The following is a 115343-nucleotide window of genomic DNA, read 5'->3' as shown; positions in this document are numbered from 1 at the left end:
GCACGCACATAACAACTCAACTTAATGTCAATAAAAGAGTTTACGATGGATAAAGAACAATCCACGGATGTAGCGGCGCGCACCCAAAAAGAAAAAAACAACCCCAAAAGCGCGAGTGCTGTTCAAGAAGCCCAACCTCACGAGAGTCTCTACCGACAGGCGACCCCCCTCCACCTTCCATCCGATATTTCCAGTACGCTGAAAGCACCTGTGTTGCCTAACATCGATCCTGATTCCATCAGTCACGAACAGGCACATGCGGGCATTACCATCCATATCCCTGGGTCAGTCAAAATGTGCTGGGGTGACGAAATCCATTTCTATTGGGGTAAAAACCTGTCATCGACAACGCTTTTCCATCGGGTAGGCGAAAACAGCGTGGTACGTGTGCTGTGTATTTCCTACAACTTCACGCCCTATGTTCAGTACGGCCTGGTTGACCTGTATTACGAGCTTTATCGTGATCATCGCCTGATCGGCACATCGCCGGTGTTGCGGGTGAACGTCAACTACGCGGTGCCTGTCACGTCCCGACAGAGGCAACGCAAACGCAGGTTTACCGATCATTAACCGAAAAGCCCCCGGTGATCATTCACCGGGGGCTCTGGTGTTACTCAGGCACTGGCCTTAAGGATCAGAATGCCAGGCGTAACCCCACATTCGCTCCCCAGGGTTGCTCGATATGCCGACCTTTCATGTAATCGAAGTCTGCGTGCAGTTTCAGACGCTCGGACAGCGACACCGATACCCCGGCGCCCAGTTCGCCGCGCGAACCGAACAGGCTGTTATCGAATTTCACATCGTTGGCTTTCACCTCGTTGCGGCGCGAAAACTCCTGTGCAACGGCGACGCGCACATAAGGCTGCAATACCCCGCCATCCTTGAGCGCGACACTGCGGCCCAGCGAGGTGCCCACCTTGCCCAATAGCGATTGGGTCTGATCGTTCTTCGCTTTCATGCCGTTGTCCAGGCGCAGTTCCTGTCCCTGAACGACGACACTGGACAACTGAGCGAACGGTTCGAGAAAGTAATCGTCCGCCAGTTTGATGTGGCGGCCGAACTCTACCCAGCCCCCTACCCCGTTGTTGGTATAGTCACCCTTGGCCTTGCTTGCATCGCTCATGGCAACATCTGCCTTGTTGCGAAAGCGGTTGAGTTTGAGCACGCCGTCAACGTAGTAGCCATCGTCCGACAGCCAGGTGGCATAGGCGCCTGCATAGTAGCTGTCGACTTTACCCGTAGTACCACGGCTCAAATCGATACCGGACGTGCTGTACCCTCCCAGCACACCGACCACCAGTTGGCCGTTGCTGACCTCGACGGGCGCATCGGCCCCCAGCGACAGGCCACTTTGCTTCTGCCGATAGTCGACACCGTCACTGGTCGTGGCATTCAGCCTGTTGCCATAGGCGCGCATCCAGCTGCCCGCCCTGCCGCTAGCACGAACCTCACCCATGCGCGAACGCAGGGTAGAGAGCTCACTCATCCAGATGGCAGGTGCCGCGCTGTAAAGGGCAAGCGCGCTCTGGGTCGAGGGGCTTATGACCTTGTCTTTACCGACGATGAACCAGTCATTGCCCTGCTGTTCCAGCAAATACGAATAGGCGCCCAGGTCGACCCGCCCGCCCAGCAGGCTGAATTGCGCGTCGCCACCTTCGGTATGCACCACCTTGAGCGGTGCCATGTCAGCAGACACAACCTCCACCCCCGTGTTGCGCACCTGCAAGCCGAACTGTCCACTGGCCTGGCCGTTGACGTCGATGAGATCTCCGACACCGTTGTCCAGATCCACGCGCAAGCCAAACGTGCCGCCCCCTGACAACTCATTCAGCGAAAGTGTATGAAAGCCTTCGCCAGCAAACGCCACGCTGCCGCCATGCAGGGAAAGCGACCTGACGGCATTGTCGCCCTGCATCTGCCAGTGACTGCCCGAGGTAATCGCCAGACGGTTGCCATTGACGATGTTGCCGTTCAATTGTGCGTCGTTTTGCAGCGTGATGTTCAGGGTGCTGGTGTCATCGGCGACAAGGTTGCCATTGAGGGTGCTGTTATCGACGTTGAAGTTGACAGTGCTGTGATCTTCCACCTCCAGCAGGTTGCCATTTCCGGCCCATAGCTCGGAATGGTTTTGCACAGCAATGTCGGCCTCGATGTCGAGTGCAACGCGCTGGTTTACTTTGATGGCGGCCCCGGCCAAACCCTGGACTATCGATCGGTCAATCACAGCAACGGACTTGTTTCCGACCAGTATTCCGGCTTGGGATCCATCTACCAGATGGATTCCATTCATGTCGCCTGTCACATGACTGTTGTCGGCGATCAGCACATTGGCGCCAGAAACAGAAATCCCCTGGCCACTTTTGCTTTGCGACGCAAACCCGCGCACATCGGTATTGAAAATACTCAGCGCCCCCCACAACCCGACTGAAATACCGTCGCCCGATCCCGATACATCGCTTGAATGAGCCGATACCGTGGAGCCAGGGTTGATAGAGCCCATCACTCCATGAAGAACGATGCCGCTACCTGTCGCGTTTTTCACGGTAGCGTTGGAGAGATTACCCAACGCATCGGAAAGGCTGATACCGCTCTCAACCACGCCGGACTGAATATTGACCGTAGCGTCTCTCACGACCACCTGGTCTGCTCGCCCACCGACAATATTAAGAACACTTTGATAACCAATGTGATAAGAATCGAAAGGAGTATCAGGACCTACGGTAATGATTTCAGCCCGTCTAACGGTTTCATCTGGCAACTCTTCATCCGGCCACAATCCGGTGACTGCTGCAGTGTCTAAAGGCAGACCATTATTATCGCCCGATGCCGCTGCCGACGCCTGTACATTAGCGAGAGCGCCAAAAGCAATCACGGCAAGTTGAAACGCGCCACCCCGCGACTTAACGACGTTACTTTTTCTACTAGACACCGTCCATCTCCTCGTTTTTTTGAGAGTGGAAAGATAGCTTACTTAATTCATAAACCCTGGCCCTGTTCAATACCCAAAACGTAGGAGCCTTCCCAAAATAATATAAGAAGTTTCTTACAGCGAGCATCCAAATGGGCGCCAAGCAAAAAACTCTCAAACTAATTAAATAATCTCCACACAACCACTTGACCAGCCCACCAAAACCCTATTACGTCCAATTTTGACTGAGAACATCATTGACTCTTTCGCCAAGTACCAACCAAAAAAATCTCATTCAGAAACACGTTCGAAAAAAAGTAGGAAATCCCCTACAAAATTTTAATGATAAGGCCTCTACACATGAAAAATTGCTCAAACAACTATCTCCCAACACCTGTTTCAATTTCCGGAAACAGGCACAGAAACTTGAATCTTGTATTGGCTGCACCCGATATTGCAGTCGCATTTCATGATCAGGATACGCCAGGGCTCATACCGGTCGCTGAGGCATCACAACCGTTGACGGTCGATCTCGTTGTATGGCCAGCGGCACTTCCTGGTTACACATATCAACTGCTGTTCAACAGTATCGCGACTGGCCCCCAAAAACTGATTCTGCCCTCACATGCACCAGGAGACCCCCTGCACTTGGAGATCCCGGCCGAGCTGTTGCTGGAAGGTTTCCACGATGTCGCGTACGTCGTTGTCAATCCGATCAATCAGGTAGAACAGAGATCGGAAATTTTCCGGATTCAGATCGACCGGACAGCGCCAGGCGCTCCGGAGCTTGCTGCCATACAGTTCCCAGCCGAGATCCAGAACGGTCTGACTGCCGCCGAGCTCGATCAACTGGGTGGCCAACTTGATGTGCAGATTCCCGGCTACACCGGTATGGCCAAGCATGATCGCATTCTGACCAGGTGGGGAGATATCGTAGGCCCCACTGCCGTCGTCAACGAAACCGACATGGGTCTGGACAAGGTCTCGGTCACTTTTACACGAGCGTTTCTGCAAACGTTGGGGGAGGAAGAAAAGCAGGTGTGTTACCAGGTCATCGACCGTGCAGGTAACCCTTCAATCCTCTCGAACACTGTAGCGGTGAAATTAAGGCTGAACGACTTGCCTTCTGATTATCCGGCACCTGTCATTGATCAAGCGGTAGGCGATCTGATTGATTATCTGGAAGCTCAGGCCGGCGTATTGGTCGACATCCCCCATTATCCAGGCGCGGCAGCGCTTGATAGCATCCAGCTATTCTGGGGCACCAATAATCCCTTGACCCCTGTCTTCGTTGCACCTGGCGACGAAAATGAAGCCGTCATACTCACGTTGAAACTGCCATTTGAGGCCATTGCCCAAGGTCCGCAAGGCGACACCGCGGTTCATTATGAAGTGTTTCGCAACGGCGAACTGACCGGCACATCGCTGGACACCCACATAGACGTTTTTACAACACTTCCCTTCCCCACCCCCTTGAACAATTTGACGATACAAGGGACGAGCGTACAAAACCCGAACACCCAGGACAACTTCATCGACGAAGACGATTACGAGTTGAACGGCAGAGGCGTAGTGCTCTGGAATACGGGATTCGAAATCAATGATGATCTGAACCTGTACTGGGGCAATCAGTTAAAAACGCAGTGGTATCAAATACGGTCTAGCGACGTTGCAGCGGCAAGAGACTTGATTATTCCGATTGATAACGAGCTGATGAAGTTGCAAGGCACTGGCGAGGCCATTCCGGTGTACTTCACAGTCACGCGTACAGGAAACCCAAACAGTATGACGAGTCCGACTCAGCCTGTAACAGTACGGTCTCGAGAAGAGCAACCCGGTGGCGAAAACGGATTGACTGGGCCCACGTTCAATCTCACGTCCAACGGAGTGCTGGGGCCCAATGAAAATCCAGACGGTGCCGATGTAAAAGTCTCACCTTATGTAAATATTGCCGAGGGCCAGAAGATCACCTTCACGTTCAAGGGTTTTGACGACTTCAATAATCCCATCGAAGCCGCTACTTATGTGACGACTCGTAAGCTCGATGAAGTGGATGTTGTGCAAGGGCATGTATTCAAGGTCCCTCAGATCAACACACTGCTTATTTGCACAGGGTTTGCGGAGGCGAGTTATACCGTCGACCCTGTCGAAGGCAGCAATCAAAGTCCGGCAACCTCCACGGTCACTCGCGTCATCGTGCATATGCTTAAACCTACCGACTTTACCTGTCTGAGTCGCTAAACCGTTGCGGGCTCACCAGGCCCGCAACTTTTACACGTAGAAGGAACGCCCATGTATAACCTTGCGACTGAAAAAAAAGAAAACGTGCTGACTTCGCCAGTCATCGCAGCCGCCTTGAACGGTGGACTATTACCCGTCGACAGTTTGAACATGCCCCTCGAAGTGCTGTTGAACGTCTGGCAAGGCGCGCGCCCCGGCTATACCTATCAGCTGTACTTCGATGGAGTGCTTATTGGTCTCAAGAAAGAGATACTGCTTTCGCAGATGCCAGGTGACGACCTCATGCTGCACATTCCATCCGAGCTGTTGACGGAAGGTCGTCACTCGGTGGCTTACGCGGTCGAAAACCCGATCAATATGGTCGTCGAGTTTTCTGCCGAGACAGTTGTAATCGTAGACCTTACCCCGCCTGGCGATCCGCTGCTGGCCCCCATCATTTTTCCCACGCAGGTACAGAACGGTCTGACCTCAGAAGAACTGCAAACCATGGGTAACCTGCTTTCAGGGACGATTGCCAGCTACAACGGCATGCAGGAGGGCGATGTTGTCCGCACCTACTGGAATGATCTGCCCGGTCCGATGGCGGTGGTGAGCAGTGATGACGTGGGTCTTAAACGAACAATGGTCGACTTCGCCAGGCCGTTTCTGGAGTTGATCGGCGACATTGAGGCGCCGGTCTACTACACGATTACAGATCTGGCAGGGAATCTGTCCATGGCCTCGGAGTCGGTGGACGTGAAGCTGCAACTCGCGCAAGCAACGCCCCTGCCCACCCCAACCATAAAAGAAGCCATCGGCACCATACTCGACCCGGCCAACGCTTCATCCGGTGCAACCGTGGTGATCGACGCCACCGCCAACCTGAAAGCCGGCGATCAGGTGATCGTGCAATGGCAAGGGCCGAACGGCAGTGACACCCAGGAAAAGACCCTGTCGAGCGCAGAAGCCGGCAAGACGCTGGAGATGCTGTTTGCGTTTGCTCTGGTAACGGCAAACGCCGGGCAGACGGTGGCGATTTCTTATGTGGTCAATCGCGTCAACGGTCTGGTGCAGGTATCCGGCACGCTGGCCTTGCAGATTCTGGCGGCGCAGCCCGAGTTGCTGCTGGACACCTCGCCGGTCACGCTGGCCGGCAAGGTGTATCTGCTTCCGGGCTCGCCGGACCTGTTGCCGAACTTCCCGTCCGATACCACCCTTCTGCGTCAGGCCAGTGGCGGACAGGCACCCTATCAGTACGCTTCGAGCGACCCGCTGGTCGCGAAAGTGGACAGCAATGGCCTGACCTCGGTTCGAGGCAACGGCACAGCCACCATTACGGCGACCGATGCTTCGGGCGCGAGTAAAAGCTACCTGATCACCGTCACCGGCGTCATCCATTGCATCGGTCTGGGCAGCGGCAGCTTTTCTCAGATCAGCAAAAATGCGGGCAACAACAGCGCGAGGATTCCAACCATTCACGAGCTGGTGGATATCTACGCCCTGTATGGCAATCGCTGGCCGATGGGCAACGGCAACTATTGGTCGTCCACTGTTTCAAGCGCCGGCATCGGCGGATGGAACTGGTATTACGTGAAAAACATGGTCACTGGCGGCAACTTCAAACTGAAGAGTCACAATTCCAGTCTCGGCGTAGGCATCAGATGACCGATTGCTGAACCCATTGTTCATCCGGCAGGGCGTTGCGCTAAAGGCGTAACGCCCTGTCACCGTTTTCAGGAGTTTCCCAGGGCCAGCCCATGCACCGTCCGACTCCCTCACGCCAACGCTGCGTTTAACCTGCAACCCATGAAGGCCGCTTTGCCGCGAGCATCAACTCACAGCCTTTCAGGACGTCCTCACTGACAGGTCGGCTGACGCTGAGATCGGAGCTGGAACAGTCCCCCGTCATCGCCGACGGCAAGGTGGGTAAAATGCGAACCACCATCGGCCTGCCTTGCCGGTGACTCAGGCGCGCAGGAACCCGGCAATCTCTCTCGCGGACTCAGCCAGGCAGTGCTCATGGCTGATACCCGCGACCTTCAGGGGTTTGAGGTCGTGATTGGCAGTCGGCAACCAGTGCAGCCGAATGGCACTCGACAATGCATAGCCTTCTACGGCTTCGCGATTGCCTAGCGCGTCGCGTTCGCCCTGCACGATCAGTGTGGGTGTCTTAAGGTCGGCCAGATGCGCCACGCGTGGTTTTTCAGGCTTGCCCACGGCGTAGAACGGATACCCTAGACACACCAGCGCATCGACCTCAAGCTCATCGGCGATAAGGCTGGCCATCCGCCCGCCCATTGATTTGCCGCCGACCGCCAGACGCCCGCGGATGTGAGCACGCACACAGGCGAACACCTCTCTCCAGCATTCCAGCAATTGTGCCTGTGGATTGGGTGGACGCTTGCTGCCGCCCCGACGCCGCTGCGCCATATAAGGAAACTCGAAGCGCAGGACGCTGATACCTTGCGCCGCCAGATCAGCCGCCATGCGGTTCATGAAGTCGCTGTCCATCGGTGCACCTGCACCATGCGCCAGCAACAGGGTCGGCGCGTCCAGCGCACCCGCAAGTTGCGCGGGCGTCCACAGCCAGCCTCTTTCACTGACCAGCTGCAGCCATTGATCCTGACCGATACCGGGCTTAAAGCCGTTGCTCATGTTTGCCTCATTCAGGTGGGTCGCAAAGTAGCCCATCACTATAGCGGCGAACCGGGTCGCGAATCCCGTACGAATCGCGAGCGCACGGCGCATCGAGACGCCCCGCCCCGTCGGACAGCCGCCATTCAGGTCTGCCCGGGTACTCTGTCAAGGTGCACTAGGTAAAGTACCCAGGCGATGAGCGCCCCAAACCTGACACCGCCGGGCGGTTTCATTGACGGCACTGGCCTCGCACATTGCAACAACACCGCTGAGTCGGTCACCAGAGTCATATGCCTGCTCAGGCCGATTTGCTGGGCAATGACAGGTGTTACTGCCGACTGAACATACGTGACAGTCTTTGCGCGGGTCCTGATCAACTCGTCTGTACGCGAAGGTCGCCACCGCTGTGTTCCAGTCCAGCGGCGATGCGTGAACTCCGCACCCTGCAACGGGGTGCGGAATACTCGCTGACGCATTGCGCAGCATCTTTTCGTACAGAACCTGCGACTTCCCACACCCCCTGTTTCAACGCTAAACTCGTGACACGCGTCTGCCGCAGCCCTTTGACGCTCATTGATGTGCCTGTCTGTTCCTGCCCCTGCCTCTTCGGTGTGCTTCGATGCGATTGCCAGCGCTGCATCGCCCTGGCCCGATTACGTCTGCGGTAACCCTCTGAATCGTGGAAGTCTGCAATGAGCACAACAATCAGTCCTACAACCTACAACTACACCGTGGTGCGCCAGTTTGCCATCATGGCTGTGGTCTGGGGTGTGGTCGGCATGAGCCTGGGCGTGTTCATTGCTTCGCAACTGGTCTGGCCAGGGCTGAACCTGGAACTTGAATGGACCACCTTCGGACGCCTGCGCCCGCTGCACACCAATCTGGTGATCTTTGCCTTCGGCGGCTGCGCGCTGTTCGCCACCTCTTATTACGTGGTGCAACGCACTTGCCAGACGCGGCTGATTTCCGATGGTCTGGCGGCCTTCACCTTCTGGGGCTGGCAGGCCGTGATCGTCGGCGCCATCGTGACCCTGCCGATGGGCTACACCACCACCAAGGAATATGCCGAGCTCGAATGGCCGGTGGCGATTCTGCTGGCCATCGTCTGGGCCGCCTACGCTGCAGTGTTTTTCGGCACCATCGTCAAACGCCGCACCCGGCATATCTACGTCGCCAACTGGTTCTACGGCGCGTTCATCGTGGTGACCGGCATGCTGCACATCGTCAACCATATCTCGTTGCCGGTCAGCCTGTTCAAATCCTATTCGGCCTACGCTGGCGCGACCGACGCCATGATCCAGTGGTGGTACGGACACAATGCCGTCGGTTTTTTCCTGACCACCGGTTTTCTCGGCATGATGTATTACTTCGTGCCCAAGCAGGCCGAGCGCCCGGTCTACTCCTATCGTTTATCCATCGTGCATTTCTGGGCATTGATCACCCTGTATATCTGGGCCGGTCCGCACCATCTGCACTACACCGCGCTGCCGGACTGGGCGCAGTCGCTGGGCATGGTCATGTCGATCATTCTGCTGGTGCCCAGCTGGGGCGGGATGATCAACGGCATGATGACGCTGTCGGGCGCGTGGCATAAGTTGCGGACCGATTCGATACTGCGCTTTCTGGTGGTCTCGCTGGCGTTCTATGGCATGTCGACCTTCGAAGGCCCGATGATGGCAATCAAGACCGTCAACTCGCTTTCGCACTACACGGACTGGACCATCGGCCATGTCCACGCCGGGGCGCTGGGCTGGGTCGCGATGATTACCATCGGGTCGATCTACCACATGATTCCGAAACTCTATGCCCGACCGCATATGTACAGCGTCAGCCTGATCAACACACACTTCTGGCTCGCGACCGTCGGCACCGTGCTTTACATCACCTCGATGTGGGTCAATGGCATCACCCAGGGCCTGATGTGGCGCGCGGTGAACGACGATGGCACGTTGACCTATTCCTTCATCGAAACCATGCAGGCCAGCCACCTGGGCTATATCGTGCGGGCCATCGGCGGCGCGATTTTCACCAGCGGTATGTTGCTGATGGCCTACAACGTCGTGCGTACGATACGTGCCTCGGACCCGCAGGCGGCCGAGGCGGCCACCCGCATCGCAGTCGCGGGGGCGCATTGATGAAGCATGATGCGCTGGAAAAAAACATCGGCCTGCTGGCCTTCTTCATGGTGATTGCCGTGAGCATCGGCGGACTGACGCAGATCGTCCCGCTGTTTTTTCAGGACGTGACCAACCAGCCTATCGAGGGCATGAAGCCACGCAGCGCGCTTGAGGTGGAAGGCCGTGATGTATTCATCGCCAACGGCTGCGTCGGTTGCCACTCGCAGATGATCCGACCGCTGCGCGCCGAAACCGAGCGCTACGGGCATTACTCGGTGGCAGGCGAAAGCGTCTGGGATCATCCTTTCCTGTGGGGCTCCAAACGCACCGGGCCGGACCTGGCACGGATCGGCGGTCGTTACTCGGACGAGTGGCACCGTGTACACCTGAACAACCCGCGCGACCTGGTCCCGACCTCGATCATGCCGGCTTATCCGTTTCTGGCCGAGAAGACCATCGACAGCACGCAGACTGCGAAAAAGCTGCAGGTGCTGCGTACCCTCGGCACCCCTTACACCGACACGGATATCGCCGGTGCGGCGGCTGCGGTACAGGGCAAGACCGAAATGGACGCGCTGGTGGCCTATCTGCAAGGCCTCGGCACGCTCATCAAGAGCAAACGGTGAACATGATGGACATCGGAATGATTCGAGGCCTTGGCACACTGGTCGTGATGGTGGCGTTCATCGGCCTGATGCTGTGGGTGTTCAGCCCTGCCCGCAAGGCAGACTTCGACGACGCGACACTGCTGCCTTTTGCGGATGATCCCGAGGCCATCGGCAAGGTCGAGCGCGCCAGAGCTGAACGGGAAGACCAACCATGAGTACGTTCTGGAGCCTGTACGTCGCGGTCCTGACCCTGGGCACCATCATCGCCATGCTCTGGCTGCTGCTGTCCACGCGCAAAGGTCAGCCCGACGAACCGACAGATGAAACCGTCGGCCATACGTTCGACGGTATCGAGGAATACGACAACCCATTGCCCAGATGGTGGTTCTACCTGTTTCTGGCGACCATCGTCTTTGCGCTGGGCTATCTGCTCCTGTACCCGGGGCTGGGCAACTGGCAGGGTTTGCTGCCGGGTTATGAATACCGGGACCAAGACAGCAAGACGCAATTCGCCGACGGCCAGCAAGGCTGGACCAGTGTCCACGAATGGGAGCGGGAAGTGGCAAACGCCGAAGCCCGTTACGGGCCGCTGTTTGCCAAGTACGCCGCCATGCCCGTCGAGGAAGTGGCCAAAGATCCGCAGGCGTTGAAAATCGGTGCTCGCCTGTTTGCGTCCAACTGCTCGGTCTGCCACGGCTCTGACGCAAAAGGCGCCTATGGCTTTCCCAATCTGACCGATGCCGACTGGCGTTGGGGCGGCGATGCCCAGGCGATCAAGACCTCCATCCTCGCCGGGCGTATGGGCGTGATGCCGGCTCTGGGCAGCGTGCTCGGCGAACAGGGTGTTCGCGATGTGGCGGCCTACGTGCTGACGCAGCTGGACGCCCGCCCGCTACCGGAGGATGCGAAAGCTGACCCGGTGGCCGGACAAAAGACCTTCGCCAGCCTGTGCGTTGCCTGTCATGGGCCAGAGGGCAAGGGAATGCCGATTCTCGGCGCGCCGGACCTGACCCACCCCAGTGCGTTTATCTACGGTTCCAGCTTCGCGCAGTTGCAGCAGACCATTCGTGATGGCCGCCAGGGCCAGATGCCTGCTCAGCAAGCACTGCAAGGCAATGACCGCGTTCACATTCTGGCTGCCTATGTTTACAGCCTGTCGCGTCAGGAGAAACCGGCAGAGCCCAAGTGATGTTGTTTTGCCGATAGCAAAACCTGGCATCGTGATAGCGCAAAAAACTACGACTGCCATCAGCGATAGATCAAGGCTTGGGACTGCATCTCATCCGCATGCCGTTCAACGCAGAATCGTCATCGCTACCCTGATAGGTTTCGACGCGGGTTTCAAAGCCGGTGGCAACCATTCCGGTGGGGCAACGGTAAGTTTTCCTCCAGACACCATAGTTTGTGTCGTAAGGTGCAGCTATATACTGATCTCCTTCACAGACGAGCCTGACGGAGTCCACCGCAGTGTCGTCACCGTTTCCTTGATGAGCCTCCATTTTCAACTGAAACCCGTCCACAGCTTTGCCTGAAGGACAGCGAACGATCGCGGTCCAGTCTCCCCAGCCCGCTTCCTCGCTCCTTAATACCTGATTATTATTGCAATACATAACGATCGCGTTGATGGCTGTATCGTCACTGTTACCTTGCCACTTTTCCGCTTTGACCTGAAAACCATTTATATGCTGCGTCTCTGAACAAGATGCCGTGCCCCCCCAGCGCCCCCAAAGCCCTGCATTGTCATATTCGTCAACGGGAGGAACAGCAACGGACAGTTTCAACGGCAACGCACCCAAATATTGAGCGGCTTGCGGATTATTGTTCTTAACGAGCCAAACCTGAAAAAGACTAGAACTTTCATTGACATCAACAATGAGAAAAGTTTCTTCAGTTGCCGAGCCACTCAGAAAAACAGGCACCCCATCATAAGTGCTGGAGTAGCGTCCAGCGCTGGCGTGGAAGTGGCCCGCAAAGATAGCTGAAACATCGTAGAGCTTTAGTAAGTTACGGAACCGAGTCAATATTTCTCTCGTGCGCGAGTTAGGGGAATACGTCCATTCAGCCGGATCATGCATGCCGATAATAACGAATTTCCTCTGAGCCCTTGCATCTATCAGCACACGCTCCAGCCAACCATTTTCGACAGGTGACTGGATATCAAACTCATACTTTGACCTGACCAGCGGTGTGCCTAAGGAATAAAACCAGTTGATATAAGAAGGCTCCAGATTCAATTGAATATACCGTACCCTACCCAAATCTTTATAGTAAGCAAAGCTTCCGGAATATCGCTTGGTTGGAGGAAGACCACCGCCATTATCCAGACTGTAATCCATATTATTACCGCCCATCCGGCCAATGAGGTCGTTCATACTGTCTCTGGCGCAGCCGTTGTTTTGGCAGTTACCCACATTGTTCTTGTAATCATGATTACCCAGTCCAAAATACCAATTCGTCGACAATATTGAATCCAGTGTCCCGTACAAAAACGCCCTTTCATCGCCATGGCCAAACGCCGTCATGTCTCCGTTTATGATGACCGGGTTATTGCCGGTCCCGCCCATGGCTCCGGCACGCCATTTTTGTATCGCAGAATATTGATTTCTGATGAGGTCTTCAGTACTGACCTCGTTAACCGAAGAGCGGGATGGCAGTAGGACGTCCTGCGATTGCTGGTGCGGCAAAGCGCCCAGACTGTCCTCTATGTTTTTTTTATCCTTTGACCAAGGGTATTGAGGGTCAGAAGCAAATATAATATGCCTTATTATGCCCTTCGGCCCGACCGCGCTCGCCACAGCGTCTGGGCTTTCATTTTTCACATCACTAACGCACCCGCACATCAATAACAATGTGCTGAACAACGCACAAGGAAAAAGCCTGTAGTTAGACATATCAAAACCCTCATGAAAACTAAAACCCCAGAACCAAAACACGGACAGAGAGCGTTACTCAGAGCATTTCGGCTGTACTCATTATTACAAACATCTGCTAAAACTCTACTATCAGAACTGATAGGTCGGCTATTAGATACCGATGGCAGTTCTTTGAGTGACAAACGGAACGACGTTTAATAAGTAGCCCAGTCATAGGGGCTGCTTAGTACTCCACGCCTACGTGACGGGCTTCAGTAATAAATTTTGCATTTTTGCAATCTGAAATACCAAGAGAAGCTGGCGACGCGCACTGACGCGCATGCAGATAAGCACTGCATACGCCGTAGTCAGCAAAGCTGACCCATATGCTGCGTCAGGAACCATCAGACCAAGTGGATTTTTAGCATCGGGATACCAGGCAAGCAGTGCGCGGTAGTAATTTGCGTCACTGCACGCATTGTAGTTACATCTCTACACGCTTAGAATTGCTCATTATGACAACGATGTGTCTGCCCATTCCAGAGGTCGCTTTCATGACAACAACCCTCTCAAGCCGCGAATTCAACCAAGACACCAGCGGGGCCAAGAAGGCCGCGAATGAAGGCCCGGTGTTCATTACCGACCGAGGCCGCCCTGCCCATGTGCTGCTTTCGATCGAGGCGTACCTGCAACTGACCGGCAGTGCAGCGAGTATCGCTGACATGCTGATAATGCCCACTGACATCGATATCGAGTTCGAGCCTCAGCGCGCCGTGATCACGCCCCGACAGGTTGACCTGTCCTGATGTTCCTGCTCGACACCGACGTGGTGTCCGAACTCAGAAAACGCAACGCCGATGCGAACGTGCTCCGCTGGTCGCGAACGCAGATGGCCTCCAGCCTGTTCATCTCGTCCATCACGATTCTTGAACTCGAAACAGGTATCCTGCGCATCGAACGCCGCGACCCAACACAAGGCGCTGTATTGCGAATGTGGCTCGACCAGCATGTAATGAAGGCGTTCGCCGGACGTATCCTGACAGTCGACACTCAGGTCGCAAGGCGCTGCGCGCAATTACACGTTCCCGACCCGCGCAGCGAAAGCGATGCGCTGATCGCCGCCACTGCGCTGGTGCATGGCATGACCGTGGTCACACGCAACACATTGGACTTTCAGTCGTGCGGGGTCGCGCTGCTCAATCCCTGGGTCAGCCAGTTGAATGAACAAGCGGCCGTTTATTCACGTGCATCACGTTGAACGCGGGTGTGAACCTGCCAGACCTTTATAGGCCGGGGCCAGGCCACCGCCGCTGGACTCATCGATGACCAAGCACATTCCAGTACACGACATCACCCCGGCATGCGAAATAAACGGCGAATTCACCGACCTCTACGCTTCGCGCGAGAAAATCCAGCCCCGCGCGTTCAAGGGTCTGTTTCGAAATGTAAGGATGCTCGGCGGCGCCCTGTTGCTGCTTATCTTCTTCGGCACGGTCTGGCTGAATCGAAGCGGGCATCAGGCGGTCTGGTGGAACCTGCCGGAACGCAAGTTCTACATCTTCGGCGCGACGTTCTGGCCACAGGATTTCATCCTCTTGTCCGGCATTCTGATCGTTGCAGCGTTCGGGTTGTTCTTCATCACCGTTTATGCCGGCCGGGTCTGGTGTGGCTATACCTGCCCGCAGAGTGTCTGGACCTGGATCTTCATGTGGTGCGAGAAAGTCACTGAAGGCGACCGCAACCAGCGTATCAGGCTCGACCATGCCCCGATGAGTGCCGGCAAACTGCTGCGCAAGTTCGCCAAGCACAGCCTGTGGCTGCTGATCGGGCTTGCCACCGGCATGACCTTCGTCGGGTATTTCTCACCCATCCGCGCGCTGTGCGTGGATCTGTTCACGGGCCAGGCGGATGGCTGGGCCTATTTCTGGGTCGGTTTCTTTACCCTGGCCACTTACCTGAATGCCGGCTGGCTGCGCGAACAGGTATGCATTTACATGTGCCCCTATGCACGATTCCAGAGCGTGATGTTCGACAAGGACACACTGATCATCTCCTACGACCAGAATCGTGGCGAAGCCCGAGGCCCGCGCAAGAAGGAGGCTGATCCTCAGGCACTGGGGCTGGGTGACTGTATCGACTGCACGATGTGCGTGCAGGTCTGCCCGACCGGCATCGACATTCGTGACGGCCTGCAGGTGGAGTGCATCAGCTGTGCGGCGTGCGTCGATGCCTGCGATACGGTCATGGACAAGATGGACTACCCTCGCGGCCTGATTCGCTACACCACCGAACACAATCTGTCCGGACAACGCACCCGCACTCTGCGCCCACGTCTGGTCGGTTATGCGCTGGTCCTGCTGCTGATGATTGCGCTGCTGACGGCTGCTTTCTGCATGCGCACGCTGGTGGGTCTGGAGGTCAGCAAGGACCGCATGCTGTTCAGGGAAAACGCCGAAGGCCGGATCGAAAACGTCTACAGCCTGAAAGTGATGAACAAGGATCAGGTGGACCACACCTATGTGCTGCAGGCCAGCGGCCTGCCCGACCTGAGACTGCAGGGCCATCGGGAAATCAGTGTCCCGGCGGGCGAAATCGTCAGCCTGCCGGTGGAGCTGTCCAGTGCGCCGGAAAAACTGCCGTCGCACAGCAACGAGGTAACCTTTACCCTCAAGGACATCGACAGCGATACTCAGGTCGAGACCCAAAGCCGCTTCCTCGGCCCACCCATTCGTTAAGAGCACCGTCATGCCCGCTGCGACTGCTGCAAGCCCCTGGTACCGGCACCTCTGGCCATGGATCATCATCGCCATCCTCACCGGTTCGGTGACCTTGAGCCTGTCGATGGTGTTCATCGCCGTGACCCACCCAGATCCGCTGGTCACCGATAACTATTACGAGGCCGGCAAAGGCATCAATCGCTCGTTGAATCGCGAAGTGCTCGCCCAGACCCTCAAACTGCACGCGCGCCTGCACCTAGATGAGCTGACCGGAGAAGTCGGGCTGCACCTGAGCGGCAACAGCAACCCGGAGCGTCTGGAACTCAACCTCATTTCGCCCACGCGCCCTGCCAGTGATCGCCGGGTGTTCCTGACCCGCAGCCCGTCGGAACCGGGCCGTTACATCGGTCAGTTGCAGGACAAGGTCGATGGTCGGCGTTTTGTGGAACTGCTGGGTGTCGAAGGCGAGCAGACCTGGCGCCTCTTCGAGGAGGAACAGATCGGCACTGACGACGTGACCCTGGGTGACGAGCCCCTGCAAGCCGCGCAACGCCGGAAAGACTGAGCGTGGCCAAGCCCTCCTCTCCTGCTCCGCTGCACTGCTACCACTGCGGCTTACCGGTTCCAGCGGGCAGCCATTTCAACGCGGTAGTGCTCGGTGCCACCCGACAGCTGTGCTGCCCCGGTTGTCAGGCAGTGACCGAGGCCATCGTCGCCAGCGGTCTGGACAACTATTACCGCCACCGCAGTGAAACCTCGGCCAACCCGGAAAGCCTGCCCAGCCAATTGCTCGAGGAACTGGTGCTCTACGACCGCACCGACGTACAGGCGCCCTTCGTGCGCCACGACGGCGACCTTTCAGAAGCCACCCTGCTTGTCGAAGGCATCAGTTGCGCGGCCTGCGGCTGGCTGATCGAGCAACGCTTGGGGCGGCTGCCAGCAGTGGCCGAAGCGCGCCTGAATCTGTCCACTCATCGCCTGCTGGTGCGCTGGCACCCCGACCAGCTTGCGCTCAGCCAATTGCTGAGCGAGCTGCACGCGATTGGCTATGTCGCCCATCCATGGCAGGCCGACCGCGCAGCCGAACGCCTGGCGCGTGACAATCGTCTGGCGTTGCGACAACTGGGCGTAGCCGGCCTGCTGTGGTTTCAGGCCATGATGGCCACCATGGCCACCTGGCCGGAATTCAATATCGACCTCAGCCCGCAGATGCACACCATTCTGCGCTGGGTGGCGCTGTTTCTGACCACGCCGATCGTCTTCTACAGTTGCGCGCCATTCTTTCGCGGTGCCTTGCGCGACCTGCGCAGCCGCCACCTGACAATGGATGTCTCGGTGTCGCTGGCAATAGGCGCGGCCTACGCCGCGGGGATCTGGACCGCCGTCACCGGCGCTGGCGAGCTGTATTTCGATGCAGTCGGCATGTTTGCACTGTTCCTGCTGGCAGGACGTTACCTGGAACGCCGCGCCCGCGAGCGCACGGCAGCGGCCACGGCCCAACTGGTCAACGTGCTGCCCGCCTCATGCCTGCGCCTCAGCGATGACGGCCAGAGCCAGCGCATCATGCTCAGCGAACTGCACTTGGCCGATCGGGTGCTGGTACAGCCCGGTGCAGTGATACCGGCCGATGGCAAAATCCTCGAGGGTCGCTCCAGTATCGATGAATCGCTGTTGACCGGCGAATACTTGCCTCAGATGCGCAGAGTGGGCGATGCGGTCACCGCAGGAACGCTGAATGTCGAAAGCCCACTGACCGTTGCCGTGACGGCGCTGGGCCACGAAACCCGTCTTTCGGCCATTGTCCGGCTGCTCGAACGCGCGCAGGCAGAAAAGCCCCGACTCGCGCAGATTGCCGACCGGACGGCACAGACCTTTCTGCTGTTTTCGCTGATCGCGGCCGCACTGATCGGGATGATCTGGTGGCAGCTGGACGTATCGCGCGCATTCTGGATCGTCCTGGCCATGCTCGTCGCCACCTGCCCCTGCGCACTCTCGTTGGCGACACCGACCGCCTTGACTGCGGCGACCGGCACGCTGCACACACTCGGCCTGCTGCTGACCCGGGGTCATGTGCTCGAAGGCCTCAACCAGATCGACACGGTCATCTTCGACAAGACCGGCACTCTGACCGAAGGACGCCTGACGTTGCGCAGCATTCACCCATTGCGCGAGCTGGACGCCAATCGCTGCCTGGAACTGGCGGCGGCCCTGGAAAACCGCTCCGAGCACCCCATCGCCCGCGCGTTCGGTCGAGCGCCAAAGGCTGCCGAAGAGGTGCTCAGCACACCGGGATTGGGGCTGGAAGGTCGTGTTGACGGGCATCTGCTGCGCATCGGCGAGGCGGCATTCGTCTGCGCGCTGAGCGGTGCTGAAACACCCTTGCCAACCGGGCGTTGCGGCCAATGGCTGTTGCTGGGCGATGCGCAGGGCCCGCTCGCATGGCTGGTGCTGGACGACCGACTGCGCGAGGATGCCGACATCCTGTTACAGGCATGCCGGTCGCGAGGCTGGAAAACGCTGCTGTTGTCAGGCGATAGCTCACCGATGGTTGACAGCGTCGCGCAGGCGCTGGGCATCGACGAGGCGCGTGGCGGCATGTGCCCGGACGATAAGCTGGAGGTGCTGCGCCGGCTTCAGGCTCAGGGGCGCAAGGTGCTGATGATCGGTGACGGGGTGAACGACGTACCGGTCATGGCAGCAGCCGACATCAGTGTGGCGATGGGCTCGGCCACCGACCTCGCCAAAACCAGCGCTGACGCGGTGCTGCTGTGCAACCGCCTCCCGGTGCTGATCGACGCGCTGAATCTGGCCCGACGCACGCGTAGCGTCATTATCGAAAACCTGCTCTGGGCCGGTCTGTACAATGGCCTCATGCTGCCCTTCGCGGCCCTGGGCTGGATCACTCCGGTGTGGGCGGCGATCGGCATGTCGATCAGTTCACTGACGGTAGTGCTCAACGCCTTGCGCCTGACCCGCCTGCCGCGTCGTGCCCTTGCCCCCCAATCTGCACCGGAGGTTTCATGCCCGCGCTTTACATCATGATCCCTGCCGCTCTGCTGCTGGTGGGCGTGGCGATCTACGTGTTCTTCTGGGCAGTGGACAGCGGTCAGTACGACGACATGGAAGGTCCGGCACACAGCATCTTGTTCGATGACACGCCGCCTGTGGAGCATGTCCCGCCTGAGTCTCCGCAGTCGGGCCCGGACGAGAAACGCGATGTTTGAACTCGCCTCGATGCTGTTCTCGGCGTTCATTCTCGGGCTGCTGGGCGGTGGTCACTGCCTAGGCATGTGCGGTGGCCTGATGGGCGCCCTGACGCTGGCCATCCCCAAGGAACAGCGCAGTCGCCGGTTTCGTTTGCTGCTGGCCTACAACCTGGGGCGCATTCTCAGTTACGCCGCAGCTGGCCTGTGTTCCGGACTGGTCGGCTGGGCGGTGGCACAAAGTCCGCTGGCGACGGGCTTGCGCATCGTCGCTGCCGTATTGCTGATCATGATGGGGCTGTACCTGGCAGGCTGGTGGAGCGGGCTGACTTATATAGAGCGTCTCGGCCGAGGCCTGTGGCGCTATTTGCAACCCTTGGCCAGTCGCCTGTTACCGGTGTCCAGTGTGCCGCGCGCCGTGGTGCTCGGTGCGCTGTGGGGCTGGCTGCCTTGCGGGCTGGTCTACAGCGCCCTGCTGTGGGCCGCCAGCCAGGGCAACCCTCTCGACAGCGCGCTGCTGATGCTGGCGTTCGGGCTGGGCACCTGGCCGGTTCTGCTGGCCACCGGTCTGGCTGCCGAGCGCACCACGGTCTTGTTGCGCAAGCGTGGTGTGCGCATGGCGGGAGGTTTGCTGGTGATGGTCTTCGGTATCTGGACCTTGCCAGGCCCCCACCAGCACTGGCTGATGGGGCACTGACGCCGGCAACTCTTGCCACTTGATCCACATCAACGCCGCCCCCCGGCCTCCTGCGTATGCTCGCGACATCGCCAGCCAGACCGGGAAACGCGCGCATGTTTGACGCCATTCGTTGGGATTCAGACCTGATCCATCGTTACGATGTGGCGGGGCCGCGCTATACGTCCTATCCGACTGCAGCGCAGTTCGATACCCAAGTGGGCGCCATCGACCTGCTGCATGCGCTGCGCGAAAGCCGCAAGGCATCACGTCCGTTGTCGCTTTACGTGCATCTGCCCTTCTGCGCGAACATTTGCTACTACTGCGCCTGCAACAAAGTCATCACCAAGGACCGCGGCCGCGCTCAGGCCTACCTGAAACGGCTCGAACACGAGATGCGAATGCTCGCCTGTCACCTGGCGCCAGGTCAGGTGGTAGAGCAACTGCACCTCGGCGGCGGCACGCCGACCTTTCTCAGTCACGACGAACTGCGCCGCTTGATGGCGCAACTGCGCTCACACTTCAACCTGCTGGACGACGATTCCGGCGACTATGGCATCGAGATTGATCCTCGCGAAGCGGACTGGTCGACGATGGGACTGCTGCGCGAGCTGGGTTTCAACCGGGTCAGCCTGGGCGTGCAGGACCTTGACCCGACGGTGCAGCGGGCGATCAACCGCATGCAAAGCCTGGAAGAGACCCGCGCGATAGTCGAAGCGGCGCGCACGCTGCAATTTCGTTCGGTGAATATTGATCTGATCTACGGCCTGCCCGCACAGAACCCGCAGACTTTCAGCCACACCGTGGACAAGGTCATCGATCTGCAGCCCGACCGGTTGTCGGTGTTCAACTATGCGCATCTGCCCGAGCGCTTCATGCCGCAGCGGCGCATCGACGCTGCGGATCTGCCGGATGCAGCGAGCAAACTGCTGATGCTGGAGCGCACCGTCGAGCAATTGGGCAACGCCGGTTATCGCTACATCGGCATGGACCATTTCGCCCTGCCCGACGACGAGCTGGCCATCGCTCAGGAAGACCTGACCCTGCAACGCAACTTTCAGGGCTATACCACGCACGGTCACTGCGACCTGATCGGCCTGGGTGTCTCGGCCATCAGTCAGGTCGGTGAGCTGTACAGCCAGAACAGCAGCGACCTGAGCGAGTATCTGAGGCTGCTGGACAGCGACCAGCCCGCAACTCGACGTGGACTGATCTGCCACGATGACGACCGCATCAGGCGCGCCATCATTCAGCAATTGATTTGCGGCTTCACCCTGGATTTCGGCAATATCGAGAAGACCTTTTGCATCGATTTCAGGGACTATTTCAGCGAAGCGTGGCCGCAACTGCTCGGCATGGCCAGCGACGGGCTGATTACGCTGAGTGAGACGGGCATTGAAGTCAGACCGGCAGGCCGACTGCTGGTACGCGCAGTGTGCATGGTCTTCGATGCTTACCTGACCCGGCACAACAGACAGCAGTTCTCCCGAGTGATATGACCCGCGTCCAGGTTCTACATTTTGGCCAGAACCAGCATCCCCGCCTTGGTCTTGTCGGCGTCACTGGAGCCCAGGCCGTTCATGAGCGACGACATATCGGCCGTGGAATTGCTCACCTGCGCCTGCAACGTGCTGAGCACGGTCTGCAATGCCGCGGCCTTGGTCCGTCGCTCCTCGGGGCTCAGGCTGGGGTCATTCAGGGCCTTCTGGATCTGCTCCATGGTTTCCTCGATCCTGCGCTGAAGCTCGCGAATCGCCTTGAGGATCTTCTGCACGGAAGCAGGCAGGCCGCTCTGCTCGATATCGGCGTTTTTGGAGGACGATGAAGCAGCCGCCTTGCCTTCTGCGGACAAATTGACCTGTACGCCCTTTGTCTCGCTTGCAGATGTCTCGGCAGTGCTTTGCTCGGCATAACTGTAGGTGGTCTGCGAGGTCGCAGTCCGTATCGTAATGCTGTTGATCAACGGGAGTGTCGTTGACATGCCAAGGCATCCTGATGTGGCTGAAGGAATACAGGGTTATCGGCAGACAGTCTGCGACCTTGATGACTGCGAAAGATTTGCAGGCTGGCCCCGACAAGCACGGGTGAGTTACCCTTACAGCTTATGTGTGATTTCCCACAAGGAATTAAGTGATGTCCGAGCCAGTCAAGTCGCGCGCTCAAACCCAGGCTCATTGCAAGGATTGCAGTCTCGCGCCGTTGTGCCTGCCCCTTTCGTTGAATACCGAAGACATGGACTGCCTTGACCAGATCGTCAAACGCGGCCGCCCCCTGAAAAAAGGCGAGTTTCTGTTTCGTCAGGGGGACACCTTCGAGTCGGTCTACGCGGTGCGTTCCGGGGCACTGAAAACCTTCAATATCAGTGACAGCGGTGAAGAACAGCTCACCGGCTTTCATCTGCCCAGCGAACTGGTGGGCATGTCAGGCATGGACGCCGAGGCTTACCCAGTCTCGGCGCAGGCACTGGAAACCACATCGGTCTGCGAGATCCCTTTCGAGCGTCTGGACGAACTGTCCGTGAAACTGCCGCAGCTGCGTCGGCAGTTGATGCGCGTCATGAGCCGTGAGATCCGCGACGATCAGCAAATGATGCTGCTGCTCTCGAAAAAGACCGCCGATGAGCGTATCGCCACCTTTCTGATCAATCTGTCTGCACGCTTCCGCGCCAGAGGTTTTTCGGCCAATCAGTTCCGACTGAGCATGTCGCGCAATGAAATCGGTAATCACCTGGGTCTGGCAGTCGAGACGGTGTCCCGTGTATTTACCCGGTTCCAGCAAAATCAGCTGATTTCTGCCGAGGGCAAAGAGATTCACATCCTCGCCCCCATCGAGCTGTGTGCGCTGGCTGGCGGGTCGATGCAAAGCTGAAACGTGCGATCTTTGGCGGGTCGGCTTAAACTGTCGGCCAAAACTGCCATGGAACCCCCTGATGACTTTCGATCAATCGAACTTCAAATCCCTTGTCCGCCCGGTCGTGGACTTCCCAAAGCCGGGCGTGGTCTTCCGCGATATCACGCCCCTGTTCCAATCGCCCAAGGCCACCCGTCAGGTGATTGACAGCTTCGTGCAGCGCTACATCGATGCCGAGTTCAGCCATATCGGCGTTATGGACGCGCGGGGTTTTCTGATTGGTTCGGTGGTTGCCTATCAGTTGAACAAGCCGCTGGTGCTGTTCCGCAAACAAGGCAAACTGCCTGCCGATGTACTGTCAGAGGCGTATCAGACCGAATACGGCGAAGCGTATCTGGAGGTGCATGCCGACAGCCTGTGCGAAGGTGACTCGGTCATCATGTTCGATGACCTGATCGCGACCGGAGGCACGCTGATCGCCGCCGCCAACCTGATCCGCCGCATGGGTGCCGAAGTGTACGAGGCCGCTGCGATTATCGACCTGCCGGAACTGGGCGGTTCCAAGCGTCTTAACGACCTGAAGATCCCGACGTTCTGTCTGACCGAGTTTGCGCTGGACGAGCAGTAAGGGCGCAGGGACTGAGTTACAGGTTCCAAACTCTCCAGCGCTCACGGCTATCGTAAATGCGCTTTTTTATCGCGATGGCACTGACGACGCAGAGTGCGACGTTAGTGACAGGACGAAGGAACCCGACGAAGTCGGGCCGGAAACAGGAGCGAGGGGGTTTGGTTACTTTGGCCCGTCAAAGTAACTCGCCGAGGGGCGAAAAGGTGACCTGAGTCGAACCCCAATCTACCTGACATCACAGAACCACTGTGTGACGCGGAGCGTCACGAACTGCATTCCCACGCGGAGCATGGGAACGATAGCCATACGAACGAGAAACTAGCTCGCTGTATTACCGTGCAGTTTGGTCATTAGTTGCGCTTCGGCCTGGGTCAGGCCGCAGGACTGGGTCAGCTCGTCGATGCTGGCACCCATGCCGACCAGACGGGCGGCCTGGGCGAAGGACAGCGTGGAGGGATCGCGCTGCTCCAGGGCGGTGAGCTTGTCGGGCAACGGCGCAACGACGGCACGCAGCTCATGCAACGCTTCGCCCATGCGCACCGTGCCGTTCTGGTAGTTGTCCAGACGCCTGGCCAACTCCTTGATCCGCTGATCCCGCAAGGCAGCCGCCTCGTCACGCCCGGCGTCGAGCTTGCGCTGACGCCTGGTATGGGCCAGGAACATAAACAGGGTGACAACCCAGAGAATGCCCAGGAAGACGACAGCTACCTCAAAGATCAATCAGATGTTCTCCAGCTCGGACCACTCTTCTTCGGACATCATTTTGTCCAGTTCAACCAGAATCAACAGTTCGCCGTTCTTGTTGCAAACGCCCTGAATGAACTTGGCCGATTCGTCGTTACCGACGTTAGGCGCAGTTTCAACTTCTGACTGACGCAAGTAAACCACTTCCGCCACGCTGTCGACCAGGATACCGACCACTTGCTTGTCGGCTTCGATGATCACGATACGCGTATTGTCGCTGACTTCAACCGGGGCCAGACCAAAACGCTGACGGGTATCGATCACGGTCACGACGTTACCGCGCAGGTTGATAATGCCCAGTACGTAGCTTGGCGCACCCGGCACCGGGGCGATTTCAGTGTAGCGCAGCACTTCCTGCACCTGCATTACGTTGATGCCATAGGACTCGTTGTCCAGGCGGAACGTAACCCATTGCAGAATAGGATCTTCGGAACCTTGTGCAGACGACTTATTCATAACCCCAACCCCTCACGTGTGTTCTTTGCAGGTGACGCCACTGGCACCGACCCATGATTATTTCGACTTGTTCAACTGCTTGACCGCGCCACTGGCTATCAGCTCGGCCAACTCTGCAACATCCAGCAACGCGCACATGTGCTCGATGACCGTGCCCGCCAGCCATGGACGATGACCTCGCTGCGCGCGCCATTTGATCTCGTTCGGATCAAGACGCAACGAACGACTGACCTGATGCACCGCCAGCCCCCACTCGTATCCCTGCACCGAAATCACGTACTGCAATCCCTGGCGAAAATCGTCGCGGTAGCGATCAGGCATGATCCAGCGCGCCGTATCCAACACTTTCAGGTTGCCTGCCTGACAAGGCAGGATCCCGAGAAACCAGTCCGGCTGACCGAACAGCGGCGTCAGCTCCTGCCCCGCCAGCGGATAAATCGACCCCAGGCACACCAACGGCACCGCCAGTGTCAGACCGGCCACATCGAACAACAGGCATTCGAACGGCTCGGCAGCCCATGCCGGACGACCATCACTGGTCGGCGGTGGTGTCGGTGTACGCTGGGCTGCCAGCGTGCTCAAATCGGCGACCGGTTCTACCAGCGCAACGGTTGGCACTGCCTCCTCAACCTGAGCCACTTCAACCTGCAGCGCTTCGGCAACGATCACCGGAGCGACTTCAACCACTGGCGCAGGCGCCTCAACCTTGACCGCTACAGCCACCGGAGCCGGTGCGGCAACCGCGACGGCCAGCGGCTTGATCTGCGCTTGCATCCGCGCATCAAAGGCCTGCTCTTCGAGCACAGCCGCCTGAAATTCATCGATGCTGCTGACGGGCTCTTCGAGCACTTCAGTCGCGTCGTACAACAATGCGTCCAGGTAGGACTGCAAAGCCAGTTTGGGTCGTGTTGCAACTTCTACAGGGCGGTTCATACCGGGGCCCAACAAAAAATGGAGCATGTGCAGCCTGATACAGTTATCGGCCGCATTGAGGCATCACTTGAGCAAACAATGTAGAAAGAGTAGACGTTCACGTCAGGCCACCTGCGCATTGAGCTGCTCGGCGAGCATATGCTTGAGCAATGCCCGGTAAGCGATCACACCACGACTCTTGCTGTCGTTCTGCGACGGCGTAAGCCCCAGTCGGCTGGCATCGCGCAATCGTGTATCGACCGGCACATAGGCTTGCCAGACATGCTCGGGGAAGCTGTCGCGCAGCAATTTCAAGGTGCCCAGCGATGCCTGGGTACGACGGTCGAACAATGTCGGCACGATGGTATAAGGCAGCGGCACCTTGCGCGAACGGTTGATCATGGTCAGCGTATTGACCATGCGCTCCAGACCTTTCACGGCCAGAAACTCGGTCTGCACCGGAATCGCCAACTGCTGGCTGGCCGCCAGGGCATTGACCATGAGAACGCCCAGCAGCGGCGGACTGTCGATCAACGCATAGTCAAAATCCTGCCACAACTGAGCCAGACTTTTTGCGACAACCAGGCCCAGGCCGCTCTGGCCCGGTGATTGACGCTCCAGTGTGGCGAGCGCGGTGCTGGAGGGTATCAGCGAGATACGTTTATCGCTGGTAGGCAGCAGCAACTGGCCGGGAAGACCCTCCGGCACCGCGCCTTTATGCAGAAACAGATCGAAAGCACTGTGTTCCAGTTCGTCCGGGTTATGCCCGAAATAACTGGTCATGGAGCCGTGAGGGTCCAGATCGACCACGACCACGCGCTTGCCTGAATCGGCCAGCAAACCGGCCAGGGCAATGGTCGTGGTGGTCTTTCCGACTCCACCTTTCTGGTTGGCTACTGCCCAGACTCTCATTAATGTTTTTCCTTCCGTACAGCGACGACCATACCGATACGATGTTTAGGGGGCGGGTGACGGAGAATTGACGGCGTTCGCGCGTACCGGCGGCTTTGCTGGCACCGGTGCAGTTTGTGTGCCAGCACGCCTCAATGCGGCATCCGGTTGCACATTGGCCGATCCAGCGCTGGTCAGGCTGCGGCGAACATCCAGATTGCGCGAGATAACCAGCACTACACGGCGGTTCTTGGCGCGTCCGACGGTGCTGGTGTTGGGGGCGATCGGCTGAAACTCACCATAGCCCACCGAAGCGAGACGCGCCGGATTGACACCGTCCATGGCGAGCATGCGCACAATGCTGGCAGAACGTGCTGAAGAAAGCTCCCAGTTGGTCGGAAATTGTGCAGTGCTGATCGGCTGGTCGTCGGTAAAGCCCTCGACATGGATCGGGTTGTCGAAGCGTTTGACGATCCCGGCGACCTTTTCGATGATGGTGAAGGCCTTGTCGCTGGGCATCGCATCGCCACTGCCGAAAAGCATGCTGGAGTTGAGTTCGATCTCGATCCACAGTTCGTTGCCGCGCACAGTCATCTGGTCGGACTTGATCAGGTCACCGAACGCATCGCGCACGTCCTGGGCAATGGTCTGCAACGGGTCATCGGACGCCTGACCTATGCCTGCGTCAGTCTGCTCGCTGTCCTTGACCAGCGGCTCGGCGGGCTTGACTGAAACCGGGCGCTGCTCACCGATGGGGATCGGCTTCATGGTGCGTTCGGTGTCATTGAACACACCGACCAATGCCTGGGACAGAATCTTGTACTTGCCTTCGTTGACCGAGGAAATCGAGTACATCACCACGAAAAACGCGAACAGCAAGGTAATGAAGTCGGCATACGACACCAGCCAGCGTTCGTGATTTTCATGTTCTTCGACCTGACGACGGCGAGCCATGCGCTGTTACTCCATGAAGCCTTGCAGCTTGAGTTCGATGGAGCGCGGGTTCTCACCCTCGGCGATGGACAACAGACCTTCAAGCAACATTTCGCGATAGCGCGCCTGACGGTGGGCGATGGCCTTGAGCTTATTCGCCACTGGCAGGAGGATCAGGTTGGCCATGGCCACGCCATAGATCGTGGCAACGAAGGCGACGGCGATACCGCTGCCCAGTTGACTGGGGTCAGCCAGGTTGCCCATGACATGAATCAGGCCCATGACCGCGCCGATGATACCCACGGTCGGCGCGTAGCCGCCCATGCTTTCGAATACTTTCGCAGCCTGGATATCGCGGGTTTCCTGGGTGATGAAATCCACTTCAAGAATGCTGCGAATCGCTGCAGGCTCGGCACCGTCGACCAACAGTTGCAACCCTTTGCGGGCATAACCGTCGGGCTCGGAATCGGCTACGGTTTCAAGACCCAGCAAGCCCTCTTTGCGGGCGGTCATGCTCCAGCCGATGACCCGGTCAACCCCGCCGGGCAGATCGATACGTGGCGGGAAAATGATCCAGTGGATGATTTTCATGGCACGCATGAACGCACTCATCGGCGACTGCAACAGCGAAGCACCGAGCGTACCGCCCAGCACGATCAGAGCTGCCGGGCCATTGAGCAAGGCACCGAGGTGCCCGCCTTCGAGAAAATTACCACCAATGATTGCGACAAACGCCAGAATCAGACCGATAAGGCTCAGTACATCCATCAGAGACAGGCCTCTACCAGGTGCCGACCGATGTCGTCGAGGCTGTAGATCGCATCCGCGAGTTCGGCCTTGACGATGGCCATCGGCATGCCATAAATCACGCAGCTCGCTTCATCCTGCGCCCACACGGTACTGCCGGCCTGCTTGAGCAGTCGCGCGCCCTCGCGGCCGTCGGCACCCATACCAGTCAGGACCACCGAGAGCACCTTGTCGCCGTAGGACTTGGCAGCCGAGCCAAAGGTGATGTCGACGCACGGCTTGTAATTGAGGCGTTCGTCGCCCGGCAGAATCTTCACCGTACCGCGCCCGTCAACCATCATCTGCTTGCCACCCGGCGCCAGCAGCGCCAGGCCAGGACGCAGCACGTCGCCGTCTTCCGCTTCCTTGACGCTGATCTTGCAGAGCTTGTCGAGACGTTCGGCAAATGCCTTGGTAAACGCCGCAGGCATATGCTGAATCAGCACCAGTGGTGCCGGAAAATTGGCTGGCAATTGAGTCAGCACCCGTTGCAGCGCGACCGGACCGCCAGTTGAGGTGCCGATGGCCACCAGTTTGTAGGCCTTACGCTTGGCTGTGCCTGAAGTAGTCGGGTGCGCCGGCGCATGAGTGGCCGGAGCAGCCGGAGCCGGAGCAGGTGTCGCCGTGCGTGACGGCACCGTCCTGGCAGGTGCAGGGGCTGGCGCAGACGCGCGGCTGGACAACGTCGAAGGAGCCGGTGCGGCCGGAGCTGCACTGGCTGAACCGAAGCCGCTGGAACGGCGGTTGCTGCGTGAAATGCTGTTGATTTTCTCGCACAGCAGTTGCTTGACCTTCTGCGGATTGCGCGAAATATCTTCGAAATTCTTGGGCAGGAAATCCACCGCACCGGCGTCAAGAGCATCCAGCGTCACGCGCGCACCTTCGTGCGTCAGCGACGAGAACATCAATACCGGGGTGGGGATACGCTGCATGATGTGGCGAACTGCCGTAATGCCATCCATCATCGGCATTTCGTAGTCCATGGTGATGACATCCGGCTTGAGTGCCAGCGCCTGCTCAATCGCTTCCTTGCCGTTGGTGGCGGTGCCGACAACTACAATGTTGGGGTCCGAAGAAAGAATTTCCGTAACGCGGCGGCGGAAAAAACCGGAATCATCCACCACCAGGACCTTGACTGCCATAAACACTCCAATAGGTGTCGCAGGCAGCCAGGCTGCCCGCAACCCCGGGTTCAGATACGCCGTGCGGCGTAACGCTTGAGCATGCTCGGTACATCGAGAATCAAGGCAATGCGACCGTCACCGGTGATGGTGGCGCCCGACATGCCCGGCGTACCTTGCAGCATCTTGCCCAGCGGTTTGATGACCACTTCCTCCTGACCGACCAGCTGATCGACGACAAAGCCGATGCGCTGAGTGCCGACTGTCAGGATCACCACGTGCCCTTCGTGCTGCTCCTCATGAGCCGCAGAACTGACCAGCCAGCGCTTGAGGTAGAACAGCGGCAAGGCCTTGTCACGTACGATCACCACTTCCTGGCCATCAACCACGTTGGTAGTCGACAGGTTCAGGTGGAAGATTTCGTTGACGTTGACCAGCGGGAAAGCGAAGGCCTGATTGCCCAGCATCACCATCAGGGTCGGCATGATCGCCAGGGTCAACGGCACCTTGATGACGATCTTCGAACCCTGGCCCTTGGTCGAATAGATATTAATCGAGCCATTGAGCTGGGAGATCTTGGTCTTGACCACGTCCATGCCCACACCGCGACCCGACACATCGGAAATCTCGGTCTTGGTCGAGAAGCCCGGCGCGAAGATCAGGTTGTAGCAATCGGTGTCACTCAACCGATCGGCTGCATCCTTGTCCATGACGCCGCGTTTCACAGCAATGGAGCGCAGGACGTTAGGGTCCATGCCCTTGCCGTCATCGGAGATCGACAGCAGGATATGGTCGCCTTCCTGCTCCGCCGAAAGGATCACACGACCGCCGCGGGACTTGCCCGTGGCTTCGCGCTCTTCCGGCGTTTCGATACCGTGGTCGACAGCGTTGCGCACCAAGTGGACCAGCGGATCGGCGAGCGCCTCTACGAGGTTCTTGTCGAGGTCGGTCTCTTCACCAACCAGCTCCAGGTTGATCTCTTTCTTGAGCTGGCGAGCCAGGTCGCGAACCAGACGCGGGAAGCGACCGAAGACTTTCTTGATCGGCTGCATGCGGGTTTTCATCACCGCAGTCTGCAGATCGGCGGTGACCACATCCAGGTTGGAAACCGCCTTGGACATGGCTTCATCGCCGCTGTTGAGACCCAGGCGCACCAGGCGGTTACGCACCAGCACCAGCTCGCCGACCATGTTCATGATCTCGTCCAGTCGGGCGGTATCGACACGAACCGTAGTTTCGGCTTCTGTCGCCACCGGCTTTTCGCCGCTGGGTGCAGGAGCGCGCGCAGGGGCTGGCGCCGAAGCAGGTTTGACCGGCTCTGCTTTCGCAGCAGGCGCCGGAGCAGGCTTGGCAGCAGGTGGCGGCGGTGGCGGAGCAGCCGCTGCGGCTGCGGCTGCCGGAGCAGATGCCTTGGCAACAATCGCCTCAGGCTCGAACTTGCCCTTGCCGTGCAATTCGTCGAGCAGGTTTTCAAATTCGTGATCGGTGATTTCGTCCGACGCGGCCGCAGCAGCGGGCGCCTTGGCAGCAGCGGCTACGGGTGCAGCAGCTGCTGGCGTCGCTACCGCGGCGTCAAACGAACCTTTGCCGTGCAGTTGATCGAGCAACGCTTCGAATTCGTCGTCGGTGATTTCGTCACCGGCAGGCGCTGCACTGCCCTGCGCCACAGGTGCAGGGGCCGGAGCGGTTGCAGCATCGGCCGCAAATTTGCCCTTGCCATGCAACTGATCAAGCAGGGATTCAAATTCCTGATCGGTGATTTCGTCACCCGCCGGCGCAGCCGCTGCTGCTGGCGCCTGTGCAGGCGCTGCAGACACCGGGCTGGAGCCGTGCAGCGAATCGAGCAGTTGCTCGAATTCATCATCGGTAATCTCGTCGCCAGCCGCTGGCTCTGCAACCGCAGCAGCCTGGACTTCGACCACCGGCTCGGGCTCTGGCTCGGGAGCCGCGGCCTCGTCGGCGGATTGTGGCTCGGCCAGACGCGACAGCGCGGCCAGCAGTTCTGGCGTCGCCGGAGTTACGTCAGTCCGTTCACGTACCTGACCGAACATGCTGTTGACGGTGTCCAGTGCTTCCAGGACCACGTCCATCAGTTCGGAATCAACGCGACGCTCACCCTTGCGCAGGATGTCGAACACGTTTTCGGCGATGTGGCAGCACTCCACCAGCTCATGGAGCTGGAGGAAGCCGGCGCCCCCTTTTACAGTGTGAAAACCGCGAAAAATTGCATTGAGCAGATCAGCATCATCCGGTCGGCTTTCCAGCTCGACCAATTGCTCTGACAACTGCTCCAGAATTTCGCCGGCCTCTACCAGAAAATCCTGAAGGATTTCTTCATCGGCGCCGAAGCTCATGGGGTGCTCCCTAAAATTAACCGTCTACAGATCTTAGAAGCCGAGGCTCGATAGCAGATCGTCTACATCATCCTGTCCGGATACGACGTCTTCACGTTTATCGGCATGAATCTGCGGACCTTCACCCTGAGTGAGATGTTTTTTAGGATCTTTTTCATCGAGGATGGATTGTTCGTCATGTTCGATGCCTGCGAAGCGATCGACATGACTGGCCATGAGCACCAGTTTGAGCAGATTGCTCTCGACTTCGGTCACCAGTTGCGTCACACGCTTGATGACCTGACCGGTAAGGTCCTGGTAATCCTGGGCGAGCAGAATGTCGTTGAGATGCGCGGAAACCTGATGGGTTTCCTTCTCGGTACGCGTCAGAAAACCATCGACCCGCTTGGCCAGCTCGCGGAACTCTTCGGCACCGATTTCGCGGCGCATGAAACGTCCCCAGTCATCGCTCAACGCCTTGGCGTCGGAACTCAGGCCGTTCATGACCGGCGTACTCTCTTCCACCAGGTCCATGGTGCGGTTGGCCGCATTCTCGGTCAGCCTCACCACATACGACAGGCGTTCGGTAGCATCCGTGATCTGCGACACTTCCTCGGCTTGAGGCATGTGCGGATCGATGTGAAAGTTTACGATTGCACTGTGCAGCTCACGAGTCAGCTTGCCCACTTCCTGATAAAGGCCGCGGTCGCGTGTCTGGTTGAGTTCGTGGATCAGTTGCACAGCGTCACCGAAACGACCCTTTTCAAGGCTGGTGACAAGTTCCTGCGCGTGTCTTTTTAAGGTCGACTCAAAGTCGGCCATCGAATCATTGTTATCCATAGCGCCCTCGCGGCTTGCATCAGCTATTGACGCGTTCAAAGATCTTGTCGATCTTGTCTTTCAGGGCTTGGGCAGTGAATGGCTTGACTACATAACCGTTCACCCCAGCCTGGGCAGCTTCAATGATCTGCTCACGCTTGGCTTCGGCAGTGACCATCAGCACGGGAAGGCTCTTGAGGCGTTCGTCCTTGCGGACTTCGCGCAGCAGATCGATACCGGACATGCCAGGCATGTTCCAGTCCGTCACCAGAAAGTCAAAGGCACCGCTCTGCAGCATCGGCAATGCGGTCAGACCATCGTCCGCTTCCGATGTGTTGGTAAACCCCAGATCACGCAAAAGGTTCTTGATGATCCGCCGCATCGTTGAGAAGTCATCAACGATGAGGATTTTCATGTTCTTGTCCAATTCGACCTCCAAGCAGTCTTTAACGCATTCAGCACCTGAACACGCTGTTCACTCAATACTGGCACAGCACACCCCCGGCTGTACGAAACGACGACGGGCTTGGCACAACAACAGGCAAGGACCTGAGAAACAAGCCCATCGAGGCAATACCTGACAGGCTTCTGACGGGTCCACCCCGTTACCACGTAACGCTCTGCACAGCCGGCTTGCAGTCAACGCGCGGCCATAGACCGCACATTGCCTGTCAACGCGCTCGCCACTCCCCCAAACGCCCTCGCAAACGAGCTGCGCACTGGCTGTGTAACTGACTGACCCGCGATTCGCTGACCCCGAGAACCTCTCCGATTTCCTTGAGGTTCAGCTCTTCGTCGTAGTACAGCGCCAACACCAGACGCTCGCGCTCTGGCAGATTGGCAATTGCATCGGCCAACGCAGCCTGGAAGCGCTCGTCTTCCAGGTCGCGCGACGGCTCAAGCGATCCGCTTGCGCCATCCTCGTGCAGCCCTTCATGATCGCCGTCCTGCAGCAGGTCGTCGAAACTGAAGAGGCGGCTGCCCAAGGTGTCATTCAAAATCCCGTAGTAATCATCGAGACTCAACTGGAGTTCGGCCGCAACCTCGTGATCTTTAGCGTCACGGCCGGTTTTAGCTTCAATTGCCCGAATTGCGTCACTGACCATACGCGTATTACGGTGTACCGAGCGTGGCGCCCAGTCCCCCTTACGCACCTCATCGAGCATCGCACCCCGGATGCGAATGCCGGCATAGGTCTCGAAACTCGCACCCTTGGTGGAATCATACTTGGTGGAGACTTCAAGCAGGCCGATCATGCCGGCCTGGATCAGATCCTCGACCTGCACACTGGCCGGCAAGCGCGCCAGCAGATGATAAGCGATACGCTTGACCAGTGGCGCATAGCGCTCGATCAACTCGTATTGTGAATTACGGGAAGCCTTGCTGTACATCTGGTAGCCGCTCGCAGTCATTGCACAGGCCCTGCACTGGTCTGGTGAACGAGTCGCTCAACGAAGAACTCGAGATGACCCCGCGGGTTGGCTGGCAACGGCCAGGTATCAACCTTCTGGGCAATGGCCTTGAAGGCCAGTGCACATTTGGAACGCGGGAATGCTTCGTAGACGGCGCGCTGTTTCTGTACCGCCTTGCGTACGCACTCGTCGTACGGCACGGCACCTACATACTGCAGCGCAACATCGAGAAAACGATCCGTCACTTTGGTCAGCTTGGCGAACAGGTTGCGCCCTTCCTGCGGGCTCTGTGCCATGTTGGCCAGCACCCGGAAGCGGTTCATGCCGTAATCGCGGTTAAGCAGTTTGATCAGGGCGTAGGCATCGGTGATCGACGTGGGCTCGTCGCACACCACCAGCAGCACTTCCTGAGCGGCGCGCACGAAGCTGACCACCGACTCGCCGATACCGGCAGCCGTGTCGATCACCAGCACATCGAGGTTGTCACCAATCTCGCTGAACGCCTGGATCAGGCCGGCATGCTGGGCGGGCGACAGATGCACCATGCTCTGGGTGCCGGAAGCAGCGGGTACGATTCGAACCCCGCCCGGCCCCTGCAACAGCACGTCGCGTAACTCACAACGCCCCTCGATGACATCGGCAAGCGTGCGCTTGGGCGTCAACCCGAGCAGCACGTCGACATTGGCCAGACCCAGATCGGCGTCCAGCAGCATGACGCGACGGCCAAGCTCGGCAAGGGCCAGTGAAAGGTTCACTGACACGTTAGTCTTACCGACGCCACCTTTGCCACCGGTCACCGCGATAACCTGTACGGGATGCATGCTGCCCATGTTATTTCTTTACCTTGTCTTGCGTAGACCGAAACCACATCGAGGGCTGCACGTTCGCGTATGAACACTGCATGGCAGACCGTTGACGCAGGGACATTCCAATAATATCCATCACTTAACCCACTCTCTTGCCAGGGGTGTGATAGAGGTCAGCAAACATATCAGCCATTGCTTCCTCGCTAGGCTCATCCTGCATCTGCACACTCACCGCGCGGCTTACCAGCTGATGACGACGCGGAATATGCAGGTCATCAGGAATGCGTGGTCCGTCCGTGAGATAGGCCACAGGTAATTCGTGACTGATCGCCAGGCTCAGGACTTCACCGAGGCTGGCTGTTTCATCAAGCTTGGTCAGAATGCATCCGGCCAGGCCACAACGCTTGTAACTGTGATACGCGGCTGTCAGCACCTGCTTCTGGCTGGTGGTTGCCAGCACCAGATAGTTGCGCGACTTGATGCCGCGACCCGCGAGGCTTTCCAGCTGCATGCGCAGCGCAGGATCACTGGCCTGCAGCCCGGCGGTGTCAATCAGCACCACGCGCTTGCGCAGCAGCGGTTCCAGCGCCTGAACCAGAGACTGGCCAGGATCGACATGGGTGACCGGCACGTTGAGGATGCGCCCAAGGGTCTTGAGCTGCTCCTGCGCGCCGATACGGAAACTGTCCATGCTGACCAGTGCGATATTCTGCGGGCCGTACTTCAACACGTAACGTGCTGCCAGTTTGGCCAGGGTGGTGGTCTTGCCCATGCCGGCAGGACCGACCATTGCAATCACGCCGCCCTCCTCGAGCGGCTCGACTTCCGGCACGGCGATCATGCGTGCCAGATGAGCCAGCAGCATGCGCCAGGCCTGACGAGGCTCGTCGATCTCCGGGATCATCGACAGCAGATCGCGTGACAGCGGGCCGGACAAGCCGACACGTTGCAGGCGACGCCACAGATTGGCCTGCTGCGGACGACTGCCCTGCAACTGGTTCCAGGCCAGCGAGCCGAGCTGGACTTCCAGCAGCTCGCGCAGGCCGTTCAATTCGGAGCGCATCGAGTCATAGGCGCGCTGGCCAACGGCAGGCTCGGCGGCCTGTGGCGGTGCGTACGCGAATGGGCGCGGCGGCTCTTCGAGCGTCGGTTCGATGTGCGTATCGGCAGGGTTGACCGGCTTGCCGGAAAACAGCTGCAGGTTGACCGATGCGTCGCTGTCGCTGCGGTTGTTCAATTCGGCCTGGGCGGAGACGATGCGCGACTGAGTCTTGCGCAGCTCGTCTTCCAGCTCCATGTTCGGCACACGCGGTGCCAGGGCGGACAGCTTGTAATCCAGAGCAGCAGTCAGCTCTACGCCACCAGCAATGCGCCGGTTACCGATGATGGCCGCTTCAGCGCCCAGCTCATCGCGAACCAGCTTCATGGCTTGACGCATATCGGCGGCGAAAAATCGCTTAACTTGCATGACTCACTACCTCAGCCGTTTGGCCCGACAGTCGCTACGATGGTTACTTGCTTGTTGTCCGGAATTTCCTGATACGCCAGAACATGCATGTTCGGTACAGCCAATCGTCCAAATCGTGACAGCATCGCCCGGACAGGCCCTGCTACCAGAAGAATTACCGGCAACCCTTGCATCTCCTGACGCTGGGCGGCCTCAATCAACGAACGCTGGAGCTTCTCAGCCATGCTTGGCTCAAGAAGAACGCCTTCTTCCTGACCCTGACCAGCCTTCTGCAAACTATTGAGCAATATCTGTTCCAACCTTGGTTCCAGAGTGATAACAGGCAGCTCCGGCTCAACGCCTACAATGCTTTGGACGATTGCGCGGCTCAGACCCACTCGCACTGCGGCCACCAAAGCGGCGGTATCTTGACTCTTCCCGGCGTTGTTGGCGATAGCCTCTGCAATGCTGCGAATGTCCCGCACAGGTACGTGTTCAGCCAGCAGCGCCTGCAGCACATTGAGCAGCGAAGACAGCGACAGCACGCCAGGCACCAGCTCTTCAGCCAGCTTGGGCGAGCTTTTGGCCAGCAACTGCATCAATTGCTGGACTTCCTCGTGGCCGATCAGCTCATGCGAATGCTTGTAGAGAATCTGGTTCAAGTGGGTTGCCACTACAGTACTGGCATCGACGACGGTGTACCCCAGCGACTGCGCCTGACTGCGCTGGCTGATTTCGATCCACACGGCTTCCAGACCAAACGCCGGGTCTCTGGCGGTAATGCCGTTCAGGGTGCCGAACACTTGACCGGGGTTGATCGCCAGTTCGCGATCCGGGTAGATCTCGGCCTCGGCCAGAATCACGCCCATCAGCGTCAGACGATAGGCACTGGGCGCCAGATCGAGGTTGTCGCGAATGTGCACGGTGGGCATCAGGAAGCCGAGCTCTTGCGAGAGCTTCTTGCGCACGCCCTTGATACGCGCCAGCAGCTGACCGCCCTGGTTGCGATCCACCAGCGGAATCAGGCGGTAACCCACTTCCAGGCCGATGATATCGATGGGCGTCACGTCATCCCAACCCAGTTCCTTGGCGTCCTGAACGCGGGTCGGCGAAGGCAGCAGGTCCTGTTGACGCTGCACTTCGGCCAGCGCCTCGACTTTCACCTGATTTTCTTTCTTCCAGAGCAGATACGCGCCGCCTGCAGCCACCAGGCCGAGGCTGATGAAGGAGAAGTGCGGCATGCCCGGCACCAGCCCCATCACGATCATGACCGCAGCGGAAACCGCCAGCGCCTTGGGCGAAGCGAACATCTGACGATTGATGAGCTTGCCCATCTCTTCCGAACCGGAAGCACGGGTCACCATGATCGCGGCGGCGGTGGACAGCAGCAGTGATGGCAATTGCGCCACCAAACCGTCACCGATGGTCAGCAGGGTGTAAACGCGGCCTGCGTCGGCGAAGGTCATGTTGTGTTGCAGGATACCGACCAGCATGCCGCCAATCAGGTTGATGAACAGAATCAGCAGACCGGCAATCGCATCGCCGCGCACGAATTTACTGGCACCGTCCATGGAACCGTAGAACTCGGCTTCCTGGGCAACTTCGGCACGGCGGCGCTTGGCTTCGGGCTGATCGATGAGGCCGGCGTTGAGGTCGGCGTCGATCGCCATCTGTTTGCCGGGCATCGCGTCGAGGGTGAAGCGCGCGCTCACCTCGGAAATACGGCCGGCACCCTTGGTGATTACCACGAAGTTGATGATCATCAGAATCGCGAACACCACGATACCAACGACATAGTTACCACCGATCACCACTTCACCGAAGGCCTGAATCACCTTGCCCGCAGCGGCGTGGCCGTCCTGCCCGTGAAGCATGACCACCCGAGTGGAAGCGACGTTCAGCGCCAGACGCAGCAACGTGGCGACAAGCAGAATGGTCGGAAATACCGAGAAGTCCAGCGGCCGCAGGGCGTACACACACACCAGCAGCACGACGATGGAGAGTGCGATGTTGAACGTGAAGAACACGTCCAGCAGGAATGGCGGCATAGGCAACATCATCATTGCCATCATGACCAGCAACAACAACGGAACGCCCAACTGACCACGGCCCAGGCCTGTGATATTGCTGCGTGCGCTACTGAGTAATTGAGAGCGATCCACTGATTCGTTACCTGCGCACTAGATCAAAACATTGACGCCGATGGCGCCCTGTATCGACCCTGTTGCAAAAAGCTGTCCAACTTTTACAAAGCCAGTGGCAGTAAGGCTTTAGACACAGAAGTCACGTAAATCCAGTGCGCTGAGCGCAGTCAGAAAAATCTTCTCGTTTGCCTGTGCAAGAGCGGACGCGGAGCGTCTGAAACCTGGGCCTTTCAGATTGATGCCCGAACGTCGCGAGAGGGGACCGGACTACGCGTCGCGCTGCAGGTCGGGAGGGATTTTGATGTCGCCCAGAGGGTCGGGGCGCTTGCCCTGGCCGGCGCGGAACTGGCGGATCTGATAGACGTAGGCCAGCACCTGGGCGACGGCCAGATACAGGCCGGCGGGAATTTCCTGATCGAGCTCGGTGCTGTAGTAAATGGAACGCGCCAGTGCCGCAGATTCCAGAATCAGGATCTCGTTATGCGCGCCGATTTCGCGAATTTTCAGCGCCACCAGATCAGTACCCTTGGCCAGCAACATCGGTGCCCCGCCCTGCTCGGGATCGTATTTGAGGGCGACGGCGAAGTGTGTCGGGTTGGTAATGATCACGTCAGCCTCAGGGACGGAGGCCATCATGCGTCGCTGGGACATTTCACGCTGCAACTGGCGAATACGTTGCTTGACCTCTGGGCTGCCCTCGCTGTTCTTGTGCTCGTCGCGCACCTCCTGCTTGGTCATCAGCAGCTTCTTGTGCGCCTCATACAACACGAACGGCACGTCCGCCGCCGCGATGAATATCAGGCCACACGCCATCCAGAAACTGCTCCAGCCCACCACCATCAGGCTGTGAATCATGGCCTGCTCAAGCGGCTCGTGGGCAATCGCGACCAGGTCCTTGCGCTCATTGTTCAGGACCACCAGCGCAACCGCCAGAGTGATCAGGAATTTGCCGAAAGACTTGAGCAATTCGACCAGCGCATGCGGCGAAAACATGCGTTTGAGCCCTGCTGCCGGATTCATGCGGCTGAACTTGGGCATCAATGATTTGGTGGCGAACAGCCAGCCGCCGAGCATGATCGGCCCCACCAGTGCGGCAACCAGCATGGCGATCAGAAACGGCAGGACCACGATCAGCGCGTGCATCCCGGAACTGAGCAGCGCCTTGCCCATGTAGGACTGATCCATCAGGGTTTCGCGGGATATCGTGAAGTTGTCACGCATCAGCTCGGACATCATCAGGGCGATATCGGAGCCGAACATCAACAGCCCGCCCGCCCCCATCAGCATCACCACCAGCGTGGTCAGCTCCTTGGAGCGAGCGATCTGGCCGTCAGCCCGTGAGTCCTTGACCTTTTTTTCCGTGGGGTCTTCTGTCTTGTCCTGGCCATTCTCGTTTTCTGCCATTCAACGAGCCCTCACCATGTCGCGCAACGCCTGCAAGGCCTGCGTAGCGATCGGTTGATACTGATTGAGAATGTCGCCCATGGTCATCCACAGAATGACCATGCCCAACACCAGCGTGAGCGGGAAACCGATGGAAAAGATGTTGAGCTGCGGCGCGGCACGGGTCATGACGCCAAAAGCGATGTTGATGATCAGCAGCGCGGTAATCGCAGGCAACACCAGCCGCAGACCCGAAGCCAGTACCCAGCCCAACCCGTTGGCCAGCTCCCAGAAGTTATTGACCAGCAAACCACTGCCGACCGGCATCGTGGTAAAGCTCTCGACGAGGATTTCCAGCACCACCAGATGACCGTTCATGGCCAGGAACAACAGGGTGACCAGCATCGTGAAGAACTGGCCAATGGTGGCGGAGGAGACACCGTTGGTAGGGTCGACCATCGAAGCAAAGCCCATCCCCATCTGCGTGGAGATGATCTGGCCCGCGACCACAAAGATATGAAAGAACAACTGCAGCGACAGGCCCATCCCGGCGCCGATGATGATCTGTTCGCCGATCAGCAATAGCGCGCTCAGGTCGAGCGCCTGCACGGGCGGCATGGCTGGCAGCGCAGGCGCGACCACCACGGTGATCGCCACGGCGAGGTACATGCGCACCCGACGCGGGACCAGCGTGGTGCCGATGATCGGCATGGTCATCAGCAACGCGATGATGCGAAACAGCGGCAACATGAAGCTGGCTACCCAAGTACTGATCTGGGTATCGGTCAGCGCGAGCATCGGCTGCATGCGATGCTAGCCGATCAGAGTCGGAATACTGGTGTACAACGACAGCATGTATTCCATGAATATTTTCAACAGCCACGGGCCGATGACGATGAGGGTGACGAGCATCACCAGCAGGCGCGGCAGGAAGCTCAGGGTCTGTTCGTTGATCTGCGTGGCCGCCTGAAACATTGCCACCAGCAGACCGCACAACAGGCTTGGCACAACAAGAATCGCAACCAGCACAGTGGTCAGCCACAGGGCCTCGCGGAACAGATCGACGGCTACTTCCGGCGTCATCGGGCAGACTCCTCAGTGAAACGGCTCATACGCCACCAAAACTGCCGGCCAGGGTGCCGACAATCAGCGCCCAGCCGTCCACCAGCACAAACAGCATGATCTTGAACGGCAGAGAAATGATCAGCGGCGACAGCATCATCATACCCATCGCCATCAGCACACTGGCCACCACCAGATCGATGATCAGAAACGGAATGAAGATCATGAAGCCGATCTGAAACGCTGTCTTGAGCTCCGAAATCACGAACGCCGGAACCAGAATGGTCAACGGCGCGGCATCCGGGGTCGGGATGTCGGTGCGCTTGGACAGACGCATGAACAGCTCGAGGTCGCTGGTGCGCGTCTGGGCCAGCATGAAGTCCTTGATCGGCACTTGCGCCTTGGCCACCGCATCCTGCGCCGAAAGCTTCTCGGCCAGATAAGGCTGCAAGGCATCCTGATTCACCCGGTCGAATACCGGCGCCATGATGAACATGGTCAGAAACAACGCCATGCCGGTGAGGATCTGGTTCGACGGCGTCTGCTGCAAGCCGAGGGCCTGACGCAGAATCGAGAAGACGATGATGATCCGCGTGAAGCTGGTCATCAACATGACGAACGCCGGAATGAAGCTCAGCGCGGTCATGATCAGCAGAATCTGCAGACTGACCGAATACTCCTGCTGACCATCGGCACCATTGGACAGCGTGATCGCCTGGATCGACAGCGGATCGGCCGCCAGCGCAGCGGGCGTCACCATCACCAGCAACAGCAGTATCAGGAAACGCAAGGCGCCCATTACTTCTTGTCCTTATCCTTGCCCATCAGCTCCATCAGGCGCTGAGCGAATTCAGGGGTAGCCTGCTCGCGCACCGGCACCTGCACGGGCTCCTTGAGCACATGCAAAGGCGTGATTCGCCCGGGCGTAATGCCCAGCAGCACTTGTTCATTGCCGATCTGCACCAGCACCAGCCGATCACGCGGCCCCAGCGCGCGCGAGCTCACCAGCTCGATCACCTGATTGCTGTTCGGCCCGACGCGCTGCACCCGGCGCATCAGCCACGCGAGTACGAAAATCAGGCCAATCACCAGGATCAGACCGAACAGCAGTTGCACCACCTGCCCGCCCATACCGCCGGAGACCGTATTGGCCACTTGTGCAGGCGCCGCCTGAACGGCGGGTTCGGCGGCCCAGGCCAGCGATGGCAGGGTCAGCAGAACACTCAGCCAGCGCCTCACTTAGCGCAGCTTCTTGATGCGTTCGCTCGGGCTGATCACGTCGGTCAGACGGATGCCGAACTTTTCATTGACCACCACCACCTCGCCATGCGCGATCAGTGTGCCGTTGACCAGCACATCAAGGGGTTCGCCTGCCAGACGATCCAGTTCGATCACCGAGCCCTGGTTGAGCTGCAGCAGGTTGCGGATGTTGATGTCGGTACTGCCCACTTCCATGGAGATCGACACCGGAATGTCGAGAATCACATCCAGGTTGGGACCATCCAGAGAAACCGGACCGGTGCTTTTCGGCACGCTGCCAAACTCTTCCATCGCCATCCGGCTACCCGAATTTCCGGCATCCGCAGCCAGCAGCGCATCGATATCAGCCTGGCTGTCGCCAGCTTCGCCCAATGCAGCAGCCCACTCATCCGCCAATGCCTGATCTTCAGCAGACATCGTATCGTTTTCATCAGCCATCGGTTGTCCTCTGCACGCAGTATTTCAGTTACGCAACAATTTCCGACGTTGACCAGACTGGTCAGCGTCGCGCTATGGGTTCGATTACTTGCAGGGCCATCTTGCCCTTGTGCGAGCCAAGCTTGACCTTGAACGAAGGTACGCCATTGGCACGCAAGACCAGCGAATCGCCCAGTTCCACAGGGATCACATCACCAGGGCGCATGTGCAGGATGTCCCGCAATGGCAACTGGCGCTGGGCGATGGTCGTGGTGAGCGGAACGTTGACGTCCAGCACGTCTTCCTTGAGCGCGTTGACCCAGCGCTCGTCCTGGTCGTCCAGATCGGACTGGAAACCGGCGTCGAGCATTTCGCGGATCGGCTCGATCATCGAGTACGGCATGGTCACGTGCAGATCGCCGCCACCGCCATCGAGTTCGATGTGGAAGGTGGAGATCACTACAGCCTCGCTCGGCCCGACGATGTTGGCCATGGCCGGGTTCACTTCCGAGTTGATGTACTCGAAATTGACTTCCATGATCGCCTGCCAGGCCTCCTTGAGGTCGACAAACGCCTGATCCAGCACCATGCGCACGACACGCAGTTCGGTTGGCGTGAACTCTCGGCCTTCGATCTTGGCGTGACGACCGTCACCGCCGAAAAAGTTATCCACCAACTTGAACACCAGCTTGGCGTCAAGAATGAACAGCGCGGTGCCACGCAGCGGCTTGATCTTGGCCAGATTGAGGCTGGTCGGCACGTACAGGGAATGCACGTACTCACCGAACTTCATGACCTGAACACCGCCCACCGCCACGTCCGCCGAGCGGCGCAGCAGGTTGAACATGCTGATGCGTGTGTAGCGGGCGAAGCGCTCGTTGATCATTTCCAGCGTCGGCATGCGTCCGCGGACGATCCGGTCCTGGCTGGTCAGGTCGTAACTTTTGACACTGCCAGGTTCGCTGTTGTTGTCAGTCTGGACCATCCCATCGTCGACGCCATGCAGCAGCGCATCGATCTCGTCCTGGGAGAGCAGGTCTTGCACGGCCATGTGAGAGTCCTACTGCAATACGAAGTTAGTGAAGAGCAGCTGTTCGATCACAGTCTTGCCGAGTTCTTTCTGCGCGACTTCCTGAATGCTGGCGGTCGCTTTCTGACGCAGCATTTCCTGGCCGATCGGCGAAGCCAGCGATTCGAAGGGAATGGCTGCAAACAGCATGACCAGATTGTTGCGGATCAATGGCATGTGGACCTTCAGCGCTTCCATGTCGGCTGCGTTACGGCCCAGCATGGTGATGCTCACCTGCATGTAGCGTTGGCGGCCATTGGCGTTGAAGTTGACCACAAAGGCCGGGGTCATCGGTTCGAACACCGCCACTGGCTTGACGTTGGCTGCCGCTGCGGCCGCCGCTGGATCTTCCTTGCTTTCGCTCTTGTGCATGAGGAACCAGGTCGCGCCCACCGACAAGCCTACGGCCAGCAGCAGCGCCACGACGGCGATGATAATGAGCTTGAGTTTGCCTTTACCTTTGCCTGTGGTCGCGGGGTCTTTAACTTCTTCGCTCTGCGCCATGCCAATAATCCGTCACTATTCAAGAGGTTCTTCAATACGTGACAGAGGCAGAGCAAGTGTTATGCCAGAGTTGTACGAGGCGGAGATGTATTGGACACAAACGGTTACGCGCCTGGGCGCGGAGGGATCGTGATTCTTGTGAAAGCACTTCAGGGCAGTTTGGCTAAAGGCACAGTTCGGGAGCTAATGACTATCGTTCCCCACGCTCCGCGTGGAAATGCAGTTCATGACGTCGTGTCGCGGCTGCCACGACTATCGTCCCCACGCTCCGCGTGGGAATGCAGTTCGTGACGCTCCGCGTCACACAATGGTTTTTAGTTCTCAGGTGGATTGAGGTTCGACTCAAATCACCTTTTCGCCCCTCGGCGACCTACTTTGATGGGGCCAAAGTAGGCAAAACCCGCAACTCCGTTTCCGGCCCGACTTCGCCCTATCACTTACGTCGCAATCTGGGTCATCTGTGCCATCGCGTTAAAAAAGCATTTCTGCGCCATCAAGTTCATGCAATGCATGACATCGCGTCGCGGCTGCCATGCAACTCAAGAGCCTCACGCGTAATAATCGATCTCACTGGTGCCGATCACACGTGCCGCTGGCTGGCTGACCGGAATGGCTGCATCGACGCCTGCGATTTCATCGGAGGTATCGCTGGAACTCATGCCACCGCCACGACCGCTGCGCTGGGCACGGCTGGCCTGCTCCTGAGCCTGTTGCTGGGCCTGCTGTTGCGACTGGTCGGAAACATTGACGTCGACGTTGCCAAGCCCCTGCTGCACGAACGACTCACGCAACTTCGACATCTGGCTTTCCAGTGCATCACGTACACCCATATGGGCGCTCATGAAGGTCACCTGGGTCTGCTGCTCAGGCGCCATGTTGATACGAATATCGAGACGACCGAGTTCGGCAGGTTCCAGCTTGATATCGGCGGTCTTGAGATTCTGGCTCGACAGGTACATGACGCGGTCGACGATGCCTTCGGTCCAGCCGCTTTGATGCATGGCCAACGGCTGGTTCATCAAGGGCGCGGCAGGTGCTGCCGCTGCGCGTGCCGGTTGCGCGGCCTGACTGAGCGCAGCGAGGCGATCGGCAAAGTTGTCGACGCGCGTGTCGCCGGCGGCGCCTTTGACATCCTTCAGACCCTCACCGATCAAACCGCTGAACGACTTGTCACTGCTTTCAGTGCTACTGCCTTCGGAGGGAAGTTGCTCGCTCAGGACCGACAGGTTATTGACGATATTCTGATTGGGGTCAGCTTCAGCGTTGCTCGGCGTCGCCTTGTTGGCAGCCTGGGCGTTCTGCGCAGCCAGTTGAGTCTTGGCAGTGGCGTTTTCCAGCGCCAACTGCACGGCATCCAGACCGTCCAGAGGATCGGCGTCGGGATTGAAGACGTCTTCGGCCACCACTGGCGGTGCCGCCTGAGTGGTGGTGAGCGCCGAGACCACTGGTGCGGTGACAACTTCCGCACTTGGTGGCGCCTTGGCTACAGGCGCCGCGGGAGCCTGTGCGGCCATTGCCTGCAATGCCGGGTCAAGGGCCGGATCGACGACCGCCTGGCCCTCAGTCAGCGCCGGATCGGCAGAGGCCTGCGCATCGTCCTGCTTCGAGTCGGAATGCGCCGCGTCATCATCCGCACTTGCCGACTTGGCTGGCAAATCATTGCCGCTATCGGCAACGCTCGACTTGTCGGCGGCATTCGTCTGATCGCTCGCAGGCTTGTCCTTGCCAGCGGCAACCTTGTCCTTGTCAGGCGCGGTCTTGTCGCGAGCTGGTTTTACGGGCGCATCGTCACGCGCAGGGACGGTGTCTTTCGCCTGCTTTGCATAGACATTGGAAAAGCTGGAGGCCCCGTCCTTGCTGCTGTCAGCAGACTTGACCGCATTGTTGGCCACACCGGACCTGGCGGTCACAGAGGTTGTGGCCTGAAGAAGCGCATTGGTAGCAAGGGGCATTTCGGTCTCCGCATCAGCTGCTGGTTATCGCCTTACCAGAGTAGTTAGCAATATGCGGGCCAATTTTTAAATGATCTCCATAACGGGAATCGAGGGAGACATCAGGGCTCAGCTGACGAACAGCTGCCGCTCGGAATTGAACAACCCGCGAATCGTCATATATTCGCTGTCGATCGTGCCAATCAATTCTGCCAGACCTGCGAACTGCTGCTGGCGGGCTTGCTCCTCGAGCTGGCGACATAGCTCGGAAAGCTGCAAGGCGCCCATGTTGCTGCTGCTGCCCTTGAAACTGTGAGCATTAAGGCTCAGTTCCTGGAAATCAGGATTGCGCGACCCGACAGCCAGACGCAACTGCGCGATACGCTGCTCGGAATCCTTGAGAAAAACATCCAGCAAGGTTGGATATTCGTCCTCCATGACCTCCTGCAAGGCAGTCAAAACGCTGTAATCCAGATGAATCGACACTTGTTCACTCCTTGATCAAGACTCCAGGCGGGGATTATGCCACTCCCTCCCAGCAAAATTCCACGCAGGCGGTCCTGCCATCCCTGGACCACCTGGCCTCGCGACTCAATTCACAGACCAGATGCAGCCCGCGACCATACAGTTCATTGCTGGCAGGCGTCAGCGTCCGGGTCTTTTCCACATCGAAACCCTGGCCGCTGTCCTCGACACTGAGGGTCAGCCGACCGCCCTGCTCGACCGCTTCGACCTGCAGGCTCACCCGGATGAAGCCTGACTGCAGCCTGTCGAGACGCTCTGCCCGCTGCTGATAATAGAGCGCGAACCCCGTTGCATCGTGCTTGAGCGCCGAATCCAACCCTAGCACACCGTGCTCCAGCGCATTGCTGTACAGCTCGCCGAGCACCATGTGCAGTGCGGCACCCTGATCACGCAGGCCATGTACCTCCAGCAGCAATTGCAGGACATAAGGCAGAGGGTTGAAACGCTTGAGCGTCGAGGCACGAAACTCGAAACTGGCCGACCAGTCCAGCGGGCTGGAGGCGCCGCTGTCCGAATACATCATGACAGGCAAATTTTCCAGCGGCGCCTCGACAGCGCTGACCTCCAGCAGGCTGACATCGTCACGCGCCTTGCCGCCAAACTCGTTGAGCGCCACGAGGATCTCCTCGATCAGCAAGTGCGGCTCGCGATTGGCAGACAGAACCTGTCGCAGACGTTGCGCGCCGAACAGCTCTTCCTGACTGTTACTGGTATCAAGCACGCCGTCGGACAGCAGAAATATGCGGTCACCCGGCGCCAACGGATACACATCGGTGCGCGCGTCGAAGGCATCGACGCTCAATACGCCCAATGGCAAATGATTCGAGGCCAGCGGCACATGCTCGCCCTGCGCGCCGCGCAACAGGTAGCCGTCGGGCAGGCCACCGCTCCAGACCTCGACCTGCCGCTGCGGCAGATTGATACACAGCAGCGTCGCACAACAAAACATATCGACCGGGAGGATGCGTTTGAGCTTGGCGTTCATTTCACGGAGGATTTCAACCAGGCCATAGCCCTTGGCCGTCATGCCGTAGAACACTTCTGCAAGTGGCATCGCACCCACCGCAGCCGGCAAGCCATGTCCGGTGAAATCCCCGAGCAGCACCTGCATGTGCCCGGCAGGTGTGTAGGCGGCCAGCATCAGGTCGCCGTTGAACAGTGCATAGGGGGACTGCAGGTAGCGGATATTGCTCGCCCCCAGGCAACCGGCGTGGGCGATCTGATCGAACACCGCCTTGGCGACACGTTGCTCATTGAGCAGATACTCATGGTGCCTGGCGATCTGGTCACGCTGCTGGCGGACAGTTTCGTGCAATACCCGCAGACGGTTCATGGCGTTGAGCTTGGCGGCCAGTACCAGCGGGTTGTAAGGCTTGGACATGAAATCGTCGCCACCGGCGTCCAGGCAACGTGCAAGCGCTTCGCCTTCGGTGAGCGAGGTGAGGAAGATGATCGGCACCAGCGATTCGCCGGTCAATGCCTTGATCCTTCGCGCCGCTTCGAAGCCATCCATGACCGGCATCATGGCGTCCATCAGAATCAACTGCGGGCTTTCAGCCTTGAAGATGGCGACCGCTTCGACACCATTGGCAGCGCTAAGAACCCGGTGCCCCTGCCGCGCTACGATAGTTGAAAGCAGAAGCCGGTCACTGGCGCTGTCGTCAGCGATCAGAATGCACAGTTTTTTCAGGGCTGGTTGCACTGGGTATGCTCAATTCGAACAGCTTCGAGAAATTGGAAATGGCCAGAATCTTCAGCACATCGGGCGTGCAGTTGACCAGGCGCACCAATGCCTTGTCACCCCCGGCGTGATCGCGCAGCAGTAACAGCATCCCCAGCGCAGAGCTGTCCAGGTAATGAGTACCGCGCAGGTCGACCACGTAATTCAGCGACTGCGGATAGTCCTCATAGGCAGCGCGAAACGCCTGATGGGAATTGAAATCGAAGCGTCCTTCGATAAAAAGGGTCAGCGTCTGGCCATCGGCAGAACGTTCGGAAGTGACAGTCATGGGAACCTCGAGGTGTTTCATCACCGAGACATTGATAGCGTAGACCAGCCAGAGAGATCACTGCGGTCTGATTGAGTCAAACGTCAGAATTGTTCATGGCGCGGCAGGCGCTGCGATAACTCGTCGAGCAGTTTCTGCTCGCGCTTGTCCTCCAGCCTGCGCGCCTCGTCCATGTAGCGCTGCACCAGCTTGCGCAAGCCCTCTACCCGCGCGTAGCAATCCTGCCAGGCGCTGCGCGCCCGATCCAGATTGGCTTTGTGCCATTCGAGACTTTTGTATTGCTGGGCAACGGCGACATCGAGCTGACTGAGAAAGCGCTGATAACCCAGCAGCCATTGCCCGGAAACCCCGGCACTGCCGCGCTGCAACCATTGCTGCTGATAATCCTGGCGAAACTGGTCAAGCTCCTGCAGCTTGTTGTTGGCAAGGTTGACCTGCCCCTGGAAGTGTCCAAGGCGCTGGGCGGCGGTTCGCTCGGCAGCTTCTGCCATCTCGACCACTGGCGCCAGACGCGCCGCTCGACTCTGGGCCATGGATTATCAGCCGCCAGGCGCTGGTGCGAAGATCGACGCCAGCGCCTCGCTGCTGCCTTGTATGCTTTCGTTGTCACGCAGGCCCTGACGCTGGTAGCGCACCAGTACCGGATGCAGCGCAATGGCCATGTCCGTTTCGCGATCGCCGCCTGCTACATAGGCCCCCACGCTGATGAGGTCGCGAGTCTGCTGATAGCGTGACCACAACTGTTTGAAATGCTGCGCACGCGCCATGTGCTCGGGGCTGACCACGGCGGGCATGACCCGGCTGATGGACGCTTCGATGTCGATGGCCGGGTAATGCCCCTCTTCGGCCAGGCGCCGGGACAACACGATGTGACCGTCGAGTACGCCACGCGCCGAGTCGGCAATCGGGTCCTGCTGGTCATCACCCTCCGACAGCACCGTGTAAAACGCGGTGATCGAACCACCACCCGCCTCGGCATTGCCGGCGCGTTCTACCAGTTTGGGCAAACGGGCGAACACCGAAGGCGGATAGCCCTTGGTGGCCGGCGGCTCGCCAATGGCCAGTGCGATTTCCCGCTGAGCCTGAGCAAAACGGGTCAGGGAGTCCATCAGCAACAGGACATTCTTGCCCTTGTCACGAAAGTATTCGGCGATTCGCGTGCAATACATCGCTGCTCGCAAGCGCATCAGAGGCGCGTCATCGGCTGGCGAGGCGACCACCACCGAACGTTTCAGGCCCTCTTCGCCGAGAATGTGCTCGATGAACTCCTTGACCTCACGGCCCCGCTCACCGATCAGGCCGACGACGATAATGTCCGCCTCGGTGAAGCGCGTCATCATGCCGAGCAGCACACTCTTGCCCACGCCCGTACCGGCAAACAGCCCGAGACGCTGACCGCGGCCAACCGTCAATAAACCGTTGATGCAGCGAATGCCGACATCCAGTGGCTGGCTGATGGGGTCGCGCTTGAGCGGGTTGATGGTCGGGCCATCCATCGGCACCCAGTCTTCGGCCTTGATCGGCGAGCGACCATCCAGCGGGCGACCGGCACCATCAAGCACCCGGCCCAGCATGCTCATGCCCATCGGCAGGCGACCGGTGTCGGCCAGCGGCACGACCCGCGCGCCAGGCGCGATGCCCGCCACGCTGCCGACCGGCATCAGAAACACCTTGCTACCGGAAAAACCCATCACTTCGGCTTCGACTTCAACCGGATGATGGCTGTCGTCATTGATGACCACACAGCGGCTACCCATTGCCGCACGCAGCCCCTCAGCCTCAAGCGTCAGGCCTACCATGCGCAGCAGGCGGCCTTCCACTACGGGTTGGGCAGGCAAACTGATCGACTCGGCATAGGAACCGAGGCGCTTGGCGAAACTGGTGCGTTCAAGGCGCATCGAGGGTATCCGCGTCGGATTCGTCAACATTGGCTGCATTGCCTGGCGAGGCATCCAGATCGACGCTCAGATCGGCTGCCGCAGGATGGGTTACCTGTTCATGCAACTGGTCGTGCATCTTGGAAATTGCCAGGGCGATGCGTGTTTCGACGCTGGCATCGATGCGGCTATGCTCGGTTTCGATACGGCAACCGCCCGGCAGCAAGTCTTCGTCTTCGACGATCTTCCACGACTCCTCATGACGTTCGCGCATGGCCTTGACCAGCAGAAAGTCCTGAGGATTTATGAAAATTCGCACATTCTGCGCGCCCATCGGTAATAGCTTGAGGGCATCGCGTAGGACGCTGGCAATCTGCGCAGAATCTGTGACCAGTTCACGCTGGATAACCTGACGCGCGATGTGCTCGACCAGAAGAATGACGGCCTTTTCGATCTGAGTATCCTGCTCGGCGATGGGTGTCAGCAGGTTACCCATCAGCTGTTCCAGGCTGGCGACTTTTGCCGCAAGAACGACCTCCGCTTCCTGACGCACTTTTAGCTGAGTACTGTGAAAACCTTCCTTTTCACCGGTGGCGAAGCCTTCGTTCCAGGCCTCCTGGCGAATACTTTCCAGCTCTTCCAGGGTCAGTGGCTGGACTTCCTCCAGCGGTACTTCTTCCATCTCGGCCGGTTCGTCGACCAGCTCGGGCTCCGGTTCTGGTTCTGGCTCAACGTGCGGATCGAAGCTGGGCAGCGCCCAGATGTCGAGTAACCCGGCGTCCTTGGCGCGAATGAGGTCGCTGGCCGATTCTTTATTGGAACTGGACATGAGTCGGCTGAATCCTTAGATCATTTCCTCGCCACCCTTGCCACCGAGTACGATCTCGCCGGCCTCGGCCATACGACGCGCAATGGTGAGGATTTCTTTCTGGGCGGTTTCCACATCGCTGACACGCACCGGACCTTTTGCTTCCAGGTCGTCGCGGAGCAGCTCGGAGGCACGCTTGGACATGTTCTTGAAGATTTTTTCCTTGATTGCTTCGTCGGAGCCCTTGAGCGCCAGTACCAGCACGTCCGAGGATACTTCGCGCAGCAGCGCCTGGATACCGCGATCGTCCACGTCGGAAAGATTGTTGAAGACGAACATGAGGTCTTCGATCTGCACCGACAGGTCTTCGTCGACCTCGCGGATCGAGTCCATGAGCGAACCTTCGATCGAGCTGTCGAGAAAGTTCATGATATCGGCCGCACGCTTGATACCGCCCAGGGTGGTACGCGACGTGTTGGCGTTACCGGAGAACTGCTTCTCGAGAATCTGGTTCAATTCCTTGAGAGCCGCTGGCTGTACGGTGTTGAGCGAAGACACGCGCAGGATGATATCGAGGCGCACCTTGTGATCGAAATGCCCAAGCACCTCGCCCGCCTGATCGGCATCGAGATAGGCGACCACGATGGCCTGAATCTGCGGGTGCTCGAAACGGATCACGTCGGCGACCGCACGCGGCTCCATCCACTTGAGGCTGTCCAGGCCGCTGGTATTGCCACCCAGCAGAATCCGGTCGATCAGGCCGTTGGCCTTGTCCTCGCCCAGTGCCTGGGTCAGCATCTTGCGGATATAGCCGTCGGAACCGACGCCAAGGCTGGTCTGATCGCCGACGATGTCGACGAATTCGCTCATGACCTCTTCGACCTGCTCGCGATGCACGTTGCGCATCTGCGCCATCGCCACACCCACTTTCTGGACTTCCTTGGGACCCATGTGCCGGAGCACCTGAGCCGCATCGGTTTCGCCCAGCGAGAGCAACAGTACAGCCGCTTTTTCAACTTTGGAGAGTTTGGCTACCATGGCTCGTTCATTCATCAGTGTTGATCCACTCTTTCACAACCTGAGCCACACGGCCAGGATCCTCAGCCACCAAACTCTTGATTGCATTCAGCTGTGCGTCATAGCCTTCGGTCGGGCTTGGCAGCAGAATGCTCTGCGGGCCACCCAGACTTACGCGATCGTTGGACAATTCGCCGTCCAAACCGCCCATGCCACCCAGTTCGGCGTCGCCGCCGAAACCTGCCAGTTCCTTGCGCTTGCCATTGGTGATGTTGTTCAACACCGGGCGCAGTACACCGAACACCAGGATCAGGATGAAGATCACGCCAACAGCCTGCTTGACGATGTCCCAGAACCAGGGTTGCGAATAGAACGACGCTTCAGGCAGCACTTCAGCGCGTTCGCTGGAGAACGGCACGTTGATCACGCTGACGCTGTCGCCGCGGCTGGCGTCGAAACCGACGGCATCCTGTACCAGCCGCGTGAAGCGAGCGAGATCCGCCGCGCTCCATGGAGCACGGGTGACTTCGCCATTGGCCGCGTTGGTCTTGACCATGTCATCGACCACTACCGCAACCGAAAGGCGGGTCAGACGGCCCTGTTGCTGCTTGGTGTGACTGATGGAACGGTCAAGCTCGAAGTTCTTGGTCGACTGCACGCGCTTGTCGGCCGGGTATGGCGCCAACGCGGGCTGACCGGTTGCCGGGTCCATGATCTGCTGACCATTGGCATCCAGCAGGGGTTGGCCTGGAGCGATAGGGCCGGCTGCACCGGCTGCACCACCGCCTGCAGTCTGCGGAGCCGTCGCCGGGCCGGGCGGCTGATTGCTCAGCGCCCCCGGAACGCCGCCCGAGCTTGAGCTGCTGGAACGTTGTTCATTGACCGACTGCTCGCTGCGCAAGGCAGGTTGATCAGGGTTGAAGCTTTCGGCGGTCGATTCGACAGCGCTGAAATCAACCACTGCCGAGACCTCGGCCTTATAGCGGTCATTGCCCAGAATCGGCTGCAGAATGTTCTGCACGCGCTGGGTGAGCATGCTTTCCATGCGACGGCTGTAGTCGAATTGCTTGCCGGCCATTGTCAGCTCGGAGTTTTCCGCCTGATCGGAAAGCAGAGCCCCCTTCTGGTCAACGACGGTAATCTGCGACTTGCTGAGCTCGGGAACACTGGTGGCCACCAGATTGATGATGGCCATGACCTGACTCGGCTCCAGCGAACGACCGGCGTACAGCTCGACCAGTACCGAAGCGCTTGGCTTGCGGTCATCACGGACGAATACCGAGCTTTTCGGAATCGCCAGGTGCACGCGGGCACCCTTGACGTTGTTCAACGCAGAAATGGTACGCGCCAGCTCGCCTTCCAGGCCACGACGATAACGCGTGGCTTCCATGAACTGACTGGTGCCCAGCCCCTGATCCTTGTCGAGGATTTCGAAACCGATGTTGGCGTCGTTCTGTACCACACCCGCCTGAGCCAGTTGGATGCGCGCACGCTGCACATCATCGGACTTCACCAACAGCGCACCGGAGTTCGGCTCGACGGTGTAGTTGATGTTCGCTGCAGTCAGGGTGTCCATGATCTGCTTGCTGTCCATGCCCGCCAGACTGCCATAAAGCGGACGATAGTCAGGCTGCTGGGACCAGAGCACCACGGCGAAGCCGATGGCCACGCTCGCGGCAAGACCGACCATGAGGCCGATCTGACGCAGCATGGTCATTTCGGAAAGATTTTCCAGAAAAGACATACCGAACAACGGTTTTCTTTCGGAAGCGCCCGCTCTTGCAGGAACGGTATCGGCAGCTGCTTCAGCCATGACTCAGTACGTCCCTTAAACCGGCATCTGCATGATGTCTTGGTAAGCTTGAACCAGCTTGTTACGTACCTGGGTCAACGCCTGAAAAGACACGCTGGCTTTCTGCGACGAAATCATGACGTCGGTCAGATCCACGCCGCTCTTGCCGATTTCGAATGCATTGGCCAACTGGCTGGAAGCCTGCTGGGTCTGCGCGACCTTGTTGACGGCCTGACCAAGCATGTCAGCGAAGCTGCTGGCACCGGCTTCCTGCGCACCGGACACGGGCTTGGGCGCAGACATCGCGTCCATCTGCATGGCCCGCATATCCAACATCAAGCGATTAAATTCAACACCTTGGCTCATGGACATATCTCTCGTAAGGCCCGCAAATTTTTGACACTGATTCAGCGGGTACAGAAGGTATAGCAACAACGATGCCAGCTAGATGGCGGCTATTTGCCACACCAGATGAGTGCATCATGTCGCTTGACACGAGGTCGCGCCGGACCGCCCGTATTCACGGGACGCCGGGTTTAATTTCAGGCTTGCATCACAGCAAAAATATTCAGGGACCGCCGATCGGGAACGGCAATCACTGTGCGTTGCTCATGTGGCAAACAGATAGGCCTCCACATCCATTCCGGCGTCACGCATCTGCGCCAGCTTGTAACGCAATGTACGCGGGCTGATACCCAGGCGTTCCGCAGCCTCCTTGCGACGTCCCCGTTCAGAACGCAGGGTGTCGATGATCATTTGAAACTCGTGACGCCTGAGGTCATCGCCCAGCGCGCCGACCGATTCCGGACTGACGCCGGTACCTGCATTCTCCGCCACGACAGTGCCAGTCACAGCCGCTGCCGCCTCGACAGGCGCAGCAACAGGCAGGCTGGTGACCGGCCCGGACAGACAGAAATCCTGCGCCTGAATCACCCCGCCCTGCTGCAGAATCAAGGCCCGCTGCACGGCGTTATCCAGCTCCCGGACATTTCCGGGCCATGGATAGCTCACCAGACACTGTTGCGCTTCGGCGGAAAGACGCACCGGCGCATGCTTCATTTTATTGACGTGCTTGGCCAGAAGCCGCTCGGCCAATGGCAGAATATCGGCAGTCCTTTGACGCAACGCCTGCCATGCCAGTGGAAATACCGACAGGCGATAAAACAGATCTTCACGGAAACGCCCCGCCGCCACCTCACCCGCCAGATCGCGGTTGGTGGTCGCCACGACGCGAATGTCCAGAAGGATCGGTTTGCGCGCACCGACGCGCTCGACTTCGCGTTCCTGCAACACACGCAGCAATTTGGCTTGCAGCCCCAGAGGCATTTCGGAAATCTCGTCCAGCAGGATTGTCCCGCCGTCCGCCTGCTCGAACTTGCCAGCCTGCGCCGCAATGGCGCCGGTAAACGAACCCTTTTCATGGCCGAATAACGTGGCTTCCAGCATATTGTCCGGAATCGCTGCACAGTTGATCGCAATAAAAGGTTTATCGGCACGGGGCGAGTTTTGATGAATGAAACGCGCCAAAACCTCTTTACCGGTCCCGGACTCGCCGGAGATCAGCACGGTGGAATCGCTTTTCGCCACGCGGCTGGCCAGGTTCAGCAACTGGATACTGGCGGGCTCGACAGCAATCGGCCCATCGCGCTCGGCAGGCTCCAGACGACCCAGTGCGTGCCGCCCAACCAGCGCGATCAGCGCCTTGGGCTCGAATGGCTTGACCAGGTAATCCGCAGCCCCCTGACGCATGGCCTCGACCGCGCGCTCGACTGCGCCATGCGCAGTCATCAGCAATACCGGCAATTGCGGATGCCGGCTGCGCAAAAGACTCAGCAACTGGTGACCGTCCATGCCCGGCATGTTGACGTCACTGATCACCAGACTGAAGGGCCGCGCCTCGGCGGCCACCAGCGCCTCTTCGGCGGAACCGACCGCCTGATAGCCATAACCGGCCAGCTCAAGGGTTTCCCCAAGCGCTTCGCGGAGCGAACGGTCATCCTCGACCAGCAGCACATTGATCGGCATCAGTTATTACCTGTCGAACTGGAAGCCGGGATCAATGGCAGACTGATAATGGCGCAGGTACCACGGCCAACCCGCGACAAATAATGCACGCGCCCCTGATGCGCACGCGACACCGCAGTTACCACGGCCAGACCAAGCCCTGTGCCGGTGGTCTTGGTGGTAAAGAACGGCTCACCGATGCGCGCCAGACCGGCCTTGTCAATGCCGCTGCCGTTATCGCTGAAGCAGATCCGCAGCACATTGCCGCGACTGTAGGCGTGAATCTTCAGCAGTGTCCGGCCAGCGCTGGCCTGGACAGCGTTTTCAATCAGATTGAGCAGTGCGCCGACCAATGTGTCGCGATTGCACAGCAGCTCGCCATCGATGCTGTCGCACTGCCAGCGTACCGACACGCCCTGAACATGCGTCGCAGCAGCATTTTGCAGCGCCTGAAACAGAGCACCGGGCGCCAGACGATCCGTCAACGGCAGCTCGCCCCGGGCGAACACCAGCATGTCGCGAACCTGATGCTCCAGCTCATGCAAACGATCCTTGAGCCGCGCAGCGAAACGCTGCTGGGTTTCCACCGGAAGTTCCTGCTCGGTCAAATGGCTGGCGTAGATCATGGCAGCGGATAACGGTGTACGAATCTGATGCGCCAGAGAAGCGACCATACGGCCCAGTGACGACAGGCGCTCGTGACGAGCCAGCTGTTCCTGAAGATGACGGGTTTCGGTCAGGTCATTGAGCAGCACCAGCTGCCCTGGCTCGGCATCCAGCGAACGCGTGGCAATGGAAAGCCTGCGGCCATCCTTGAGCGAGACTTCGTGGCCATCATCTTCACGGGGTGCAAAACAGCGGCTGATCACATGACGCCAGAGCATCCCCAACAGCGGCTGCCCAAGCAGATCGATGGCCGCCGGATTGGCTTCGCGCACGACGCCCATGCCATCAATGACGATCACCCCGCCGGGCAGCAGATCGAGCAGATTCTGCAGTCGGTTGGCCAGGCGTTCTTTTTCCGCCAGCTCCTGAAGGCGCTGGGCACCGGCATGAGCCAGTTCGCCCTTGAGCTCAGTGACGCGCGCTTCAAGCAAGCCGTAGGAGTCGGTCAGTTGCGCCGACATTTGATTGAACAGCGAGAATGCCTGCTCAAGCCCCTGACGACTTTCCAGTTCCGGGGAGTACTGAGCCTGAACAGATAGGGCGGAAGTCAGTTGGGCGGCCTGGGACATGATTCATCTCTCTCGTGGCGAACCGTCAGTAAACGGTGTGTTAAGAGAGACTTAGCAATCCCCGTGCCTAAAAAAAACCCCTGAAAAATCAGGGGCTTGGTTTTTGGCACAAAAAACCGGCGTCAATCATCTGCCTGTTCATCGCCCTCACGACGACTCATACCGTACTTGCGCATCTTCTCGACCAGCGTGGTCCGACGAATGCGCAGGCGCTCCGCAGCGCGAGCAACGATACCGTTGGCATCGTCCAGCGCCTGCTGAATAAGGCCCTGCTCCAGACCACCGAGGTAGTCTTTCAGATCGAGCCCTTCAGGCGGCAGCATCGCGCCGGAAGCGAAGTTCGGCGTATTGCTGTTGATCGCCACACGCTCTTCGATCTCGCTGCGCAAGCTGTCGACCATCTGCTCGTCTTCGTCGTCGACGTAGCGAAACTTCTTTGGCAGCTCGGCTACACCAATCACACCATACGGATGCATGATCGCCATGCGCTCGACCAGGTTGGCCAGCTCACGGACGTTGCCCGGCCAGGCATGGCGACACAGCGACATGATGGCTGCGGAGTTGAAGCGAATCGAACCGCGCTTCTCGTGCTCCATACGCGAAATCAATTCGTTCATGAGCAGCGGGATGTCTTCGACACGCTCACGCAACGGCGCCATCTCGATCGGGAACACGTTGAGACGGTAGTAAAGATCTTCGCGGAAGCTGCCCAGCTCGATCATGGTCTCGAGATTCTTGTGCGTTGCGGCGATGATGCGCACATCGATGCTCTGCGTCTTGTTGCTGCCCACACGCTCGAACGTGCGCTCCTGCAAGACGCGCAGCAGCTTGACCTGCATCGGCAGCGGCATGTCGCCGATTTCGTCAAGGAACAAGGTGCCGCCGTTGGCCAGCTCGAAGCGGCCGGCACGGCTGGTGATCGCGCCGGTAAACGCGCCCTTCTCGTGTCCGAACAGCTCGCTTTCGAGCAGTTCGGCCGGAATGGCACCGCAGTTGACCGGCACGAACGGCGCATCTCGGCGCTTGGAGTGGTAGTGCAGGTTACGCGCAACCACTTCCTTGCCCGTCCCCGACTCACCAAGGATCAGTACGCTGGCGTCGGTATCAGCGACCTGCTGCATCATCTGCCGCACGTGCTGAATCGCACGACTGGTACCTACCAGACTGCGGAACAGGTTCGGTTCACGATGACGGCCGCGCTCGCGAGCCTGGTCGTACATCTCGCGGTAGACCTGGGCACGGTGCAGCGAATCGAGCAGTTTGCTGTAGCTGGGTGGCATTTCGAGTGCGGAGAGCACTCGCCTGCGCAAATCCTCGGGCAATTCGACAGAGGAATTTTCGCTCATCAGCAGCACAGGAAGGAACTCATCCCATGCCGCGATGGTCTTAAGGAGCCCTTGCAGGCTGCCCGGCGCGTTTACGCTGCCGACCAGTACGCACAGTACTTCTCGTGGAGACGCCAGAGAGCCGACCACCTGCTGCCAGTCCTGACTCGAACAGGAGAGATTTTCTTCGCCAAGAAAATTCAGGATCACCGCCAGATCCCGGCGGCGCTGGCTATCGTCATCGATTAGCAGAATCTTGATTTCACGCCACATGCAATAGCAACTTCCCTAGTCAACTCAATGCCCATGATTGGGGGGCAGCTTGGCTTCTCAGATGTATAAACCTTGAGACGCCAGAAAATAGTAAACATCACTAGTTAAGTCAAAAAAACGAACACAGTCAAATTTATGGCGAAATTCTTGTCGAACAATAAAAATGACAATTAAACATTAACCGAACAGATGGTATACCTTCGTAGCACTCTTCGCATTCTGGATTTGAGTCATTTCTTCGACAACCGCTTGACGCTCGCCGGTGGCAACATCAATCAATTGCCGATAGACCCCCAATAACTCCTCAAGGTTGCTGCGCAGAGCAGGTTCGTCATCGGGCGCTTCGCTCACCACCGCGTCGACACACTCGCGACACGCCAGATCAAGCTTGACGATAGCCTCCCAGTCACGCTCGGCCAGTGCCCCTACCAAGGCTTCCCGGGTTTCTTCGATACGCTTGAGCGCAGCACTCATTTTTATTCTCCTCGGAACAGCGGGTTATTGCATGGTACCGATTGCATCCCAGCCTTCCTTGACGGTGATCAACAGGCCAGCGACTTCATCGAGTATCTTCTGATCATTGCGAGCGTTGGCTTCCGCCAGGCGCGTCATCATGTAGTGATACAGGCTGTCCTGCCTGAGCAGCGTGTCACTGGGTGAATTTTCCAGATCCAGCCCCTCACGCAGACCGCCCACAATGTCGATGGCCTTGCTGATGAGTACGCCCTTGTTGGCGACGTCCCTGCGCGCCATGGCGCCCTTGGCCTGAGCGATGCGGTCGAGGCCACCTTCCATCAACATTTGCACCAGACGATGAGGGCTGGCCTCTGAGGTCTGGGCCTGGGAGCCGATCTTCTGATACTGCCGCAACGCTAACATCGGATTCATAAGGGGCCTCGTAACAAATCCAGAATACTGATACTCAAGCTATCGACGCAGTGCGCAGAAACTTTAGCCCAAAAGCAGAAACCCGACACAGAGTCGGGTTGCTGATACTTCCACACTCGTTTTTTTACGAGGCGTTTTTCTGGGCGTTCATCGCTTCAAAAATCGAAGTAATGCTTGAAGCCGTTGCCTTTAACTGCCCGACGACCAAGTCCATTGCGTTGTATTTCTTGGTGAGGGTTGCCGTCAACGTGGTAATACGACGGTTGAGCGCCTCCTGATCACTGGCCAGTCGAGTCTGCACTTTATTGAGGCTGGTGGTCTTGCCAGCCAGAACGCCGTCGGCTTTCGTGTAGGGTTCAAGCGCAGTGTTCAAGCGTGCGATCAAGCCACCCGAGGTCGTGCCGTCAGCGCTGGTCACACCGGTGAACATCGCCTGAATCTGGCTGCCCAGCTTCTTGTCGCTCAACGCTGTAGTCAATTCGGTGGTGTTCAACGACAACTTGCCGTCAGCCTGCTGAGTTTTGATCCCCAATTGCGCCAGGGAACTCAAACCGGCATTCGACGTGGCAGTGGAAATCTGGTCGCGTATCGTTGCCAACAGCGCACGCGGGGTGGAGTCGCCGGTCAATGCAGCGGCAGTGTATTTACCCTCACTGTCGACAGTGCCCTTGGTCAACGAGGACACCAGTGAAACCAGCGTGTTGTAAGAGTCGACAAACGACTGCAATGAGGTTTTCAGACCATCGGTGTTGGTGGCGACCGTGACCGTGGTCGATGCCGAAGCAGCAGAAGAAGCGCTGGGCGCGACCAGCTCGAATGTCAGACCGGAAATGGCCGTGCTCACGGTATTGGTCTTGCTGGTCAGACTCAGGCCATCGACCGTGAATGCGGCGTCCTTGGCGACAGCGGTAATCGCACCGGCGCCGGTACTGGATTCACTCATCAACTTGGTGCCATCGATGTTAAGTGCTTCCTGGCCGGAAGCACCCGTCACCGAAATGTCACTGCCCTTGCCGGTGGTCGTCGAACTGAACACCAGCCTGGAACCGTTGTTGTCGTTGATGATGTTGGCGGTGATGCCTTTACCCTGCAGCGTCGAGTTGATCTTGTCGCGCACTTCCTGCAGCGTCGAGGTCTTGTCGATCGCCACGTTGTAATCAGTGCCATTTTGAGTGATTTTCAGAGTACCACTCGGAATAGCACTCGACTGCGTCGAGTCCAGCGCGGCGGTAGCCACCTTCGAAGGCGTTGCCAACTGGCTTATATTAATCGCATAGGTGCCATTGACTGCCGTGTTGCCCGCAGTGGCCTTGACCACCGCTTCATTGGCAGACGTGGCAGCAAAGCCCTGGAAAGCAGGTGTGGTGGAACTGGCGAGAGTGTCCAGTGTTTTCTGGAAAGCAGCCAGTGCAGACGTCAACTGGCTGACACCCGACAGGGATGCAGTCGTGGAGGCGCTCTGCTTGTCGATCTGGTTTTGCTTGGGCGCTTTTTCAGCACCGACAAGACCTTCGACGATGGCGGAAATTGCCAGACCCGAACCCAGGCCTGTTGAAGATGTAATCGGACTTGCCATGGTGCTTCTCCCTTCAAGAATGCTGCGGGGTTCGCCGCCCTTTCAAAAGGCGAATGACCCGACAACACATACCGTACCGGCGATCAGGCCTTGGCGCGGAACAACAAACTGTTCGCATCACTCAGGCTATCGGCCAGCTTCAGGATTTCTGCATTGGGAATCTGTCGTACTACTTCACCGGAATCGCTTGCAATCACTTTGACAATGACTTTGCCAGAATCTTCGTCGATCGAAAACTCGAGATTGCGCTTGACCTCGTGAAAGAACTTCTGGATGTCCTCGGCGGCTGCCTTGACTTTGGCATCGTCCTTGGAATCATCCTTGTGCAGACCGGAGCCTTTACTTTCAGCCGTGGCGGCAACACGCTCGACGGGCGCCTTATCGGCAGGCTTGTCAACGGACGCGTCCGGCACAGGGGCCTGACTCGCCGGTTGAACGGCCGGATAAGTCACGTTCAACTTCACACTCATATCCATGACCATCACCTCAGAAAGTAAAAAAGCGAGAGAGCACCGTTAAGTACTCCCCCGCTAAAACTCACGCTGATATTACTGAAGCAGTTTCAGTACAGCGGATGGCAGCTGGTTAGCCTGAGCCAGAACAGAGGTGGAAGCCTGTTGCAGAGTCTGTTGCTTGGTCAGCTGTGCAGTTTCAGCAGCGAAGTCGGTATCCTGGATACGACCCAGTGCAGCACTGGCGTTTTCGTTGATGTTCTGCAGGTTGGAGATGGTGCTGGTCAGACGGTTTTGTGCAGCACCGAGATCAGAACGCGTGTTGTTGATGGTCTGCAGAGCCGAGTCGATAGCGGCCATTGCAGCAGAGAAGTTGGTCTCTGCAGCAGCACTGTCGGAACCGACGATGGTGATTGCCGAACCGACACCCAGGGTGTTTGCATCAAAGCTGGCGCTCAGAGTCAGAGTGATCTGGTTCGCGGAGCCGGAGTTGGAGCCAACCTGGAAAGTCATGGTGCTGGCAGAACCGTCGATCAGGTTTTTGCCGTTCAGGTTGGTGCTGTTGGCGATACGGGTCAGCTCAGAACTCATCTGGGTGAATTCTTTGTTCAGTGCAACGCGGTCAGTAGCGCTGTTGCTGTCGTTTCGCGACTGAACAGCCAGTTCACGCATACGCTGCAGAATGTTGGTCGACTCTTGCAGCGCGCCTTCAGCGGTCTGAGCAATGGACATACCGTCGTTGGCGTTTTTGATCGCCATGGTCTGACCTTTGATCTGCGAGTTGATCTTGGTGGCGATGTTCAGGCCAGCAGCGTCGTCTTTGGCGCTGTTGATTTTCAGACCGGAAGACAGACGAGTCATCGAGGTCGAAAGGGCGTCGGAAGCGCGACCCAGGTTCTTCTGGACGTTCAACGATGCTACGTTGGTGTTTACTGTTAAAGCCATGATGAATTCCTCGTTGGTTTGGTACTACGTGGCTTCCGGCCCCTGCAAGCGCCGGGTGTGCCTAGAGAACCTTCGTAATAGTTATCGTCGCGATGGCAGGTTGCTTGAGTGTTTTTTTTTAATATTTTGCCATCACCGTGACACCCCTTATAAAACAAGGGTTTGGGGGCATAAACCCGCGAAGCAACAGAGAGAAATTCATGACAGTCAGAAGTGGCGACAGGTGAGCGCGTTGTGCCACGAAGTTAAAAGTGTGACGTGGATCACTATTTAATTTAAAAACGCCTGGGGATTTATCCGCAGGCGTTCTTTGTCAGGCGAAGTAAACTCAGCCTTTATAGATAATTGCAGAGCCCCAGGAAAGCCCCACACCAAAACCACTCAAGGCGACGCGCGTCCATGAAGAGCCGAGCACGTGCTTTTCGATCAGCAGCGGAATGCTGGATGACACGGTATTGCCGGTTTCGACCATGTCCTTGAGAAACTTCTCGGGCTTGTCTTCAAAGCGCCGCGCGACCGCATCGACGATCGCCGCACTGCCCTGGTGAATACAGAAGGCATCGACGTCGTCAGGGGTCAAATCAGACTCGGCCAATAGCTCGTGCAGATGCGCTGGCACTTTCAACAGTGCGAAGTTGAACACCTGGCGACCGTTCATGAAGAAAATGCCGTTGCTGACCTTGAGATGTGGCGCACCGGAACCATCGGTACCGAATTTCGCCTTGCCCAGCTGCCATTCGGCCCCCTCGCCCATCCAGGTGGCCGTCGCAGCATCACCGAACAGCATGGTGGTATTGCGGTCTTCCGGGTCGACAATTTTCGAGTACGGATCGGCAGTGATCAACAGGCCGTTTTTCAAGCCTGCCGCTTCCATGAAGCCCTTGATCGCATAGATGCCGTACACATAGCCGGAACAGCCCAGCGAAATGTCGAATGCAGCAACGTTGGTCGACAGCCCCAGCTTGTCCTGAACGATGGCCGCGGTGTGCGGCAGCCCTTCCTCGTCGCCATTCTGGGTGACGACGATCAGCACATCGATACTTTCGCGCTTGAGCTGCGGGTTATTGGCAAACAGCGTATTGGCTGCCTCAACGCACAGATCCGAGGTTTCCTGGCCGGCGTCTTTGCGCGGCAGAAAGGTGGAGCCGATCTTCCCAAGGATGAATTCTTCATCCTTGCCGAATTTGGCGCCTTGAGCGTAGTTATCGACACCTGCAACAGGCACGTAACTCGCTATGCTTTTAATGCCAATCATCATGGCTTCCCGATGAGTAAACAGGTCATTTTTCGTCCCGATGAAATCGGAGCGCTACCGAATAGGAGTGATTTACGGACATTTTCAGGGCGCTTGGCAGGTTAAAGCAAGTCAGGCGCATGTCGCTCCCTGTAAAACAATACAGTGGAGATGCACGTTATGACCCGCAGGTCACTCCCGTCTGCATGCTTTACGATAATTTGCGTCGAGGGAACAGGCACTTGATCCTTGCCGACTGCTCTCTGCGAGGAAGCCTTCAAGGCAGCGAACCGGCCGCGAAGCAGCCGGTTTTACGAGGGCGGACGACTCAGCCGGCCAGAGTGAAACCCTTGCCGTCGAGATCCAGATTGGCGTTGTAGGCCTCATCCTGTGCGAACTGCGCTGACCACTTGTCCATCAATGCTTCGCGCGCCTGCTGCGGGGCATGCACCACACCGGAATGCACCACCTGCACATGCGGCGTCCATACCGTCAGGTAGCCGGCCTGCGCAGCCTTGAGGCAAAGGTCGACATCGGCAAGCGCTTCGGCGAATAGATCTTCATCCAGACCGCCCACAGCGTTGTACAGCTCCTTGGCAATCATCAGACAGGCCGATGACACGGCAGAGTAGTTCTGCTCGACCACCAGGCGCTGCATGTAGCCGGTGGCGGTCTTCGGCTCGCCGACAAACCCCGAACCCACGCCGCCATTCAGTCCCAGCACCAGACCGGCCTGAGTCACTGCGCCTTCGCCATTCACCAGCTTGGCGCCTACTACGCCCACTTCCGGGCGCTGCGCCTGGTTGAGCAGTGATTCGATCCAGCCGACATTGACGATCTGACTTTCGGCATCCAGCAGGATCAGGTATTCGCCACCGGCTTCCTGGCTGATCAGATTGCGCAGGGCCGCAGGGCTCATGCGCTGTTCGGCACGGAACACCCGCACGCGACCCGACACCTGCTCCTGCCGGTCAAGCCAGGTCGACAGTTCGGCAGAGGTGCTGGCGTTGTCACCGATCAGCACTTCATAACGCTGATAGCGGGTGCGTTGCAGAATGCTTTGCAGGCAGCGCTGCAATTCGGGCAGGTTGTCCTGGCTGTGCAGCAGGATCGAAACCACCGGCCGATGGGCGTGGCGATAATCGATCTTGTAGGTGCCAGGCTGCGCCGAGCTGACTTCCGCCTGATAACCGCGCTTGCCAAGATGGCGCTTGAGCGCTTTCTGTTCGTCCGGATTGTCTTTCAGTTCGGGCGCATCACAGATCAGCAACGGTTCGCTGAGATGGGCCAGACCGCTCATGCCGCCCTGCTCGATCAGACGCAGCAACAGATCGAATTCCAGCGCCTCGGGAAACTCGCGCGAGTAACCACCCGCCTCGACCAGCAACTCACGGCGCACCAGCCAGTGACGAGCCATCAATGCCGGCAGGCTTTGCAGCAGATCAAGGTTGAAGCCGGGACGGAACACCGGGGTCAGTGTGCCATTGGCTTGACGCTGAATCTCGTCCACGGCAACAGCCCGGCATTGCGCCGCATCGATCAGCTCGGCGCTGGCCAGCAGCAGACCGCTGCGGGTGAACTCTTCGCCGGCCCGTGCCAGCATCAGCCAGTCGCTGGGTGACTGCTTGACGACCTGGTTGATCTTGTCGACGTAGTTGCTTTCGGTGACTTTCACAAAGTGCAGGGTATTGTGCAGCGTGGTCACCGCTGGCAATTCCCCGGTGGTGAACACCACCACCCTGAAGGCCTTGTAGTGACTGTTGATCAGGCTGTCGAACGTGGCCTGCAGCTTGAAGACGTCCGCGTCCAGGTCCAGCAGCAAGATACCGATCTGCGACCCGGCCGGTTTGCTGGCGAGCCTGTCGCTGATCTGCTTGAGGGCCTCAGGCGCCGGATCGCGCGAATCGAGCCAGTTGAGCAGTCGACCGGAAGCCATGCCATCGAACAGCCGACCGTTGTCGAAACCGGATGCCGCCTGCAGACGCTGGCTCCAGGCCGAAACCATTTCGATCTGCTTTTCACTGTCCTTGCCTTTGCCGCTGATCAACTCCGCGATCAGGCTCTGCACGACACCCAGGTTAAAAGCGTAGGTTTCGTAGGCATACCACAGGCGGCTGATGCGCGCTTCAGCATCCGGGTTGCTCTGCTCGCGCAACAATTCAGCCTGCTTGAGCAGCACCGCTTCCAGCCCTTCCAGCTGCAAACGACCCGCTGGCATGATGTGGATCAGGAATTCGATTTTGGCCAGCTCATCGAACAACGCCTGGTTGTAGAACGGCATTTCGACAAACTGACGAGGCTCGAACAGCGCGTCCGATTGCTCAAGGCCGACATTCCACACCGCGCTGATGATTTTCTCATCGCCCTGGAAAGCCTGGGTCTTAAGGCATTCGCCCATGACTGCAAGGCCAGCCTGGATCTTTTGCAGGCCCTGTGCGCCTTCGAAGCCCGAGCCTTCGCCGAGCAGCGCGACCAGTTTTTCGGCGAATGCGTCGCGGGCGGCCCTGGCTTTGGGATCAGTGTGTCTGACGGCTGCGGCAATGGCGGTGCCGTGACGTAGCTCGACCTGCTTGCCCGAGGTGAAGTGCAGTGCATAAGGGATTGGCAGGATGCGCAGGCGGGCCGCAGCAACCAGGTAGTTCATGTGGCCGATTTCCTGCCAGTGCGGCTCGGTGTCATCGGCAACCGAGGTGAACCACTGCTGCGCCAGTTCCGTGCGCGTCACTGCGCTGAGCAGCGACAGACTTTCGCTCATGAAACCCAGAACCCGCTCGCCCGCATCATCTGCGGCATAGTCTTCGCAGGTTTTGCGATCGCGGCGGAAATAATCCACCTGGCCGACCTGCGCCTGATAGCTCAGGCTGTAGCCCTGACAGGCACCGTATGTCGGGTTGGCCTCGAGAAAGCTCAGCGCTGCGCGCAGTGCATCAGGCAGCAAAAAACTGTCGACCGGAGCCTGGACCACGAAGGGTGTGGTCACCTGTTTGAGCCCCTCTGCGACCCTGACGCCAAGGCTGGCATTGACCAGCGCGTCACTCTGCAGGTAATGCAAGCCAGCGCTCGCGGCAATTTCCGCATCAGGCTGGGCCGATGCATCGACCACTATCAGGTTGCACGGAAACTCGCTGTAATACTTCAAGGCGCGGCGCAGGAAGTCTGGCTGGTCCCTGGCCATCAACAGCAGGGTCAGACGCTGATTCAAAGCGTTATGTTCATTTCCCGAATGGCTTTGCATGATCTTTCCTTATAACGAATCGATTGCGCCTTCAACCGCAGCGGGCGTTGAAGCAAGAGCGTAGCGTGACCGCGCCGGCAGGCAACCTGCTGGTGCGTGTTCAAACGGATCGGATCAGTCCGGCAACCAGCCGTTGGCCCAATATTGCAGGTTTTCGCCGCGCAACATGAAGTCGCGCAGTACTGTCTCGCGCAACTCGTCACCCATGCGGTAGCTGGCATTGGGGTCGGACAAGTGCATGCGGATTGCCTGCAACCATTCATCCGAGCTGTTGGTGTACACACGGGTCGCTGGCAGATGGCCCCGATACGCTTCGGTGTCGGAACAGATCACCGGGTAGCCGCAGGCGCCGTACTCAAGCAACCTGAGGTTACTTTTGCAGTCATTGAAAATATGGAATTCCAGCGGCGCCAGTGCCAGATCAAGGTTCAGGCTGGCGAGCTTGGCCGGGTAGGTTTTCAGGCTGACCCCCGGATGGAACTCATGGATGTAGGGCTTGAGCAGGTCCGGGCACATGCCGAAGAATACCCACTCGACTTCATCAGCCAGTTCGCGCACCACATCGACAATCAGCTCCAGGTCCCCGCGATGGCTGGTTCCGCCGCCCCAGCCGATACGCGGCTTGTCGGAGCTGCGACGCTGGCTCCTGAGATTGCTCCACAAATGCGTCGCCAGCATGTTCGGCACGACGCGAATATCGCTGTGCATGCCCGACAACGCCTCGGCCAGCGGGTGAGTCGAGACCACCACGCGATCACACAGACCTATGCCCTTGCGCAGCATGGCGCCGATATTGTCCGGCATGTTGCGCTTGTGCTCATTGCGCTCGGGGACATCGGCGATGTAGTCATCGAGCTCGAAAATACGCATGGCATTGGAGTAGTTCTTTGCCAGCTCGATGTCCGGGACCTTGGCTTCTGTGTACCGGCCCTGAAAGACGATGACATCTGGCGACTGGCGCTCGATTTCGACGGGCGTTGCGGTCTCGTAAGTCATACGGCCAACCACCCGCCCGGCCGCCATCAACTCCAGCAGGGGCTGGCTGACCCGGTAGTGACCCACCGCCGAAGAGTTGACCGCCATACCGAAAATGAAAGGCAGATGGCGGGTGCAGAACGGACTCCAGCCCGCCAGCAGACCGGGATCGAGGGTGAACGACAGCGCCTCGTTGAGGTACAGGTTGGGATTGTAGGCCTGATCCCTGGCCATTTTCGGCAGCCACTTCTGAAAGAACGATTTCTGCTCGTCATCGAGCGCCTGGCGAGACGCCTCATTACGTTCAACGGCAGCAGGCTCGGCCAGTACCAGCGATGCATCCGGGGTGCCAACGATCAGGTAACCCTCGCGCCCGACGCGCATGCACAGGTCCAGGTCCTGCAGACCCTGCGTGAAGGTCGCCGCCTCCAGTGCGCCAACAGCGTCGAACACCTCCTTGCGCACCATCAGGCAATTGCCACTGACCGCGCTCCAGTTCTGGGTCAACTGCAGACGCTGCATGTAGCCGCTGGCCCCTGCGGGGAAATTGATGAACGGCCGACCGGCCAGGCCATCCATGCCCATGACCATGCCGGCGTACAGAATATTGCCTTGCGGATTGAGGATGCGTGGACCGACGATCCCGACCTCGGGACGCTGGGCATGGTGGATCAGCCCCTGCAGCCAGTCCGCCTGATGGATCAGGGCATAGGCGCTGAGCATCAGCAGATAATCACCACGCGCCTGACCGGCGGCATGATTCTGGGCGGTTGCTTCGCTGCCAGCCTCGGACAGGGAAACAATCCGCAGCTTGTCGCTGCCCAGCTCACTCATCGCCGTGAACCATGCCCGCGCTTCGGCGCTTTCGCTGGCGTTGTCGACGATCAGGACTTCGTAATTCGGGTAGGTGGTGTTGCTGAGCAGACTGTCTATGCAGCGCTCCAGGGCGCCGAGTTGATCCCTGGCGGTGATGATGATCGAGACCAGAGGCAGCGACGGATGAACGTACTCGATGCGATTGAGCAACGGCAACTGATCGTGATGAATGACGTGCTCTCTGCCGATCCGCGACAGGTGGGCCGCAACCAGAGGTTCGCTGTGCTCGATGACACAAGGCAGTGACAGCCAGTCGGCGAATGCCAGACGCGACTCGACCTGCACTTCGGCGATGTGCTCGATGCTCTGCGGCCCTGCCCCCTCGACCAGACGCCAGATCACATCGTGCGGGGCGAGCTCATCGAAGGCCGGATCGAAACCACCCATGTCCAGCAGATTTCGCCGCTCGAACGCCAGCGTGCGCCCGACATAGGGATAGGCACGCAGCAGATCCAGGTTGAAGCCGGGTTTGAAAATAGGCTCTCTGGACTCGTCCTCAACCAGCGCGCCTTCGTCGCTGTAGACACACAGCAGACCGGGAGTCTGGGCAATACGCTCGGCCAGAATCAGCAGCGCCGGCTGCGTCAGCCGGTCACCGGCGCGCAACAGGTAGACCCAGTCGGCACTCTCTAGCAGTGGCAATACTTCGTTCAACTGCCGAGCCCAGTCCGGCTGTAGAGAAAAACGCAGCACCTGCGGATCGTCAACAATGGCGTTGGTCAGTACCACCACCGAGTCTGCGGCATAGTCCTGTTCGGCCAGGCTGCGCAAGGTGATGTCGAGGGCTTCGGCATCACCCTGCTGATCGATGATCACCGGCACAATACGTGGCTGCCATGCCCAACTCACTATGCGTTGTTCGAGCAGCTTTTTTTGCGGCTCGGAAAACCGGCGGCAGGACAGCCATTCGGCGTACAGTTCGGCATAGCTGTCACTGGCACTGCCGACGCGGCTCATCATCACGCCCTGGCGACCCGCCATCACCCCGTAAAGGCCTACCTCGTCCCACTCGCGCGGCTCTTCGTGCGCGCGGCGCAGAGGCAGAAAACGTACCCAGCCCTGAGCCGGTGCGTCTTCGCCGCTACGCGCCTTGAGCATTTCGTTCAGCCAGCCCCATTCGGTGGTGGCTTTCTGGTACATATCGCCCTGACTGCTGAAGCGCCCCGGGTGCAGGCGTTCGGTACTCTGGATGCTGTGCAGCACAACCAGATTGCCGCGCCGCAGCAGGCAGATGAACAGCGTGAAATCCAGCAGCGCAACGAAGCCCTGCGGCAGCGCAATGGACGGCAGGTATTCCTGCACATCGGCGCGACGCATCATCGCGCCACTGAAACCGCCCAGATAATTGCGCGGCGTGCGCTCGAAAATCGCCAGCATGTCCTCGCCCTTGAACACAGCGTCGTAGGGCACCAGACCAACGTTTTCCATGCGGGCCGGCAGGACATAATCATCGACGTCCACCAGATGGCGTTTGCTGACGACGAGCTGGACATCCTTGTAGGTATCGAGGGTTTGCGCCTGATGCGCAACGCAGTAGTTATAGAGGCGGTCGTCATCGCAGAGAAACTTGATGTATTCGCCGCTCGCCTGCTCCAGACACTTGAGCAGATTGCCCTGAAATCCCAGGCGCTGAGGATTGCGCAGGTAACGGGCCCGGTCGCTGTCGGGAGCTACCAGCTCGTCGAAAATCGCCTTGATCTCGTCGCTACGGCAATCGTCACAGACGATGATTTCGAGATTGTCGTAGACCTGGTCGAGCGCACTTTGCAGCGCTGCGCGGAAGAAGCGCGAATTGAAGGCGGGAATGACAATACTGACGAGGGGGACTGAATTCACTATGACTGACTCGCGAGCGGCTGGGGGCCCTTCAGTCGAGTGGCCCCCCTCACCGCTGAAAAAAGACGGCGGATGCTCAACGTCAGAACTCAAAGCTGACTGAACAGGTTCAACTTGGATAGCATGGTAAACACCTGCTGAGAAGCGTCCAGCATGGTTTTCTGCAATGTCAGGCGGGTGGTCGCCTCGACGATGTCAGCGTTTACGTAAGTACCTTGCTCAGTAGTGTTGTTGCCTTTGAGCAGATCGTTGGTCGTACCTTGGGCGGTTGCCGCCAGCTGACGCGCGCCGCCACTGGAACGTGCCGTAGAAGCTTGTTCGATGGCGCTGCTCATGTTGCCCAGCGCAGAGTTCAGCGCTGCCGTCATATTCTGCGAGGCCACCAGGTTGCCATCGGTGGGCGTCGACAGGGCTTTGATCGCCGCTGTCAGCGTATTGAGAATGTTCTCGGTCTGGTGCGTGCCAGACTCGACGATGAACTGATCACCGGCAGCCGGTGTACCGCTGATATTGAAGTTCACACCGGAGGCGTTGGCCGTCGAGCCGGTCATGGTGCCGCTGGACACTGGCTTGCTGCTGGTGGTCAACGGCGCGGCGTACAGCTCGTAATCGGTCGGGCTGGTGAACTTGAGGATCGCGCCGTCTGTCGGGAAGGTATTGTTGAAAGCAGTCCGGTCCGCAGCGGTATTGCCCACGACAGAGCTGCTGACGGTCGCCGTTGACGTATTGCCGGCGCTGCGCGAGGTGGAAACACTGTCCGGTGTCGACGCCAGTTGATAGCTGCGATTGGCCAGCGCCGCATCTGCGGTAGCGTCCGAGACCCGGTCAGCGGCCGGCAGGTTGACGTTGAGCGTCATTTCCACGCCGCGGAAGGTAAACGTCTGGGCATCGAACGAGCCGTGGGAAAACTTGCCGCCAGTCGAGGTATCGGAACTCACGTCAGTGCCACTGGCATCAGTGATCTTGAATTGCGTACCGCTGAGAAAAGTCAGCGTATAGGGCTCGCCGCCCTGGTAGCTGGAGTTATAGGTCGGAGTGGACGTCACCAGGCCACTGCTGAGGCCGATCTTGCCGTCATCGGTTGCAGGCGAAAGCAGTGTGGCAGACGTACGGGTTGTGTTGACCGACTGCTCGAAGGCCTCGAAACCTGTCGTGTTGCTGGCCATGACCAAACCATCACCTACCGCCAGATTGACGCTGGTCTGGTCGCCCTTGTAGCTATAGGAGCCATCGGCGTTCAGCGAATACGGTGGCGTCGAGGCCTTGGAACCGGAAAATATGTACTGACCGTTAGGGTCCTGGCTGTTCATCAAGCCCAGAATCTGACTCTGGTACTGCTTGAGGGCCGAAGCCTTGGCGAGCCGGTCCGAGTCGGTAAACGCGCCACTGCCTGCCGATACGATCTGCTCCCGCGCAGCCTGCATCGTGTCGATGATGCTGGTCAGCGTGGTCTCGGTGGTCACCGCGTTGGTATTGATCGTGCCGATATTGGTTTCGTACTGGGTCAGCATGGAGTTCTGCTGCGCCAGTTGCAGTACGCGCGCGGCACCTACCGGATCATCGCCTGCGGTATTGAGCTTGATGCCGCTGGAGACCTCTTCGCTGGTCTTGTTCAGGTTCGAATAGTTACGCTGATAATTGGTGTTCGTGGATTCGAAGAACTGGGTAGTCGAGATACGCATGGCTCACGATTCCTTAAAGACTGTTGATCAGCGTGCTGAAAATGGTTTGTGCTGCCTTGATGATCTGCGAAGAGGCGGTGTAGTACTGCTGATACTTGATCAGGTTGGACGCCTCTTCGTCGAGCGATACACCCGAGACCGAGTCGCGTGACGATTTGGCCTGGCTGACAACGGCCGCAGTGGCGGTCACATCGTTCTTGCTCTGGCTCGCCAGCGTACCCACAACCGATACCGTATCTGCATACGAACCGGACAGGCTGGTGCCCACGCCACCGTTGACGACACCGACGGTCTTGGCGGTCTGCAGGCCGACCACTGCCAACGCGTTGCGGTTGTCGGACGAGCCGCCACCGGTCATGCCGATGCTGAACGTGTCATTGGCAACCGGCGAGCCGGAGATGGTCATTTCCAGCTGGAACGCAGTGCTGCTGCTCGGCGTCGTTGTGGTGTCGGTATAGCCGACGTTCAATTTGATCGTGTTGGCCTGGCCCTGGATGATCGAGCCACCAACGGCATTGCCGTTCTGGTCGAGCACCGCCCCGCCACTCGCATTGATCAGGGTGTAACTCTGCACGCCGGTACTGCTGACCGCACCCATCACCAGTTTCATCGGGGTGGAGTCTTTGAGCGCATTGCGCAGGTCAGCGGTCTGGGTGCTGTCGTAGATATCCGACTTGGTGTTCAGCACCGGCTGGGTGAAGCCACCAGTACCGGAGTTGCTGGATCCCGCCGTTGCCGTCAAGGGCGCGGCCGCTGCAATATCCTTGGCGTCGGTCAGAACCACCGAGATCCCCGACGCGCCAGTGCGGGTCGGGATGACCTTGAAACTGTCACCGGCTGCCAGCGTATTGCCGTTGAGGCTCACACTGAAGCCATCGAACTGTTTGGGCGGATTGTCAGCCAGCGAACCGGCACCGACGCTCTCGCCGTTGGGCAGACGACGTACGGTGAAATTCGACGAGTCGCTGAACGTCACTTCATAATCGTTGGCGGTCAGCTTGCTGGTGTCGCCAATGGTGACGTTGAGGTTGCCGGAGCCGACACTGTTGGTGGTTTTGCCGATGCTGCGCTGGGTAATGGCTTCGGCACTGTTGATGCTGGAATACAGGTTCGAACCGAAATTGCCCTTGCTGTCGATGCCCTGGTTCATCTGGCTGTTGACCTGGTCCGACAATACCATCGCGGTACGGCCCAGTTCGTTGGTCGCAGGCACCAGCACTTCGTTGCGGTAACGCAACAGACCACCGATCGAGCCGCCAGTGAGCACTGAGGTCACATCGGTCTGGGTCTGGCCGTAGGCAACCTGCACGTTGTACTGCAACGGATCGGACGGGCTCGGGCTGGCCGACATCTTGTAGGACGTGCCGCCACTGACCAGTGATTGTCCGGTACCGGTATAGATGTCGAAGTTACCGTTGTTCTCGACCACTTTCACACCGACCAGCTCGTTGAGCTGACGAACCGCTTCACTGCGCGAGTCAAGCAGGGTGTTCGGCGTGGCGTTGCCCGCAGACGCTTGTGTGATCTGCTTGTTCAGGCTCGCCAGGGTGGTGGTCAGCTCGTTGACCTGTTTGGTGAAGGTGTTGAGCTGCGTGTTGACGTTATCGTTCTGCGTGGACAACTGCGACGAAACCGAGTTGAAGCGTGCGCTCAACGCGCCAGCCTGGGTCAGGAACGACGAGCGTTCGGCCGACTGCGTGGCGCTGGTGGCGATGCCCTGCATCTTGGTGAAGAAGTCCGCCAATTGCACGGAGATCCCCGTCGCATTGTCTGACAGTAATGTATCGGTCTTGCTGGCCTGACCGGAATAAGCCACTGCATCCGCGCTGAGGGCGGTGCTCGATTGCAATTGGGTGTCCAGATAGCTGTTGTAGATGCGACGTACGTCCGACAGCGTAGTGCCGGTACCGATGTAGCCTACACCCTGACCAAGAGCGATCTGCGCCGAAGCCGTGGTCAGCACCTGCTGACGCGAGTAACCCGCGGTATCCACGTTGGCCGTGTTGTTACCGATGGTGTTGATCGCGGCACTGCTGGCATTGATACCTGAGAGCCCAATTGAAATCAGCGACATGAGTCAAACCTTATAAAGTCGTGGAAGAGCCCGCTGCAGCGGCGTAAGTCTGGTAACTCTTCATCTGCTTCGCAATCTGCGAAATCTTGCTGGCATAGTCCGGGTCAGTGGCGTAACCGGCCTTCTGCAATTCTTTTACAAACTGTTCCGGTTTATCGGCCGAATTGACCACTTCTTTATAGCGGCTGTTGTTCTGCAACAGACTGACCAGGTCGTGGAAGCTGTCGGCGTAGGAATCATAGGAACGGAAATCCGCCGTTTCCTTGACCATCTTGCCGTCGCGGAACTCGCTGGTGATCGCACGCGCTTCGGCACCCTTCCAGCTGCCCGCCGCCTTGATGCCGAACAGGTTGTGACTGCTGCTACCGTCCTGCTGACGCATGATCGATTTGCCCCAACCGGTTTCCAGTGCCGCCTGCGCCACCAGCATGACCGGGTCGACGCCGATACGCGCTGCGGCTTCCTTGGCCAGTGGCAACATGGTTTCGACGAACTGATCGGCGTTGCTGAACGCGCGCTTGGCCGGTGCCAGCGGTGGCTGGGCCATGGAGCGCACGTATTCCGGCGCGGGGGCCAGGTTCGGATCGAGTGTCCAGTCGCCGTTGTTGCCTGAAGTACCGGCTGTCGCACGAGCCGGCACCGGGCTGTTGCTGACGGCTGTGGTGGCAGAAGGCACGATGCCGGCCAGCAGACGATCGGTGAGTTTGGCGGGCAGCGACAGACGACGCGCATTGAGCAGCGCCATGTCGTTGCGCCCTTCTCCGGACGCCGAGGCCGCAGCCGCCGCCTGATCGGCAGCCGCCGAGCGCGTGGCCCACAACGGACGCTGATAGACGCTGGTCGCCAGACCGGTCTTGGCCGGCGCAGCGTCAGTAGCGGCCGTTGCAGCGTCGGTCGTATTGACCGGCGCAGCGTGGTTTATCCCCTTGTCTTTCGACAATTGGCGCATCAGCACGTCCTGCAAACCGATACCGTTGCCACGGGTGGACAGCGTGACCGCCAACTGCTGGTCATACATATCCTGATACTGCCGCGTGGCCGGGGTGTTCATCGGATTGTCCTTGGCCAGCACTTCGTTGGCCGAGCGCATGGCCTTGAGCATCTGGCTGACGAACAGCGACTCGAACTCGCGGGCCACCTTCTTCTGGTTTTCCACACTGTCCTTGTCGCCATGCTTCAGCGACGCCAGACGGTTGACGTCGGTGTAGGCACCCGAATCGACCGCCGACGAAATTCCGCTCTTGGGCATATCCATGCTCGAATCCTCAGATCACGATCAGGTCGGCTTGCAACGCGCCGGCCTGCTTAAGGGCTTCGAGGATGGCCATCAGGTCACCGGGCGCAGCGCCCACCTGATTGACCGCGCGAACGATCTCATCCAGCGTGGTGCCTGGACCGAACTTGAACATCGGGTGCAGTTCCTGCTGGGCGTTAACCCGCGAGCGAGGCACTACCGCCGTCTGTCCGCCGGACAATGCGCCCGGCTGGCTGACGATCGGGTCTTCGGTGATGGTCACGGTCAGGCTGCCGTGGGTGACGGCGGCAGGTGAAACCTTGACGTTCTGGCCGATGACGATGGTGCCGGTCCGCGAATTGATGATGACCTTGGCAGCGGTCTGGCCCGGATCGATTTCCAGGTTTTCCAGAATCGACAGGTAATCCACACGCTGGCTTGGGTCGAGCGGCGCAGTCACGCGCACCGAACCACCGTCCAGCGCCTGAGCGACGCCAGGGCCAAGCATGTCGTTGATCTTGTCCACGACGCGCTTGGCAGTGGTGAAGTCGGAGCGATTCAGGTTCAGCGTCAGGGTGTTGCCCTGGTTGAAGCCGCTCGGTACAGCGCGTTCTACCGACGCACCACCGGGGATTCGACCCGACGACGGAACGTTGACGGTAATCTTCGAGCCGTCACGGCCTTCCGCGTCGAAACCGCCGACCACCAGGTTGCCCTGAGCGATGGCGTAAACGTTGCCGTCGACACCTTTCATCGGTGTCATCAACAGCGCACCACCGCGCAGGCTTTTGGAGTTACCGATCGAGGAAACAGTGATATCGACCGTCTGGCCCGGTTTGGCGAACGCTGGCAAATCTGCGTACACCGCAACCGCCGCGACGTTTTTCAGCTGCACGGTGCCCGAACCCGACGGCACCTTGATGCCGAACTGCGACAGCATGTTGTTGAAGGTCTGCAGGGTGAACGGGGTCTGGGTGGTCTGGTCACCTGTACCGTTGAGACCCACGACCAGACCGTAACCGATCAACTGGTTGGCCCGTACGCCGGAGATGCTTGCGATGTCCTTCAGACGCTCGGCATGCACGCCGAACGCTGTGGACAACAACAAGGTCGCCGCTATCAGTTGCTTGAGCTTGATCATGTCTATCCCGCTATCAGAAAGGGAACAACGGGCTGAGGAAGAACCGGTCGAACCAGCCTGGCTGGCTGGTATCGGCAAAGGCTCCGGTCCCCGAATAGGTAATACGTGCATCGGCGATACGGGTGGACGACACGGTATTATCGGTCGCGATGTCGTCAGCCCGGACCAGGCCGGCAATCCGCACCAGTTCGTCACCGGTATTGAGGGTCATCCACTTCTCGCCACGCACCGCCAGAATGCCGTTGGGCAGCACATCCGCAACCGTCACGGTGACCGAGCCGGTCAGACTGTTGCTCTGTGCGGCCTTGCCATCACCCTTGGTAGTCCGCGCGCCGTTGTAACCAGCGTTCAGGCTCAGGTCGTTACCGCCAATCGGGTTGTTGGTGGTCAGACCCGAACCGAACAGCGAGGTCAGACCAATGCTGTTGGTGCTGTCCTTGGTCATCGCCGAAGTGGCCGCCTTGCTCGCCGCCATACGCTCGGAAAGCGTGATGGTGATGATGTCGCCAATACGGAAGGCCTTGCGGTCGCCGTACAGGTTCTGCTCGAAACCGGCCTGATAGATGGCGCCATTGTTGGCAGCCGCCGACATGGGCGTACGCGGCAACACCGGAGCGTAATAAGGGTCATTGGGCTTGGCCGTCGGCGCAACACAGCCGGACAGCAGGGTGATCCCGCACAATGAAGCGATCAACACTGAAAAACGCGGAACACTAAGGCGGTTCATGACACTTGAAACCTCGCGGTGTAACAGGCGCTTATCAGGCGCCCCATCGGATTGAGCGGTTCTACGAGCAGCGACATCAAGGACTTACAGGTTCTGAGTCAGGTTTTGCAGCATCTGGTCAGCGGTCGAGATCACTTTGGAGTTCATCTCGTAGGCGCGCTGGGTAGTGATCATGTTGACCAGTTCCTCAACGGTGCTGACGTTGGAGTTTTCAAGGGTGTTCTGCAGGGTCGGGCCAAGGCCGTTAAGGCCAGGGGTGCCGATCTGCGGCGCGCCGCTCGAACCGGTTTCCAGGTACAGGTTGCCACCGATGGCCTGCAGGCCGGCGGGGTTGATGAAGTCGGCGGTCTGGATATTGCCGATGATCTGCGGCGTAGCGGTTGCGCCTGCCAGCGTGACGGAAACAGTACCGTCCTGACCGACCGTAAAAGTCTGGGCGTTCTGCGGAACGACGATCGCAGGCTCGAGGGCATAACCGTTGGCCGTGACGATCTGGCCGTTGGCGTCGAGGTGGAACGTACCGTCACGGCTGTAGGCAATGGTGCCGTCCGGCTGGGTCACCTGAAAGAAACCACGACCGTTGACCGCCAGGTCCAGCGGGTTGTTGGTGGTCTGCAGGCTACCGGCAGTGAAGTTCTTCTGCGTGCCGACAATACGCACACCGGTACCCAGTTGCAGGCCGGAAGGCAGTTCGCTGTCCTGAGTGGACTGGGCACCCGGCTGGCGTTTGATCTGATACAGCAGGTCCTGGAACTCGGCCCGGTCACTCTTGAAACCGGTGGTCGAGACGTTCGCCAGGTTGTTGGAGATGGTGGTCAGGTTGGTGTCCTGAGCGGCAAGACCGGTTTTGGCGACGTATAGTGCAGGAAGCATGTGTGTTCTCCTCGAGCGCCGGTTTGTCGGCGCAAGCTGTCATTGATTAGCCAAGTTGCAAGACGCGAGCCATAGACTGATCGTCTTCTTCGGCGGTCTTCATCATCTTGACGTGCAATTCGAATTGACGGGACAAGGCCAGTACCGAGGTCATTTCCTCGACCGCATTGACGTTGCTCGCCTGCAGAAAGCCGGACTCGACCTGAACGGTGGCATCTGCATCGGCAGGCCGGCCGGTCTTGGTGTGGATCAGGCCATCAGGGCCCTTCTCCATGGTCTTCAGGTCAGGCTTGACCAGCTTGATGCGGTCGACCTGCGCCATCACCTGAGGACTCTCGCCCAGCGAACGAATACTGATCGTGCCGTCGGCGCCGATCTCGATCTGCTGCTGAGGCGGCACGGCAATCGGACCGCCGTTGCCCATAACCGGCAAACCACTGCCGTCGCGCAACACGCCCAGGGCATCGATGTTCATGCCCGAACTGCGGGTGTAGGCTTCACCGCCGTCGGGGGTCTGCACTGCGATCCAGCCATCACCCTTGACGGCGATGTCCAGCTCACGACCGGTCTGCACCATCGCACCGGCGGAAAAGTCGGTCCCGGGACGCTCGCTCATGGCGTAGGCTCGCGATGGCATGACCTCGCCAAACACCGGCATCGAGCGGGCCTGTTCCAGGTCCCGCATGAAACCGTTGGTCGAGACGTTTGCCAGGTTGTTGGCATGAGCCTTTTGCGCGATCGCGTTTTCGGATGCACCGCTCATTGCGACGTAAAGCAACTTGTCCACAGTCTTCCTCCTCCGACAGACGCTTGCCGCCTGTAGCTGTTCTGAAAGGGTTAAAGCAATTTTTGAACCAACTTGTCAGGCTCGATACAAATGCCTGATTAGCCAGTAAAAACTGGCGATCGCCGATGGCTTGAGGAAAGAGCGCCAACCAATAGCGGCGGTGGACTGCCGCCTGCCGCTTGCCAGACAGGAAACACCGCCAAAAAAACTTCATCGAACTGCGCCGAGAACCGGATCGACAGTGATAATCTTGCCGACACCGCAACCGTGACCGGGAACCGTCATGCCTTTTCGTGCGTGCATCATCGGTATCGCGAGCGCGAGCCTGATCACCTTTGCCCTGCTCTCTCAGGCCGCTCCCGCCTACTATTACAAATGGCAGGGCGACAGCCGGATCGTCTGCGCCCAGGCCAGCCCGGGCCCAGGCTGGAAACGCTTGAAAGGCCACTTCATCAAAGCCGACTGCTCGATCTGATCAGGTCGACTGGATCAGTGTCTGCATCAGCGTCACTTCGGTGGATATCGCCTTGGAGTTGGCTTGATAGGCCGTCTGGGCCTGGATCAGCGCAATCAGCTCATCGGCCAGCACGACGTTCGAACCTTCCAGCGCGCCACTGACGATGCCGCCCAGCGTACCGACGCCCGGCACATCATATTCAGCCACTCCGGAATCGGCAGTGGCGGTCCAGCGTGTATCGCTACGCGGCTGCAAGCCATGCGGATTGGCGAAACTGGCGAGCATCACCTGACCGATATCTTTAGTCATGCCATTGGTAAACCCGGCACGCAGAATGCCGTCCCGGCCAACGTCGAGGCTTTTCAATTCCCCTGCCGAATGGCCATCCACATATGCGGCGGAGCGCGAACTGGCAGCGTTGTGCTGAAGCAGATGGGTGAAGTCGATGGTGATGCCGTCAGCGCTGCCAGCCGCTCCATTGGATATCCAGCGCTCGCGACCGGTGCCAGGATCAACCGCCCTCACAGGCGACCAGCCCGTGAGCTTCAGCTGATCGCCATTGCTGCTCAGGCCCGGACTGCCGGTCAACGACGCGACGGCGCCATGGGAATCGAAGACGATGTTTGCCGTCAGCGGCGTGGTGGACCCGGAGTTCTGCGGGTTTCGATCGTCGATCAGTACGTGCAGGCGCCAGCTGTTGGTGCCATCCTTCACGAAATATTGTTTCAGCTCATGGGTGTTGCCCTGACTGTCAAAGATCTGGTTACCGAACATCCTGCTATAGGTGTTCAGATCTGCGGGGTTGAAGTGCGGAACCGGCCGATGCATGACCGTATCGCCCGGATCGAGCAGACTGGCCCCGGCGTCGCTCAACGGCAACGAAACAGCCCCGCCGTTCAGGGAGCCATTTGCCGCCCAGGCGCCATTGACCTGCGCGGCAGGCACCCAACCCTGCAAGGCAAACTCGGTGTCCGAAAGCTTGCGCAGATGCTGATCATTGCCGCTGTACGACAGGGAACCGTCAGGCTTCAGCTCAAGGCTTACCTGCAACGGCGCTACGCTGTCGGGATCCACCGGGTTGCGCCCGTCCACCAGTACATACATCGACCACTGATCAGCCTCGGTCTTGACGAAATACTGCTTGAGTTCATGGTCGGCTGCGGGCACCGGAGTGATCCCCACATCCTGGATGGTCCGGGTGGCAACCCGTGTATAGGTCGCGGGGTTGTCCGGGTCAAAGGTCGGCAAGCGGGCGAGTGACGGCAGCGAGGCATCCAGATTGATGGTTTCGGCCACCCGGGTCGTGGCCCGAGCACCGACGTTGGACGTATCGATCTGCAAGTCCGTGCGGATACCACTGGCAATCTCGCCCTTGTCGTTTGCGGCATAACCCTGCAAACGCCCACCATCGCTGTCGACGACAAAGTTGGCAGCATCCTTCAGAAAGGCGCCGGCCCGGGTATAGGCCAGTGAACCCTGATCACTGACCACAAAAAAACCGTTGCCCTGAATACGCATATCCAACGCATTGCCGGAACTGATCACGGTTTCACCCTGATTGAAATTCTGCTGCACCGAAGCAAGTCGTACGCCATCCCCGACAGCGTGCTGCCCGGCCCCCAACTGTGCGGACGCATATAGAGCAGAAAACTGCGCACGAGACGACTTGAACCCCAAGGTGCCGACGTTGGCAATATTATTACCCGCTACTTCCAGTCGTTTATTGGCAGCCTGAATACCGCTGATCGCTGTATTGAATGACATGAGAACTCCCTTGCCATAAAGGCAATTCATAGAGGAGTTTTATTCTCACACCATCGTGCGTAGGAAGTTTCCAAGTAGGCTGAGGGAGTAATCCGTAACTTTCAGCACTAAAAAAGACATGACAAAATACTTTGCAGACACCCATAAAAAAGCCCCTTTTTACAGGGGCTCTTTCAGCACGTATCAAACAACGCGTATTACGTCATCTGAATAGTGGTCTGCATGATGGTGCTTTGGGTGGAAATGGTCTTGGCGTTAGCCTGATAGTTGCTCTGCGCCTTGATCAGGTTAACCAGTTCCATGGTCAGGTCGACGTTGGACTCTTCCAGCGCCTGACCGGTGATGTAACCCAGCGTACCCGACTGTGGTGCGCCGCTCACCGGTACACCGGAAGCGAACGTTTCACGCCAGTTGGTGCCGCCGGCCTGCGCCAGACCCTGCACGTTGGCGAAGCTGGTCAGCGAAGTCTGACCGATCACCTGCGACTTGCCGTTGGTATAAGTGGCGAACAGGTTGCCGCTCGAGTCAACGTTCATGCCGCTCAGCTGGCCAGTGGCGTAGCCATTCTGATCCTGTTTGAGCAGACCGGATACCGAAGCGGTCTGGGTAGTGCTCGACATGTCCAGCTTGATCGAAGCAGCGCCCGTCGCACCGTTGGCTGCCCAGGTAGCTGTCGTGCCAGTACCGACCTGCACGCCAGGCACCCAGTTGGTCACGGCGAATGTACCGTCAGCATTGAACTTGATGTTGGCGCTGTCGGTAGGAACAGAGCCGCCGGCAGTGGTCACCAAATTGCCCGAGGAGTCGAATGTCAGGTTATTCTTGTCCGGCGTGGTGGACGTCGGATCGGAAATGCTGCGCCCGTCCATCAGGGAATACATCGACCAAGTATTGGTGCCGGTCTTGACGAAATACTGATCCAGGGTATGCGCATTACCCTGAGTGTCGTAAGTCGGGGTGCTGTACTTGACGTTGTAGCTATTGGTGTCGGTGGCATCGAACGTCGAAACGGTCGGCAGCGCGGTTGTCGAGTTCAGGTTGGCGGAGTTGGTGATTGTGGTCGTCGCCTTGGGCTCCAGGTTGGACGCGTTCACACGCAGATCGCTGAGCGCGCCAGTCACCACTGAGCCATTGGCGTCAACGTTGTAACCCTGCAGCTTCATGTTGCTGCTGTTGACGACATAGCCTTCCTTGTCGGTGTGGAATGCACCGGCACGGGTATACAGCTTCTCACCGTTATTGCTGAGCATGAAGAACCCGTCGCCATTGATGGCAAGGTCCAGACTGTTGGCTGTTCCGGTGGTCAGACTGCCCTGGGAGAACTGCTGGGAAACCGCAGCGGTAGTCACGCCACTGCCGACGCTGGTATTGCCGGAAGTACCGCGAATCGACTGAGCATATTGATCAGCGAACTCGGCACGTGACGATTTGAAACCGGTTGTCGCGACGTTGGCAATGTTGTTGCCGGTAACGTCGAGACTTTTGTTTGCAGCATAGAGCCCACTAAGGCCGATATTGAAAGACATGTTTCACTCCTGCGCCGTAGCGGCTCTACAATCCGATAGTTTGAACTTTGGACAGGGCGACACTGCCGCTGGCCAGGTTAAGCGTTGTTTCTGCGCCATTGACACCCAGCGTGACACTGTTGACCGTGGCGGGCAGGTAAGTTGAAAACTGCGTGTTCTTGCCTTCCACCGAGCCTTCAGCCTTGAAGCTGTAAGTGCCCGATGGCAGCTGGGTACCGCTTGAGTCCGTACCGTCCCAGGCAAAGCTGGTGGTACCGGCTTTTTGCGTGCCCAGGTCGACACTGTCGACCAGATTCGATTGCGCGTCGTACACCTTGACGGTCGTCAGCGAGCTTTCGCCCGGCACCACGATCGAACCGGTCAGGCCTTTGGTGGTATCGACCGAAGTACTGCTCGCATCAATGATCACCGAGCGACCGACCAGTGACGAGGCCTGCAAGGCCTGCGACGACTTGTAGCTGCTGGCGATCGTATCCACCGTCGATGTCAGGTTCTGCATGCTTTCAAGGCTGCTGAACTGCGCCAGTTGCGCCACGAACTGCGTGTTGTCCTGCGGGTCCAGAGGATTCTGGTTCTTCATCTGCGTGACCAGCAGTTGCAGAAACGAATCCTTGCCCAACGTACCGGTAGAGTCCGTCTTGGTCGGTGTCGGGTTCTGCAGCGTATTCAGGAATGTCGATGAGACGCTGGTTGCTGAGGTGTTATCAACGGCCATAACTTTCGCCTTCTATCACTGACCGAGGGTCAGAACCTTCTGCATCATGGATTTAGCGGTGTTCATGATTTCTGCGTTGGTCTGGAAAGACCGGCTGGCAGAAATCATGTCGGCCATTTCTTCCACGACATTGACGTTGGGGTAATAGACATACCCGTCCTTGTCAGCGGAAGGATGATTGGGCTCGTAACGTGCTTCCAGGTTCGAGCTGTCTTCGATGATGCCGTTGACCTGAACGCCCTGCCCGGCTTCGCCCTGGTCCTGGAACAACGAACCACCTGTGGACTGCTGACCCTGCATCACGGTGGCGAACACCGGGTGACGGGCGCGGTAGGTCTGGTCCATGCTCGAAGACACGGTCTCGGCGTTGGCGATGTTACTGGCCGTGGTGTTCAGACGCGTGGTCTGGGCACTCATGGCGCTACCGGCAATGTTGAACACATTGGCTAGTGACATGAATTATTCTCCGCGAAGGGCTGCAACCAGCCCCTTGAACTTGCTGTTGAGCAATGTGAAGCTGGCCTGGAAGCCCATGGCGTTCTCGGTGTAGCTGGCCTGCTCGACCTGGGAATCAACGGTGTTCTGGTCCAGCGAAGGCTGCGACGGCGTGCGATACATCAGCGTACCGTCGTCATTGCCCATGCCCTCGGCTTCGATATGACGGCTGTTGGTCTTGTTCAGCGCGAAATGACCGTTCTGCACCTTGTCGTTTTCGGCAGCCAGCACCGACGAGAAGTCCAGATCGCGAGCCTTGAAGTTCGGGGTGTCGGCGTTGGAGATGTTGTTGGCCAACACCTCTGCACGCTGAGCCCGGAAGTTCAGAGCCTTTTCATGTATGCCTAGCGCTTTATCGAAGCTGATGCTCATTTCGGGAAACCTTTGCCGGTTGACCTGATTCTGTTGTTACTGACAAAGCAATCAGCGTGCCATGTTGTAAAAGCCAATGATTGCAGGGCCCACAGGCGGCGGCGAGGCGGCAATGCCAGAAAAGCGGCAAGGCATTTCCGCTGTGGAGGGGCAAAGCGGCAAGGTGGGTGCCGTTTTTTTGCCAGTATGGGGGCAGCGTTGGCGAATCTCGTATCTGCACTACAGGATTGTGGTGATGACCGATACACTCAAGCGCACAAGGATTGGGAATTGGAAAGGAGCTTCATCTTGGTCGACTCAATAGGCACTCACAACAACCCGGTCATTAACACCGCGAAAGCTGTGGCGTCCCCCGCCACCTCACCCTCCCCCCGTGCCCCTTCTGCCACCTCAAACAAAGCGCAGGACTCAGGCAAACTTTCTTCTCTTTCTGTGCAACTCAGCGAAAGCGCGACGCGTGCGGCGTCAAGAGATGCGAGCCTTGATCATGATGCACTGGGGGCGAAAGCAGCTGAGAAGCTTGACCAGATCATTGGCCGAAGCTACGACGTCAACAAGGCTAAAAATGATGCCGAGGTGCCTGACACGACTGATCCCGAACTGCTGGCACACGCGAAAAAAGCAACTCAATTCGTGAACGGCGGTAGAGAGAATCCTTTCGCAGGCATGGCTAGAGATCAAAGCTTATTTGGCGACAGTGCATCAGCTACCGACGCACCCGCCACCGAATGAAAGTCCGGGCGGTTTTCGATCATTTCCGCCCGGACAGCGCTTTCAATCAGAGACCCAGCTCACTCAAACCCGGGTGATCATCCGGTCGGCGCCCCAATGGCCAATGGTATTTGCGCTCGGACTCGGCGATCGGCAAATCGTTGATGCAGGCAAAGCGCCGCTGCATGAGGCCGTTTGCAGCGAACTCCCAGTTTTCGTTGCCATACGAACGGAACCAGTTGCCGGAGTCGTCATGCCATTCATAGGCATAGCGCACGGCTATGCGGTTATCCGTGAATGCCCAGAGCTCCTTGATCAGCCGGTAGTCCAGTTCCTTGCGCCACTTGCGTTCCAGAAAGGCCTGAGCCTCTGCGCGGCCATTGATGAACTCGCTGCGGTTACGCCAGTAGGTGTCTTCGGTGTAGGCCAGCGCAACTTTAGCCGCATCGCGAGAGTTCCAGCCATCCTCGGCGCCACGGACTTTCTGGACAGCCGTCTCCAGGGTAAAGGGTGGAAATGGCGGTCTTCCTTTATCACTCATACCAGCGTCCTCAGAACGGTTTGTAGGGCAGAAATTTTCCATCGAGGGTGATCACGGCTCGCTCGCCCCCTTCCGGATCTTCGACTTTCTTGATGTCGAGCTTGAAGTTGATTGCGCTGATGATGCCGTCGCCGAACTGCTCATGCACCAATGCCTTCAGCGTTGTGCCGTAGACCTGAACCATTTCGTGGAAGCGATAGATCGTCGGGTCACTGGAGACGTCTTCGACATTGCCGCGCAACGGGATGGTTTGCAGTTCGGCGACCGCATCCCTGTCCAGCCCGAGACGCTCGGCGACCACCTCGGCCACCGCTTCCGGCAAAGGGTGCTGACCGAGCAACGCAGCGGTGACATACACCACGCTCAACCCCGTACCTTCTGCGAGCCCTGCCCAGGTCAGGTTCTTTGCAGTCTTGGCCTGCAGCACACGTTCAGTCAGATGCTGGCGCGGCGCTCTGGAAATATTGCTGTGCGGCATAGGTAACCCTCCGGAATGAATTCACGTCAATCACAGCATCGGCAACTATCACCATAAGATCCAAGACTGATTTATGATCATCGCCATAACCCTGACTTATGGTGATGCCATGCTGTTACGCCATATACGTTATTTGCTGGCGGTCGCCGATCATGGCAATTTCACCCGGGCGGCCGAGGCCCTGCATGTCTCGCAACCGGCGTTGTCGCAACAGATCAGGCAGCTGGAAAGCAGCCTGGGTGTGCAACTGTTCGACCGCACCCGCCGCAGCGTCGTGCCGACCGATGCCGGCCGCGTGTATCTGGACCACGCGCGTCGCTGCCTGCTTGAGCTGGAGGCCGGGAAGCGTGCGCTCAACGATGTCAGCGACCTGTCACGCGGACACTTGCGCCTCGGCGTCACGCCCACCTTCAGTGAATACCTGATAGCGCCGCTGATCGACCGCTTCAGCGCGCTGTATCCCGGCGTGGCAATCATCCTCACGGAGCTACCTCTGGAGCGGATCACCGAGGCATTGATCAGTGACTCGCTCGATCTGGCCATCGGTTTTGCCGGCAGTCATGCCGTCGAGATAGACAGCCAGCCTCTGTTCGATGAACAACTGTGCCTGGTCATGGCCAAGTCTGCCCCCGAAAAACAGACCGTGCTGACACTTGAGGACCTGCAAACGCTTCGCTTTGCCTTGCTCGCCCCCGGATTCGCCACTCGCCAATTGCTGGATGCCTGGTGCCATACGCAGAACTTCAAGCCGACGGTCGGCCTCGAGGCGAACTCGATTGCCATTTTGCTCAAGGTCGTTGCCCAGGGCCGCATGGCGACCATTCTTCCCGATGCCATCGTTCGCGAGCAGCCTGGGTTGTGCGAAGTTCAGACGATCCCTGCCTTGCCCGGGCGGACGGTTGCGCTGCTGCGGCGTAAAAACGGCTACCAGAGCGCCGCCGCCAACGCTTTTGCAAAACTGGTGAGCAACAGTACGCAAACATGAAACCGATGGGCAGACGATCAAAGCTGTTTTCAGCCGCGCACAAAAAAAGAGACCCGAAGGTCTCTTTTTTCATCGCAGGCAACTGACAGACCGTCACTTGGCCTTATAGATGATCCCGGGGCTGCACTGAACCATCTGGTAGTGATCGGGCAAACCATTGAGTGCTTCGGAAGCCCCCAGAAACAGGTAACCGCCTGGCTTGAGCGTTCCGTGGATACGCAGCAGGATGTCTTTCTTCACTTCAGCGGAGAAGTAGATCAATACGTTACGGCAGAACACGATGTCGAATTTGCCCAGCGAGGCGTAGCTGTCGAGCAGGTTGAACGAGCGGAACTCCACACGACTCTTGATCGGCGCCTTGACCACCCAGCGGCCCGGGCTTTTAACGTCAAAAAAGCGCTGCAGACGATCCGGCGACAGGCCGCGGCCGATAGCCAGACTGTCGTATTCGCCGGTCTTGCAGTTATTGAGCATCAAGCCCGACAGATCGGTTGCGACGATCTGCACGCCCGATTTGAGTTGACCCTGATTGGCACGCTCGAACTCGTCGATGGACATCGACAGCGAATACGGTTCCTGACCCGACGAACAGGCGGCCGACCAGATGCGCAGTCGCTGACCAGGGCTGGCCTTGATCTGCTCGGGCAGCACCTTGTTCTTCAGCACTTCGAACGGATAGGTGTCGCGAAACCACAGGGTTTCGTTGGTGGTCATCGCATCGACGACCTGCTCGCGCAAACCACTGCGCGGCTGGGTCTGAATACGCTGGACCAACTCGCCAAGCGACTTGATGCTTTGCTGCTCCATCAATTTGTTGAGGCGGCTGGACACCAGGTACTGCTTGTTTTCCCCAAGCAGAATGCCACAGGCTTTTTCCAGAAATACCCGGAACTGATCAAAATCCAAATTACCCGTAGACAAAGTGCCGCCTCTCAAATCATGTGAATCACCGGGGACGACGCCCCCGGCTGGTTATTCTGCTGCATTGATCCGCGCAACGACCCTGGCCGCCAGATCATCAGGCCGGAATTTCGCGAGAAAGTCATCCGCGCCGACTTTCTTGACCATCGCCTGGTTGAATACCCCTGACAACGAGGTATGCAAGGTTATGTGCATCTTCTGCATGCGTGGATCATTACGTATTGCTGCGGTAAGGGTATAGCCATCCATCTCCGGCATTTCAATGTCGGAGATCATCATCAGGAACTCTTCTTCAGGCTTTTTGCCTTCTGCGACCATATTGAGCAGGTAGTCCAGCGCCTGACGACCATCGTTGAGCGCGACGACCTCCACCCCGACGGTTTCCAGGCAGCGGCTCACTTGCTTGCGGGCCACCGACGAGTCATCGACCGTCAGCACGCGCATAGAGACAGCCTTGTGCTGAACCTCGGCGTCAATGACACCGACCGAGATTTCTTCGGACACTGGCGCGACTTCGGCGAGAATTTTCTCGACGTCGATGATTTCCACCAGTTGGTTATCAACCCGGGTGACGGCGGTCAGGTAATGATCGCGCCCGGTGCCCTTGGGTGGTGGATGAATCTCTTCCCAGTTCATGTTGACGATGCGTTCGACAGAATGCACCAGAAAGCCCTGAACCTTGGTGTTGTACTCGGTAATGATGACGAAGGAGTTAACCAGCGAAATCATCCCTGTGGATCCTGTCGCCATTGCCAGATCCATGATCGGGATCGTGCCGCCACGAATATTGGCCACGCCCCGAACGATCTTGCTCGATTTGGGCATGATGGTGAGTTTCGGGCATTGCAGTACTTCTTTCACTTTGAAGACGTTGATCCCATAGAGCTGCTTGCCGTCGAGACGGAACAAGAGCAGCTCCAGGCGATTCTGACCCACCAGCTGAGTTCGCTGGTTTACCGAATCCATTACACCTGCCATGCCGAACCCCCTTACAAAATGACCGCCGCCCAGACACCAGATCAACAAGCGGCACGGGCTTTGCTATTTATTACGTCATGAACGCAAAGACGACAATTTCTCGACACCTCGCATTAGAAACCCGCAGGCTTCTGTGCGCAATCGCTCTGCTGTGCCTTTCCAGCACGGTGACCCTCGCTCGTGCCGAGAATTTCACACTGCCTGAACAGCTTATCGGCGTCACCCAAGGGTTTCTTGAGTTCACAGTAGAAGACTATTTGGCAACCAACCAGATTGACGGGCGTCATGAGATACAGGTCAAGCAGCTCGACCCGCGTTTAAGGATGGGTGCCTGCGACAAGGATTTGACAGCCACACTGGAAAGTCCGCGCCCGGTTGGCCGGGTTACCGTGCGCGTGCGCTGCGAAGGTTCTTCGCCCTGGACGGTGTTTGTGCCCGCTCAGGTATTGCTGTATCGCAACGTCGTGACCGTGATGCGCCCGCTCAAGCGTGACGCGATCGTCACCGAAGAAGACGTCGCGATGCGTGAGCGGGATGTCAGCAGTCTGGGTCAGGGTTTCCTGGCGTCGCTGGATCAGGCAGTCGGTCAGAAGGTTGTCCGACAAATGGTCATCGACCAGGTCATTACCCCGGTGGCGCTTGAACAGCCACAAATGGTTCACAAGGGCGATCAGGTGGTGATCATCGCGCGCAGCGGCTCGCTGGCGGTTCGCATGCCCGGCGAAGCAATGTCCGATGGAGGCTTCAACGAACAGATACGGGTGAAAAACCTCAATTCCCAGCGGGTGATCAAAGCAAGTGTCACCGGCCCAGGGCAGGTGGAAGTCGCTATGTAGTGCATTGATAGTGGCGCGAAGGGTGTGTTTTTTTTAGACTGCGGGGAATGCCCGACGGCAAATGTCGTCTATTGGGAAGCTTTCTCACAATCAGCCTAAAGTTTGACAGGGGTTGGCCGAAAACAAGGCAAGCGTCCAAACACCCAGAGGTTTTTTCAATCATGGTCATAGATTTCAGTCGCCTTAACAACTCACAGGCTGTTGCCGGTACTTCACGTACCAGCGCCAGTAAAGACACCGCCAAAACCGATGCCCCAGCCCCTGCCGTCACCGCAGGTGTCAAAAGCACCGGGGAAACTTTTTCCTTGAGCAGTGAGGCTCAACAGTTGCAGAAAATCACGGACAAGCTGACCGATCTGCCAACCGTCAACAGTGCTCGCGTTGCCGAGCTCAAACAGGCCATCGCCGACGGTAGTTACACAGTGGACAGCAACCGTGTCGCCAGCAAACTGTTGAATTTCGAAACCCAACGCTAAGCCAAGGCTGGCGCTGGATATTCTGGACGCTTAAAAACCAGAGCATGCGATGCACGACACTACTTTGCTGCAGATGATCACTGACGACATGGTTTCAGCCCGACAGCTTCTTGAGTTGTTGCAGGCCGAATCATTGATTCTTCACGGCCGCGACATGGGCGAGATGGAGCAGGTGCTGGCGCAGAAACAGGCGCTGGTCATTCTTCTCGACCAGCACGGCCGCAAGCGTAGCCAGGTGCTTGCGGGCATGGGCCTGCCAGCCAATCGCAGTGGTCTCCAGCAACTGGCCAGCCAGTCGGATATCGGTGAGCAATTGCTGCTGGCCGCCGACGAACTGAATACACTGATCAACGAATGCCAGACGCTCAACGAGCGCAATGGTAGTCTGATCCAGCTGCAACAGGTCAGTACCGCTCACCAGCTTCGCATACTGAACGGTGGCGATACGCCTACACTCTATGACAGTCGCGGATCGACTGCCCTTAGAGCAAAACCACGCCCCCTGAGTCAGGCGTAACTTCCTGTATCAAGGTTTCGTGCATAGTGGCAGAATGCCTGCTGTTGCGTTGCCGTAGTATTTTGCCTGGAGATTCAAGAACGTGAATGGCTCAAGCGCGGACGATGCTCCGCAGCCCCCGAAGGTTCTCAATACACCTTTGGAAATCGCCGCCAACCTGCGGCTGCTACTCGAGAGTCATGATCCTCTGATCATTACCTTCCATGAGCGTCCCCAGCGCTTTCAGAGTTATCTGCTTGAAGTCGACCGTGACAACAACGTCATGGCTCTCGACGAGATGATCCCCCGTGATGGCGAACGCTTTCTGAGCAACGGCGAATCCTTCCGTGTCGAAGGCTTTCATGACGGCGTGCGGATTGCCTGGGAAAGTACTGCGCACATGGACATCCTCAGCACTGACGGTCAACGCATGTACCGTGGCCCGATGCCTGAGGAAGTGGTCTATCACCAGCGGCGCAACGCATTTCGGGCTGCGCTGAAGCTGGCACAACTGGTCGATGTAGAAATCGGCGGTGACCGCTTGAAGTTCACGCTGGCCGGCAAGCTGCTGGACATTTCTGCCACCGGTTGCAAGTTGCGCTTCGAGGGCGACGTGTCCGATCGCATGCAATTGGGCCAGGTATACGAGCGTTTCGTCGCCAAGCTGCCTTTCGGCGCCATGACAGCACCTGTCGAGTTGCGCCACCTGCATTTCGAAGAACGATTCAACACTACCTTTGCCGGCGTCCGCTTCCACAACATGAGTGGGCTGGTGCAGCGTCAGGTCGAGCGCTTCGTCTATCAATTACAGCGCGAAGCACGACGCTTCGACAAAGACGAGGACTTCTGACACTCTCCTGAATCCTTCGGCGATTGCGGCAATGCTGCCGCAATCATGCACTACCCTGCACTCTCCCCTCAGGCCTTCCAGGTCTCGCTTTCACGCTCGCGTTCATGCCCATCGGCTTCAGCTGGTTCCGCTCCGGCAGCCGGCTCGGTCTGCGCCAAAACCTCGCTTTCTGCATCGACCTCAGCTTCAGACACCGCCTCGGGCTCCGACTCAGGCTCAGGCTCAACGGTTGCCTGCATCTGTTCCTGAACCACCTGCTCATCGACACGCGGGTCAAGTGCAACCACCAGTGGCGAACTGGACATACTGTCCGGCATCGCAACGTGGTGCAGCGGTGCGTTTTCGACCTGATGCAAGTGAGTGACCGCCTTGGGCCTGATCAGCAGTACCAGAATCACACCCGCGCCACAGACGAACGCATAGAGCATGTGACCGCCAAACTGCTTCATCACCACACCCGCGGCCAACGGACCGATACTGGCGCCAATGCCGTAGGTCATGAGCAACATGGCCGTCAGCGATACCCGGCGCTCGGCCTCGACGTGGTCATTGGCGAAGGCCACTGCCAGCGGATAAAGGCAGAACTGCATCAGCGAAGCCAGAAACCCGACACCGAACAGCACCTCGACCGGCACACTGGGAAACACCGCCAGCGGTAATGACGCCACCACCAGTGCGGCGGCAAAGATGCGCATCAGTACGGAACGGTCATAGCGGTCGGACAGCAGGCCCAACGGCCACTGCACCAGAAACCCGGCCAGAATGCAGCAGCCCATGAACAGACCGACCTGCTCGGTGGACAGCCCCTGCTCAGCGGCGTAGACCGGTGCCAGACCATAGAACGAGCCGATGATCAGGCCGGCGCCCAGTACCGCCGTCAACGACTGCGGCACACGCTTCATGAAGAAGCGCGGCTCCAGTGGTGCCGGATGCAGGGGTGCCGGGTGAATCGCCCGGGTCATGGCGACCGGCACCAGGCACAGTGCGAAACACAGCGCTACCAGCATCAGCAGCTCAGGCCCCAGTTGCGGGTGAACCACCAGCACCAGCTGACCCAGCACCAGCCCCAGGTAGGAGGCAATCATGTAACCGCTGAAGACCATGCCGCGCTGTTTGGCAGCCGCCTGCTCGTTCAGCCAGCTCTCGATGACCATGTATTGGCACATCATGCCCAGACCTACGATGACCCTCAGCACTAGCCAGGCCGGCAACCAGCTGATCAGGCCATGCCCGAGTACCGCCGCGCCGACGATGCCGGCACAGGTGGCGTAGGCGCGAATGTGACCGACACGGCCGATCAGGCGGTGACCGATCTTGCCGCCCAGCACCAGACCGAAATAGTTGGCGGCCATCAACGCACCGACCCACAGGCTGTCAACCTGATCGGCCGCCAGGCGCAGGGCCAGATAAGTGCTCAGCAGACCCGAGCCGATCAACATCATCAACGAGGCAAAATAAAGCGCTCGAAAGGACTTCCAGATTTGGCGCATCAACTTTCCAAAAATAGGGAGTCGCCCGACTGGGCGAGCCCAACACTGCGATTCTTAAACCTGAGCAGCCAGCACGCGCCGTTCCCAGGGGGTTATCTCGTCAAAAAAACTGGTCAGTTCCAGGGTCTTCGACGCGATGTAGCCTTCGATGAATTCATGACCAAACAGTTCCTTGGCCAACTGACTGCTTTTCAGACGCTCCAGAGCAGCGTGCAAGGTACACGGCAATAACAATTCTTCCGGCACCTCGAGTTCGCCCTGCAGCGGCGGCGTCGGTTCCAGCCGTTGCTCGATGCCATGCAGCCCGGCCGCCAGACTTGCGGCAATGGCCAGATAGGGATTGGCATCAGCGCCCGGCAGACGATTCTCCACCCTTCTGGCCGCCGCTGCACTCGACGGTATACGTAATCCGGCAGCGCGATTGTCGTAGGACCAGCAGGCGTTGTTGGGCGAGGCATACGGATGGCACAGGCGCTGGTAGGAATTCACATTGGGCGCGAACAGCGCGGTGAAGTCCGCCATGCAGGCTTGCTGGCCAGCAATGAAATGACGAAACGTGTCGGTCGGCTCACCCTGCGCATCACTGAAGATGTTCGTTGCGGTCTCTGCTGTCACCACGCTCTGATGAATATGCATCGAACTGCCCGCTGTATGGGCGAGCGGTTTGGCCATGCACACCACGATGAACCCGTGTTTGAGCGCCACCTCCTTGAGCAGGTGCTTGAACAGAAACGTCTGATCGGCCAGCAGCAGCGGATCGCCATGCAGCAGGTTGATCTCGAACTGACTGACGCCCATCTCGTGCATCACCGTGTCACGCGGCAGGCCCAACGCCGACATGCAGGCGTATACCTCGGCGAAAAAAGGCCGCAAGCCGTTGTTGGAACTGACGCTGAATGCCGAATGCCCCTGTTCGCGTCGTCCGTCCAGCCCGGTCGGCGGCACGAATGAATGAAGCGGCTCGGGATTGGGCGCAAAGACAAAAAACTCGAGTTCAGTGGCCACCACCGGCACCAGGCCCTGCGCAGCGTAACGGGCGATAACTGCCTTGAGCTGATTACGGGTGGAGAGCATGCAGGGCTGACCATTGAGGTCCTGCGCATCACAGATCGCCAAGGCGCGCGGCGATGTGCTCCAGGGCAGACGGTGGAGCTGCTGTGGATCACTGATCAGCGCCAGATCGCCGTCGTCACTGCCGTAGAAGCGCGCCGGCGGATAGCCGCCCATGATGCATTGCAGCAACACACCGCGCGCCAGCTGCAAACGGCGGCCCTCGAGAAAACCTTCAGCGGTCATTACCTTGCCGCGCGGTACACCGTTCAAATCCGGGGTTACACACTCCACTTCATCAATGCCCATCAGCATTTCTTTCTGCGAATGGGGGTCATTGCCTGTCATGGGTCAGTCCTTTTAGTTGAGCAGCAAACGCCAAGCTTCAACCTTCAGACTGCAATCTTCAAGCACCGCGCTTCAGGCTGTCGGCCTGCCGCGTCAGAGAACCGGGTTATGGAAAGGCGTCCCGGTCACTTCGATGAACTCCTTTCGGTAGTCTTCGTTTTCCGGGTCGACCACAAGGGCCTGACGCAGGAATTCGACGCCTTCGGCCACATTGCCCAACTGACGACTCAGAGCGCCGGCAAGGTGCAGCCTGGTGGCATCGAAAAAATTGAATGACAGCATGATTTTGGTCAGCGTCAGCGCGTTCTCGAGCTTGCCCGCCATCAACAACTGATTGAACTGGGTATTGAAGTCGCCGACGTCCTGCCACTTTTCCGCAGACAAGCCCTCCACTTTGCGGAGCACGACGGTGTGGCCGTTGCCTACTTTCGAATCGGTTTCTTCGACGCACTCGATGTACCAGCAACCCAGGCCTGACGAGTTAACATAATTGACTGCGCGGAGCATGCTTTGCAGGGAAAAGACCTGATAGTGACCGCGCCACTCGCCTTCAGTGACGGTGGTCATGTCGACCTTGTTTTCATAGTCCTCGATCATCTGCGCCAGCGTCGTCAAACGACGGGCCCGATCAGTCTTGGCTGCGGTGCGCTTGGGAAAGATGCAGAAGAATACCCCGCCGTTCTTCAGCACTCTGAAGGATTCGACGTAGGCAGAGAGCAGGTTGGGGACGTGCTCGATGACGTGCGAACTGATCAGATAGTCAACTGACGAGTCGGCCGTATGGATGCACTGAAAATCGCCCAGCATGTCGACCTTCGAAACGTCGCCCGACACTTTCATCTGCTCGACGAAGTACTGCTGATAGTCTTCCATGTCGCGAGGGTGCAAAAAATCCACACCGTTGCACGGCGCAACGTTCAGGCAATTGGCAAGATTGAACGCATTGTGAGCCGCTGCGCCCAACTCTATACCATGCCCCTGGCAGTACTTTTTAGCTAACAGCATCACCCACCCACCGCTCATCGTGATATCGAATACAGTCTTTCATCGGTTTCGGCGGTGTCCGCTAAAACTTTAACCGGCACCGCTCCAGGTCTTTGGCGTGCCCGCAATTGGCGCAAATATTGCAATCCACCGCGTACATACGTCGATTGACGTCAGCGCAGGCCTGAACCACTCGCCACGCTGCGACGCCAATCAACAAACAATCACGCTAACGCCCAAGAGAACAGAGGATCACCATGATCAATGGTCAAAAGGTTGGCTGCGGAATCGTCACCTACAACCGTCCTGCGCTGCTGAAAAAACTTTACGATTCCCTGCCTGCCGAGATCATCGACTGCGTTGTCATCATCAATGACGGCGATGTGTATCCGGAGTTTTCCGCGTATGACAGCGAGGTTTTCTTCAATAACGAAACCAACCTCGGCGTTGGAAAATCCAAGAACAGAGCCTTGTCGCGACTGATGGATGCCGGGTGCGAGCATCTGTTCCTGATCGAAGACGACATCTACATAAAAAGCCCGGAAGTCTTCGAGCTTTATATTCTGACTTCGACACTGACCGGTATTCAGCACCTCAATTACAGCCAGCATGGCCTGATGAACAAGACGCCGTCCGGCGAGGCCAATGCGGTGTACAGGATTGACTACGGCAATGGCATCAACCTGCCCTTGTACCGCCATTGCGTCGGCGCGTTTTCCTACTATTCCAGACGGAGCCTGGAAGCGGCCGGCCTGATGGACGAGACGTATCACAACGCCTTCGAACACGTCGACCACACCCTGGCCATCATCAACCAGAACATGCACCCGCCGTTCTGGTTTTTTGCCGACATCGATAATTCGCAGCTGTATCTGGGGGACGAGCCCTGGACGCTTGAGGGCTCAACGATTTCGTCCGATACCCTGCATCGGCAAAATGCTCTTGCGGCCATCGAGCACTTCACGCTCAAGCACGGCTGCGAACCGGTCAGACATCCGTTGGCGTCTGATCAGGACCTGATGGACAGCCTGAACAGCATCAAACAGAACTTCGGGCTGAATATCTAAGCGCCGAATACGCCCCGCAATCCTGACAAGGCGTTGCGGGGTGCTCTTGGAAAGGCTGCGGCCTCTCAGGGCAGGGTCATACTGAACATCGCCCCGCCCAGCACGCCGCCGTTGGCGATTTCAATGCGCCCGCGCATGCCGTTGCGTACATGCAGCCGGGCAATGTGCGCAGCGAAATACAAGCCCAGGCCGGTACTGCCGCTGCCCTGGTTGATGCCCTGCACATAGTCGGTCTGGCGTTCGATCAGATACGCCGGGTAGCCGGGGCCATCGTCATTGATGGTGATCTTCAGCTGCCCGCCTTCATCACCGACACTGACAACAATCTGCTCGCGGGCAAAGCCGATGGCGTTGACGATGATATTGCCCACCACCGAGCCGATCAGTTCGCGGTCGAAAAAGCCCAGGGGGCTAACCACATCGATCGCATGACGCGCGGCAATCCCGCGGCTGGCCAGCACGTCCTGATGATGGGCCAGTTGCGCTTCGATGAAATCGTCCAGTTCGTGGTAGTCCGGACGCAACGGCATCTGGTTGACACCCAGCTTGTAAAGGCCGAGCAACTGCACGAGCATCCCGTTGAGGTTGGCGAACTCGTAATTGATGACGCCATGCTCCGGCGTATCGCGCTGCTGGACCGAAAGCTTCGCCTGCCACTGGCTGTGTGCCTGGATCAGCGTCGCCAGCGAGTTCTTCATGTCGTGCACCGTGGAGGCGATCACCATGGAAAAGTCGAGGCCCTGCTCTGTCTCCTCACTCATGCGCTGAATGCCCTCTCCCTGAGTTTCTGGTAGCGCTCATAGCGTGGATCGCTTTCCGGGATCTTGCCAAGCATGGTCAGGCTGGCACGGCACTCGTCAATTCCGGCCTGGCCCAGATTCTGGCCAGGGTGAAGCAGCGACTGCACCATGTTCAGCGCAATACTGATGTTCTTTGGCTGCAGCCCCAGCGCACTGCGGAAAAATGCCTGTGCTTCCGTAAGATTGCCGGCCTTGTAGCTGCGCACGCCTTGCAGGTTGAAATCGACAGCCGCCTTGCTGGCACCCAGAATCGCCGGATCATCGGTCATGCTGGCAATGCTTTTCATCACCGCAGGATCATCGCCATAGGCTCCCGCACAACTCTTCAAGACGCCGGCACCGGCCTCTTCCTGACCAAGCTTCTTCAGTTGCGCAGCCACCATCAGTGCGGCATCGGCACTGAGCACCTGCTCCATGCCATCCAGTCTGGCCATTGCCTGCTCGGTCAGCTTGGCTGCGGTTTCCGGGTCCGAATGCTGCAGGCTGGCCGCTTTCATCAAGCGGGTGCGCACTTGCAGACCCTCGTCGTCGCCATGCTCCTTGGCCACGTCGACCAGGGCGTTGTTGATCTCGACACGGGTGCGCGCATCGAGCCCCTGATCACCGCCCTTGCTGATCAGCGCATGCGCCAACCCCAGGTTGGTTTCCGGATCCTTGAAACGCGAATGCTGACCTTGGGAGACAGCCTGGCGATATGCCTTGGAAGCGCTTTCGAAGTCCTCGTTGCCCAATGCCAGCTTGCCCAGCAGCTTCTGCCGACGCACCGCCAGCGGCGACAGGCGCACTGCGCTTTCCAGCACGGACTGCGCGCGTTTGCCATCGCCAAGCGCGACCAGCACATCAGCCAGGCCATCGAACAGCGCAGGCATGGTCGGAAATGCCTTGATTGCCTGTTCGTAGACAGCCTGCGCCTCGGCGGTCTTGCCGCGCTTGAGCAGCAGGCTGCCCAATGCACCGTAGGCCCACGGCGTGGCCCGATCGGCCAGAATGGTCTTGAGGAACGCTTCCAGGGGCTCGTTCTGCTTCAGGTCACGCAGGGCATCGGCCTTGTAGCGCAGGCACAACGGCGCATAACGTGGGTCCTGCTCGATCAGCTTGTCGCACGCGGCCAGTACTTCGGCCGGTTTGCGACGGTCGAGGGCCTGCAGAATCGGCTTGAGCAAGGTCTTGCGCTGCACCAGCTTTTCCAGGCGCTGGGCCAGTCCGGCGCGGTTGAACGGCTTGGTCAGGTAACCATCCGGCTCCCACTCAAGCGCACTCATGACCATCGCCTGACTGTTTTCGGCAGTGACCATGATGAATACACTTTCGTAACTCAGCAGCCGCTCGATCATCAGGTCTTCCAGCACTTGCTGACCGTTCTTGCGACCATCACCCAGGTTGAAATCGTGCAGCACGAAGTCATAACGCTTTTGCGAGCACATGCGCAGAGCCTGCTCGCCGGTGTCGGCAGTGTCCACTTCCTTGACGCCCAACTCACGCAGCATCGATCTCACTGAACTGCGAAAGTCAGAGAAATCATCAACGATAAGAAAGCTTTTTTGGTTGTACGCCAGCATCCGGATTCCTGCACAGGAGAGGGTGAAAATATGAGACCCGCGGCCTGAAAATCATTCAGGCCCGACTCGGCAGCCCATTTTTCAGGACGCACATAATAACTGATGGCAAAGAGCCATTACACAACTTGCCGGTCCCCTCCTCCTATGCGTCAGCGCACGAGGTTGAGGGCGACACTCAGTTTTTCGACCATCCACGCAGAAACTGTAGAACGAACATCAACTTCGCGCACGAACCCTGTGCCAGGCAGGCATAAAGAGTGTGGGCTGGATCGTGATTGCGGCAGGGGAAAGGCATTTTCGGAGAGGTCCGTCACACATCGGCTGCGCACTCGATAAAACGCACAGCGTGGCGGACAACATGCCAGCGCGGGACGCTGGCATGTGAGGTGATCAAGGTGGTTTACACCCAGCCGTCGTTCTTCTTACGGCCCTTGGTCAGCGCCGGAAGGATCAGGCCGACCAGCAAGCCGGCACCGGCAATGCTGCCGCCGTAGACCATGTAACGCATCATCACTTGCTTGTTCTCATCGCCAAGTCGTGCCTGAGTCGCACGCAATTCAGCCTGAGAGTCGGCCAGTTGATCGTTGAGGGTCTTGGTGCGCGCCTCCAGCTCATCGACCAGTTTCTTGCGCGCGTCCAGCGTTTCCTGCATGCCCTGCACGCGAGTCTTCCAGGTGTTGTCGATGCCCGCCAGCTGCTCGGTCAGATCGGCGACCTGCTGAGTCAGTTGTGGGACACGCTCGGCCTGGCCAGGGACTTCCTGCAAGTCGCTGCTCGGAATCCACACCGTGGAACCGCCTTCGCCGCGCACCTGGCTGAACTTGCCCGAAGCGCTGAGCAGCTCGACCTTCTGCCCGGATTTCAGCGTTCCCACAATCCGGTGATCATCGGTTGGTCCGCTGCGTACATAAGTCGTAAGACTGTCGCTAACCCAGCGATCGCTGCCTGCGGCCTGTGCGCTGCCAGGCACGACAACGGTCAATGCAGCGCCAACCAGGCCTGCGCCGAGCAAGCGACGCGAAACGACGAACAGGCCAGGGGCTCGGGAAAGAAGTGCGGAAAAATGACGAGACATGGCGATAATTATCTTTATCTGAAATGAAAATAAAGCCTCGTTTAACGGGCCGGCTAAGGATGGGAGCGGCAAGTGATCAACGGTTTTGCAACTCCTGCCCGGACGGAATGTCTGCCTATCAGGCGCGCTGAAAAAGCACCTGATGATCCCTTTCGTGCAGGCCGTCCAGAAAGTCCATCAGCTAACAGACTCCGTTAATGGGGTCAGGTTCACTATTGCCCGTTGTCCGCGTCAAAATTCAGCCGCACGGTCATGCGAAGCAAGTGCCTGCTTTCAAAAGAATTCACCTGCCGATTCAATCCTGCGACGACGCACAACGGCTCAAACAGGGGATGTCTGCGGTCCGGCGTTTGCTTTCCCGGCCAAGTGCTGTAGAAAAGGCTCCACAGGGGTGAATGTTCTCGATATTCACCATCCTGATGCTCGACTGCATCGCTCTAATGGAAAATAGAATGATCCCAAGACAAGTGATTAACGCCACCGTAAGCCCGAAAGGCAGCCTTGAAACCCTGTCCCAACGTGAAGTGCAGCAGCTCAGCGCGGCCGGTTCAGGCAGCACCTATACCCTGTTTCGCCAGTGCGCCCTGGCCATTCTCAATACTGGCGCCCACGTCGATAACGCCAAGACCATTCTTGAAGCGTACGAGAGTTTTGAAGTCCGCATCCATCAACAGGACCGCGGCGTTCGCCTGGAGCTGCTCAACGCTCCGGCCGATGCCTTCGTCGACGGCGAGATGATCGCCAGCACCCGCGAAATGCTGTTCAGCGCCTTGCGCGACATCGTCTATACCGAAAGCGAGCTGGACAGCCAGCGCATCGACCTGAGCAATTCCCAGGGCATCACCGACTACGTGTTCCACCTGCTGCGCAACGCTCGTACCCTGCGTGCTGGTGTCGAGCCGAAGATGGTGGTGTGCTGGGGCGGCCATTCGATCAATACCGAAGAATACAAATACACCAAGAAAGTCGGCCACGAACTGGGCCTGCGCAGCCTGGATATCTGCACCGGCTGCGGCCCCGGCGTGATGAAAGGCCCGATGAAAGGCGCGACCATCGCGCACGCCAAGCAGCGTATCGTCGGCGGTCGCTACCTGGGCCTGACCGAGCCGGGCATCATCGCTGCCGAAGCGCCCAACCCGATCGTCAATGAGTTGGTGATCCTGCCGGACATCGAAAAACGCCTCGAAGCGTTCGTCCGCGTCGGTCACGGCATCATCATTTTCCCTGGTGGCGCAGGCACTGCCGAAGAGTTCCTGTATCTGCTGGGCATTCTGATGCACCCGGACAACAAGGACGTGCCGTTCCCGGTGATCCTGACCGGCCCGAAAAACACCGAGCCGTACCTGCAGCAACTGCACGCATTTGTCGGTGCCACGCTGGGTGAAGAGGCGCAGCGCCACTACCAGATCATCATCGACAACCCGGCAGACGTTGCCCGGCAGATGACTCAGGGCCTTAAGGAAGTGAAGCGGTTCCGCCGCGAGCGTAATGACGCGTTTCACTTCAATTGGCTGCTGAAGATCGAGGAAAGCTTCCAGCACCCTTTCGATCCGACCCACGAGAACATGTCCAGACTGCAACTGAACCACGATGTGCCGACTCACGAACTGGCCGCCAATCTGCGCCGGGCGTTTTCCGGCATCGTCGCCGGCAACGTCAAGGACAAGGGCATTCGCCTGATCGAACAGCACGGTCCTTATCAGATCCACGGCGATCCATCGATCATGGGCCCGCTGGACAAGCTGTTGCAGGCCTTCGTCGATCAGCACCGCATGAAGCTGCCAGGCGGCGCGGCGTACGTGCCGTGCTACCAGGTCGTGACCTGACCGCACAGCGACCTGCGACAAGCCAACGGGGTGCTCTTGAGCACCCCGTTTCTATTGCTGCCGACGAAATGCCTTGGGTGATTGCCCGGTAGCGCGCTTGAAGAAACGCGAAAAATACGCCGGCTCGGAAAAGCCCAGGCTGTCTGACACCTGATTGATGGTCAGGGTGGTGTAGATCAGGTTGCGCTTGGCCTCCAGCAGCAAGCGCTCACTGATGATCTGCAAGGCCGACTGGTTGCACAGCCGCCGACACAGAGCATTCAAATGCGCGGCGCTGATGCCCATCGCTTGGGCATGCTGGTCAATCGACCAGTGCTCGCGAAAACTCGCTTCCAGTTGATGCATGAACACCTGCAAATGCTCGCGGCCGCGATCCATGGCGTGAGTCTCTTCGCCAGCACCTTCACTGCTGCGCCGACTGAGCCACACCGCCAGCACACTGACCAGCGAGTGCAGCATCAGATCGCGGCCCGCTCTGGGCTGCCGGTATTCATTGGCAATGGCATTGAACAGCGTGTCGACATAATCGCTGTCCGCCCCGAGCGCATAGCAGCGGGCAGCGCTAAGGGCAGAGACGTCGAGCGCAGCCTCGAGTTGCTCCACCAAGGGTCTGGCCAGGCTGAGAATATGGCCCTGAATATCTCTGGAAAACCTGAAGGTGTGCACGCTGAGTGCGGGCACGACCTGCAACGAAGGCATCTCGACCTCGCTGACCCGGTCCTCGACCTTGAGCATCGCCCTGCCCGACTGCACGTAAAGCAGCTGGACCAGATCGCCATGCCGATGCGGCTTGATCTCCCATTCGTGAATCCTGCTGCGCTCGGGGATCGACTCACAATGGATCAGATCGGGGGTCGGCCAGGCCGCGGTTTCCCCATAGAGTTTGAACACCGGTATCGCTGCTGTGGCAGGTCTGGCCATGTCGTCCTCTCTGGTCCGGACCCTCGAAAAGTCCAGATAATGCAGCGGATATTGCCTTCTTATCTCGACGGCATCCATTAAAAATGCAGGAGACAAAAACAAACATTTCCCGCTGACTAAACCTGGCAGGGATCAAAAGACAGGACTATCGCCATGAAAACCAAGGTTGCCATTATCGGTTCAGGCCCTTCCGGATTGTTGCTGGGCCAACTGTTGCAACGTGCCGGCATCGATAACGTCATCGTCGAGCGCAAGGACCCCGACTACATCCTGTCGCGCATCCGCGCCGGCGTGCTGGAACAAGGCATGACCGACCTGTTGCGTGAAGCGGGCGTCAGTGAACGCATGGACGCAGAGGGCATGATCCATGACGGTTTCGAGCTGGCGTTCGCTGGTCGTTGCGAGCGCATCGACCTGAAGAGCCTTGCCGATGGCAGGACGGTGATGGTCTACGGCCAGACCGAGGTCACCCGCGACCTGATGGCCGCGCGCGCAGCCAGCGGTGCAATGACGATCTATGACGCCGCAGACGTCAAAGCGCACGACCTCAAGAGCGATAGTCCGTACCTGACCTTTGTGAAAGACGGCGAGACCGTGCGCCTGGACTGCGATTACATTGCCGGCTGTGATGGCTTTCACGGCGTGTCACGGCAATCGATTCCCGCCGACGCCCTCAAGGTATTCGAACGCGTTTATCCGTTCGGCTGGCTCGGCGTACTGGCCGATACGCCGCCGGTCAACGAAGAGCTGGTCTATGCCAATCACCCGCGCGGCTTTGCCTTGTGCAGCATGCGCTCGGCCATTCGTACCCGCTATTACGTGCAGGTCAGTGCCGACGAGAAGGTCGAAGACTGGTCGGACGAGCGCTTCTGGGATGAACTCAAATCCCGCCTGCCCGAGCAGCTGGCAGAGCGCCTGGTCACCGGCCCGTCCATTGAGAAAAGCATCGCGCCGCTGCGCAGCTTTGTGGTTGAACCCATGCAGTACGGTCGCCTGTTCCTGCTCGGCGACGCCGCGCACATCGTCCCGCCGACCGGTGCCAAGGGGCTGAACCTGGCGGCCAGCGATGTCAGCACGCTGTACCGCATCCTGCTCAAGGTCTATCAGGAAGGCCGCACTGACCTGCTGGAAAAGTATTCACAGATCTGCCTGCGCCGAGTGTGGAAAGCCGAGCGCTTCTCTTGGTGGATGACGTCGGTGCTGCACAACTTTCCCGACACAGACGCGTTCAGCCAGCGCATCCAGCAAACCGAACTGGACTACTACGTCGGCTCGGAAGCCGGGCGCAGGACCATTGCCGAGAATTATGTGGGCTTGCCGTATGAGGCTGTCGAGTAGAGCATTGGCCCCGGCGCAGTGATTTTCGTTGCGTGCTGACATTCGCGGCAAGCCATAAGCTCCGCGGGGGCACGCGTTGTGCAATCACACAACGCGTGCCCCCTGCCGCCGTGCAAAACCCCAAAGCGTTTTTGTCACTGCCCACCTATGATCAGGAGTGCATCCAGTAGCTATCCGGCTATATAAAAACAACAAGCACAGAGGAACACCCGCCATGACACCTGTCTCGACCCACGAGGTGGGCGACGCCGAAGGCAATCATGTCTACCGTCGCATCACCCTGCGCCTTATCCCGTTTATCTTCATTTGTTACCTGTTCAATTACCTCGACCGCGTGAACGTGGGCTTTGCCAAGCTGCAGATGCTCGATGCCCTGAGTTTCAGCGAGACGGTCTATGGCCTCGGTGCCGGTATCTTCTTCATTGGCTACGTGCTGTGTGGCCTGCCCAGCAATCTGGCGCTGAACCGCTTCGGGCCGCGTCGCTGGATCGGTCTGATGATGATTACCTGGGGAATCTTCTCGACCTGCCTGCTGTTCGTCACCACGCCGGTCGAGTTCTACGTGCTGCGCTTTCTGACCGGCATGGCAGAGGCCGGCTTCTTCCCCGGCATCGTTCTGTACCTCTCGCGCTGGTATCCGAACCAGCGTCGCGGACGGATCATGGCACTGTTCATGTCGGCCATTCCGGTCTCCGGCCTGCTGGGCGGTCCTTTTTCCGGATGGATTCTCAACCATTTCGCTGCGGGCCAGGGCGGCCTGGCCGGCTGGCAATGGATGTTTCTGATTCAGGGGCTGCCGACCGTGGCGCTGGGTGTGCTGGCCTTCGTTCTGCTGTGCGACAGGGTCGAGGATGCCCGCTGGCTGACGCCCGCGCAGCGTCAGCGGGTCAAGACCGATATCACCAACGATGAACTGAGCCGTCCGGTGCACGGCAAGAGCTCGGTGGCTTCAGTGCTGACCATGCCGTTCATATGGATTCTGGGCTTTATCTACTTCTGCATTCAAAGCGGCGTCTACGCGATCAATTTCTGGCTGCCGTCGATCATCAAGAACCTCGGTTTCAGCGATGCACTGGTGATCGGCTGGATCAGTGCCGTGCCGTACCTGATGGCGGGCGTGTTCATGCTGCTGGTCGGCCGCTCCGCCGACCTGCGTAATGAGCGCCGCTGGCATCTGGTGGTGCCAATGCTGATGGGCGCGACCGGCCTGATCATTGCCGCCAACTTCGCGACGCTGCCCATCGTTGCCATCATCGGGCTGACTATCGCGACCATGGGTGCGCTGACCAGCCTGCCGATGTTCTGGCCATTGCCAACCGCCCTGCTGAGCGCCAGCGTTGCCGCAGGCGGGCTGGCGCTGATCAACTCGATCGGGCAGATGGCAGGCTTTCTCAGCCCTTACCTGGTGGGCTGGATCAAGGATCAGACCGGCTCGACTACCCTGGCGCTGTATTCACTGGCCGCGCTGACCATCGTCGGCAGTCTGGTGGCCTTGCGGGTCAGTCGTTTGTCGGCAATCAAGGTGACTAGGCCCGCCTGACCTTTTCGATACCCTCATCTAGAGCCAGGCCTTGTGCCTGGCTTTTTGATCGGTTCTTTCATTTTTACTGCATCACCCCACTCCTTCGTGAAAAAAACGCTCAAAATGCTTGCCAGTAATGATCGATTCAATCACTATCGTTTTACTAAAAATAAAACGAGAACCTGGCCATGCAATTTCGCGGCATCATTCCAGCTCTGGTCACGCCCTTCACCGAAGATCAGCAGCTCGACGAGCAGGCCCTGCGCAATCTGATCGAAAACCTTCTGAATGCAGGTGTTCACGGGCTTTTCGTACTGGGCACCAACGGTGAGTTCTTCGCCCTTTCCGAAGCGGAAAAACTAAAGATCGCTCGTATTACCGTCGAAGCGGCGGCAGGACGCGTACCTGTCGTGGTCGGCACCGGGGCATTTGCCACGCACGAAGTGATTGAAATGAACAAAAAGATGATCGATGTGGGCGCCGATGCCCTGTCGATCATCACGCCGTACTTCAATGCTGTCAGCCAGCGCGAGCTGATCAAGCACTACACCAGCATCGCCGATGCGTCCGAACTGCCGCTGATGATGTACAACATTCCGGCCAAGACCGGCATGTCGATCGGCATGGATGCCGTGGCCACCCTTAGCCAGCATCCGCAGATCAAGGGCATCAAAGACAGTGCTGGCAACTTCGATGCACTGGTGCAGATGATGAAGTACCGCAGCGACGACTTCGCGGTATTCGCCGGAACCGACTCGCTGATCCACTGGAACCTGCTGGCCGGCGGTGACGGCGCGGTGGCTGCAACCGCCAACGCGGTGCCGGGTCTGGTCATGTCGATCTGGAACCACTTCCAGTCGGGCAATCATGACGCTGCCCGCGCCGCGCAGGAGTCCCTGCGCCCGCTGCGCGATGCCTTCGCGCTGGGCACCCTGCCTGTAGTGCTGAAAACCGCCACGCAACTGCTCAATGTACCGGTCGGCCCCTGCCGTGCGCCGGTACAGCCGCTCGACGCCGCCGCGCTGGAAAAACTTCACAGCCTGTTGGCCGTTTACCGCCAAGCCTGAGGTCATTGCGATGTCTGCTACCTACCATTTCCAGACCGTGAAGCATGTTGTCCACGGTCCCGGCAGCCTGGATCTGCTGGGCGAAAAGCTGCCACTGCTCGATGTGCCGGTCAGGACCGTCATTCTGGTCACGCAAAACGCCATGCATAACCTTGGTGTCACCCAGCGCGTCACCGATCAGCTACGCGACCTGAATATCCGCGTGCACATGCTCGACAACGTCGAAATCGAACCGACCCTGGAAAACATCGAACGTGTGTTCCGTGACGACGTCGCTCCGCATGCGCCGGACGCCCTGATCGCCATCGGTGGGGGCAGCGTGCTGGATGCCGCCAAGCTGTTCGCCGTCATGTTGACCAATGACACGCCACTCAGAGACCTGCTGGGCATCGACAAGGTGACCCACCCCGGCAAGCCCATGGTGCTGGTGCCCACCACATCCGGTACAGGATCGGAAGTGACACCCAACGCGATCGTCACGCTGCCCGATGAAGAACTGAAGATTGGTGTGGTCAGCCGCCATCTGCTGCCGACGCTGGTGATTCTCGATCCATTGCTGACCCTCAGCCTGCCCCGAGCGATCACTGCCGCGACCGGAATGGATGCCTTCACGCACTCGCTGGAGTCCTTCATTTCCACCAAGGCTAACCCGATCAGCGATGCCTTTGCCCTAGAGTCGATGCATCTCATCGCAGGCAGCATTGTGGAAGCCTGGCAACAACCGGAATCAGTGCGCGCTCGCGGCGACATGCTGCTGGGTTCGATGTACGGCGGCCTGGCGCTGACGGCTGCCGGGACCGCTGCAGTGCATGCGCTGGCCTACCCGCTGGGAGGCAAGTTTCACGTCACTCACGGCGTAGCCAACGCCATGCTGCTGCCCCACGTGATGGCCTTCAATCTGGACAGTTGCGCCGAACGCCTCAAGCGCGCGGCACTGATCTGCGGTGTAGCACAGCAGGACGACAGCAATGAGGCGGCGGCCCACAAGCTGATCGAACAGATTCGCCAATGGACTCAAGTGCTGAACATCCCGCAGAACCTGCGTGAGTTTGGCGTGGCCGAAGAGCATCTGGCTGACATGGCCGTGGCGGCCTCAAGGGTCACCCGCCTGATGACCAATAATCCCAAGGCGCTCAGCCTTGACGATATCCAGCAACTGTACCGGTGCCTGCTGCCATGAGTCACGTCGAGTTTCCCGGCCTGTTGATCATCGCCGATGACTTGTCCGGGGCCGCCGATTGCGCGGCGGATTTCGCCTCGCGGGTCGATACCCATGTGCTGCTGAGCAACGGCGCCCCAGACCTGCAAGGGGTCATCGCCTTCGATACCGATTCGCGTCGCCTGGCACCGCAACAGGCCGCCGAACAGAACCGCGTAGCGCTGCAACAACAGTCCCGCGCAGGCATGGCGCTGTACAAGAAAATCGACTCGACACTGCGCGGCAATATCGCCAGCGAGGTCGATGCCTTGCAGGGACTGCGCGGCATGGCGCTGGTCGCTCCGGCGTTCCCGGCCATGCAGCGCACCACCGTGATGGGTGTGCAATTGATAAATGGTGTGCCGGTCGATCAAAGTGATGTGTGGCGCAACGAGCACCTGCAGGGCACCGGCGACCTGCTTGAGCTGTTTGCCGCGCAGGGCCTGCACACGCAATGGCTGGGGCTCGACGCCATTCGCGACCCTGCCGGTCTGAAAACCGCTCTGCGCAGCGCGCTTGAGCAGGGTGTGCAGGTGCTGGTCTGCGACGCTGAACTGGACAGTGACCTGCTGCGTCTGGCCGACGCGTCAGTGGGCTGGCACGACGAGCTGTTCTGGGTCGGCTCTGCCGGGCTGGCTCGCCATCTGCCACAAGCGTTCGGTCTGGCCGCAGCCCTGCCGATCAGTGTCAGACCACGCTCACCGGTGCTGACCGTGATCGGCAGCATGTCCCGGCACTCTCAAGCCCAGGCCGACAGGCTCGCGCACGCCAGTCAGGCACTGTGCATGACGCTGCAACCTTCGACGCTACTCAATGAAGAGAGGAGCACCGAGCGCGATGCCCTGAGCGAGCAGCTTCAGCAACACCTAGCCGCCGGGCAGGATGTACTGGTGCGCCTCGATCAACAACAGCGCGATCCAGCCCGGGCAGCCACCTTGAGTCACGCGCTGGCGCAATGGCTGGCACCCGCCCTGCCCCATGCAGGCTCGCTGATCGCCACGGGCGGCGAAACCGCCAGGGCGATCCTGATTGCCGCCGGTATCGAACGCTTGATGCTGTCTGGCGAACTGGCCACCGGCGTGGTTCTGGCCGAAGCGCAACTGGGCAGGCACACACTCAATGTAGTGACCAAAGCCGGCGCTTTCGGCGACCCCGACACGTTGCTTGACGCCTGGCAACGGCTCCACGCAACGGCTGCGACCGACACCCCTTTCAACGAGGAAGCTTCCTATGTCTGAACGTCCCGTCATTGGTATCACCATGGGCGACGCCGCCGGGGTGGGACCGGAAATCATCATGAAAATGCTCACCCATGCCTCGGTGTACGCGACTTGCCGGCCGTTGGTGATCGGCGATGCGCAACGCCTGGAAGACGCCAACCGCATCGTCGGCAGCCAACTGCGCGTCAACAGCATCGCCAGCCCGGCAGAAGCGCGCTTCATTCAGGGCAGCGTGGACTGCATCGACCTGGGTCTGATCCCCGCCGACCTGCCTTATGGAAAACTCTCGCCGGTCGCCGGTGATGCGGCCTTCCGCTATATCGAGCGTACGGTGCAACTGACTCAGGCCGGCGAGCTGGATGCGATCTGCACCGCTCCGTTGAACAAGGAAGCCCTGCACGCAGGCGGGCATATCTTCCCCGGTCACACCGAAATGCTCGCGCACCTGCTGGGCATCGAAGAAGTGTCGATGATGCTGATGACCCCGACATTACGGGTAATTCACGTCACAACCCACATCGGCATCATCGACGCCATTGCGCGCATCGAACCTGGGCTGGTCAAGCGCACCATCGAGCGCGCCAGAGAGACGCTGACCCGCGCAGGCATCGATAACCCGCTGATCGCGGTCTGTGGCATCAATCCTCACGCCGGGGAAAACGGCCTGTTCGGCTATGGCGAAGAAGCCACCAAGATCCAGCCTGCGATTGATGAACTGCGCGCCCGTGGCTGGCGCGTGGAAGGCCCGCTGCCCGCCGATACGTTGTTCTTCCGTGCCGGACGCGGCGACTTCGATGCCGTGGTTGCGATGTACCACGATCAGGGCCACGGCCCGGTCAAGGTCATGGGTCTGGAGGCCGGGGTCAACGTGACCATCGGCCTGCCGGTGATCCGCACCTCGGTGGATCACGGCACCGCTTTCGACATCGCCGGCAAGGGCATCGCCGACGAACGCAGCCTGATCGAAGCCATGCGCCAGGCCGTGGAGCTGGCCACCCGAAAACGCGACACCCGCAATTCCATCGCCGTCTGAGGTCGTTACCGGTACTGACCCAACGATCCCCAGCGGCACCCCATAACGCGCCAGAACAAAAACAATGGAGCGAGACTGATGGATACCTTCAACGCGCAAGACACCTCGATCATCATCGGTATGGTGGTCGTCTACATCCTCATAACCACCTGGATGAGCATGCGCCTGCGCAGCAAGACCAGTGAGCAATACATGGTCGCCTCGCGCACCATGCCCGCCTTTGTCGTCGGCGTGCTGATGATGTCCGAATTCATCGGCGCCAAGTCTACGGTCGGTACGGCACAAGCGGCCTTCGAAAGCGGTTTTGCCGCCTCCTGGTCAGTGATCGCCGCAGCCATCGGCTTCCCGCTGTTCGGCCTGCTGATGGCGCGCAAGCTGTACAGCTCCGGCGAATTCACCATTTCCGGCTTCATCGCCAAAAAATACGGCACCTCCACCAAACTCGCAGTCTCGATCATCATGATCTACGCGCTGTTGCTGGTGAACGTCGGCAACTACGTCAGCGGCGCGGCGGCCATTGCCACGGTTCTGAAGATCAACCTGACCACTGCGGCCTTCATTACCGCGATCATCAGCACGCTCTACTACGTGTTCGGCGGCCTGAAAAGCGTGGCTTACATGAGTATTCTGCACACCGGGGTGAAATACATCGGCGTGCTGATCGTGCTCGGCGTGGCACTGAAAATGACTGACGGCTTCAGCCCCGTGGTGCAGAACATGCCCGAGCATTACTTCACGTGGGACGGCGCCATCGGTGGTTCGAAAATCCTCGCCTGGATCATCGGCACGGTCGGCGCGATTTTCTCCACGCAGTTCATCATTCAGGCCATCTCCTCGACGCAGAATCAGAACGCAGCACGCCGCTCGACCTTCTATGCCTCGCTGCTGTGCATCCCGATTGCCCTGGCGCTGGGCTTCATCGGTGTCGCGTCCAAGTACCTGCACCCGGAAATGAGCAGCCTGTACGCGCTGCCGATCTTCCTGCAATCGATGAGCCCGGTATTGGCAGGCGTAGTGACCATCTCGCTGGTCGCTTCGATTTTCGTCAGCGTCAGTACGGTAGCGCTGGCCATCGCCTCGCTGGTCGTCCGTGACTTCTACGTACCGTGGCGCAAACCGTCCGTGGATCAGGAATTCAAAACCACACGCCTGATCGCGTTGGTGATCGGTTTCGTGCCGCTGTTCTTCGTGTTCTTCGTCCCCGAAATCCTCAACCTGTCATTCTTCACTCGCGCCCTGCGCCTGTCGATTGCCGTTGTCGCCATGATCGCCATCTACCTGCCGTTCTTCGGTTCGGGCCGAGGCGCCACGCTGGGTCTGATCGCCTCAGCGATTACCACCAGCGTCTGGTATCTGTTGAACAACCCTTACGGCATCGACAACATGTACATCGCCCTGGTGACACCTGCCATTGTGATTGCCGTCGAGCGCCTGCTGCCCCAGTCCGTGCCGAGCCAACCTGCCAATCCTGTAGAAACCGAGGTCCCCCATGCCAACCGCTGATACCCGTCAGGACGCGTTCCTGCCAACGCCTTACGCACAGAACCATGCGGCAAACCTGCACGAGCTGGCCGACGGCACAGTGCTATGCACCTGGTTCGCGGGGACTCAGGAGGGTATGGCCGACATCTTCGTACTGCTGTCGCGCCGTGACCCGGTGACGGGCGTCTGGAGCGAGCCCCGGAAAATGTCCGAAGACTCGACCCGCTCCGAACAGAACCCGATTCTGTTTCAAGCACCCGACGGCCCGCTGTGGTTGATCTGGACCGCACAGATTTCCGGTAATCAGGAGACCGCGATCATCCGCCGTCGCCTGTCGCTGGACCACGGCCAGAGCTGGGGGCCTATAGACACCCTGTTCGACGAGCCGGGCACCTTTGTACGCCAGCCGCCGGTGGTACTGGATAACGGTGACTGGGTATTGCCGGTCTGGTACTGCATCACCGGCCCCGGTGAAAAGTGGGTCGGCAACCATGACGTCAGTGCAGTAATGATCTCCACCGATCAAGGACACAACTGGTCACGCCACGACGTGCCTGACAGCACCGGCAGCGTGCACATGAATGTTCATCAGTTGGCGGATGGTAGCCTGCTCGGTCTGTTCCGCAGCCGCTGGGCAGACTTCATCTACAGCAGCCGGTCCAGCGACCGGGGACGAACCTGGAGCGTGCCGGCACCGACCGAATTGCCCAACAACAACTCGTCGATCCAGTTCGTGAGACTGGCGACGGACGAGCTGGCACTGGTCTATAACCCTGTCAGCGCCGACGGCCACGCCCAGCGCCGCGCCTCGCTGTACGACGAAATCGAAGACGAAGGTGACGAGCGGATCACACCGGGACCGCGTGAGGACGGCAAGGCTGCAGTGTGGGGCATCCCCCGTGCGCCAATGAGCCTGGCGGTCTCGCGGGACGGCGGTGGTACCTGGCCGACCCGTCTGGACCTGGAGCTGGGCGACGGCTTTTGCCTGACCAACAACTCACAGGAAAAGCTCAACCGCGAATTCTCCTACCCCAGCATCATCCAGGCCGCGGATGGCAGCCTGCATGTCGCCTTCACCTACTTCCGACAGAAGATCAAACATATTCACTTGCCGCTGAACGCAATCCGTTGACCCACCCGCGTCGATCAGCCTGCTGTCGATCGACGCCTTTGCGGAACCCATGCCATGCCCGAACCGATTCAGTCCGTACTCGTCACCGGTGCCAGCTCCGGCATTGGCAAAGCCATTGTCACGCGCTTGCTGACACAGGGCTTGCAGGTCACCGGTCTGAGCCGCCGCACGCCAGACCTGGAACACAAGAACTTCACCTGGCGAGCGTGCGACCTCAACGACTTCAACGCGCTGGACGCAGCCCTGCAGCAAACACCGCGCATCGATGCACTGATCCATGCGGCCGGCTTCATGCGCACTGCAGCGCTTGGCGAACTGGACGATGCCGATGGCCAGGCGATGTGGCATCTGCATGTGGCCGTTGCCAGCCACATGGTCAATGCGCTTTACCCACGCCTGCGCGACGGTGCCCGTATCCTGATGATCGGTAGCCGCACCATGCAGGGCGCGGCGCAACGCAGCCAGTACGCAGCGACCAAGGCGGCGCTGCAAGGCATGGTTCGCTCATGGGCGATCGAGCTGGCCCCGCGTAACATCACCGTCAACCTGATCGCCCCCGGCGCGACCGAAACGCCGATGCTGCTGGACCCGGGACGCAGTGGCACGCCGCCGCGAAAGCCTCCGATCGGCCGCTTCGTGCAACCCGAGGAAATCGCCGGTCTGGCGGCGTTTCTACTCGGCCCCGACGCGGGTGCAATTACCGGGCAAAGCCTGGTGGTGTGCGGCGGTGCGTCGTTGTAAGGTTGCATTCCGCTTCCAGGCTTTAGTGCAAGGGCTGTAATGAAAGTCGCCAACCGTCGTCAAGCGATACTCGAACTGGTTCTTTCCGGCAAATCCAACGTGGACGAGCTGTGCGCCCAACTCGGCGTCTCGGAAGCCACGGTTCGCCGCGACCTGACCGCCCTGGCCGAACACGGCTTGATCCTGCGCACCTACGGCGGCGCGGCACACGTCGGTCAGCGCGAGCCGGAAACTTCCCTGGAAGAGCGCAGCCGTCAGCACAGCCAGGAAAAAATGGACATCGCCCGTGCCGCACTGGCGCACATCGAGGATCACGACACGCTGTTTCTCGAAGGCGGTACCAGTACCAGCGCGCTGGCGCACATTCTCAATCAGCGGCGCGGGCTGCATGTGATCACCAATAACCTGCTGGCGCTGAGCGATCTGGCGTTGATCCCCGATGGGCGCATCACCGTGCTCGGCGGCACGCTGCGCGCATCGAGCATGTCGACCTATGGCGTGGCGGCGCAGGCAGCCCTGGAACACCTGAGTGCCGACAAACTATTCATCAGTGCCGATGGCGTGGTAGCGGCGCTGGGTCTGTGCGAGGCCAGCGCCGAACAGGCGTATCTAAAGGAAAACATGGTGGCACGTGCCGCTCAGGTCTTCGTCCTGGCTGACGTCACCAAGCTGGGCCGAGCTCGTCAGCAGCACTGGACACCCTTGCGCCAGCCCTGGACGCTGATTACCAACCCGGTGGATGACGAATCCCTGCTCGCTCCGTTCAAGGCACGCAAGAGTATTCAGGTGGAAATTGCACTGCCTGCCTGATTCGGCAAACGACCTGATTTCCTGTTCGTGGCACTTGGCGCGGGCCGTGCAGACTTTTGCGCACCCAATACCTAAATAAAATCGACCAAGGCTTGTACTCAAAGCGATGCAGCGAGCATGCGCGAGTCAGCGCACGTGTGCAGATACTTGCGCACTATTTCATGCTTTTCTTGCTCGATGTCTTTGCTTTAAATTCCTATCTATTTGTTTTTTATAGATAAGTAGACAGTCGGCACACATCTTGGAATGCACCTCTGCATACAGCGGGCGATATCGACCGTTTCTGCGCAGAGATTCCATGCATGACCGACAAATCCGGCACCCATACTCAACGACGTGCTGCAACGTTCGCCAAAACTCCCGCCACGGCCACCAGCCTGTGTCCCTTCCGCGGACCTGACGTCGCCATCGTGCCAGTGCGCTATGCGCTGGATCGCTCCCGCTACGATACCGCTCCCCAGAAGCTGAAACCGCTACTCAAGGGCAGCCGCTGGGCGGTGATGCCGAAGCTGAAAACACGCAGCTATACCCTCCGCCAGCTGTATGACGGCTACGTGTATGTCTACGACGAAACTGCCGAAACGTTGCATGAGTACGTGGTGTCAGCCGCCACTGGCAACCTGAGCCGTATTGTTCGGTGCCGACGATGGCAAACCCTTCCTGCTCTATCCGCGAAACAACCTGCTGCGCATCGCCTTTTCAGCGCAGCAGTGGACTTGGCGAATTTGCGAACACCTGCGCTCGAATCCGGCAAGCCGCGCTTCATGGATGAAAGCGCTGGATCTGAAACGCTACTGCATGACCATGGCCGAGCCGGATACCTTGCCATTGAA

Annotated in this window: 106 protein-coding genes and 1 pseudogene; 37 read left to right on the top strand and 70 right to left on the bottom strand. The window is 58.8% G+C overall.

All coding sequences use genetic code 11. From position 1 onward, the window contains the following. Positions 1-45 precede the first annotated feature (45 nt). Positions 46-570 carry a hypothetical protein gene (locus AO388_RS18925; RefSeq protein WP_054081576.1) on the top strand — a complete coding sequence of 175 codons (525 nt, stop codon included), beginning with the start codon at positions 46-48 and terminating at the stop codon, positions 568-570. 64 nt (positions 571-634) lie between these two features. On the opposite strand, the gene AO388_RS18920 is transcribed toward AO388_RS18925, so the two are convergent. Beyond that, complete coding sequence (locus AO388_RS18920; RefSeq protein ID WP_058416911.1) at positions 635-2500, bottom strand: autotransporter outer membrane beta-barrel domain-containing protein; 1866 nt, start codon at positions 2498-2500, stop codon at positions 635-637. Between the two features lie 768 nt (positions 2501-3268). Here AO388_RS18920 and AO388_RS18910 point away from each other — a divergent pair. Together AO388_RS18910 and AO388_RS18905 are read left to right on the top strand one after the other, a co-directional pair. Then, positions 3269-5149 carry a hypothetical protein gene (locus AO388_RS18910; protein WP_032609916.1) on the top strand — a complete coding sequence of 627 codons (1881 nt, stop codon included), beginning with the start codon at positions 3269-3271 and terminating at the stop codon, positions 5147-5149. A 51-nt stretch (positions 5150-5200) separates the two neighbouring features. Beyond that, complete coding sequence (locus tag AO388_RS18905; RefSeq protein WP_058416910.1) at positions 5201-6793, top strand: Ig-like domain-containing protein; 1593 nt, start codon at positions 5201-5203, stop codon at positions 6791-6793. Positions 6794-7093: 300 nt separating this feature from the next. On the opposite strand, the gene AO388_RS18900 is transcribed toward AO388_RS18905, so the two are convergent. Further along, complete coding sequence (locus AO388_RS18900) at positions 7094-7783, bottom strand: alpha/beta family hydrolase (RefSeq protein ID WP_003436159.1); 690 nt, start codon at positions 7781-7783, stop codon at positions 7094-7096. Between the two features lie 674 nt (positions 7784-8457). Between AO388_RS18900 and ccoN the strand changes: the two genes are divergently transcribed. Genes ccoN through ccoP form a run of 4 tightly spaced genes read left to right on the top strand, consistent with a single transcriptional unit; the run spans position 8458 to position 11679 of the window. After that, positions 8458-9900 (top strand): cytochrome-c oxidase, cbb3-type subunit I, encoded by a 1443-nt coding sequence (gene ccoN, locus AO388_RS18895; protein WP_003370235.1) that lies wholly within the window; start codon positions 8458-8460, stop codon positions 9898-9900. After that, positions 9900-10508, top strand: coding sequence for a cytochrome-c oxidase, cbb3-type subunit II (ccoO, locus tag AO388_RS18890; RefSeq protein WP_003370233.1), 609 nt, complete (start codon positions 9900-9902; stop codon positions 10506-10508). The genes ccoN and ccoO overlap by 1 nt, the downstream gene beginning before the upstream one ends. Positions 10509-10513: 5 nt before the next feature. Further along, entirely contained in the window at positions 10514-10705 is a 192-nt protein-coding gene (locus AO388_RS18885) for a CcoQ/FixQ family Cbb3-type cytochrome c oxidase assembly chaperone (protein ID WP_044309082.1), read from the top strand. Further along, the gene (gene ccoP, locus AO388_RS18880) at positions 10702-11679 is read left to right on the top strand and encodes a cytochrome-c oxidase, cbb3-type subunit III (RefSeq protein ID WP_058416909.1); all 978 of its coding nucleotides are present in this window, start codon (positions 10702-10704) and stop codon (positions 11677-11679) included. The genes AO388_RS18885 and ccoP overlap by 4 nt, the downstream gene beginning before the upstream one ends. A 70-nt stretch (positions 11680-11749) precedes the next feature. Here ccoP and AO388_RS18875 read toward each other — a convergent pair whose 3' ends face one another. Continuing rightward, complete coding sequence (locus AO388_RS18875) at positions 11750-13381, bottom strand: metallophosphoesterase (RefSeq protein ID WP_058416908.1); 1632 nt, start codon at positions 13379-13381, stop codon at positions 11750-11752. Positions 13382-13896: 515 nt separating this feature from the next. Between AO388_RS18875 and AO388_RS18870 the strand changes: the two genes are divergently transcribed. The 8 genes from AO388_RS18870 to hemN all read left to right on the top strand — a co-directional run bounded on the left by AO388_RS18870 (position 13897) and on the right by hemN (position 21437). Further along, positions 13897-14148, top strand: a complete 252-nt coding sequence (locus AO388_RS18870; protein WP_055010266.1) for a type II toxin-antitoxin system prevent-host-death family antitoxin — start codon at positions 13897-13899, stop codon at positions 14146-14148. After that, on the top strand, positions 14148-14600 hold the full coding sequence (locus AO388_RS18865) for a type II toxin-antitoxin system VapC family toxin (RefSeq protein ID WP_058416907.1): 453 nt from the start codon (positions 14148-14150) through the stop codon (positions 14598-14600). Before AO388_RS18870 ends, AO388_RS18865 begins: the two co-directional genes overlap by 1 nt. Positions 14601-14664: 64 nt before the next feature. After that, positions 14665-16077, top strand: coding sequence for a cytochrome c oxidase accessory protein CcoG (gene ccoG / locus AO388_RS18860; protein ID WP_058416906.1), 1413 nt, complete (start codon positions 14665-14667; stop codon positions 16075-16077). 10 nt (positions 16078-16087) lie between these two features. Further along, positions 16088-16624 carry a FixH family protein gene (locus tag AO388_RS18855; RefSeq protein ID WP_003370222.1) on the top strand — a complete coding sequence of 179 codons (537 nt, stop codon included), beginning with the start codon at positions 16088-16090 and terminating at the stop codon, positions 16622-16624. 2 nt (positions 16625-16626) lie between these two features. Further along, entirely contained in the window at positions 16627-19101 is a 2475-nt protein-coding gene (locus tag AO388_RS18850) for a heavy metal translocating P-type ATPase (RefSeq protein ID WP_058416905.1), read from the top strand. Beyond that, positions 19080-19283: a cbb3-type cytochrome oxidase assembly protein CcoS gene (gene ccoS / locus AO388_RS18845; RefSeq protein ID WP_003370219.1), complete on the top strand. Its 204-nt coding sequence runs from the start codon at positions 19080-19082 to the stop codon at positions 19281-19283. The genes AO388_RS18850 and ccoS overlap by 22 nt, the downstream gene beginning before the upstream one ends. After that, positions 19276-19959, top strand: coding sequence for a sulfite exporter TauE/SafE family protein (locus AO388_RS18840; protein ID WP_003436137.1), 684 nt, complete (start codon positions 19276-19278; stop codon positions 19957-19959). Before ccoS ends, AO388_RS18840 begins: the two co-directional genes overlap by 8 nt. Positions 19960-20054: 95 nt before the next feature. Next, positions 20055-21437, top strand: a complete 1383-nt coding sequence (hemN, locus tag AO388_RS18835; RefSeq protein ID WP_058416904.1) for an oxygen-independent coproporphyrinogen III oxidase — start codon at positions 20055-20057, stop codon at positions 21435-21437. 14 nt (positions 21438-21451) lie between these two features. On the opposite strand, the gene AO388_RS18830 is transcribed toward hemN, so the two are convergent. Next, positions 21452-21919: a hypothetical protein gene (locus tag AO388_RS18830; RefSeq protein ID WP_044309021.1), complete on the bottom strand. Its 468-nt coding sequence runs from the start codon at positions 21917-21919 to the stop codon at positions 21452-21454. A gap of 152 nt (positions 21920-22071) precedes the next feature. On the opposite strand from AO388_RS18830, the gene fnr reads away from it, so the two are divergent. Then, positions 22072-22806 carry a fumarate/nitrate reduction transcriptional regulator Fnr gene (gene fnr / locus AO388_RS18825; protein ID WP_003370208.1) on the top strand — a complete coding sequence of 245 codons (735 nt, stop codon included), beginning with the start codon at positions 22072-22074 and terminating at the stop codon, positions 22804-22806. 61 nt (positions 22807-22867) lie between these two features. Continuing rightward, on the top strand, positions 22868-23416 hold the full coding sequence (locus AO388_RS18820; RefSeq protein WP_058416903.1) for an adenine phosphoribosyltransferase: 549 nt from the start codon (positions 22868-22870) through the stop codon (positions 23414-23416). Between the two features lie 318 nt (positions 23417-23734). On the opposite strand, the gene AO388_RS18815 is transcribed toward AO388_RS18820, so the two are convergent. The 50 genes from AO388_RS18815 to AO388_RS18570 form a co-directional block, all read right to left on the bottom strand. Further along, entirely contained in the window at positions 23735-24136 is a 402-nt protein-coding gene (locus AO388_RS18815) for a DUF2802 domain-containing protein (RefSeq protein WP_003370204.1), read from the bottom strand. Next, on the bottom strand, positions 24137-24616 hold the full coding sequence (locus AO388_RS18810) for a chemotaxis protein CheW (protein WP_003370201.1): 480 nt from the start codon (positions 24614-24616) through the stop codon (positions 24137-24139). Positions 24617-24673: 57 nt separating this feature from the next. Next, complete coding sequence (locus AO388_RS18805) at positions 24674-25576, bottom strand: CheW domain-containing protein (protein ID WP_063613812.1); 903 nt, start codon at positions 25574-25576, stop codon at positions 24674-24676. Positions 25577-25651: 75 nt separating this feature from the next. Next, positions 25652-26440 carry a ParA family protein gene (locus tag AO388_RS18800; RefSeq protein WP_003370196.1) on the bottom strand — a complete coding sequence of 263 codons (789 nt, stop codon included), beginning with the start codon at positions 26438-26440 and terminating at the stop codon, positions 25652-25654. A gap of 45 nt (positions 26441-26485) precedes the next feature. Continuing rightward, a complete protein-coding gene (motD, locus tag AO388_RS18795; protein WP_003370193.1) occupies positions 26486-27373 on the bottom strand; it encodes a flagellar motor protein MotD in 888 nt (295 codons plus the stop codon). 6 nt (positions 27374-27379) lie between these two features. After that, positions 27380-28120: a flagellar motor protein gene (locus AO388_RS18790; RefSeq protein ID WP_003436124.1), complete on the bottom strand. Its 741-nt coding sequence runs from the start codon at positions 28118-28120 to the stop codon at positions 27380-27382. Then, positions 28120-29280, bottom strand: coding sequence for a protein-glutamate methylesterase/protein-glutamine glutaminase (locus AO388_RS18785; protein WP_058416901.1), 1161 nt, complete (start codon positions 29278-29280; stop codon positions 28120-28122). The genes AO388_RS18790 and AO388_RS18785 overlap by 1 nt, the downstream gene beginning before the upstream one ends. A gap of 50 nt (positions 29281-29330) precedes the next feature. Further along, positions 29331-31613, bottom strand: a complete 2283-nt coding sequence (locus AO388_RS18780) for a chemotaxis protein CheA (RefSeq protein ID WP_058416900.1) — start codon at positions 31611-31613, stop codon at positions 29331-29333. A 33-nt stretch (positions 31614-31646) separates the two neighbouring features. Continuing rightward, positions 31647-32432: a protein phosphatase CheZ gene (locus AO388_RS18775; protein WP_003370183.1), complete on the bottom strand. Its 786-nt coding sequence runs from the start codon at positions 32430-32432 to the stop codon at positions 31647-31649. Positions 32433-32451: 19 nt separating this feature from the next. Further along, on the bottom strand, positions 32452-32826 hold the full coding sequence (locus AO388_RS18770) for a chemotaxis response regulator CheY (RefSeq protein WP_161420660.1): 375 nt from the start codon (positions 32824-32826) through the stop codon (positions 32452-32454). Positions 32827-33082: 256 nt separating this feature from the next. Beyond that, positions 33083-33823: an RNA polymerase sigma factor FliA gene (gene fliA / locus AO388_RS18765; RefSeq protein WP_002554271.1), complete on the bottom strand. Its 741-nt coding sequence runs from the start codon at positions 33821-33823 to the stop codon at positions 33083-33085. Further along, a complete protein-coding gene (fleN, locus tag AO388_RS18760) occupies positions 33820-34653 on the bottom strand; it encodes a flagellar synthesis regulator FleN (protein WP_003412391.1) in 834 nt (277 codons plus the stop codon). The genes fliA and fleN overlap by 4 nt, the downstream gene beginning before the upstream one ends. Before the next feature lie 115 nt (positions 34654-34768). Continuing rightward, complete coding sequence (flhF, locus tag AO388_RS18755) at positions 34769-36097, bottom strand: flagellar biosynthesis protein FlhF (RefSeq protein WP_003436114.1); 1329 nt, start codon at positions 36095-36097, stop codon at positions 34769-34771. 11 nt (positions 36098-36108) lie between these two features. Next, positions 36109-38238, bottom strand: coding sequence for a flagellar biosynthesis protein FlhA (gene flhA, locus AO388_RS18750; RefSeq protein WP_003436113.1), 2130 nt, complete (start codon positions 38236-38238; stop codon positions 36109-36111). Between the two features lie 249 nt (positions 38239-38487). Next, positions 38488-39624, bottom strand: a complete 1137-nt coding sequence (flhB, locus tag AO388_RS18745; RefSeq protein ID WP_003370155.1) for a flagellar biosynthesis protein FlhB — start codon at positions 39622-39624, stop codon at positions 38488-38490. Then, positions 39625-40410 carry a flagellar biosynthetic protein FliR gene (fliR, locus tag AO388_RS18740; protein ID WP_032609911.1) on the bottom strand — a complete coding sequence of 262 codons (786 nt, stop codon included), beginning with the start codon at positions 40408-40410 and terminating at the stop codon, positions 39625-39627. Positions 40411-40416: 6 nt separating this feature from the next. Then, positions 40417-40686 (bottom strand): flagellar biosynthetic protein FliQ, encoded by a 270-nt coding sequence (locus AO388_RS18735; protein ID WP_002554277.1) that lies wholly within the window; start codon positions 40684-40686, stop codon positions 40417-40419. Positions 40687-40711: 25 nt separating this feature from the next. Further along, positions 40712-41464, bottom strand: a complete 753-nt coding sequence (gene fliP / locus AO388_RS18730; RefSeq protein WP_003370151.1) for a flagellar type III secretion system pore protein FliP — start codon at positions 41462-41464, stop codon at positions 40712-40714. Next, positions 41464-41904 carry a flagellar biosynthetic protein FliO gene (gene fliO / locus AO388_RS18725; RefSeq protein ID WP_003436111.1) on the bottom strand — a complete coding sequence of 147 codons (441 nt, stop codon included), beginning with the start codon at positions 41902-41904 and terminating at the stop codon, positions 41464-41466. The genes fliP and fliO overlap by 1 nt, the downstream gene beginning before the upstream one ends. Continuing rightward, positions 41905-42363, bottom strand: a complete 459-nt coding sequence (gene fliN / locus AO388_RS18720) for a flagellar motor switch protein FliN (RefSeq protein ID WP_003370145.1) — start codon at positions 42361-42363, stop codon at positions 41905-41907. A 61-nt stretch (positions 42364-42424) separates the two neighbouring features. Next, complete coding sequence (gene fliM / locus AO388_RS18715; protein WP_003412410.1) at positions 42425-43393, bottom strand: flagellar motor switch protein FliM; 969 nt, start codon at positions 43391-43393, stop codon at positions 42425-42427. Between the two features lie 9 nt (positions 43394-43402). Further along, positions 43403-43915, bottom strand: a complete 513-nt coding sequence (gene fliL / locus AO388_RS18710; protein WP_003370139.1) for a flagellar basal body-associated protein FliL — start codon at positions 43913-43915, stop codon at positions 43403-43405. A 548-nt stretch (positions 43916-44463) separates the two neighbouring features. Next, entirely contained in the window at positions 44464-45867 is a 1404-nt protein-coding gene (locus tag AO388_RS18705) for a flagellar hook-length control protein FliK (RefSeq protein ID WP_058416899.1), read from the bottom strand. 108 nt (positions 45868-45975) lie between these two features. Next, positions 45976-46332 carry an Hpt domain-containing protein gene (locus AO388_RS18700; protein WP_003370135.1) on the bottom strand — a complete coding sequence of 119 codons (357 nt, stop codon included), beginning with the start codon at positions 46330-46332 and terminating at the stop codon, positions 45976-45978. A gap of 34 nt (positions 46333-46366) precedes the next feature. Then, entirely contained in the window at positions 46367-48073 is a 1707-nt protein-coding gene (locus AO388_RS18695) for a fused response regulator/phosphatase (protein ID WP_003370133.1), read from the bottom strand. Beyond that, on the bottom strand, positions 48033-48380 hold the full coding sequence (locus AO388_RS18690) for an STAS domain-containing protein (protein WP_003370131.1): 348 nt from the start codon (positions 48378-48380) through the stop codon (positions 48033-48035). The genes AO388_RS18695 and AO388_RS18690 overlap by 41 nt, the downstream gene beginning before the upstream one ends. 83 nt (positions 48381-48463) lie before the next feature. Further along, positions 48464-48913, bottom strand: a complete 450-nt coding sequence (fliJ, locus tag AO388_RS18685) for a flagellar export protein FliJ (RefSeq protein ID WP_002554288.1) — start codon at positions 48911-48913, stop codon at positions 48464-48466. A gap of 6 nt (positions 48914-48919) precedes the next feature. Continuing rightward, positions 48920-50278, bottom strand: a complete 1359-nt coding sequence (gene fliI / locus AO388_RS18680; protein WP_003370128.1) for a flagellar protein export ATPase FliI — start codon at positions 50276-50278, stop codon at positions 48920-48922. After that, on the bottom strand, positions 50268-51086 hold the full coding sequence (gene fliH / locus AO388_RS18675; protein WP_044309029.1) for a flagellar assembly protein FliH: 819 nt from the start codon (positions 51084-51086) through the stop codon (positions 50268-50270). The genes fliI and fliH overlap by 11 nt, the downstream gene beginning before the upstream one ends. Before the next feature lie 15 nt (positions 51087-51101). Continuing rightward, a complete protein-coding gene (fliG, locus tag AO388_RS18670) occupies positions 51102-52118 on the bottom strand; it encodes a flagellar motor switch protein FliG (RefSeq protein ID WP_003316807.1) in 1017 nt (338 codons plus the stop codon). Continuing rightward, a complete protein-coding gene (gene fliF, locus AO388_RS18665) occupies positions 52111-53895 on the bottom strand; it encodes a flagellar basal-body MS-ring/collar protein FliF (protein WP_003436100.1) in 1785 nt (594 codons plus the stop codon). Before fliF ends, fliG begins: the two co-directional genes overlap by 8 nt. A gap of 15 nt (positions 53896-53910) precedes the next feature. Next, positions 53911-54240 carry a flagellar hook-basal body complex protein FliE gene (gene fliE / locus AO388_RS18660; RefSeq protein ID WP_002554293.1) on the bottom strand — a complete coding sequence of 110 codons (330 nt, stop codon included), beginning with the start codon at positions 54238-54240 and terminating at the stop codon, positions 53911-53913. A gap of 243 nt (positions 54241-54483) precedes the next feature. Next, a complete protein-coding gene (locus tag AO388_RS18655; RefSeq protein ID WP_058416898.1) occupies positions 54484-55899 on the bottom strand; it encodes a sigma-54-dependent transcriptional regulator in 1416 nt (471 codons plus the stop codon). Beyond that, entirely contained in the window at positions 55899-57113 is a 1215-nt protein-coding gene (locus tag AO388_RS18650; RefSeq protein ID WP_003370117.1) for a sensor histidine kinase, read from the bottom strand. The genes AO388_RS18655 and AO388_RS18650 overlap by 1 nt, the downstream gene beginning before the upstream one ends. Positions 57114-57235: 122 nt before the next feature. Next, positions 57236-58711 (bottom strand): transcriptional regulator FleQ, encoded by a 1476-nt coding sequence (gene fleQ, locus AO388_RS18645; protein ID WP_058416897.1) that lies wholly within the window; start codon positions 58709-58711, stop codon positions 57236-57238. Between the two features lie 177 nt (positions 58712-58888). Next, positions 58889-59185 carry a flagellar protein FliT gene (gene fliT / locus AO388_RS18640; RefSeq protein WP_003370114.1) on the bottom strand — a complete coding sequence of 99 codons (297 nt, stop codon included), beginning with the start codon at positions 59183-59185 and terminating at the stop codon, positions 58889-58891. A gap of 24 nt (positions 59186-59209) precedes the next feature. Next, positions 59210-59599 carry a flagellar export chaperone FliS gene (gene fliS, locus AO388_RS18635; protein WP_003370112.1) on the bottom strand — a complete coding sequence of 130 codons (390 nt, stop codon included), beginning with the start codon at positions 59597-59599 and terminating at the stop codon, positions 59210-59212. A 124-nt stretch (positions 59600-59723) separates the two neighbouring features. Next, entirely contained in the window at positions 59724-61175 is a 1452-nt protein-coding gene (gene fliD / locus AO388_RS18630; RefSeq protein ID WP_024662269.1) for a flagellar filament capping protein FliD, read from the bottom strand. 83 nt (positions 61176-61258) lie between these two features. After that, positions 61259-61651: a flagellar protein FlaG gene (locus AO388_RS18625; RefSeq protein ID WP_003344024.1), complete on the bottom strand. Its 393-nt coding sequence runs from the start codon at positions 61649-61651 to the stop codon at positions 61259-61261. Positions 61652-61723: 72 nt separating this feature from the next. Next, entirely contained in the window at positions 61724-62572 is an 849-nt protein-coding gene (locus AO388_RS18620; protein ID WP_003370106.1) for a flagellin domain-containing protein, read from the bottom strand. A gap of 328 nt (positions 62573-62900) precedes the next feature. Then, complete coding sequence (locus AO388_RS18615; protein WP_054081560.1) at positions 62901-63827, bottom strand: ketoacyl-ACP synthase III; 927 nt, start codon at positions 63825-63827, stop codon at positions 62901-62903. A 307-nt stretch (positions 63828-64134) separates the two neighbouring features. Beyond that, a complete protein-coding gene (locus tag AO388_RS18610; protein WP_058416896.1) occupies positions 64135-67041 on the bottom strand; it encodes a TIGR00180 family glycosyltransferase in 2907 nt (968 codons plus the stop codon). A gap of 114 nt (positions 67042-67155) precedes the next feature. Then, complete coding sequence (locus AO388_RS18605) at positions 67156-70728, bottom strand: glycosyltransferase (RefSeq protein ID WP_058416895.1); 3573 nt, start codon at positions 70726-70728, stop codon at positions 67156-67158. Between the two features lie 89 nt (positions 70729-70817). Next, complete coding sequence (locus AO388_RS18600; protein WP_003370095.1) at positions 70818-72410, bottom strand: flagellar hook-associated protein 3; 1593 nt, start codon at positions 72408-72410, stop codon at positions 70818-70820. A 13-nt stretch (positions 72411-72423) separates the two neighbouring features. Continuing rightward, complete coding sequence (gene flgK, locus AO388_RS18595; RefSeq protein ID WP_003436083.1) at positions 72424-74484, bottom strand: flagellar hook-associated protein FlgK; 2061 nt, start codon at positions 74482-74484, stop codon at positions 72424-72426. A 10-nt stretch (positions 74485-74494) separates the two neighbouring features. Next, complete coding sequence (flgJ, locus tag AO388_RS18590) at positions 74495-75739, bottom strand: flagellar assembly peptidoglycan hydrolase FlgJ (RefSeq protein ID WP_003436082.1); 1245 nt, start codon at positions 75737-75739, stop codon at positions 74495-74497. A gap of 10 nt (positions 75740-75749) precedes the next feature. Beyond that, positions 75750-76859 (bottom strand): flagellar basal body P-ring protein FlgI, encoded by a 1110-nt coding sequence (locus AO388_RS18585; RefSeq protein WP_003436081.1) that lies wholly within the window; start codon positions 76857-76859, stop codon positions 75750-75752. Positions 76860-76872: 13 nt separating this feature from the next. Next, positions 76873-77586 carry a flagellar basal body L-ring protein FlgH gene (gene flgH, locus AO388_RS18580; RefSeq protein WP_003370084.1) on the bottom strand — a complete coding sequence of 238 codons (714 nt, stop codon included), beginning with the start codon at positions 77584-77586 and terminating at the stop codon, positions 76873-76875. A gap of 84 nt (positions 77587-77670) precedes the next feature. Next, positions 77671-78459 (bottom strand): flagellar basal-body rod protein FlgG, encoded by a 789-nt coding sequence (flgG, locus tag AO388_RS18575; RefSeq protein WP_003412455.1) that lies wholly within the window; start codon positions 78457-78459, stop codon positions 77671-77673. A gap of 46 nt (positions 78460-78505) precedes the next feature. Continuing rightward, positions 78506-79246 (bottom strand): flagellar basal body rod protein FlgF, encoded by a 741-nt coding sequence (locus AO388_RS18570; RefSeq protein ID WP_003370079.1) that lies wholly within the window; start codon positions 79244-79246, stop codon positions 78506-78508. Between the two features lie 283 nt (positions 79247-79529). On the opposite strand from AO388_RS18570, the gene AO388_RS18565 reads away from it, so the two are divergent. Further along, on the top strand, positions 79530-79721 hold the full coding sequence (locus AO388_RS18565; RefSeq protein WP_003370077.1) for a hypothetical protein: 192 nt from the start codon (positions 79530-79532) through the stop codon (positions 79719-79721). Here the strand turns inward: AO388_RS18565 and AO388_RS18560 are convergent, their stop codons facing one another. From AO388_RS18560 to flgB, 5 genes are all read right to left on the bottom strand, one after another. After that, positions 79722-81467: a flagellar hook protein FlgE gene (locus AO388_RS18560; protein WP_003370075.1), complete on the bottom strand. Its 1746-nt coding sequence runs from the start codon at positions 81465-81467 to the stop codon at positions 79722-79724. It abuts the gene before it with no gap. Between the two features lie 197 nt (positions 81468-81664). After that, a complete protein-coding gene (gene flgE, locus AO388_RS18555; protein ID WP_003436076.1) occupies positions 81665-82993 on the bottom strand; it encodes a flagellar hook protein FlgE in 1329 nt (442 codons plus the stop codon). A 25-nt stretch (positions 82994-83018) separates the two neighbouring features. Then, positions 83019-83708 carry a flagellar hook assembly protein FlgD gene (flgD, locus tag AO388_RS18550; RefSeq protein WP_003370069.1) on the bottom strand — a complete coding sequence of 230 codons (690 nt, stop codon included), beginning with the start codon at positions 83706-83708 and terminating at the stop codon, positions 83019-83021. 15 nt (positions 83709-83723) lie between these two features. Beyond that, positions 83724-84164 carry a flagellar basal body rod protein FlgC gene (gene flgC / locus AO388_RS18545; RefSeq protein WP_002554316.1) on the bottom strand — a complete coding sequence of 147 codons (441 nt, stop codon included), beginning with the start codon at positions 84162-84164 and terminating at the stop codon, positions 83724-83726. A gap of 3 nt (positions 84165-84167) precedes the next feature. After that, positions 84168-84575, bottom strand: coding sequence for a flagellar basal body rod protein FlgB (gene flgB / locus AO388_RS18540; RefSeq protein WP_003370068.1), 408 nt, complete (start codon positions 84573-84575; stop codon positions 84168-84170). Between the two features lie 288 nt (positions 84576-84863). On the opposite strand from flgB, the gene AO388_RS18535 reads away from it, so the two are divergent. Then, positions 84864-85307, top strand: a complete 444-nt coding sequence (locus tag AO388_RS18535; protein ID WP_129484921.1) for a hypothetical protein — start codon at positions 84864-84866, stop codon at positions 85305-85307. A 46-nt stretch (positions 85308-85353) separates the two neighbouring features. Here the strand turns inward: AO388_RS18535 and AO388_RS18530 are convergent, their stop codons facing one another. Continuing rightward, complete coding sequence (locus AO388_RS18530) at positions 85354-85827, bottom strand: nuclear transport factor 2 family protein (protein ID WP_003370064.1); 474 nt, start codon at positions 85825-85827, stop codon at positions 85354-85356. Positions 85828-85837: 10 nt separating this feature from the next. Then, positions 85838-86305, bottom strand: coding sequence for a cyanase (gene cynS / locus AO388_RS18525; RefSeq protein WP_003370061.1), 468 nt, complete (start codon positions 86303-86305; stop codon positions 85838-85840). A 73-nt stretch (positions 86306-86378) separates the two neighbouring features. Between cynS and cynR the strand changes: the two genes are divergently transcribed. Next, on the top strand, positions 86379-87290 hold the full coding sequence (gene cynR / locus AO388_RS18520) for a transcriptional regulator CynR (protein WP_003436073.1): 912 nt from the start codon (positions 86379-86381) through the stop codon (positions 87288-87290). Positions 87291-87383: 93 nt separating this feature from the next. On the opposite strand, the gene cheR is transcribed toward cynR, so the two are convergent. Both cheR and AO388_RS18510 read right to left on the bottom strand, forming a co-directional pair. Continuing rightward, a complete protein-coding gene (gene cheR, locus AO388_RS18515; RefSeq protein ID WP_003347319.1) occupies positions 87384-88211 on the bottom strand; it encodes a protein-glutamate O-methyltransferase CheR in 828 nt (275 codons plus the stop codon). Positions 88212-88262: 51 nt separating this feature from the next. Continuing rightward, entirely contained in the window at positions 88263-89189 is a 927-nt protein-coding gene (locus AO388_RS18510; RefSeq protein ID WP_003436070.1) for a chemotaxis protein CheV, read from the bottom strand. Between the two features lie 77 nt (positions 89190-89266). Here AO388_RS18510 and flgA point away from each other — a divergent pair, with 77 nt between their 5' ends. From flgA to AO388_RS18490, 4 genes are all read left to right on the top strand, one after another. Continuing rightward, positions 89267-90025, top strand: a complete 759-nt coding sequence (gene flgA / locus AO388_RS18505; RefSeq protein WP_003417867.1) for a flagellar basal body P-ring formation chaperone FlgA — start codon at positions 89267-89269, stop codon at positions 90023-90025. Positions 90026-90186: 161 nt separating this feature from the next. Beyond that, positions 90187-90501, top strand: coding sequence for a flagellar biosynthesis anti-sigma factor FlgM (gene flgM / locus AO388_RS18500; RefSeq protein ID WP_003370051.1), 315 nt, complete (start codon positions 90187-90189; stop codon positions 90499-90501). A gap of 49 nt (positions 90502-90550) precedes the next feature. Continuing rightward, positions 90551-91018, top strand: a complete 468-nt coding sequence (locus AO388_RS18495; RefSeq protein ID WP_003370050.1) for a flagella synthesis protein FlgN — start codon at positions 90551-90553, stop codon at positions 91016-91018. A gap of 82 nt (positions 91019-91100) precedes the next feature. Further along, on the top strand, positions 91101-91847 hold the full coding sequence (locus tag AO388_RS18490) for a flagellar brake protein (RefSeq protein ID WP_003370048.1): 747 nt from the start codon (positions 91101-91103) through the stop codon (positions 91845-91847). A 68-nt stretch (positions 91848-91915) separates the two neighbouring features. On the opposite strand, the gene AO388_RS18485 is transcribed toward AO388_RS18490, so the two are convergent. The 3 genes from AO388_RS18485 to AO388_RS18475 form a co-directional block, all read right to left on the bottom strand. Further along, positions 91916-93337, bottom strand: coding sequence for an MFS transporter (locus AO388_RS18485; RefSeq protein WP_003436068.1), 1422 nt, complete (start codon positions 93335-93337; stop codon positions 91916-91918). A gap of 54 nt (positions 93338-93391) precedes the next feature. Beyond that, positions 93392-94633, bottom strand: a complete 1242-nt coding sequence (locus AO388_RS18480) for a glutamine synthetase family protein (protein WP_161937179.1) — start codon at positions 94631-94633, stop codon at positions 93392-93394. A gap of 195 nt (positions 94634-94828) precedes the next feature. Continuing rightward, the gene (locus AO388_RS18475) at positions 94829-95740 is read right to left on the bottom strand and encodes a methyltransferase domain-containing protein (RefSeq protein ID WP_032609902.1); all 912 of its coding nucleotides are present in this window, start codon (positions 95738-95740) and stop codon (positions 94829-94831) included. A gap of 236 nt (positions 95741-95976) precedes the next feature. Between AO388_RS18475 and AO388_RS18470 the strand changes: the two genes are divergently transcribed. Continuing rightward, positions 95977-96786, top strand: a complete 810-nt coding sequence (locus AO388_RS18470; protein ID WP_003370038.1) for a glycosyltransferase family 2 protein — start codon at positions 95977-95979, stop codon at positions 96784-96786. Between the two features lie 65 nt (positions 96787-96851). Here the strand turns inward: AO388_RS18470 and AO388_RS18465 are convergent, their stop codons facing one another. From AO388_RS18465 to AO388_RS18455, 3 genes are all read right to left on the bottom strand, one after another. Next, a complete protein-coding gene (locus tag AO388_RS18465; protein WP_044309047.1) occupies positions 96852-97547 on the bottom strand; it encodes a sensor histidine kinase in 696 nt (231 codons plus the stop codon). Next, positions 97544-99145 (bottom strand): tetratricopeptide repeat-containing response regulator, encoded by a 1602-nt coding sequence (locus tag AO388_RS18460; RefSeq protein WP_003370034.1) that lies wholly within the window; start codon positions 99143-99145, stop codon positions 97544-97546. The genes AO388_RS18465 and AO388_RS18460 overlap by 4 nt, the downstream gene beginning before the upstream one ends. A 400-nt stretch (positions 99146-99545) precedes the next feature. After that, a complete protein-coding gene (locus tag AO388_RS18455; protein WP_003436066.1) occupies positions 99546-100220 on the bottom strand; it encodes a TIGR04211 family SH3 domain-containing protein in 675 nt (224 codons plus the stop codon). Positions 100221-100672: 452 nt separating this feature from the next. On the opposite strand from AO388_RS18455, the gene ppnN reads away from it, so the two are divergent. After that, positions 100673-102046 (top strand): nucleotide 5'-monophosphate nucleosidase PpnN, encoded by a 1374-nt coding sequence (gene ppnN / locus AO388_RS18450; protein WP_003436065.1) that lies wholly within the window; start codon positions 100673-100675, stop codon positions 102044-102046. A 51-nt stretch (positions 102047-102097) separates the two neighbouring features. Here the strand turns inward: ppnN and AO388_RS18445 are convergent, their stop codons facing one another. Next, entirely contained in the window at positions 102098-102967 is an 870-nt protein-coding gene (locus AO388_RS18445; protein ID WP_003370028.1) for a helix-turn-helix domain-containing protein, read from the bottom strand. A gap of 153 nt (positions 102968-103120) precedes the next feature. Here AO388_RS18445 and pobA point away from each other — a divergent pair, with 153 nt between their 5' ends. The 11 genes and pseudogenes from pobA to AO388_RS18390 form a co-directional block, all read left to right on the top strand. Continuing rightward, complete coding sequence (gene pobA, locus AO388_RS18440; protein WP_003370026.1) at positions 103121-104305, top strand: 4-hydroxybenzoate 3-monooxygenase; 1185 nt, start codon at positions 103121-103123, stop codon at positions 104303-104305. Between the two features lie 214 nt (positions 104306-104519). Next, entirely contained in the window at positions 104520-105845 is a 1326-nt protein-coding gene (locus tag AO388_RS18435) for an MFS transporter (RefSeq protein WP_058416894.1), read from the top strand. 170 nt (positions 105846-106015) lie between these two features. Continuing rightward, positions 106016-106894, top strand: coding sequence for a 4-hydroxy-tetrahydrodipicolinate synthase (gene dapA, locus AO388_RS18430; protein ID WP_003370023.1), 879 nt, complete (start codon positions 106016-106018; stop codon positions 106892-106894). Between the two features lie 10 nt (positions 106895-106904). After that, entirely contained in the window at positions 106905-108074 is a 1170-nt protein-coding gene (locus tag AO388_RS18425; protein ID WP_058416893.1) for an iron-containing alcohol dehydrogenase, read from the top strand. Continuing rightward, positions 108071-109330: a four-carbon acid sugar kinase family protein gene (locus AO388_RS18420; RefSeq protein WP_058416892.1), complete on the top strand. Its 1260-nt coding sequence runs from the start codon at positions 108071-108073 to the stop codon at positions 109328-109330. The genes AO388_RS18425 and AO388_RS18420 overlap by 4 nt, the downstream gene beginning before the upstream one ends. After that, the gene (pdxA, locus tag AO388_RS18415; RefSeq protein WP_003436046.1) at positions 109323-110345 is read left to right on the top strand and encodes a 4-hydroxythreonine-4-phosphate dehydrogenase PdxA; all 1023 of its coding nucleotides are present in this window, start codon (positions 109323-109325) and stop codon (positions 110343-110345) included. The genes AO388_RS18420 and pdxA overlap by 8 nt, the downstream gene beginning before the upstream one ends. A gap of 78 nt (positions 110346-110423) precedes the next feature. After that, complete coding sequence (locus tag AO388_RS18410) at positions 110424-111848, top strand: sodium:solute symporter family protein (RefSeq protein ID WP_058416891.1); 1425 nt, start codon at positions 110424-110426, stop codon at positions 111846-111848. Next, positions 111835-112959: a sialidase family protein gene (locus tag AO388_RS18405; protein ID WP_003370014.1), complete on the top strand. Its 1125-nt coding sequence runs from the start codon at positions 111835-111837 to the stop codon at positions 112957-112959. Before AO388_RS18410 ends, AO388_RS18405 begins: the two co-directional genes overlap by 14 nt. Positions 112960-113013: 54 nt before the next feature. Next, a complete protein-coding gene (locus AO388_RS18400) occupies positions 113014-113700 on the top strand; it encodes an SDR family NAD(P)-dependent oxidoreductase (RefSeq protein WP_054081546.1) in 687 nt (228 codons plus the stop codon). A gap of 39 nt (positions 113701-113739) precedes the next feature. Then, positions 113740-114510 (top strand): DeoR/GlpR family DNA-binding transcription regulator, encoded by a 771-nt coding sequence (locus AO388_RS18395; protein WP_058416890.1) that lies wholly within the window; start codon positions 113740-113742, stop codon positions 114508-114510. Between the two features lie 302 nt (positions 114511-114812). Then, positions 114813-115343: pseudogene (locus AO388_RS18390) on the top strand (toxin VasX); the annotation flags it as partial.

It is taken from the genome of Pseudomonas sp. ICMP 10191 (genome assembly GCF_001467335.1).
Classification (GTDB): Bacteria; Pseudomonadota; Gammaproteobacteria; order Pseudomonadales; family Pseudomonadaceae; genus Aquipseudomonas; species Aquipseudomonas cerasi.
Note: the sequence above shows the minus strand (reverse complement) of the source record. Positions and strands in the feature narration are given on the sequence as shown.

Bases quoted from the DNA above. Each gene is read 5' to 3' on its own strand.
- AO388_RS18650 (WP_003370117.1), bottom strand. From the start codon at position 57,113: ATGTCCCAGGCCGCCCAACTGACTTCCGCCCTATCTGTTCAGGCTCAG.
- AO388_RS18435 (WP_058416894.1), top strand. From the start codon at position 104,520: ATGACACCTGTCTCGACCCACGAGGTGGGCGACGCCGAAGGCAATCAT.
- AO388_RS18455 (WP_003436066.1), bottom strand. From the start codon at position 100,220: ATGTCTCGTCATTTTTCCGCACTTCTTTCCCGAGCCCCTGGCCTGTTC.
- AO388_RS18780 (WP_058416900.1), bottom strand. From the start codon at position 31,613: ATGAGCTTCGGCGCCGATGAAGAAATCCTTCAGGATTTTCTGGTAGAG.
- AO388_RS18925 (WP_054081576.1), top strand. From the start codon at position 46: ATGGATAAAGAACAATCCACGGATGTAGCGGCGCGCACCCAAAAAGAA.
- fliA (WP_002554271.1), bottom strand. From the start codon at position 33,823: ATGACTGCGAGCGGCTACCAGATGTACAGCAAGGCTTCCCGTAATTCA.
- AO388_RS18885 (WP_044309082.1), top strand. From the start codon at position 10,514: ATGGACATCGGAATGATTCGAGGCCTTGGCACACTGGTCGTGATGGTG.
- flgM (WP_003370051.1), top strand. From the start codon at position 90,187: ATGGTCATAGATTTCAGTCGCCTTAACAACTCACAGGCTGTTGCCGGT.
- AO388_RS18600 (WP_003370095.1), bottom strand. From the start codon at position 72,410: ATGCGTATCTCGACTACCCAGTTCTTCGAATCCACGAACACCAATTAT.
- flgC (WP_002554316.1), bottom strand. From the start codon at position 84,164: ATGTCACTAGCCAATGTGTTCAACATTGCCGGTAGCGCCATGAGTGCC.
- hemN (WP_058416904.1), top strand. From the start codon at position 20,055: ATGTTTGACGCCATTCGTTGGGATTCAGACCTGATCCATCGTTACGAT.
- AO388_RS18820 (WP_058416903.1), top strand. From the start codon at position 22,868: ATGACTTTCGATCAATCGAACTTCAAATCCCTTGTCCGCCCGGTCGTG.
- flgB (WP_003370068.1), bottom strand. From the start codon at position 84,575: ATGAGCATCAGCTTCGATAAAGCGCTAGGCATACATGAAAAGGCTCTG.
- dapA (WP_003370023.1), top strand. From the start codon at position 106,016: ATGCAATTTCGCGGCATCATTCCAGCTCTGGTCACGCCCTTCACCGAA.
- flgA (WP_003417867.1), top strand. From the start codon at position 89,267: ATGAACGCAAAGACGACAATTTCTCGACACCTCGCATTAGAAACCCGC.
- AO388_RS18400 (WP_054081546.1), top strand. From the start codon at position 113,014: ATGCCCGAACCGATTCAGTCCGTACTCGTCACCGGTGCCAGCTCCGGC.
- flgE (WP_003436076.1), bottom strand. From the start codon at position 82,993: ATGTCTTTCAATATCGGCCTTAGTGGGCTCTATGCTGCAAACAAAAGT.
- AO388_RS18830 (WP_044309021.1), bottom strand. From the start codon at position 21,919: ATGTCAACGACACTCCCGTTGATCAACAGCATTACGATACGGACTGCG.
- AO388_RS18905 (WP_058416910.1), top strand. From the start codon at position 5,201: ATGTATAACCTTGCGACTGAAAAAAAAGAAAACGTGCTGACTTCGCCA.
- AO388_RS18470 (WP_003370038.1), top strand. From the start codon at position 95,977: ATGATCAATGGTCAAAAGGTTGGCTGCGGAATCGTCACCTACAACCGT.
- fliM (WP_003412410.1), bottom strand. From the start codon at position 43,393: ATGGCCGTGCAAGACCTGCTCTCCCAGGACGAGATCGATGCGCTGCTG.
- AO388_RS18565 (WP_003370077.1), top strand. From the start codon at position 79,530: ATGCCTTTTCGTGCGTGCATCATCGGTATCGCGAGCGCGAGCCTGATC.
- pobA (WP_003370026.1), top strand. From the start codon at position 103,121: ATGAAAACCAAGGTTGCCATTATCGGTTCAGGCCCTTCCGGATTGTTG.
- AO388_RS18900 (WP_003436159.1), bottom strand. From the start codon at position 7,783: ATGAGCAACGGCTTTAAGCCCGGTATCGGTCAGGATCAATGGCTGCAG.
- AO388_RS18425 (WP_058416893.1), top strand. From the start codon at position 106,905: ATGTCTGCTACCTACCATTTCCAGACCGTGAAGCATGTTGTCCACGGT.
- motD (WP_003370193.1), bottom strand. From the start codon at position 27,373: ATGGCTCGCCGTCGTCAGGTCGAAGAACATGAAAATCACGAACGCTGG.
- fliL (WP_003370139.1), bottom strand. From the start codon at position 43,915: ATGGCGCAGAGCGAAGAAGTTAAAGACCCCGCGACCACAGGCAAAGGT.
- cynR (WP_003436073.1), top strand. From the start codon at position 86,379: ATGATCATCGCCATAACCCTGACTTATGGTGATGCCATGCTGTTACGC.
- AO388_RS18735 (WP_002554277.1), bottom strand. From the start codon at position 40,686: ATGACGCCGGAAGTAGCCGTCGATCTGTTCCGCGAGGCCCTGTGGCTG.
- fleN (WP_003412391.1), bottom strand. From the start codon at position 34,653: ATGGGCAGCATGCATCCCGTACAGGTTATCGCGGTGACCGGTGGCAAA.
- flhB (WP_003370155.1), bottom strand. From the start codon at position 39,624: ATGGCAGAAAACGAGAATGGCCAGGACAAGACAGAAGACCCCACGGAA.
- AO388_RS18870 (WP_055010266.1), top strand. From the start codon at position 13,897: ATGACAACAACCCTCTCAAGCCGCGAATTCAACCAAGACACCAGCGGG.
- AO388_RS18615 (WP_054081560.1), bottom strand. From the start codon at position 63,827: ATGATTGGCATTAAAAGCATAGCGAGTTACGTGCCTGTTGCAGGTGTC.
- AO388_RS18775 (WP_003370183.1), bottom strand. From the start codon at position 32,432: ATGGATAACAATGATTCGATGGCCGACTTTGAGTCGACCTTAAAAAGA.
- fleQ (WP_058416897.1), bottom strand. From the start codon at position 58,711: ATGTGGCGTGAAATCAAGATTCTGCTAATCGATGACGATAGCCAGCGC.
- AO388_RS18655 (WP_058416898.1), bottom strand. From the start codon at position 55,899: ATGCCGATCAATGTGCTGCTGGTCGAGGATGACCGTTCGCTCCGCGAA.
- fliF (WP_003436100.1), bottom strand. From the start codon at position 53,895: ATGGCTGAAGCAGCTGCCGATACCGTTCCTGCAAGAGCGGGCGCTTCC.
- fliR (WP_032609911.1), bottom strand. From the start codon at position 40,410: ATGCAGCCGATGCTCGCGCTGACCGATACCCAGATCAGTACTTGGGTA.
- AO388_RS18620 (WP_003370106.1), bottom strand. From the start codon at position 62,572: ATGGCTTTAACAGTAAACACCAACGTAGCATCGTTGAACGTCCAGAAG.
- fliN (WP_003370145.1), bottom strand. From the start codon at position 42,363: ATGGCTGATGAAAACGATACGATGTCTGCTGAAGATCAGGCATTGGCG.
- ccoP (WP_058416909.1), top strand. From the start codon at position 10,702: ATGAGTACGTTCTGGAGCCTGTACGTCGCGGTCCTGACCCTGGGCACC.
- AO388_RS18460 (WP_003370034.1), bottom strand. From the start codon at position 99,145: ATGCTGGCGTACAACCAAAAAAGCTTTCTTATCGTTGATGATTTCTCT.
- cynS (WP_003370061.1), bottom strand. From the start codon at position 86,305: ATGCCGCACAGCAATATTTCCAGAGCGCCGCGCCAGCATCTGACTGAA.
- AO388_RS18445 (WP_003370028.1), bottom strand. From the start codon at position 102,967: ATGGCCAGACCTGCCACAGCAGCGATACCGGTGTTCAAACTCTATGGG.
- AO388_RS18800 (WP_003370196.1), bottom strand. From the start codon at position 26,440: ATGAGAGTCTGGGCAGTAGCCAACCAGAAAGGTGGAGTCGGAAAGACC.
- flhF (WP_003436114.1), bottom strand. From the start codon at position 36,097: ATGCAAGTTAAGCGATTTTTCGCCGCCGATATGCGTCAAGCCATGAAG.
- AO388_RS18705 (WP_058416899.1), bottom strand. From the start codon at position 45,867: ATGCCCCTTGCTACCAATGCGCTTCTTCAGGCCACAACCTCTGTGACC.
- fliJ (WP_002554288.1), bottom strand. From the start codon at position 48,913: ATGGCCCAGAGTCGAGCGGCGCGTCTGGCGCCAGTGGTCGAGATGGCA.
- ppnN (WP_003436065.1), top strand. From the start codon at position 100,673: ATGATCCCAAGACAAGTGATTAACGCCACCGTAAGCCCGAAAGGCAGC.
- fliE (WP_002554293.1), bottom strand. From the start codon at position 54,240: ATGAGCCAAGGTGTTGAATTTAATCGCTTGATGTTGGATATGCGGGCC.
- AO388_RS18560 (WP_003370075.1), bottom strand. From the start codon at position 81,467: ATGTCATTCAATACAGCGATCAGCGGTATTCAGGCTGCCAATAAACGA.
- flgJ (WP_003436082.1), bottom strand. From the start codon at position 75,739: ATGGATATGCCCAAGAGCGGAATTTCGTCGGCGGTCGATTCGGGTGCC.
- AO388_RS18920 (WP_058416911.1), bottom strand. From the start codon at position 2,500: ATGGGCTCTATCAACCCTGGCTCCACGGTATCGGCTCATTCAAGCGAT.
- fliI (WP_003370128.1), bottom strand. From the start codon at position 50,278: ATGCGCCTTGAACGCACCAGTTTCGCCAAGCGCCTCGGTTCCTATGCC.
- flgD (WP_003370069.1), bottom strand. From the start codon at position 83,708: ATGGCCGTTGATAACACCTCAGCAACCAGCGTCTCATCGACATTCCTG.
- AO388_RS18410 (WP_058416891.1), top strand. From the start codon at position 110,424: ATGGATACCTTCAACGCGCAAGACACCTCGATCATCATCGGTATGGTG.
- AO388_RS18625 (WP_003344024.1), bottom strand. From the start codon at position 61,651: ATGGATATGAGTGTGAAGTTGAACGTGACTTATCCGGCCGTTCAACCG.
- fliT (WP_003370114.1), bottom strand. From the start codon at position 59,185: ATGAGTGCTGCGCTCAAGCGTATCGAAGAAACCCGGGAAGCCTTGGTA.
- flgK (WP_003436083.1), bottom strand. From the start codon at position 74,484: ATGTCGCTGATTTCAATTGGGCTCTCAGGTATCAATGCCAGCAGTGCC.
- AO388_RS18530 (WP_003370064.1), bottom strand. From the start codon at position 85,827: ATGAGTGATAAAGGAAGACCGCCATTTCCACCCTTTACCCTGGAGACG.
- fliG (WP_003316807.1), bottom strand. From the start codon at position 52,118: ATGAATGAACGAGCCATGGTAGCCAAACTCTCCAAAGTTGAAAAAGCG.
- AO388_RS18485 (WP_003436068.1), bottom strand. From the start codon at position 93,337: ATGCGCCAAATCTGGAAGTCCTTTCGAGCGCTTTATTTTGCCTCGTTG.
- ccoO (WP_003370233.1), top strand. From the start codon at position 9,900: ATGAAGCATGATGCGCTGGAAAAAAACATCGGCCTGCTGGCCTTCTTC.
- AO388_RS18395 (WP_058416890.1), top strand. From the start codon at position 113,740: ATGAAAGTCGCCAACCGTCGTCAAGCGATACTCGAACTGGTTCTTTCC.
- fliH (WP_044309029.1), bottom strand. From the start codon at position 51,086: ATGTCCAGTTCCAATAAAGAATCGGCCAGCGACCTCATTCGCGCCAAG.
- AO388_RS18770 (WP_161420660.1), bottom strand. From the start codon at position 32,826: ATGAAAATCCTCATCGTTGATGACTTCTCAACGATGCGGCGGATCATC.
- AO388_RS18875 (WP_058416908.1), bottom strand. From the start codon at position 13,381: ATGTCTAACTACAGGCTTTTTCCTTGTGCGTTGTTCAGCACATTGTTA.
- flgH (WP_003370084.1), bottom strand. From the start codon at position 77,586: ATGAACCGCCTTAGTGTTCCGCGTTTTTCAGTGTTGATCGCTTCATTG.
- AO388_RS18405 (WP_003370014.1), top strand. From the start codon at position 111,835: ATGCCAACCGCTGATACCCGTCAGGACGCGTTCCTGCCAACGCCTTAC.
- AO388_RS18510 (WP_003436070.1), bottom strand. From the start codon at position 89,189: ATGGCAGGTGTAATGGATTCGGTAAACCAGCGAACTCAGCTGGTGGGT.
- AO388_RS18585 (WP_003436081.1), bottom strand. From the start codon at position 76,859: ATGATCAAGCTCAAGCAACTGATAGCGGCGACCTTGTTGTTGTCCACA.
- AO388_RS18840 (WP_003436137.1), top strand. From the start codon at position 19,276: ATGTTTGAACTCGCCTCGATGCTGTTCTCGGCGTTCATTCTCGGGCTG.
- ccoN (WP_003370235.1), top strand. From the start codon at position 8,458: ATGAGCACAACAATCAGTCCTACAACCTACAACTACACCGTGGTGCGC.
- AO388_RS18805 (WP_063613812.1), bottom strand. From the start codon at position 25,576: ATGCTCCATTTTTTGTTGGGCCCCGGTATGAACCGCCCTGTAGAAGTT.
- AO388_RS18495 (WP_003370050.1), top strand. From the start codon at position 90,551: ATGCACGACACTACTTTGCTGCAGATGATCACTGACGACATGGTTTCA.
- fliS (WP_003370112.1), bottom strand. From the start codon at position 59,599: ATGAATCCGATGTTAGCGTTGCGGCAGTATCAGAAGATCGGCTCCCAG.
- flgG (WP_003412455.1), bottom strand. From the start codon at position 78,459: ATGCTTCCTGCACTATACGTCGCCAAAACCGGTCTTGCCGCTCAGGAC.
- fnr (WP_003370208.1), top strand. From the start codon at position 22,072: ATGTCCGAGCCAGTCAAGTCGCGCGCTCAAACCCAGGCTCATTGCAAG.
- AO388_RS18865 (WP_058416907.1), top strand. From the start codon at position 14,148: ATGTTCCTGCTCGACACCGACGTGGTGTCCGAACTCAGAAAACGCAAC.
- AO388_RS18420 (WP_058416892.1), top strand. From the start codon at position 108,071: ATGAGTCACGTCGAGTTTCCCGGCCTGTTGATCATCGCCGATGACTTG.
- AO388_RS18480 (WP_161937179.1), bottom strand. From the start codon at position 94,633: ATGACCGCTGAAGGTTTTCTCGAGGGCCGCCGTTTGCAGCTGGCGCGC.
- AO388_RS18810 (WP_003370201.1), bottom strand. From the start codon at position 24,616: ATGAATAAGTCGTCTGCACAAGGTTCCGAAGATCCTATTCTGCAATGG.
- AO388_RS18610 (WP_058416896.1), bottom strand. From the start codon at position 67,041: ATGCAAAGCCATTCGGGAAATGAACATAACGCTTTGAATCAGCGTCTG.
- pdxA (WP_003436046.1), top strand. From the start codon at position 109,323: ATGTCTGAACGTCCCGTCATTGGTATCACCATGGGCGACGCCGCCGGG.
- ccoG (WP_058416906.1), top strand. From the start codon at position 14,665: ATGACCAAGCACATTCCAGTACACGACATCACCCCGGCATGCGAAATA.
- AO388_RS18855 (WP_003370222.1), top strand. From the start codon at position 16,088: ATGCCCGCTGCGACTGCTGCAAGCCCCTGGTACCGGCACCTCTGGCCA.
- AO388_RS18690 (WP_003370131.1), bottom strand. From the start codon at position 48,380: ATGACTGTCACTTCCGAACGTTCTGCCGATGGCCAGACGCTGACCCTT.
- ccoS (WP_003370219.1), top strand. From the start codon at position 19,080: ATGCCCGCGCTTTACATCATGATCCCTGCCGCTCTGCTGCTGGTGGGC.
- AO388_RS18785 (WP_058416901.1), bottom strand. From the start codon at position 29,280: ATGGCAGTCAAGGTCCTGGTGGTGGATGATTCCGGTTTTTTCCGCCGC.
- AO388_RS18475 (WP_032609902.1), bottom strand. From the start codon at position 95,740: ATGCTGTTAGCTAAAAAGTACTGCCAGGGGCATGGTATAGAGTTGGGC.
- fliP (WP_003370151.1), bottom strand. From the start codon at position 41,464: ATGGGCGCCTTGCGTTTCCTGATACTGCTGTTGCTGGTGATGGTGACG.
- AO388_RS18790 (WP_003436124.1), bottom strand. From the start codon at position 28,120: ATGGATGTACTGAGCCTTATCGGTCTGATTCTGGCGTTTGTCGCAATC.
- AO388_RS18465 (WP_044309047.1), bottom strand. From the start codon at position 97,547: ATGAGTGAGGAGACAGAGCAGGGCCTCGACTTTTCCATGGTGATCGCC.
- AO388_RS18910 (WP_032609916.1), top strand. From the start codon at position 3,269: ATGAAAAATTGCTCAAACAACTATCTCCCAACACCTGTTTCAATTTCC.
- fliD (WP_024662269.1), bottom strand. From the start codon at position 61,175: ATGGCAAGTCCGATTACATCTTCAACAGGCCTGGGTTCGGGTCTGGCA.